At 42.6% G+C, this 115,343-nt stretch carries 107 protein-coding genes (2 of these 107 cut by a window edge); 56 read left to right on the top strand and 51 right to left on the bottom strand.

The window, feature by feature from the left end:
- A protein-coding gene (locus tag DFP79_RS04125) for a mechanosensitive ion channel family protein (RefSeq protein WP_133502659.1) crosses the window boundary here: on the top strand, positions 1 to 87 show its end. It extends 744 nt beyond the left edge of the window; only the last 87 of its 831 coding nucleotides appear in the window; its start codon lies beyond the left edge, outside the window; it ends in the stop codon at positions 85 to 87.
- A 59-nt stretch (positions 88 to 146) separates the two neighbouring features.
- Here the strand turns inward: DFP79_RS04125 and DFP79_RS04130 are convergent, their stop codons facing one another.
- The 6 genes from DFP79_RS04130 to DFP79_RS04155 form a co-directional block, all read right to left on the bottom strand.
- On the bottom strand, positions 147 to 1,289 hold the full coding sequence (locus tag DFP79_RS04130; RefSeq protein WP_133502660.1) for an ABC transporter ATP-binding protein: 1,143 nt from the start codon (positions 1,287 to 1,289) through the stop codon (positions 147 to 149).
- A gap of 48 nt (positions 1,290 to 1,337) precedes the next feature.
- The gene (locus tag DFP79_RS04135; protein WP_133502661.1) at positions 1,338 to 2,300 is read right to left on the bottom strand and encodes a carbohydrate ABC transporter permease; all 963 of its coding nucleotides are present in this window, start codon (positions 2,298 to 2,300) and stop codon (positions 1,338 to 1,340) included.
- Positions 2,301 to 2,304: 4 nt separating this feature from the next.
- Entirely contained in the window at positions 2,305 to 3,171 is an 867-nt protein-coding gene (locus tag DFP79_RS04140; protein WP_133502662.1) for a carbohydrate ABC transporter permease, read from the bottom strand.
- Between the two features lie 117 nt (positions 3,172 to 3,288).
- Positions 3,289 to 4,629: an ABC transporter substrate-binding protein gene (locus DFP79_RS04145; RefSeq protein WP_133502663.1), complete on the bottom strand. Its 1,341-nt coding sequence runs from the start codon at positions 4,627 to 4,629 to the stop codon at positions 3,289 to 3,291.
- Positions 4,630 to 4,700: 71 nt separating this feature from the next.
- On the bottom strand, positions 4,701 to 5,717 hold the full coding sequence (locus tag DFP79_RS04150; RefSeq protein WP_133502664.1) for a LacI family DNA-binding transcriptional regulator: 1,017 nt from the start codon (positions 5,715 to 5,717) through the stop codon (positions 4,701 to 4,703).
- 328 nt (positions 5,718 to 6,045) lie between these two features.
- Entirely contained in the window at positions 6,046 to 6,210 is a 165-nt protein-coding gene (locus DFP79_RS04155; RefSeq protein WP_133502665.1) for a DUF2986 domain-containing protein, read from the bottom strand.
- Between the two features lie 106 nt (positions 6,211 to 6,316).
- Between DFP79_RS04155 and DFP79_RS04160 the strand changes: the two genes are divergently transcribed.
- The gene (locus DFP79_RS04160) at positions 6,317 to 6,604 is read left to right on the top strand and encodes a cupin domain-containing protein (protein WP_133502666.1); all 288 of its coding nucleotides are present in this window, start codon (positions 6,317 to 6,319) and stop codon (positions 6,602 to 6,604) included.
- An 88-nt stretch (positions 6,605 to 6,692) separates the two neighbouring features.
- Here the strand turns inward: DFP79_RS04160 and DFP79_RS04165 are convergent, their stop codons facing one another.
- Positions 6,693 to 7,217: a peroxiredoxin gene (locus DFP79_RS04165; protein WP_133502667.1), complete on the bottom strand. Its 525-nt coding sequence runs from the start codon at positions 7,215 to 7,217 to the stop codon at positions 6,693 to 6,695.
- Positions 7,218 to 7,317: 100 nt separating this feature from the next.
- Entirely contained in the window at positions 7,318 to 7,947 is a 630-nt protein-coding gene (gene msrA / locus DFP79_RS04170) for a peptide-methionine (S)-S-oxide reductase MsrA (protein WP_133502668.1), read from the bottom strand.
- A 153-nt stretch (positions 7,948 to 8,100) separates the two neighbouring features.
- Between msrA and yghU the strand changes: the two genes are divergently transcribed.
- Both yghU and DFP79_RS04180 read left to right on the top strand, forming a co-directional pair.
- On the top strand, positions 8,101 to 8,985 hold the full coding sequence (yghU, locus tag DFP79_RS04175; protein ID WP_133502669.1) for a glutathione-dependent disulfide-bond oxidoreductase: 885 nt from the start codon (positions 8,101 to 8,103) through the stop codon (positions 8,983 to 8,985).
- A 167-nt stretch (positions 8,986 to 9,152) separates the two neighbouring features.
- On the top strand, positions 9,153 to 9,605 hold the full coding sequence (locus tag DFP79_RS04180; RefSeq protein ID WP_133502670.1) for a methyltransferase family protein: 453 nt from the start codon (positions 9,153 to 9,155) through the stop codon (positions 9,603 to 9,605).
- 41 nt (positions 9,606 to 9,646) lie between these two features.
- On the opposite strand, the gene DFP79_RS04185 is transcribed toward DFP79_RS04180, so the two are convergent.
- A complete protein-coding gene (locus tag DFP79_RS04185) occupies positions 9,647 to 10,633 on the bottom strand; it encodes an SDR family NAD(P)-dependent oxidoreductase (RefSeq protein WP_133502671.1) in 987 nt (328 codons plus the stop codon).
- A 183-nt stretch (positions 10,634 to 10,816) separates the two neighbouring features.
- On the opposite strand from DFP79_RS04185, the gene DFP79_RS04190 reads away from it, so the two are divergent.
- Positions 10,817 to 11,710 carry a LysR family transcriptional regulator gene (locus DFP79_RS04190; protein ID WP_133502672.1) on the top strand — a complete coding sequence of 298 codons (894 nt, stop codon included), beginning with the start codon at positions 10,817 to 10,819 and terminating at the stop codon, positions 11,708 to 11,710.
- Between the two features lie 39 nt (positions 11,711 to 11,749).
- Here DFP79_RS04190 and DFP79_RS04195 read toward each other — a convergent pair whose 3' ends face one another.
- From DFP79_RS04195 to DFP79_RS04205, 3 genes are read right to left on the bottom strand one after another with little or no spacing between them, the layout of a single operon-like run.
- Entirely contained in the window at positions 11,750 to 14,926 is a 3,177-nt protein-coding gene (locus DFP79_RS04195; RefSeq protein ID WP_133502673.1) for an efflux RND transporter permease subunit, read from the bottom strand.
- Positions 14,926 to 16,188, bottom strand: a complete 1,263-nt coding sequence (locus tag DFP79_RS04200; protein WP_133502674.1) for an efflux RND transporter periplasmic adaptor subunit — start codon at positions 16,186 to 16,188, stop codon at positions 14,926 to 14,928. The genes DFP79_RS04195 and DFP79_RS04200 overlap by 1 nt, the downstream gene beginning before the upstream one ends.
- Positions 16,188 to 17,564, bottom strand: coding sequence for a TolC family protein (locus DFP79_RS04205; RefSeq protein ID WP_133502675.1), 1,377 nt, complete (start codon positions 17,562 to 17,564; stop codon positions 16,188 to 16,190). The genes DFP79_RS04200 and DFP79_RS04205 overlap by 1 nt, the downstream gene beginning before the upstream one ends.
- A 395-nt stretch (positions 17,565 to 17,959) precedes the next feature.
- Between DFP79_RS04205 and DFP79_RS04210 the strand changes: the two genes are divergently transcribed.
- The 4 genes from DFP79_RS04210 (at position 17,960) to DFP79_RS04225 (ending at position 22,863) form a co-directional block, all read left to right on the top strand.
- Entirely contained in the window at positions 17,960 to 19,639 is a 1,680-nt protein-coding gene (locus tag DFP79_RS04210; protein ID WP_133502676.1) for a methyl-accepting chemotaxis protein, read from the top strand.
- Positions 19,640 to 19,982: 343 nt separating this feature from the next.
- Positions 19,983 to 20,453, top strand: a complete 471-nt coding sequence (locus DFP79_RS04215; RefSeq protein WP_133502677.1) for an Lrp/AsnC family transcriptional regulator — start codon at positions 19,983 to 19,985, stop codon at positions 20,451 to 20,453.
- Positions 20,454 to 20,462: 9 nt separating this feature from the next.
- Positions 20,463 to 22,091: an aminotransferase class V-fold PLP-dependent enzyme gene (locus DFP79_RS04220; RefSeq protein ID WP_133502678.1), complete on the top strand. Its 1,629-nt coding sequence runs from the start codon at positions 20,463 to 20,465 to the stop codon at positions 22,089 to 22,091.
- A 316-nt stretch (positions 22,092 to 22,407) separates the two neighbouring features.
- Positions 22,408 to 22,863, top strand: a complete 456-nt coding sequence (locus tag DFP79_RS04225; RefSeq protein WP_133502679.1) for a hypothetical protein — start codon at positions 22,408 to 22,410, stop codon at positions 22,861 to 22,863.
- A gap of 74 nt (positions 22,864 to 22,937) precedes the next feature.
- Here the strand turns inward: DFP79_RS04225 and DFP79_RS04230 are convergent, their stop codons facing one another.
- Positions 22,938 to 24,206: an aromatic ring-hydroxylating oxygenase subunit alpha gene (locus DFP79_RS04230; RefSeq protein WP_133502680.1), complete on the bottom strand. Its 1,269-nt coding sequence runs from the start codon at positions 24,204 to 24,206 to the stop codon at positions 22,938 to 22,940.
- The gene (locus DFP79_RS04235; RefSeq protein WP_133502681.1) at positions 24,203 to 24,487 is read right to left on the bottom strand and encodes a hypothetical protein; all 285 of its coding nucleotides are present in this window, start codon (positions 24,485 to 24,487) and stop codon (positions 24,203 to 24,205) included. Before DFP79_RS04235 ends, DFP79_RS04230 begins: the two co-directional genes overlap by 4 nt.
- On the opposite strand from DFP79_RS04235, the gene DFP79_RS04240 reads away from it, so the two are divergent.
- Positions 24,488 to 25,615 (top strand): FAD-binding oxidoreductase, encoded by a 1,128-nt coding sequence (locus tag DFP79_RS04240; protein WP_133502682.1) that lies wholly within the window; start codon positions 24,488 to 24,490, stop codon positions 25,613 to 25,615.
- A gap of 472 nt (positions 25,616 to 26,087) precedes the next feature.
- The gene (gbdR, locus tag DFP79_RS04245) at positions 26,088 to 27,206 is read left to right on the top strand and encodes a choline metabolism transcriptional regulator GbdR (protein ID WP_133502683.1); all 1,119 of its coding nucleotides are present in this window, start codon (positions 26,088 to 26,090) and stop codon (positions 27,204 to 27,206) included.
- Between the two features lie 100 nt (positions 27,207 to 27,306).
- Here gbdR and DFP79_RS04250 read toward each other — a convergent pair whose 3' ends face one another.
- The 8 genes from DFP79_RS04250 to DFP79_RS04285 all read right to left on the bottom strand — a co-directional run bounded on the left by DFP79_RS04250 (position 27,307) and on the right by DFP79_RS04285 (position 35,416).
- Positions 27,307 to 28,107, bottom strand: a complete 801-nt coding sequence (locus DFP79_RS04250; RefSeq protein ID WP_133502684.1) for a M48 family metallopeptidase — start codon at positions 28,105 to 28,107, stop codon at positions 27,307 to 27,309.
- Positions 28,108 to 28,272: 165 nt separating this feature from the next.
- Entirely contained in the window at positions 28,273 to 28,614 is a 342-nt protein-coding gene (locus tag DFP79_RS04255) for a DUF2750 domain-containing protein (RefSeq protein WP_243730189.1), read from the bottom strand.
- A gap of 43 nt (positions 28,615 to 28,657) precedes the next feature.
- Positions 28,658 to 29,680: an adenosine deaminase gene (locus DFP79_RS04260; protein WP_133502686.1), complete on the bottom strand. Its 1,023-nt coding sequence runs from the start codon at positions 29,678 to 29,680 to the stop codon at positions 28,658 to 28,660.
- Positions 29,680 to 30,537, bottom strand: coding sequence for a xanthine dehydrogenase accessory protein XdhC (gene xdhC, locus DFP79_RS04265; RefSeq protein WP_133502687.1), 858 nt, complete (start codon positions 30,535 to 30,537; stop codon positions 29,680 to 29,682). Before xdhC ends, DFP79_RS04260 begins: the two co-directional genes overlap by 1 nt.
- A gap of 185 nt (positions 30,538 to 30,722) precedes the next feature.
- The gene (locus tag DFP79_RS04270) at positions 30,723 to 31,790 is read right to left on the bottom strand and encodes a BMP family ABC transporter substrate-binding protein (RefSeq protein WP_133502688.1); all 1,068 of its coding nucleotides are present in this window, start codon (positions 31,788 to 31,790) and stop codon (positions 30,723 to 30,725) included.
- 67 nt (positions 31,791 to 31,857) lie between these two features.
- On the bottom strand, positions 31,858 to 32,790 hold the full coding sequence (locus DFP79_RS04275) for an ABC transporter permease (RefSeq protein ID WP_133502689.1): 933 nt from the start codon (positions 32,788 to 32,790) through the stop codon (positions 31,858 to 31,860).
- 8 nt (positions 32,791 to 32,798) lie between these two features.
- Positions 32,799 to 33,866 (bottom strand): ABC transporter permease, encoded by a 1,068-nt coding sequence (locus DFP79_RS04280; protein WP_133502690.1) that lies wholly within the window; start codon positions 33,864 to 33,866, stop codon positions 32,799 to 32,801.
- A complete protein-coding gene (locus tag DFP79_RS04285) occupies positions 33,863 to 35,416 on the bottom strand; it encodes an ABC transporter ATP-binding protein (RefSeq protein WP_133502691.1) in 1,554 nt (517 codons plus the stop codon). Before DFP79_RS04285 ends, DFP79_RS04280 begins: the two co-directional genes overlap by 4 nt.
- A gap of 530 nt (positions 35,417 to 35,946) precedes the next feature.
- On the opposite strand from DFP79_RS04285, the gene DFP79_RS04290 reads away from it, so the two are divergent.
- From DFP79_RS04290 to rlmM, 3 genes are read left to right on the top strand one after another with little or no spacing between them, the layout of a single operon-like run.
- Complete coding sequence (locus DFP79_RS04290; protein ID WP_133502692.1) at positions 35,947 to 37,050, top strand: GGDEF domain-containing protein; 1,104 nt, start codon at positions 35,947 to 35,949, stop codon at positions 37,048 to 37,050.
- A gap of 11 nt (positions 37,051 to 37,061) precedes the next feature.
- On the top strand, positions 37,062 to 37,724 hold the full coding sequence (locus DFP79_RS04295) for a pseudouridine synthase (protein WP_133502693.1): 663 nt from the start codon (positions 37,062 to 37,064) through the stop codon (positions 37,722 to 37,724).
- 49 nt (positions 37,725 to 37,773) lie between these two features.
- Positions 37,774 to 38,829, top strand: a complete 1,056-nt coding sequence (gene rlmM / locus DFP79_RS04300; RefSeq protein WP_133502694.1) for a 23S rRNA (cytidine(2498)-2'-O)-methyltransferase RlmM — start codon at positions 37,774 to 37,776, stop codon at positions 38,827 to 38,829.
- A gap of 99 nt (positions 38,830 to 38,928) precedes the next feature.
- Here the strand turns inward: rlmM and DFP79_RS04305 are convergent, their stop codons facing one another.
- Entirely contained in the window at positions 38,929 to 40,620 is a 1,692-nt protein-coding gene (locus DFP79_RS04305) for a L,D-transpeptidase family protein (RefSeq protein ID WP_133502695.1), read from the bottom strand.
- A 25-nt stretch (positions 40,621 to 40,645) separates the two neighbouring features.
- Positions 40,646 to 40,927 (bottom strand): YkgJ family cysteine cluster protein, encoded by a 282-nt coding sequence (locus DFP79_RS04310; RefSeq protein ID WP_133502696.1) that lies wholly within the window; start codon positions 40,925 to 40,927, stop codon positions 40,646 to 40,648.
- 160 nt (positions 40,928 to 41,087) lie between these two features.
- Here DFP79_RS04310 and DFP79_RS04315 point away from each other — a divergent pair, with 160 nt between their 5' ends.
- Positions 41,088 to 42,308, top strand: a complete 1,221-nt coding sequence (locus tag DFP79_RS04315) for a GGDEF domain-containing response regulator (RefSeq protein ID WP_133502697.1) — start codon at positions 41,088 to 41,090, stop codon at positions 42,306 to 42,308.
- 127 nt (positions 42,309 to 42,435) lie between these two features.
- On the opposite strand, the gene gatB is transcribed toward DFP79_RS04315, so the two are convergent.
- From gatB to gatC, 3 genes are read right to left on the bottom strand one after another with little or no spacing between them, the layout of a single operon-like run.
- Positions 42,436 to 43,881: an Asp-tRNA(Asn)/Glu-tRNA(Gln) amidotransferase subunit GatB gene (gatB, locus tag DFP79_RS04320; RefSeq protein ID WP_133502698.1), complete on the bottom strand. Its 1,446-nt coding sequence runs from the start codon at positions 43,879 to 43,881 to the stop codon at positions 42,436 to 42,438.
- A gap of 2 nt (positions 43,882 to 43,883) precedes the next feature.
- Complete coding sequence (gene gatA / locus DFP79_RS04325; RefSeq protein ID WP_133502699.1) at positions 43,884 to 45,344, bottom strand: Asp-tRNA(Asn)/Glu-tRNA(Gln) amidotransferase subunit GatA; 1,461 nt, start codon at positions 45,342 to 45,344, stop codon at positions 43,884 to 43,886.
- Positions 45,345 to 45,356: 12 nt separating this feature from the next.
- The gene (gatC, locus tag DFP79_RS04330) at positions 45,357 to 45,644 is read right to left on the bottom strand and encodes an Asp-tRNA(Asn)/Glu-tRNA(Gln) amidotransferase subunit GatC (RefSeq protein WP_133502700.1); all 288 of its coding nucleotides are present in this window, start codon (positions 45,642 to 45,644) and stop codon (positions 45,357 to 45,359) included.
- A gap of 239 nt (positions 45,645 to 45,883) precedes the next feature.
- Between gatC and DFP79_RS04335 the strand changes: the two genes are divergently transcribed.
- Genes DFP79_RS04335 through DFP79_RS04365 form a run of 7 tightly spaced genes read left to right on the top strand, consistent with a single transcriptional unit; the run spans position 45,884 to position 54,971 of the window.
- Positions 45,884 to 46,927: a rod shape-determining protein gene (locus tag DFP79_RS04335; RefSeq protein ID WP_133502701.1), complete on the top strand. Its 1,044-nt coding sequence runs from the start codon at positions 45,884 to 45,886 to the stop codon at positions 46,925 to 46,927.
- Positions 46,928 to 46,948: 21 nt separating this feature from the next.
- Positions 46,949 to 47,785, top strand: coding sequence for a rod shape-determining protein MreC (mreC, locus tag DFP79_RS04340; protein ID WP_279526494.1), 837 nt, complete (start codon positions 46,949 to 46,951; stop codon positions 47,783 to 47,785).
- A complete protein-coding gene (mreD, locus tag DFP79_RS04345; RefSeq protein ID WP_133502703.1) occupies positions 47,782 to 48,255 on the top strand; it encodes a rod shape-determining protein MreD in 474 nt (157 codons plus the stop codon). The genes mreC and mreD overlap by 4 nt, the downstream gene beginning before the upstream one ends.
- Before the next feature lie 8 nt (positions 48,256 to 48,263).
- Positions 48,264 to 48,860, top strand: coding sequence for a Maf family protein (locus DFP79_RS04350; RefSeq protein ID WP_133502704.1), 597 nt, complete (start codon positions 48,264 to 48,266; stop codon positions 48,858 to 48,860).
- A complete protein-coding gene (gene rng, locus DFP79_RS04355) occupies positions 48,853 to 50,307 on the top strand; it encodes a ribonuclease G (protein ID WP_133502705.1) in 1,455 nt (484 codons plus the stop codon). The genes DFP79_RS04350 and rng overlap by 8 nt, the downstream gene beginning before the upstream one ends.
- Positions 50,308 to 50,323: 16 nt before the next feature.
- Positions 50,324 to 54,133 (top strand): YhdP family protein, encoded by a 3,810-nt coding sequence (locus tag DFP79_RS04360; RefSeq protein WP_133502706.1) that lies wholly within the window; start codon positions 50,324 to 50,326, stop codon positions 54,131 to 54,133.
- 13 nt (positions 54,134 to 54,146) lie between these two features.
- Positions 54,147 to 54,971, top strand: coding sequence for a carbon-nitrogen hydrolase family protein (locus tag DFP79_RS04365; protein WP_133502707.1), 825 nt, complete (start codon positions 54,147 to 54,149; stop codon positions 54,969 to 54,971).
- 64 nt (positions 54,972 to 55,035) lie between these two features.
- Here DFP79_RS04365 and yjgA read toward each other — a convergent pair whose 3' ends face one another.
- From yjgA to DFP79_RS04410, 9 genes are all read right to left on the bottom strand, one after another.
- Positions 55,036 to 55,569, bottom strand: coding sequence for a ribosome biogenesis factor YjgA (gene yjgA / locus DFP79_RS04370; protein WP_133502708.1), 534 nt, complete (start codon positions 55,567 to 55,569; stop codon positions 55,036 to 55,038).
- A 5-nt stretch (positions 55,570 to 55,574) separates the two neighbouring features.
- On the bottom strand, positions 55,575 to 56,927 hold the full coding sequence (mgtE, locus tag DFP79_RS04375) for a magnesium transporter (protein ID WP_133502709.1): 1,353 nt from the start codon (positions 56,925 to 56,927) through the stop codon (positions 55,575 to 55,577).
- A gap of 10 nt (positions 56,928 to 56,937) precedes the next feature.
- On the bottom strand, positions 56,938 to 57,207 hold the full coding sequence (locus DFP79_RS04380; protein WP_133502710.1) for an HPr family phosphocarrier protein: 270 nt from the start codon (positions 57,205 to 57,207) through the stop codon (positions 56,938 to 56,940).
- A gap of 11 nt (positions 57,208 to 57,218) precedes the next feature.
- Complete coding sequence (locus DFP79_RS04385; protein ID WP_133502711.1) at positions 57,219 to 57,668, bottom strand: PTS sugar transporter subunit IIA; 450 nt, start codon at positions 57,666 to 57,668, stop codon at positions 57,219 to 57,221.
- Positions 57,669 to 57,685: 17 nt separating this feature from the next.
- A complete protein-coding gene (locus tag DFP79_RS04390) occupies positions 57,686 to 59,155 on the bottom strand; it encodes an RNA polymerase factor sigma-54 (RefSeq protein ID WP_133502712.1) in 1,470 nt (489 codons plus the stop codon).
- 66 nt (positions 59,156 to 59,221) lie between these two features.
- Positions 59,222 to 59,947 (bottom strand): LPS export ABC transporter ATP-binding protein, encoded by a 726-nt coding sequence (lptB, locus tag DFP79_RS04395; RefSeq protein WP_133502713.1) that lies wholly within the window; start codon positions 59,945 to 59,947, stop codon positions 59,222 to 59,224.
- Positions 59,947 to 60,468 carry a lipopolysaccharide transport periplasmic protein LptA gene (lptA, locus tag DFP79_RS04400; RefSeq protein ID WP_133502714.1) on the bottom strand — a complete coding sequence of 174 codons (522 nt, stop codon included), beginning with the start codon at positions 60,466 to 60,468 and terminating at the stop codon, positions 59,947 to 59,949. The genes lptB and lptA overlap by 1 nt, the downstream gene beginning before the upstream one ends.
- Positions 60,443 to 61,030, bottom strand: a complete 588-nt coding sequence (gene lptC, locus DFP79_RS04405; protein ID WP_133502715.1) for an LPS export ABC transporter periplasmic protein LptC — start codon at positions 61,028 to 61,030, stop codon at positions 60,443 to 60,445. The genes lptA and lptC overlap by 26 nt, the downstream gene beginning before the upstream one ends.
- A 6-nt stretch (positions 61,031 to 61,036) precedes the next feature.
- Positions 61,037 to 61,993, bottom strand: coding sequence for a calcium/sodium antiporter (locus DFP79_RS04410; protein WP_133502716.1), 957 nt, complete (start codon positions 61,991 to 61,993; stop codon positions 61,037 to 61,039).
- Positions 61,994 to 62,171: 178 nt separating this feature from the next.
- Here DFP79_RS04410 and DFP79_RS04415 point away from each other — a divergent pair, with 178 nt between their 5' ends.
- From DFP79_RS04415 to DFP79_RS17870, 10 genes are all read left to right on the top strand, one after another.
- Entirely contained in the window at positions 62,172 to 62,975 is an 804-nt protein-coding gene (locus tag DFP79_RS04415; RefSeq protein ID WP_208111388.1) for an ABC transporter ATP-binding protein, read from the top strand.
- The gene (mlaE, locus tag DFP79_RS04420; RefSeq protein WP_133502718.1) at positions 62,972 to 63,754 is read left to right on the top strand and encodes a lipid asymmetry maintenance ABC transporter permease subunit MlaE; all 783 of its coding nucleotides are present in this window, start codon (positions 62,972 to 62,974) and stop codon (positions 63,752 to 63,754) included. Before DFP79_RS04415 ends, mlaE begins: the two co-directional genes overlap by 4 nt.
- A 2-nt stretch (positions 63,755 to 63,756) precedes the next feature.
- Complete coding sequence (mlaD, locus tag DFP79_RS04425) at positions 63,757 to 64,218, top strand: outer membrane lipid asymmetry maintenance protein MlaD (RefSeq protein WP_133502719.1); 462 nt, start codon at positions 63,757 to 63,759, stop codon at positions 64,216 to 64,218.
- Positions 64,218 to 64,832: an MlaC/ttg2D family ABC transporter substrate-binding protein gene (locus DFP79_RS04430; protein ID WP_133502720.1), complete on the top strand. Its 615-nt coding sequence runs from the start codon at positions 64,218 to 64,220 to the stop codon at positions 64,830 to 64,832. The genes mlaD and DFP79_RS04430 overlap by 1 nt, the downstream gene beginning before the upstream one ends.
- A 13-nt stretch (positions 64,833 to 64,845) precedes the next feature.
- Entirely contained in the window at positions 64,846 to 65,118 is a 273-nt protein-coding gene (locus DFP79_RS04435) for a hypothetical protein (protein WP_133502721.1), read from the top strand.
- 99 nt (positions 65,119 to 65,217) lie between these two features.
- Positions 65,218 to 65,454: a BolA family protein gene (locus tag DFP79_RS04440; RefSeq protein WP_133502722.1), complete on the top strand. Its 237-nt coding sequence runs from the start codon at positions 65,218 to 65,220 to the stop codon at positions 65,452 to 65,454.
- Positions 65,455 to 65,474: 20 nt separating this feature from the next.
- A complete protein-coding gene (gene murA, locus DFP79_RS04445) occupies positions 65,475 to 66,737 on the top strand; it encodes a UDP-N-acetylglucosamine 1-carboxyvinyltransferase (RefSeq protein WP_133502723.1) in 1,263 nt (420 codons plus the stop codon).
- A gap of 2 nt (positions 66,738 to 66,739) precedes the next feature.
- Positions 66,740 to 67,381, top strand: a complete 642-nt coding sequence (gene hisG / locus DFP79_RS04450; protein ID WP_133502724.1) for an ATP phosphoribosyltransferase — start codon at positions 66,740 to 66,742, stop codon at positions 67,379 to 67,381.
- A 3-nt stretch (positions 67,382 to 67,384) separates the two neighbouring features.
- A complete protein-coding gene (gene hisD, locus DFP79_RS04455) occupies positions 67,385 to 68,695 on the top strand; it encodes a histidinol dehydrogenase (RefSeq protein WP_133502725.1) in 1,311 nt (436 codons plus the stop codon).
- A gap of 6 nt (positions 68,696 to 68,701) precedes the next feature.
- Positions 68,702 to 69,268, top strand: a complete 567-nt coding sequence (locus tag DFP79_RS17870; protein WP_166637634.1) for an SRPBCC family protein — start codon at positions 68,702 to 68,704, stop codon at positions 69,266 to 69,268.
- Between the two features lie 35 nt (positions 69,269 to 69,303).
- On the opposite strand, the gene DFP79_RS04465 is transcribed toward DFP79_RS17870, so the two are convergent.
- Entirely contained in the window at positions 69,304 to 70,350 is a 1,047-nt protein-coding gene (locus DFP79_RS04465; protein ID WP_133502727.1) for a S1C family serine protease, read from the bottom strand.
- A gap of 15 nt (positions 70,351 to 70,365) precedes the next feature.
- Between DFP79_RS04465 and DFP79_RS04470 the strand changes: the two genes are divergently transcribed.
- Positions 70,366 to 71,127: a Nif3-like dinuclear metal center hexameric protein gene (locus DFP79_RS04470; RefSeq protein WP_133502728.1), complete on the top strand. Its 762-nt coding sequence runs from the start codon at positions 70,366 to 70,368 to the stop codon at positions 71,125 to 71,127.
- 81 nt (positions 71,128 to 71,208) lie between these two features.
- Here the strand turns inward: DFP79_RS04470 and DFP79_RS04475 are convergent, their stop codons facing one another.
- Positions 71,209 to 71,655, bottom strand: coding sequence for a ZapG family protein (locus tag DFP79_RS04475; RefSeq protein ID WP_133502729.1), 447 nt, complete (start codon positions 71,653 to 71,655; stop codon positions 71,209 to 71,211).
- A 126-nt stretch (positions 71,656 to 71,781) separates the two neighbouring features.
- Between DFP79_RS04475 and zapE the strand changes: the two genes are divergently transcribed.
- From zapE to DFP79_RS04515, 8 genes are all read left to right on the top strand, one after another.
- Complete coding sequence (zapE, locus tag DFP79_RS04480; RefSeq protein ID WP_133502730.1) at positions 71,782 to 72,891, top strand: cell division protein ZapE; 1,110 nt, start codon at positions 71,782 to 71,784, stop codon at positions 72,889 to 72,891.
- 209 nt (positions 72,892 to 73,100) lie between these two features.
- The gene (rplM, locus tag DFP79_RS04485) at positions 73,101 to 73,529 is read left to right on the top strand and encodes a 50S ribosomal protein L13 (RefSeq protein ID WP_013660955.1); all 429 of its coding nucleotides are present in this window, start codon (positions 73,101 to 73,103) and stop codon (positions 73,527 to 73,529) included.
- 14 nt (positions 73,530 to 73,543) lie between these two features.
- The gene (rpsI, locus tag DFP79_RS04490; RefSeq protein ID WP_133502731.1) at positions 73,544 to 73,936 is read left to right on the top strand and encodes a 30S ribosomal protein S9; all 393 of its coding nucleotides are present in this window, start codon (positions 73,544 to 73,546) and stop codon (positions 73,934 to 73,936) included.
- A 211-nt stretch (positions 73,937 to 74,147) separates the two neighbouring features.
- Entirely contained in the window at positions 74,148 to 74,747 is a 600-nt protein-coding gene (petA, locus tag DFP79_RS04495) for a ubiquinol-cytochrome c reductase iron-sulfur subunit (protein WP_133502732.1), read from the top strand.
- Complete coding sequence (locus tag DFP79_RS04500) at positions 74,716 to 75,969, top strand: cytochrome b (protein WP_424960639.1); 1,254 nt, start codon at positions 74,716 to 74,718, stop codon at positions 75,967 to 75,969. The genes petA and DFP79_RS04500 overlap by 32 nt, the downstream gene beginning before the upstream one ends.
- Positions 75,970 to 75,973: 4 nt before the next feature.
- Positions 75,974 to 76,744, top strand: a complete 771-nt coding sequence (locus DFP79_RS04505; RefSeq protein WP_166637635.1) for a cytochrome c1 — start codon at positions 75,974 to 75,976, stop codon at positions 76,742 to 76,744.
- Between the two features lie 95 nt (positions 76,745 to 76,839).
- A complete protein-coding gene (locus tag DFP79_RS04510) occupies positions 76,840 to 77,472 on the top strand; it encodes a glutathione S-transferase N-terminal domain-containing protein (RefSeq protein ID WP_133502734.1) in 633 nt (210 codons plus the stop codon).
- A gap of 67 nt (positions 77,473 to 77,539) precedes the next feature.
- Positions 77,540 to 77,920 carry a ClpXP protease specificity-enhancing factor gene (locus tag DFP79_RS04515; RefSeq protein ID WP_133502735.1) on the top strand — a complete coding sequence of 127 codons (381 nt, stop codon included), beginning with the start codon at positions 77,540 to 77,542 and terminating at the stop codon, positions 77,918 to 77,920.
- A gap of 67 nt (positions 77,921 to 77,987) precedes the next feature.
- Here the strand turns inward: DFP79_RS04515 and cysK are convergent, their stop codons facing one another.
- Positions 77,988 to 78,953: a cysteine synthase A gene (cysK, locus tag DFP79_RS04520; protein WP_133502736.1), complete on the bottom strand. Its 966-nt coding sequence runs from the start codon at positions 78,951 to 78,953 to the stop codon at positions 77,988 to 77,990.
- 263 nt (positions 78,954 to 79,216) lie between these two features.
- Here cysK and hrpA point away from each other — a divergent pair, with 263 nt between their 5' ends.
- The 3 genes from hrpA (at position 79,217) to DFP79_RS04535 (ending at position 86,531) form a co-directional block, all read left to right on the top strand.
- Positions 79,217 to 83,107: an ATP-dependent RNA helicase HrpA gene (gene hrpA, locus DFP79_RS04525; RefSeq protein ID WP_133502737.1), complete on the top strand. Its 3,891-nt coding sequence runs from the start codon at positions 79,217 to 79,219 to the stop codon at positions 83,105 to 83,107.
- Positions 83,108 to 83,120: 13 nt separating this feature from the next.
- Positions 83,121 to 83,945: an MlaA family lipoprotein gene (locus DFP79_RS04530; RefSeq protein ID WP_133502738.1), complete on the top strand. Its 825-nt coding sequence runs from the start codon at positions 83,121 to 83,123 to the stop codon at positions 83,943 to 83,945.
- Between the two features lie 285 nt (positions 83,946 to 84,230).
- Positions 84,231 to 86,531: a putative bifunctional diguanylate cyclase/phosphodiesterase gene (locus DFP79_RS04535; protein ID WP_133502739.1), complete on the top strand. Its 2,301-nt coding sequence runs from the start codon at positions 84,231 to 84,233 to the stop codon at positions 86,529 to 86,531.
- 38 nt (positions 86,532 to 86,569) lie between these two features.
- Here the strand turns inward: DFP79_RS04535 and DFP79_RS04540 are convergent, their stop codons facing one another.
- The 3 genes from DFP79_RS04540 to dusA form a co-directional block, all read right to left on the bottom strand.
- Positions 86,570 to 87,772 (bottom strand): PQQ-dependent sugar dehydrogenase, encoded by a 1,203-nt coding sequence (locus DFP79_RS04540; protein ID WP_133502740.1) that lies wholly within the window; start codon positions 87,770 to 87,772, stop codon positions 86,570 to 86,572.
- Positions 87,773 to 87,968: 196 nt separating this feature from the next.
- The gene (tal, locus tag DFP79_RS04545; RefSeq protein ID WP_133502741.1) at positions 87,969 to 88,919 is read right to left on the bottom strand and encodes a transaldolase; all 951 of its coding nucleotides are present in this window, start codon (positions 88,917 to 88,919) and stop codon (positions 87,969 to 87,971) included.
- Positions 88,920 to 88,931: 12 nt separating this feature from the next.
- Positions 88,932 to 89,978, bottom strand: coding sequence for a tRNA dihydrouridine(20/20a) synthase DusA (gene dusA, locus DFP79_RS04550; protein ID WP_166637636.1), 1,047 nt, complete (start codon positions 89,976 to 89,978; stop codon positions 88,932 to 88,934).
- A gap of 571 nt (positions 89,979 to 90,549) precedes the next feature.
- Here dusA and DFP79_RS04555 point away from each other — a divergent pair.
- From DFP79_RS04555 to umuC, 6 genes are all read left to right on the top strand, one after another.
- Entirely contained in the window at positions 90,550 to 91,725 is a 1,176-nt protein-coding gene (locus tag DFP79_RS04555) for a dsDNA nuclease domain-containing protein (protein ID WP_166637637.1), read from the top strand.
- Complete coding sequence (locus DFP79_RS04560; RefSeq protein WP_133502743.1) at positions 91,722 to 92,204, top strand: hypothetical protein; 483 nt, start codon at positions 91,722 to 91,724, stop codon at positions 92,202 to 92,204. Before DFP79_RS04555 ends, DFP79_RS04560 begins: the two co-directional genes overlap by 4 nt.
- On the top strand, positions 92,201 to 93,958 hold the full coding sequence (locus tag DFP79_RS04565; protein ID WP_133502744.1) for a synaptonemal complex protein 1: 1,758 nt from the start codon (positions 92,201 to 92,203) through the stop codon (positions 93,956 to 93,958). Before DFP79_RS04560 ends, DFP79_RS04565 begins: the two co-directional genes overlap by 4 nt.
- Before the next feature lie 445 nt (positions 93,959 to 94,403).
- On the top strand, positions 94,404 to 94,799 hold the full coding sequence (locus DFP79_RS18040; protein ID WP_279526495.1) for a KilA-N domain-containing protein: 396 nt from the start codon (positions 94,404 to 94,406) through the stop codon (positions 94,797 to 94,799).
- A 71-nt stretch (positions 94,800 to 94,870) separates the two neighbouring features.
- Positions 94,871 to 95,314, top strand: coding sequence for a translesion error-prone DNA polymerase V autoproteolytic subunit (gene umuD, locus DFP79_RS04575; protein WP_041647849.1), 444 nt, complete (start codon positions 94,871 to 94,873; stop codon positions 95,312 to 95,314).
- The gene (gene umuC, locus DFP79_RS04580) at positions 95,311 to 96,582 is read left to right on the top strand and encodes a translesion error-prone DNA polymerase V subunit UmuC (protein WP_133502745.1); all 1,272 of its coding nucleotides are present in this window, start codon (positions 95,311 to 95,313) and stop codon (positions 96,580 to 96,582) included. Before umuD ends, umuC begins: the two co-directional genes overlap by 4 nt.
- Before the next feature lie 263 nt (positions 96,583 to 96,845).
- Here the strand turns inward: umuC and DFP79_RS04585 are convergent, their stop codons facing one another.
- Positions 96,846 to 97,175 carry a hypothetical protein gene (locus DFP79_RS04585; protein ID WP_133502746.1) on the bottom strand — a complete coding sequence of 110 codons (330 nt, stop codon included), beginning with the start codon at positions 97,173 to 97,175 and terminating at the stop codon, positions 96,846 to 96,848.
- 532 nt (positions 97,176 to 97,707) lie between these two features.
- Here DFP79_RS04585 and DFP79_RS04590 point away from each other — a divergent pair.
- Positions 97,708 to 100,248, top strand: a complete 2,541-nt coding sequence (locus DFP79_RS04590) for a bifunctional diguanylate cyclase/phosphodiesterase (RefSeq protein ID WP_133502747.1) — start codon at positions 97,708 to 97,710, stop codon at positions 100,246 to 100,248.
- 10 nt (positions 100,249 to 100,258) lie between these two features.
- Positions 100,259 to 101,548, top strand: a complete 1,290-nt coding sequence (locus DFP79_RS04595; RefSeq protein ID WP_243730192.1) for an extracellular solute-binding protein — start codon at positions 100,259 to 100,261, stop codon at positions 101,546 to 101,548.
- A gap of 118 nt (positions 101,549 to 101,666) precedes the next feature.
- On the opposite strand, the gene DFP79_RS04600 is transcribed toward DFP79_RS04595, so the two are convergent.
- A complete protein-coding gene (locus DFP79_RS04600) occupies positions 101,667 to 101,882 on the bottom strand; it encodes a hypothetical protein (RefSeq protein ID WP_133502748.1) in 216 nt (71 codons plus the stop codon).
- Between the two features lie 583 nt (positions 101,883 to 102,465).
- Here DFP79_RS04600 and DFP79_RS04605 point away from each other — a divergent pair.
- Together DFP79_RS04605 and DFP79_RS04610 are read left to right on the top strand one after the other, a co-directional pair.
- Positions 102,466 to 103,017, top strand: a complete 552-nt coding sequence (locus DFP79_RS04605; protein ID WP_133502749.1) for a YaeQ family protein — start codon at positions 102,466 to 102,468, stop codon at positions 103,015 to 103,017.
- Between the two features lie 20 nt (positions 103,018 to 103,037).
- On the top strand, positions 103,038 to 104,126 hold the full coding sequence (locus DFP79_RS04610) for a tRNA-queuosine alpha-mannosyltransferase domain-containing protein (protein WP_133502750.1): 1,089 nt from the start codon (positions 103,038 to 103,040) through the stop codon (positions 104,124 to 104,126).
- A gap of 100 nt (positions 104,127 to 104,226) precedes the next feature.
- Here the strand turns inward: DFP79_RS04610 and DFP79_RS04615 are convergent, their stop codons facing one another.
- Genes DFP79_RS04615 through DFP79_RS04625 form a run of 3 tightly spaced genes read right to left on the bottom strand, consistent with a single transcriptional unit; the run spans position 104,227 to position 107,787 of the window.
- Positions 104,227 to 104,850, bottom strand: coding sequence for an ATP-binding cassette domain-containing protein (locus DFP79_RS04615; protein WP_133502751.1), 624 nt, complete (start codon positions 104,848 to 104,850; stop codon positions 104,227 to 104,229).
- Positions 104,834 to 106,588, bottom strand: a complete 1,755-nt coding sequence (locus DFP79_RS04620; RefSeq protein ID WP_133502752.1) for an ABC transporter permease — start codon at positions 106,586 to 106,588, stop codon at positions 104,834 to 104,836. The genes DFP79_RS04615 and DFP79_RS04620 overlap by 17 nt, the downstream gene beginning before the upstream one ends.
- Positions 106,588 to 107,787, bottom strand: coding sequence for an ABC transporter substrate-binding protein (locus DFP79_RS04625; RefSeq protein ID WP_133502753.1), 1,200 nt, complete (start codon positions 107,785 to 107,787; stop codon positions 106,588 to 106,590). The genes DFP79_RS04620 and DFP79_RS04625 overlap by 1 nt, the downstream gene beginning before the upstream one ends.
- 430 nt (positions 107,788 to 108,217) lie before the next feature.
- Here DFP79_RS04625 and DFP79_RS04630 point away from each other — a divergent pair, with 430 nt between their 5' ends.
- Together DFP79_RS04630 and DFP79_RS04635 are read left to right on the top strand one after the other, a co-directional pair.
- Positions 108,218 to 110,548: an ATP-dependent helicase gene (locus DFP79_RS04630; protein ID WP_133502754.1), complete on the top strand. Its 2,331-nt coding sequence runs from the start codon at positions 108,218 to 108,220 to the stop codon at positions 110,546 to 110,548.
- A 9-nt stretch (positions 110,549 to 110,557) separates the two neighbouring features.
- Positions 110,558 to 111,508, top strand: coding sequence for an isopenicillin N synthase family dioxygenase (locus DFP79_RS04635; RefSeq protein WP_133502755.1), 951 nt, complete (start codon positions 110,558 to 110,560; stop codon positions 111,506 to 111,508).
- 117 nt (positions 111,509 to 111,625) lie between these two features.
- On the opposite strand, the gene DFP79_RS04640 is transcribed toward DFP79_RS04635, so the two are convergent.
- The 4 genes from DFP79_RS04640 to DFP79_RS04655 form a co-directional block, all read right to left on the bottom strand.
- The gene (locus DFP79_RS04640; protein ID WP_133502756.1) at positions 111,626 to 112,399 is read right to left on the bottom strand and encodes a class II glutamine amidotransferase; all 774 of its coding nucleotides are present in this window, start codon (positions 112,397 to 112,399) and stop codon (positions 111,626 to 111,628) included.
- Between the two features lie 77 nt (positions 112,400 to 112,476).
- Complete coding sequence (locus DFP79_RS04645; RefSeq protein WP_133502757.1) at positions 112,477 to 114,144, bottom strand: methyl-accepting chemotaxis protein; 1,668 nt, start codon at positions 114,142 to 114,144, stop codon at positions 112,477 to 112,479.
- A 412-nt stretch (positions 114,145 to 114,556) separates the two neighbouring features.
- Positions 114,557 to 114,961: a phosphoribosyl-AMP cyclohydrolase gene (hisI, locus tag DFP79_RS04650; protein WP_133502758.1), complete on the bottom strand. Its 405-nt coding sequence runs from the start codon at positions 114,959 to 114,961 to the stop codon at positions 114,557 to 114,559.
- 7 nt (positions 114,962 to 114,968) lie between these two features.
- Positions 114,969 to 115,343, bottom strand: partial view of a 6-carboxytetrahydropterin synthase gene (locus DFP79_RS04655; RefSeq protein WP_133502759.1) — the 3' portion only. 489 nt of this gene lie beyond the right edge of the window; only the last 375 of its 864 coding nucleotides appear in the window; its start codon lies beyond the right edge, outside the window; the stop codon is at positions 114,969 to 114,971.

A 115,343-nucleotide genomic window follows, 5' to 3' on the forward strand; every position in this document is an offset into this window, starting at 1 on the left:
GAGCAAATTAAAAAGGCGCTTGATGACAACAATATCGAAATTCCATTCCCGCATCGCAAAGTCATTGTAGTGAATGAAAATGCCTAAGTAATGCCTAATTACCTGACGGTTAGAACGTTAAAGTAGCAATGCTTGATCTTTACTTTCTAACCGTTAGGATCTGACAGGTCGGTTGGGTTTATTAACGCGCCCGGATTCAAAAGTACGCCCTCAGTACTGGTATCAAAGATCAATACTCTGTTGAGATCGACTGTCAGTGAAATATGCTCTTTTCGTTGTACGTGTGATCGCAAATCTAAGCGTGCTTTCGAATCTTCCCCGCCGAGTTTGAATAGAACTTCTTTATCAAAGCCAAGGTTTTCAACCAGATCAACTTGAATATCGTTAAACTCAAATACATTATCACTGGGCGAGTTCAGCGAACTGTCTTCAAAAAAGTCAGGCCGAATTCCAACGAGCACCGAGTGATGTTTATTGAGTTCCGTTAGGTCAACGTTTGCGATGTCTGCGGCTGGAATATGGTAGTCATCAATGACGAGAACGTTTTCGTTTACTGTTGCTTCTATGAGGTTCATAGCAGGAGATCCGATAAACGTCGCTACAAAGGTATTTGTAGGCTGTAGGTAAATTTCCATCGGTGAGCCAACTTGTTCAACGATTCCATCTCGCATCACCACAACGCGATCGCCGAGTGTCATGGCCTCGATTTGATCGTGTGTTACGTATATAGCGGTCATGTTGTATTGGTGTTGGATTCGGGCGATTTCGGTTCTCATATGATGTCTAAGCTTTGCATCAAGGTTGGACAGTGGCTCATCAAAGAGGTAAACATCGGCGTCTCTGGCAAGTGCCCGTCCCATCGCAACACGTTGCCGTTGACCACCGGACAAATCAGCAGGTTTTCGATCCAAATACGGTTCGAGTTTCAGCATTTCTGAGACATCGGCGAGTTTATTTTGAATTGTCTGCGCATCTGCTCCCGATTTTTTCAGCCCAAATACGATGTTTTCTTTCACCGACATGTGCGGGTATAAAGCGTAGTTTTGGAACACCATAGCGATATTTCGTTTGTGTGGAGGCAAGTCATTGACGGTACGTCCACCCACGTCAATGTCACCTTGAGTGATGTCTTCAAGCCCTGCGACCATTCTTAGAGTCGTGCTTTTGCCACAACCACTTGGGCCTACAAGAACAACGAATTCACCGTCCTGAACCTCTAGATTAAGGTTCTTCACAATAGGCAAGGTGCCGTAGGATTTATTTACGTTTCTTATAATGACGGAACTCATCGTGTTTCCCTTTTATTATTTAAAATCAGTTACGCGTTGTGAATCTCGTTAGCCTTTGACACCACCTTCGGTTAATCCACCTGACAAGTGCCGATTGGCAAGCATAAAGCAAATAATGACCGGTAATAGGGTTAACATCGAGGCGGCCATAATCCTGTCCCAGATTGCATTTTTTGAAGTAAACAGTGTCTGCAATGCGAGAGGAAGAGTGTGAAAATCCTGATATTGTTTTAAGAATACTGAGGCAAATAGATATTCGTTCCATGCGATCACAAAGCAGTAAATAAAGACGGTAAATAGCATAGGCTTTGACAGTGGCATTATGATTCGCCAAAAGGCTTCTACTCGTGAACAGCCATCCATCATTGCGGCTTCTTCTAACGAAAAAGGAATGGTTCGAAAGTAGTTTCCGAGCATGTACATTGCAACGGGCAGCGTTTGTATCAAATAGATAAGAAACAGGCTAAATAACGTTCCAGCGACGCTTGACGCTAGACCAACGCTCACACTCATTTGGTACAGCGGCACCATGAGCAATACACCACCTACCATATAGACGAACAGAACACCGTTCGCCATGACCGATTGTCCGGGAAACCTTAAACGTGCAATGGCATAAGCCGCGAGGGAAGCGAGAAAGGTTGCACATACTCCTGTTACAAGAGAAATAACAAAGGTATTGAGCATATAGCGACCAAATGAAAACACATCTCCACCGGAAGTAAATTTGGTAATAAGGGCTTGTTTTTTCGCTTCGGACAATGCCGGGTTATCGAGCAAACGTTGGATACTGGCAGGTATGTCCACGTCTTTTGGAGGCATAAGTCCAAGCAGTTCTTTGTAAGCATCGAGGTGCAGTATTTTTGGAATAAGCGACGGGTTTCCCCAATCGATAGGATGCTTTAACGACGTAGAAAGTATTTGTAGAAATGGAAAAATGCAAAAGACCACTAAGGCGATCACAAGGGCATAGAGCATAAAGGATTGCAGTTTCGTTCGTTTGTTCATCATAGCTTCACCACTTCAGTACTTTGCGAACGTACAGCCAAATAAGACCGACGAGCACCAGCAATTGAATAACGGATATCGCAGCGGCGATGCCTTGATCGACCAGTCCTGCGAACGCTTGGTAATAGGTAAAAATGGGAAGTGTTTCGACATTAGGAGCGAGTAAATACACATCTTCAAAACGATTTAAATTCCAGATGACTCTCAGCAAAACAACGGTTGCGATTACGAATCTCAACTCAGGAAGTGTAACGTGCCAGAAACGCCCCCACGCATTTTGGCCGTCTATTGCAGCCGCTTCGTAGAGATCTTTTGGAACGCTCTGTAGTTTTGCCAAAAACAAGAGATAGGCGATCGGGAAGTGTTTCCAGATATCAAAAACAATGACCACAAAGAGCGCCGAGTCAGGGTTCCCAATGAGGTTATCCCGAGTATCTGTTAGGCCAAGAACATCTACGACCATATGGTTGTATATTCCATTAACCGGATCAAAGATAAATTGCCATCCGAATACGACGCTAATAACAGGCGCGAAGTAGGGAAGTAGAATAAGCCCGCGAGCTAGATTTCGAAGGCGGAAATCTTGGTTCATTAATATGGCAGCGGCTAACCCCAGTATCGTTGTCCCAGCAACGGTCCCGATTAGGTAGACAACCGACACACCGACGGAGTGATAATATCTTGGGTTGCATAATAAATTCGAATAGTTTTCGAAGCCCACAAACGTTTTTTGGCCGTTTAATTGGACGTCAAAGAAGCTAAGGTAAACGTTGAATGCAATAGGATAAATGACCAAAAGAGCGATTATTCCTACGGCGGGTGCAACCAACTTTAGTCCGAGCTTCGCTTCGCTCTTTTTCAATAGTGATGACATATCCATTTCCTTGAGCAATACTTGGAGACAAAGTGACGACATTGGCGTGTTGTATTGATCGCCGTTGTCGTCACCTTACACACAGTAATGAATGCCTATGTGACGAAATAAAGTGAACTATTGCGCTACTATGGCCTTCATTTCTTGCTCTGCTGCATCGAGTGCTTTTTTAGGACTCTCGTCTTCAATGGTGACGCTGTACAGCATTCTAGGAATGACCGATTTGGCAAAAATTTCGCCGGATTCAGGGAAGGTCATACCCTCGACTACTGAAAAAGAACGAATATCATCAAACCCAGAAACGATCTGTTTCATCTTGTCTGCGCCGTACAGTTTAAACACTCCGTTCGGATCGTCTAGATAAGCTGGATCTTCCGCAATCCCTTTAAGCATAGGGTTCATTCCGCCCGGAGCCATATGTAAGAAGGTGATATAGCTGGCTGGATCGTACATGAATTCTATAAAATCTTTGGTTGCGTCGGATTGCGCCATGCTGGATGTTTTTAACGCGACCAGTCCTGATAATGTGCCATAGGATGCAGCGCTTTTATGGCTGATGATGGGCGCAAAGGCGGTGTTTTTCACGAGGTCTGGGTCAAACGTGCCACCACTGAGCTCTTTAAAGTTTTCAGAAGTCAGCGATCCTTTCGCAACTTCGGCGAGGGCAAGGTCATCCATAATGTAGGTCGAGTAGAAGAACATCCCCATTTTGCCTTGCAGGTAGTAATCTCTAGCTCGCCAATTTTGAGGACCAGGAGGGTTGTATTCTGATAGTTTTTTGTAGAATTCAATGGTTTCTAACGTAGCGGGACTGTTGAAGACAAGAGATCCTTTGCTGTCAAATTCTGCCGCATTGTTTGAAAGTGCCAATTGTGTAAAGACTTGTTCGGTGTAGCTGTCTTGTTTTGTTCCTATCAATATACCGTATTGATTATTGCTTTTATCCGTCAGCATTTTTGCCGCAGTTTCTATGTTTTCCCAACTGTTCGGCGCGGCCAGGCCTTTTTCATCAAACCAGTCTTTACGATACCAAATGCCTTGAATCCAGCCATGGTATGGAAGCCCGTAATACTGATCATCAGGGGAGGTTAGCGTGGTTAAAGCACCTTTGTGAAAGCGTTCTTTACCAATATCTGCTACGACGGAATCATGGACTTTAGTATTGACGATACCTTCTTCACCAAATGCCATGATTATTTCAGAGTTCACTTCTATTAATTGAGGAGTTGTGCCTGCTGCGACGGCCGCCGCCATTTGAGTGGCCATTTCGTTCTCATCAACGGGCACGACCTTTACGGTAACGCCATCATAGAGTGCTTCAAATGTGCTGGCGAGCAGTTCTATGGTTTGCATCCTGTCCGTTTGAGTTTGTGCTGTCCAAAACTCTACGGTCGTTGCGCCTGCAAGTTGACTGAACAACAAGCTACTCGACACGATAAGTGCTGTTTGGTTCTTCATTTCGTCTTCCCCGTACTTTTATTGTTTTTGAATGGGTTTCCATGACTTTAAAAAAGAGTGTTTGATGCACTCTAATACGACTTAAAAGGGCTAGAAAACCCTGAGGTCACAACACCAGGAGTAAGCAACTCCTGAAGTTCTTCTACTGGTACGCCTTTTATTCGAGCGATCATCATTTTCGCTAGCTTTTCTCCTAATTGAGCGGGCGGCGCTGGCTGAATACTTTTAATCCCCATACTGGAGGTCAATTCATCCATGGGCGTATCACATCCAATGATGTCGATCTTTCGCCCTTCAATTTTCAATCTCATCACCGCCAATGCAGCGGCTTTAGCGGCCGTACTGGTTAGGCAAATCAGAGCGGTAATTGTTGGCTGCTGTATTAACAGTTCAGCGCACGCTAAATAGTTTTCTTCTTCGTCGAAACTTACTTCTATCAGGTTTTGTTCCGTAAGGTTCAGACTGTGCTCTCTGGCAACGTCAAATATCCCTCGTCGTCTTTCTTTTGCAAAAAAGTATCGATCGCTCACGGAAACGATGCCGATACTGGCTCGTTGCGCATCACTCAACGTTTCGACACTCATTCTGCCTACGGCATAATTATCTAAATCTAACCAAGCATAGCGTTTTGTTGTTTCCATTCTTCCGTAACACACGAACGGAATGTTGAGCTTGAGTAATCGATGCACTTTCGCGTCATTCGCTTTCGTGCGAAGCATAATAAAACCGTCTTGATCGCCTGCTTTTATCAGTCGTTCAAACTCACTCAGTTCCAATCTACCGGTGTCAATGACAACGATTTTTAATATGTAATCGTGCTCTTCGAGTCGTTGTCTCGTTCCTGACAGCACTTTTGAAAGTGTTGCGTCGATATATTGTGCATCTTGACTGGGCAGCACAGCGGTGACAACACGCTTAGCCTGTACCCAATGACCGTTTTCATTCCCTTTTAGCTGATAGCCTTGTCGGGCAGCTTCTTTGAGTACCCGCTTTTTAGTTCGTGGACTGATGTCTGGGTAGTCATTCAGTGCACGCGATACCGTCGATACGGATAAATCCAGCTGAGTTGCAATTTCTTTAATAGACATCGTGTCGTGTTATTACACTCTTAACGTTATTATTTTTATTACTGTCTATCATTTAAGCGCATTTTAAAAGCTCGAACTGTGTATTTATTGATCGTCATCTAACGACACTAGAACCGAAAATGTTTCGATGCAACACCCAATTTTATGCGTCTTATTAGTGCGTTATTGAAGTATTTAAGATGAGAAGGAAGGATTTCGAATGGGTCGCGCCATCGTTAATGCATTCAGTAAACAAGGATATGCATACAAGGGCGCTTAGTCGTAGGGAGAGTGAACTTAAACATCATGAGATAAAACGCCCGACGTGAAGAGGTCTAGCGTCGATTTGTTATGAATCTTGTGGCGCTTCTGGTTGATTTTGCTCTTCGGCTTCTAGCGCCGCGCGCTCTGCTTTTGATATGTATTTTGGTTTTGCTTTTTTAGGATTTACCTTTAAATTAGCACGTTTGGCTTTTTTAGTGATGATGCTTTTGATTTTCTTGCGACGGTTCATAGATATCCAACTTTTAGTTTGAGCGGGCATTATATAACTGATTGAAGCAAGGTTGTAGCTTGGAAGCTATTAGTGTTTCCATAAATAGAACAAGAAGGGCAGAATTATGGCGAATCGATCTCATGCAATACCGACTGTACAAATAGATAACGATAAATTCATTGTGACGGAATGGCGTTTTCCACCCAGAGCTGAGACCGCTTTACATACTCATGAGTATGATTACATTGTTGTGCCTCAAACCACTGGGCGCTTAACAATCGAAACTCATGGGGGAGTCGTATATTCCGATCTTACAGTGGGGAAGTCCTATTCGCGTGAAGCGGGAGTATGTCACAACGTGATCAATGACAACGATTTTGAGTTTGTATTTGTTGAAATAGAAATTAAATGACGCAAAAGTGTGGCTGCAAACACTGGGTCGTGTTTGCAGCCTAGGGAAGATGAGAGCGAATACAGCTGATTCGAACCTTCCCTATTGTTTAACGTGCTTTCAAGTATTCCAGCATAGTATCAGCATCTGATACTTCAAATGGGTCTTCAGGAGCGTTGTCTTGGTATCCTGCTTCTGAGAACATTTTTTTGATCTCGCCGTTCTCAACGTGCATAGCGTAACGCCAGCTGCGCATACCGAAGCCCAAATTGTCTTTCTTAACCAACATTCCCATTTGGCGAGTGAAGTCTCCGTTACCATCTGGAAGTAGGAAAACATTCTTCGCATTTTGGCTTTTACCCCATTGGAACATTACAAATGCGTCGTTTACAGAGATACAAATGACCGCGTCGATGCCTTGCCCTTTAAATTCTTCGTACAACTCTTCATATCTTGGCAAGTGAGAAGTGGAGCATGTCGGAGTAAAGGCGCCGGGTAATGAGAAAACAACTACTTTTTTATCTTTGAATAGATCATCGCTTGTCACGTCTTTCCATTCAAATGGGTTTGGTCCGCCTAAAGCTTCGTTGCGAACACGGGTTTTAAACACGACATTTGGTACATTAGTAGTCATTGTATATCCTTTAAACATAGGTGAATCATTTTTCAAATGGGACTTGCTATCTCTAAATTGTCCCCGAAAAGACTAGCATAGCCGCGTGAAAATATTGTTACTATTTATGAAACATTTTGCTAGCGACTTCGCCCCACAGCGCTTCTATTTTACGGTCTCTTCCGCAACTTGTACGATAAAAACGGTAACGTAGTGGGTTCTTTGTGTAATAGTCCTGATGATACGCTTCTGCCAGATAGAATTCACTGGCGGGTAGTAATTGCGTGACGATATCCTCTGCAAATGGTTTTGTTTCTTTGACATGAATCAGAGAGGCTTCAAATACCTCTTTTTGAGCATCATTCTGGTAGAACATTGCAGTCTTGTATGGGCTGCCTTTGTCACAAAACTGTCCGTGAGGATCTGTCGGGTCTATTGTTCGCCAAAAATAATTTGAGAGTGTCTCTAACGATACAATTGAATCATCATAGGTGATTTTGACGGCTTCAAAATGCCCTGTTTTTTTGCCTGCTACTTGACGATAACTCGGATTTTCTTGATGGCCTCCGGTGTACCCAGATACCACATCTATCACGCCATCAACGTTTTCGAAATCTGATTCAACACACCAAAAACAGCCACCGGCTACTATTAAGCTTTGTGTTTCTGCGTTGGCTGTATTGGTGATTAGCGAAGCACTGGCTATGGTGAGCAGTGCAAGTGAGCCTTTTAGGTGATTTTTGAGTTTCATGTTGTTTTCCTAAATATGCAAAAAAGTCGAATCTGTAATCGATTTTCTAACTACGCTTGTTAAGTTTGATAATCGTCCCATATAACTACTTATATAAACTAAGACGTAACTTGGGTGTAAATTGTTACGGTTAACTAAACATTGAGGGTGCAAATGAGTACTGAATCAAATACAGACGTTAATAACGACGACTATGTACCACCAAAAGTATGGCAATGGGAATCTGAAAACGGTGGCAAATTCGCCAGCACAAACCGACCTATTGCGGGTGCGACGCATGAAAAAGTGCTTTCTGCTGGAACGCATCCATTGCAACTACATTCATTAGCGACGCCAAATGGACAAAAAGTAACGATAATGCTTGAAGAGTTACTTGCAGCGGGCATTACTGATGCGGAATACGATGCGTACTTGATCAACATTGGGGAAGGTGATCAGTTTTCTTCTGGTTTCGTTGAAATAAACCCGAACTCAAAGATCCCGGCAATGTTGGATACAACAACGACGCCACCTACACGCTTATTTGAATCGGCTTCTATTCTTCAGTATTTGTCAGATAAATTTGGCGTATTGGAGCCAAAAGATCACGCTGCTAAGGCCGAATGCCGTAATTGGTTGTTCTGGCAAATGGGATCGGCTCCGTATTTAGGTGGTGGATTTGGTCACTTCTATGCCTATGCGCCAACTAAGCAGCAATACCCGATTGATCGCTTTACTATGGAAACAAAGCGTCAGTTGGATGTTTTAGATAAGCACTTGGCCGAGAATAATTATATGGCTGGCGATGAGTATTCCATTGCTGATATTGCCATTTGGCCTTGGTACGGCAACCTTGTGTTGGGTAATCTATATGACGCAGCAGAGTTTCTAAATGTTGAAAGTTATACTCATCTTTTACGCTGGGCGAAGGAAATTGAACAACGCCCAGCAGTGCAAAGGGGGCGTATCGTCAATCGTCCGTTTGGTGAAGCGTGGGAGCAAGTGATTGAGCGTCATTCCGCTGAAGACATTGATAAAGTGATGGCTCTTAAGCCATAGATTGTTGTTAGCCAATGGCTTATTGAAAAAAATTATAGATAGCGCGCTGCGGAGCGCTCTTCAGTGCGCTACATAATTTTCTTATATCCATGCCCGGCAGTCTGTGAGGGTTTCATTAGGTCAGTAAAAAGGTATTGGATTAAGAGCTTTTCAAAAAGGGGAACGCGATGTTAAACCTAAAAATTCCACCTGTGGTTGTGTTGCTGTTTTTATTGAGTTTTGTGTATCTCGCCAATCAAAATTTTATTAATCAAGCAAATGATGTCACCCGTGGGGCTGGTGCGGTTATGCTTTTGCTGAGTGTTATAGTAGCTGCAAGTGCTGTAATGACATTTAGGCGTCATAAAACAACCGTTAATCCACATAAAATTGAAAATGCGAGCGCACTGGTTACTTCTGGTGTGTTTAAGTTTTCTCGTAATCCCATGTATCTGGCAATGGCGCTTGTTTTATTTGGCATCAGTGTGTGTTTTGGTGTGCTGGTGGTTGGTGTGGTGACGACCGCAGTATTTATTTTGTATATAACTCAATTTCAAATAAAACCAGAAGAACGAATGCTCCGGAGAAAGTTCGGAAGCGAGTATAAAGACTATTGCAATAAAGTAAGACGGTGGATCTAATTCCGTCTTACTTTATTGCAAGGCTGCCTTATAAGGCTATTTTAATCGTTTAGCGCTCCGAGACTTCTCAGGGTCTTTTCGACCGCAATTTCAATGGGAGTGTGAGGTTCTTCCCCTAATTTCTTTTTAAGTTTGTTATTTTCCATTTTGATTGGTTGCGTCCATAAGTATTTCATTTCCAAGAGTTCTTTTGCCGTGGTGTTAAAGAGAGCTGCTAACCAAACAAGCCACCATGGAAAAGGTGCAATTTTTGGTTTTTTTCCTGATTTTTCATGAATAATTTTTTGAATTGTATTAACCATAAGTGTGCCATCTGAATCCCAAATACCTTTCATGTGATAGACGGCATATGGCTCAAGTTCATGTCGCTTTATGATCATAGATATCATTGTCTGAGCGACATCTGGCAAGTAGGCCCATTGATGACCCACATTTTTTCTACTGGGATTGTAAATGGATTTAACGGCTTTATTGGGATTGATCAGTCCTTGTGAAAACCAGTTATTTTTGGCATAAGGGCCATAAAAATCGCCCGCTCGGATTAGAATGACGTTTCCGCCGTCATTTGCAAAGCGTTTTAATTCCTGTTCCATCTCTTCTCTAAGCGATCCTTTTTTTGTTCTCGGATGTTGAGGTGTTGATTCAGAAATATTGGGCAACACATCCGGACCGTAGTTGTATATTGAGCCAGGAAATACGACGGTGGCTCGCTGTTTTTTGGCCGCATTTATACTGTTTTTTAACATAGGAATGACGAATTTTTCCCACTTTTTATAACCCGGTGGATTGACTGCATGAACGATAACACAACACCCTTCTGCGGCTTTTAAAACATCTTCAGAATTCATTGCATCGCCTTTAATCCAGCTGATGTGTTTTGTTTTGAGATTTACTTCTTTAGAAACGAGTTCTGGTGAACGGTGTAGCGCGATTACGTTCCAGTTTTGCTCTAATAATTGCCGAGCGACTTCGCTTCCGATGCCGCCTGTTATACCTAGTATAAGTACTTGGTTTTTTATGTTGGTCATATTGCCTCCAGAAAATATGTGTTTGGGTCTGAAGGAATGTTAGAGACTAACGGCGTTGTTTTAAATTGTTTAATATGATGTCGCTACTATACATAAACGTATAGGTATATTCGCTTTAAGCCGATTAACAGGGTTGAAGTTTGTTAATTAAATGATCAACTGTATAAAACGGGACAGAAGTTAATGAAGAAACGAATCGGGTGGGAGTTGTATCGTTCATTTTTGGCTGTTTTGCAGGAGGGCTCGCTTTCTGCTGCGGCGCGTGCAACTGGATCAACCCAGCCTACTTTAGGGCGACATATTGATGAGCTAGAAAACCATGTGGGTTATTCGTTGTTTATACGTTCGCAAAGCGGGTTAATACCTACTGAGCGTGCTGTTTCTCTTGAAAAATTTGCTTTGGAGATGTCACACCTCGCACAGACCTTCGAGCGAATAGCGCTATCAAATGAAGACGGTATAAACGGTACGGTGAGGCTAACAACCTCCGATATTGTGGGCGTTGAAGTATTACCAGCTGCGTTAAGTGACCTTCAAAAAGATAACCCTAAAATAGAGATTGAACTCGTATTGTCTGATATGCCACAAGATTTATTGAATCGGGAAGCAGACATCGCGGTAAGGATGTTCAGACCAAAACAAAGCCAACTGATCGCACGTAGGGTTGGCACATGTAAGTTAAGTTTTTGTGCGAGTAAACAATATATAGAAACCCATGTGGCACCAACAACGGTTGAAGAGCTACGGCAGCATCCATTAATTGGTTATGACAAAGAAACAGACTTTATCCGACGCAATACACGTGACCTTGGTTTTGATTTTGACCGAAATCTATTCAATTATCGAGCTGACAGCAACATTGTTCAGCTTGCTCTTATAAGGGCTGGGCTTGGTATAGGGATTTGTCAGCTCGCTATAATTGAACGTGACAGTGATCTAATGCCTTTATTGGAAGATTCCATCAAATTAGAACTTGATGTCTGGGTAACCATGCATGAAGACTTGAGGAATAGTCCGGCGTACAAGGCTGTGTTTGATGCGTTGGTGCTTAATCTAGACAAGGTGTATCCAGATTAAGCACGGCCTTGGTGATGTTTGATGGAATTGATCTTGTGCTTAGCTGACTAAGTGGGTTGTCGCCTTGGTCGTTCGTTTAGTGATTTTTATCCAAATTGAATGAATATCCTCTTTTATTAAGAGTAAAACCGGTATGAGAATCAAAGTGATAAAAGTCGCGAACATGATGCCATAACCCAATGATACCGCTGCTGGAATAAGGGCTTGTGCTTGTCTCGATGTCTCCCAAAGAATAGGAATGAGACCCGCAAACGTTGTGAAAGAGGTCAGTAATACCGCTCGTAAACGTCCTTGGCAGGTCATTACGATGGCCTTTTTTACATGTATGGTTTCTTTTCTAAGATCATTAAATCGTGATACCAATAGTAAACTGTCGTTAACGACGACACCGCTTAATGCCAGAATCCCGTTTAAAGAAAAGATACTGATTGAAAGATCGTTCATCCAATGCCCTAGCAGTGCGCCTATGATCCCAAAAGGAATGGCCATCATAATGATAAGCGGTTGTGCATACGATTTCAGAGGAATGGCGAGAAGGGCGTAAATCACAAGGAGAGCCAATAGAAACATTTCTAACAAAGAGGATTCTGTTTCAGCTTGTTCTTCGGCTTCCCCACCAAAATCGAAAGTCACACTTGCAAACTGTTTTTCGATGTTTGGCATCACGCTTTGTTGCAGATAGTCGACCACTTCTGTTGAAGAGAGAATGTCTTTATCCACTTCTGCAGACAAATAATACGACCTCTTTCCATCAATTCGAAAAATCCGGGTTTGAACTTCGGTTTTGCTTAACGAAGCAACTGCATTGAGGGGAATCTGGGTGCCGCTGTCTAAGGTGATTTGGGTATCAATCACTTCAGAAGGCGATTTCTCCTGTGCATCAGAATATCCGAGCTTTACTTCAATTTCGTCATTATCTCGTTGGTATTTTTGGACCGTGTCGCCATCAAAATTTGATGTGATTTGGGACGCGAGATTCGACGTTGTTAATCCGAGTAATCTGCCTTGTTCGTTTAAATCAATGGCAATTCTTTCTTCAAGTGGAGCGTCGAATTTTTCGATCCCTGTGACCGCGGGGATCTTATTGAGTTCGCTTATAAGTGTTTCTAAAGCGCCATCAAGAGCAAAGGAATCGTGGCTTGTGACTTCAATATAAAGAGCGTCAACGGTTTCAGCAGCGCTGCGAATTCTAAGGCTTTTTACACCTTCTGGCGACCCAACAAGTTGTTGCCATTTTGCTGAAAATTGGCGAGGCGTATACGGTGCGTCGCTTTGTAGCTCTATGCGGAAATCACCTTCTTGGTCGCCTTTTGCACGCGTTTCTATGTTTTTGATACCAGACCAATTTTTGATATCAGACAGTTCTCCTTGAAGGTTGTTTGAGGAGGAAAGTAGGGCGTCAGTTTGGTAGGCTTTTTGCTCAATTTCAAGCAGGGCTTTTTGTGTTTGTCCATAGCTGACATCGCTGTGCATCGTCAGTGAAGCACGAACCGTATCGCCCGGAATTCTAGGAAAAAAGCTGGTTCTTATTTCTCCGGTAAATGGCATCGACATGACAAGTGCAAAGATGGATATAAAGCCGATTAATATGGCGTATCGGTGAGTAAGAGAAAAGTTAATCGTAGGACGGTATAAGTATTCGCTAAAGAGCATTAATCCAGAATTTGCGGCTTGTTGAATTCTGCTCCATACCTTTGTTACAACGTTCTTTGGTGTGTTCTTACGAGTGTTAATATGGGACAAATGGGCAGGTAAAATAATCTTTGATTCAATGACCGATAGTACTAGGCAAATCGCGACGACAATTGCAAACTGCGAGTAGATTTTCCCCAAACGTCCATCAATGTTTGATAAAGCCCAGAACGCAGCGACCGTAGTGAATACGCCAAACAGGGTTGGCACAGCAACATTCATCGTTCCTTTAATCGTGTTACCGAGTGTATCGCCTTCTTTTGAACGTACATCGTAGATGCTTTCTCCCACAACGACGGCATCATCAACGACAATACCCAGCGCTAGAATAAAGCCAAATGTGGTAATTAAATTGAGGCTGAGTCCCATGGTTTCAGTCCCCATAGCGAAAAGGGTGCCAAAGAATATAAATGGCAGCCCCATGGCAACCCAAAAAGCGACGGTAATGTTTAGGAAAACGGCGAGAAGAACAAAAACCAAAAATATCCCAGTAAGCGCGTTTTTAACCATTAACTCAAGTCGCTGATCTATAGATTCGCTTCGATCATTCCAACTTACGAGAGATACGGTGGAAGGTAAACGGTTGTTGTTTTTCCATTGGTCGATGATTTTGTACGTCGCCTCCACTGTGTTAATTATGTCATCTTGACCCACAGTGTTGATTCTCAGAGCGAGGCTGTTTTTTTGGTTAAAACGTGACAACACAAATTCGCTGTCGTCGAACGTGTCCTTTATCGTGGCAACATCACCTAGGAAAAGCTGGCCGCCGTCAGAAAACGATTTTATTGGAATGGCCGCAAATTGACTCTTGAAATAGTCTTGTTCAGAGGCGCTTATGGTGAGATAGATGTCTTTGTTGCTTAGAGTTGCAACGCTTGCAGACGATGATTCTGCGTTAATTGCCGTGCTTAAATCCTCTAATGCTAATCCGTAAGCGTCAAGTAGATTTCGATCGACGTCAATCTTCATAATCGGATCAAGAGCGCCGGATATCGACACGGAGTTTATCTCTTGGTCGGATAATAAATCGGTCTTTAAGTCGTTAGCGAGCATTTGCAATGTTCGTCTGTCTGTATCGCCAAACATTTGAACGATCATGGCGAGTTCTGAACGAGTGTCTTTTGTAACACTTGCAGGGTCCGCCTCGCTGGGGAATGACATTTCTCCGATGCTGTCTTTGATGTCAGTAAAAACGTCTTCCAATTCATAATCGTCTTTTACTTCGACGTTAACGCTCGCGCCGCTGGCGCTTGAAGAAGACATCATATTCTTAATGCCTTCGACGCTTTGCAGTTTTTGCTCGATTGGTATAGCGATGCTTTCTTCGTTCGCTTTGGCGGAGCCGCTGTCATAGCTTACAGATACATCTATGCCATTCGGCGGTAACGTCGGGAAGCTCTTTTTATTCAGCGAGCCAACGTTGATAATGCCCAAAGCAATAACTAAAAGCATCAATAAGTTTGCGGCGACGGGGTTGGCTGCAAACCACGGAATTATACCTCTATGTTGAGTATGAACAGACATCAGTTACTGTCCTCCGCAGGTGTTGCAAGTGTACCTTTAAGATAACTGCTGTAAGGCTTTACTAGCACACGGTATGTTTTGTCGCTAAAGCGCTCCGGTACTTGAATGTAGGTGTAATGAGAATCCGAAAACAACGGTGTTGTCTCAAAGGCATCAAGGCGACTTTCTTCGTCTAGATACCAAACTTCGCTCTGCTGGCTTAATGCGGTATTGGGCAATTTCCATAAACCATCAATCGTTTTTCCACTTAGAGATACAGAGACAAATGAACCGGGGAGAAGGGGCTGTTCTCTATCAAGAGGCGAATCAAGCCCAACGGTTAAACTTCGCATCCGCGTAGTCGTATCGATATGTTGATTTGCGGAAACGACTTTTCCTTGCCATGTTGTATTCGAATCAATACTGGAAATTTGAGCGGGCCACTGAGTGCTCATTAAGGTATTAAAATCGGGTAGTTTTTTCCAATCAGAGAGAGACAAGTTTAATGTTACGTCTGCACGATCAGTGCTGAAGAGCGTGGCAATCTCGTCGCTAGTGCCAATATTTGAACCGGGCGTCGCTTGTTGAGACACGATTAGAGCGTCAAATGGCGAAGTGATGTTTGTTTGCTTTAAGTTGTCTTTGGCTTCAGACAACGTTGCTTTAGCAGCTGCGACTGCGACTGCGGCGCTTGCGTTTGCAAGTTGGGGCTTTCTTAATACTAATTCTGAATCTGGCTCACCCTTAAACCCCGCTGCAATCCATTCAGCTTTTGCTTGTGCTCCTTGGCGCTCTTCTTCTTTTAACTCAAGTTCAGCACTGGCAAGATCCTTTTGTGCATTTGCAACTGCGGTATTGAGCTCTTTATTGATGAGTTGTATAAGCTTATCGCCTTTTTTAACCCGCAGGCCGGGTTCCAGATATTTAGATATTTGTGAGACTTCGCCGCTAACTTTACTTGTTAATGTTAGGCTGTATCTCGGAACAATAAGCCCTGTTGCTGTAATCGTAGGAGAATACGAAGAAGCCATAGCGTTGATTACGCTAAGAACGAGAGTGCTTTCTTTTCTTTCCTTAGTTGAAGGGTGTTGAGCTCCTTTTGCGCCGGGAGGCGCTTCGCCAGGTCTGCCCCCATTTCTGTGGCCTTTAGGTCCACCGCCAGGGCCTCTGTCCATTGCAATGCTTTGAGCTCCATCTTGTAGTGAGTTGGATATGTAGTAAAAACTCCCTGCCGCAGTCGATAGCGAGATGGCAAGTACAGTCCATTGAGTAAAACGTTTCATTATTTTTGCACTCCAAGCCCTAATGCCAGACCTAATGTAATTCTATTTTCCAGATGAGAGTAAATTAGCTCATCTAATTGAGCTTCAAGGTCAAATGTTGTTTTTTGCACGGTAATTAATTCATTCAAGTCTATTAGCCCGTTTCGATACTTTTTTTGGTATTGAGTTAGGTTATTTTGAGAGCTTTCCAGCGCCGCTGAGATATGGCGAACCTGTTGTTGCAGCACTACTTCTTGTCCCATCGCGTTTTCGACTTCATTAACCGCTGTGAGCAAGGTGTCTCTATATTCTTGGTATGCTTGCGCGGTTTTAAGTTTGGCGACTTCTTTGGCTGCTTTGAGTTGTCCTCCTTTATATAAAGGTTGCGAGAGTTGTGCAGCTAAGGACCATATAGGGGCAGTAAAAAAAGCAGCGCCCGGAGAATCTGCTGAGTCGCTTAACGCAGCACTTAGGCTAAAAGTGGGGAGCATATCTTTGTATGCGACTGAGAGGTTTAGATCTGCTGCCTCAATATTGAGATAAGCTGACTTCAAGTCCGGACGTCGTTGTAGGCGCTGCTGGTGCAAATTATCAAACGTAAAACTCACTTCCGGATAGTCGATGTTAATAGGGATGTTTATTGTTTGTGAGGTGCCAATTAATCGTTCTAATTCGCGTTTCTTTATAGCGAAGTTTTCTTGGTATTCAAGTAAGTTTGCTCGTGATTGAGAGGTGGACGTTCTCGCCTCATCAAGCGCTTCCAAATTGTCTAAGCCGTTCTTGAATCGTTTTACGATCAAGTCTTCGTTTGATTCCAGTAACGCTAACCGTTTTTGCTCGATTTCAACTGCGTGTTGTTTGGCGGTTAACGCTAGCCAAGTTTTCATAACGCTGGCGACAAGTGAGTCTTGACTGGCTTGGTACAACGCTTTATCACTTTCTAGCGTTTTAGCCGAGGATTTTTCTGAGTCCGCGAGTTTTTGCCATAAATCCAGCTCCCAACTTATCGATAAGCCTGCTGAGTAATTCGTATCGTTGTTTTTAGTTCTATCTGTTCCAATATTCGCGACCACTGAGGGGAGTTGCTCACCGTGTACACTTTTTAGTTGCCACAAGCTGGCTTTAAGCGTTAATGCTGTTTTCTGCAAACTCGGATTTTCATTTAAAGCGAGATCTATGAGTGCGTCCAGTTCACGGTCTTGGATCAAATCCGTCAGGTAATTGGTGGAGCCAATATCATCAAGTTGGCGCCAATCTAGAGATTTTCGTTCGGCGATGATGTTGAGATCATGTTGCGCCATTTTTGTGAAGTCGGTTCGATTATCCATATTGCTACAAGCCAGCAGTGTAATGCTGGTGCACAGTAGGCTTGCCTTTTGTAAGGCTTTCTTTTTCATTTAATCATCCTAATACGACCGATAGAGCCTTTTTCATGAAGGAAACGGTTTTGAGTCGTCGCAATTTACATGTCACAAAGTGAGCTGCCAGTGCCGCCAAATCACTTAAAAAGGCGTATCAACAACTGGCTTGAAGTCATACAAATCACATTGCTCTGCCAATAGCGGTTTTTAGCAGGTTTATTTTGCCATAGCGTTAAATATTAGAACGAAAATTTTCATTAATTTACATAAAACACTACGAAAAATGAATGTGAAAAAACGTTGAATAATGTAACTAAACGGTTAATATGTAAGCCTATTTCACAAATGCAATGATATAAATCAAATAAATATGTAATAAATTGTTCAATTAATGTGCATTGACGGGTTGGTACTCGTTAGGAGTTGTCAATATGAAGTTTATTAAAGATCGTCCCATCGGCCAAAAGATCGGCATGATAATAGGTGTGTTGGTTGTTTTGTTGGTTATTACGTCGTTGTTTGCGATTAATCGCGTGAAATCAATTGGTTATGAGATGAACACGGTATACAAGGAAGATATTCCACTCACGGCACTTGTATCGGACATCACGGCTAAGCAACTAGAGAAATCTCTATTGCTTGAACGTGCATTGCGTATTGCGGGCGTTAGTGCGGCTCACGAAACAATTGGTGAACTGTCTTATTCCATTCGCGCCTTAACAAATGACATTGATTCAGAAATTAAAGAAGGTGAAGCCATTCTTCGCGCGGCAAAAGGCCATGCTTTGTCCAGTGTATTGGAAATTGAATTGGCTCGTTTAGAGGGTGTTCTTTTTTCAATAGAAAACGAACACGTAGAGTTAGACGCAAAAGCTGAACAGATTTTATCAAAACTGGAGTCAGGTGAACCTGTAAAAGACGATGAAACGCTGGCTCTTCAGGAAGTTGAGCATCAAATTAATAAGCATTTGGAAGACTTTCTTGCTGATGTTGGACGGATGACATCTAACTCCATGGAAACAGCGTTGCATCATGAAGAATCTGCATTAGTAGAGTTGGTTGTGCTGTGTTTGATTTCGTCAATGGTGGGAATCGTGCTAGGTGCTGTAATGACGCGGTTGATTACTAAACCAATCAAAAAGGCTGCGGAAATAGCGTACCAATTATCTCAAGGTGATTTGACTGTTAAAGTTGACACTTATTCTAATGATGAGGCGGGACAACTGCTAAATGCAATGAAGGTTATGTCTGAGCGTCTGCATAATATGATTAATGAGATCGCATCAGCGTCAGAACAATTGAAAGGTGCAACGTCAGAAGTTACGACAGTTACAACACAATCGGCACTGAATTTAAATACTCAGGCAGATAACTTAAATGAAGTCGTTACCGCTATGAATGAGATGACCGTATCTATTCAGGATGTTGCGAGCAATGCGTATAAAACGGTGGAAATCACAACGGATGCGGAAAAGCATGTGCGTCAAGGGACTGACGCCGTTCTGGTTGTGGATGGCTCAATTAATGATCTTGCCGAAGAGTTTCAATTGACTCAAAAAACTGTTTCTAAATTGGATGTTGAAACGGAAAGTGTCAGCGCCATTTTGGATGTGATTACTAATATTGCAGAGCAAACTAACCTGCTGGCTCTCAATGCAGCGATAGAAGCCGCGAGAGCTGGCGAGCAAGGAAGAGGTTTCGCGGTTGTTGCAGATGAGGTTCGAACGCTTGCAAGTCGTACTCAAGAATCAATTGATGAAATACATAAAATGACGGTGCGACTGAAAACTGAAGCAAGTTCGTCTGTTAAGGCGATGGAGCAAGGCCACACTAAGACTCAAGAGACGGTTGAGGTTTCTGGGCGCGCGCAAAGTGCATTAATGGGTCTTTCTAAAGCGGTTTCAGACGTTAACAATATGAATTTGCAAATTGCCAGTGCTGCTGAGGAGCAAAGCACGGTTTCAGAGCAGGTTAACGTATCAATTAATAGGGTTAGTGAGACGGCTAGAGAAAACTCTGATGGTGCTAAACTGGTTGCTCAGGCTGCGGAGGAAATTTCAGTGCTCTCTGAAAACCTGAAAGAAATGATAGGTCAATTTAAGATCGCTTAACTAGAATTTACGTCATATTTTTTCAAGCGGGTTGTTCGTGATATGCATTTATCTCGAAAAAGAAGTTTTATATCTTGTGCCTAGCTAGTCGCAAAGATGCGTCTTAGGGTGGTTTGCCTTGCTTTGAAAGTTTTTTATACAGGCGTGTTGTTTTAAAAGGGTCATTTTCATTTTGAAAATGACCCTTTTTTTGTATTTGACAAAAAAAAATTATTTTTTAATGGAAAAAGAGAAAAACAATATTCGCCTACTTTTCGATTTTAGAAAAGTTATTGCATTTAAAGATTAGATGTAAGATTCTATTGAAATATTATTCCTTTAATTGGTGTTTTGGTAGCACAATATGGACTTAGATGAGATTGATTTGCAAATACTTGCTCTTTTGCAGTGTGATGCTAGTATTTCCACAGAACTTGTTTCTCAGCATGTAGGTGTTTCAAAAACGCCTTGTTGGCGGCGAATGCAGCGTTTAGAGAAGCTGGGGTATGTAAAGAAAAAAGTCGCGTTGCTAGATGCAGATAAGTTAGACCTAGGGGTCTCGGTGTTTGTTCAAATTAAGACGAACAGACACGATGCGAGCTGGGCTGAAGAGCTGACTGATGTAATAAATGATTTTCCAGAAGTCGTCGAATTTTATCGCATGGCAGGAGAGTACGATTATTTGCTTCGTGTACTGGTGAAAGATATCTCGGCCTACGATGAGTTTTATAAAAAACTCATTCGCTCGACATCCCTAACGGATGTGACGTCAAACTTTGCAATGGAACAAATTAAATATACGACGGAGGTGCCCTTGGCTGCTCCGAAAATTTAGGAGTGTAAAATGTTAGAACAAGCGTCACTTATTCGTAAAATTCAAAGGTCTGTGAGTGATTCCTCTCCCATCATTAGCGGGCCGTTTGGTTTGAGAAAGCTGGTGTATGCTGATTATACAGCTTCTGGCAGAGCGTTAGATTTTATTGAAGATGCGATTCAAGATCACGTGCTGCCTTTTTATGCCAACACTCACACAGAGGCAAATGAAAGTGGTAGTCAAACAACTGCTTTTAGAGAAGAAGCCCGTGACGCTATTAGGACGTTAACTAACGCAAGCTCTGAAGATTTGGTTATTTTCTGTGGGAGTGGTGCTACTGCTGCCGTTAATGTTTTGATTTCGCAGTTGAATCTGAAAGGGCTAGATCAAGCTGGCAAAGACAATACCGTTATCATCCTCGGTCCCTACGAGCATCACTCGAATGAATTGCCTTGGCGTTCACTAGGGATCCAAATTTTACAAGTCCCGGTTAATGAAAGTGGCACTCCTTGTATGAACTCTCTTGAGGTTTTTTTAAAAGAGAATCAGGGGAAACGAATAGTGGCCAGCTTTAGTGCGGCTTCAAATGTGTCAGGCATTAGAACGAACGATGTTGAAGTTGGCTCGTTGTTAAACCGATACGGCGCCCTTTCTATTTGGGATTATGCCGCAGCGGCTCCCTACGTCAATATGGATATGAACCCGTCAGATGAGACGGCTCATACTCAAGCTGCCAAAAGTGCAATGTTTTTTTCAATGCATAAGTTTGTTGGTGGTCCGGGCACGCCTGGCGTTCTTGTGGTTAAAAAATCCATAATTGCTAATCACGAACCCAGTGTCATCGGGGGAGGTACGGTGTCATTTGTTACGCCTCAGGATCATACTTTTTTACCGATAGGTGAAAGAAGAGAAGAAGGTGGAACGCCGGATATTGTTGGCAGTATTAGGGCTGGGTTGGTTGCTAAACTAAAGCTTGCAGTAGGTGATGAATGGATTGAGTCCCGAGAAAAGGAATTAAGCGGACTTATTTTAGATCGGATAGGAGATCATCCAAATATTGAGATACTCGGTGAAAATCAGTCAAATAAGTTGACCATCACTTCTTACAGAGTAAAAGCCAATAATGGGCAGTATATGCATCATGGCCTTATTGTAGCTCTTCTGAATGATTTATTTGGAATTCAGGTGAGAGGAGGGTGTTCTTGTGCTGGCCCATACGGACACTATTTGCTCGGATTGGATGCGAGTACGTCCGATGAAATTCGAAAAGAACTTGAATGCGGAAATAAGTTTATTAAGCCTGGTTGGATTCGTTTTAATTTAAACTACTTTCTACCGGATGCAGAAGCGGACTATATATTGTCTGCCATTATATACACCGCAACGCATGCAGAAAAATTAGCATCTTATTATCGATATGATGCCTCTCAAGACCGCTGGTGTCACATTCACCATGAGCGTAACGTCTCAAGTTTGGATCAAGTGTTTACGGATGCGGTTATAAAGCGACCAGCTGATGCTTGCAAAGATGAGGCGCTAAGTGAAGCAGATCAACATGCGTTTGATTACTACTTTAACGAAGCGAACAAGTTGATTGATAAGTTGATTGGAGAAAATGAAGCGGTTGCTTGCATACCTAAGCGGTTTGTTACGCAATAGTATTTGTTCAAAATACTCTCAGTAGTGCTTAGCTATTGAAGGTATGAATATATTGGTCAATCAATTCTATATATTAAGTAAATATTAAGTGAAATTAATCTCATTTGCATTTTCATGAATCCGTTTCTAAAATATTAGTGAGATTTAAAGTGTACTTGGCTTCCAGGGAAGGTGCGTTATTTTGGAAGTTCTACGTTATTCTTAAGACTGTCTGAAGGAATCAGTGGCCAGATTTGGCTCAAAAGGTATGTAGCCAAAGTTATTGGTTCATACCTCTTTGATTATGTTGTTGGTTACGATTTACGAAGACGATTCGATGTATCAGTCACAAATTATTTTGCTACTTGAAAGCTATGAAGACATTACGCAAAAAGCCAAACATGCGTATATGGAAGGTTTGATTGAAGAAGCGAGCAGCTACTATAAAGAAGCGTGTGATATTAGTACGCGTTTGCTTTCGTTCCCGACGATATCTCATGACACGTTAAAACGTTGTGTGGATGCTTGTTCGAATTACTTCGATTTTTGCAATAATCCAAGTGATGATGATCAGAATGACTATTTGCATAGTGTATCGTCGATGCTGATGGGGATTGTCGCAAGCAATCAAGAGAGTGATATGCGAATGGCTGCATTGGAAGCCTATGCCGATATTGCGAGATTGTCGTATTTGGTTGCTAAGTGTTGTCGATCTGAAAAAGCGCAGTCGGTGATATCCGACTTCTATCAGTGTTGGACTAAATATTCGCCATCTCTTGTTTGTTTTCACTAACCGCTTTATATGAATGAAAAAACCCCAATAAGCTTTCTACTTATTGGGGTTTTTATTTTTCGCTTCTTAATGGCTTAGGCTAAGTTGCTTTTGATCGTTTCGCTGTACCATTCTAGGAAGTTAATAACACCAAATTCGTATGTTTCTGAATACGGTCCAGGTTGATACCCAACCGAATTAATGCCGAGTTGGTTTTGCTCGCCAAGAACACGATCTTGTTCGTTTGTTGCGTCCCAGACTTTTCTTAGACGTTCTGGGTCATAATCAACACCTTCAACTGCGTCTTTGTGTACAAACCACTTAGTTGTGACCATGGTTTCTTGAGCGGATATAGGCAATACACGGAACACAATAAAATGGTCTGATTGCATGTGGTTCCATGAATTAGGAAGGTGCAAAATACGCATGGAGCCTAATTGAGGGTTTTTAACTCGGCCAAGCATTTTTTTACAGCCCGCTTCGCCATCCATCGTCATTACTTTTACGCCTTTTTTCAAAGGCATGCGCACGATGCGATTTCGTAAACCCGGTCCATAGCTTTTGTGCTCGTGAGGAATGCCTTCTTCGTCCCATTTTTCAGCTTGATCCTTGTAGAGGTCTAGGAAATCCTGAGACGCTCGTGGATCGTTGATATCATCCCACTCAAGAAGCGTATTTAGAAGTTCTGGATGGCTGCCTGAGCAATGGTAGCACTCACGGTTGTTTTCTAAGACAAGCTTCCAGTTTGCCTTTTCATACATGTGTGACTCTACCGCTAACTTTGTATTCTCTACGTCGTAAGGTTCCATGTATTCTTCTAATGTTTGAAGAAACTCATCAAAGTCACCGGTAGGCTCTTCCTTGCCAATAGAAACAAATATGAAACCGCCAGCTGTTTTGCAGAAGGCTTTTTTAAGACCGTGTTGTTTGAGGTCAAATTCACCGCCCATTTCAGTGCCAGCGAACAGAAGGTTACCTTTTAAGTCGTACGTCCATTGGTGGTATGGACAAACTAAATTTGCGACTTTACCTCTGTGCTCCGTACATATGCGAGAGCCACGGTGACGGCACGTGTTATGAAAAGCGTTAACCGAGCCATCTGCATCGCGAAGAATCAAAACTGGGTTTTGACCTATTTCTACCGTGAAGTAATCGCCACGTTTTGGTATTTCGCTCGTCATCCCGACAAAAAGCCATTCTTTTTGAAAGACTTCTTCCATATCAACGCGGAACATGTGTGGGTCATTATAAAGCGCGGCGTCTAATGAATAATTAGGTTGACGCGTTTCCAGTAGCGTTTTCATTTCTGCTTTTGCTTCCTGGAGAGTGGCATGACGTATATTTAGTAAATCATTCTGATTCATCGCAGTATTCCCAAATGACGTAAAAATAGAAGGTTTTTCTCTCGACGAGCGTGATATTTATACTTCTTAGATTTCGCTATGCTCTCCCAATGTGGCGTTGTCAGAATGACTGTTTGCGACATGAGTAAGCATTTAATTCGACCTATAGCTTCGGCTCTGCTCTTGTAGTTAGTGGGATTGACTGCTTCGAGCAATAAAATGTCGCCCATGGTTAAATTGAGATGCGCCGCTGCGAACAAAATGGGCTGAAATAAACGTTTTAAAGAAAAGGTGAGGGTCATATGACACAACTTGAAAACGAAGTGACAGGATCGGATTATTTAGCCCCTATTAATACTCAGACTTGGGTAAATGGTCGCCACAATGTTCGTTGTGTGAATGTGGTTCAAGAATCTTGGGATGTACGAACTTTTAGTTTTATGGCTGAGCAACCAGTCATGTTCTTTTTTAAGCCGGGACAATTTGTCACGTTAGAGCTTGAAATTAATGGTGAGCAGGTAATGCGTTCGTACACTATTTCAAGTGCGCCCTCAGTACCATACAGCTTTTCTATTACAGTAAAGCGGGTTCCAAGTGGCTTAGTGTCAAATTGGATTCACGACAATATGGTTGTTGGGTCCGAATTGGCGGTGCACGGCCCGGTTGGATTGTTTAACTGTATCGACTTTCCGGCAGAAAAAGTTCTGCTTTTAAGTGGTGGCGTTGGGATAACCCCGGTTATGTCAATGGCGCGTTGGTGGTTTGATACCAATGCGAGTGTTGATACGATTTTTATTCACAGCGCTAGAACGCCACGTGACCTTATTTACCCTCGTGAACTAGACCATATGGCGTCTCGTGTTGAGCAGTTCAAACTCAACATAATCGTAGAAAAAATGGAAAACGGATTGCCTTGGAATGGCTATCGTGGCTACCTCGACATGGCCAAGCTGGAAATGATGGCACCAGATTTTATGGAAAGAGAGGTGTTTTGTTGTGGGCCTGGGCCTTATATGGCCGCTGTTAAGAAAATGCTGAAACAATGCGGATTCGACATGGCACGCTATCATGAAGAGTCCTTTGGTGCGACGCCAGAGTCTGTTGTCGAAGATGCGATTGAAAATGCAGAGGCTGCTGTCATTGAGGCAGATGCCATTGAGCGAGAGGACTTACTTCGAATTGATTTTGAAAGTCAGGGTAAGAGTATTCAGCTTGCTCCAACAGAAACACTGCATACAGCTGCGGCGAAATTGGATCTTCATATTCCTAAAGCATGTGGTATGGGAATCTGCGGCACATGTAAGGTGAAAGTGCTACAAGGCGAAACCCATATGGAGCATAACGGTGGCATTACAGATGAAGACGTTGATGATGGATACGTTCTATCGTGCTGTACCACACCTAAAACCGATGTCGTTATAGATTTTTAAGTGAAATAAAGACTGTCGAATTTGTTCTCAGAGACATTAAGGTTAAGCAAATGAATCTAGTCTACACTTAATATTAATGACTCAAATGGTGTGTTCTTTCGCGGAGGGAATTCACTAGAAATAGTTTTCTTTATCGAAATCATGAAAGCTGATCACTAAGATTCATAAGTGATCAGCTTTTTTTTCTTGTAAAAAAGGGCATATTGGTTTTTTATTAAATGAGTGTTCAATAAAAGTGCGTTATAGGATTCTGTTTGATCTTCTAAGGTGCTTTTAAGTGTGAATCGAACGCTTTGCTATTCTTGTGTTAGTGAAGCTGAAGATTTTTCTGACGAACAATTTTTTCGTAAAATAATAATAAGTAAGTATTTTTTCTGATTTTAGAGTTTTTTAGCGATATTTTAGCAGCATACATGTTAATTGGTTCGTTTTTTGCTACATCGGAATTAATACCTATAAGAGGGCATGAGCAATGGTCGCAGCAAATGATTCAGTTTCGTTCCTAGGAGTAAAGCAACCTACTACGCGTGTTGGTTTCTTGCTATTAGATCAATTCACCATGATCGCGTTAGCGTCGTCAATTGGTCCATTGAGAATGGCTAACCAGTTGTCGGGTGAAGAGCTATATACATGGGATGTGATATCCGAGACAGGGGAGGCGGTAGAAGCGAGTGACGGACTCAGCTTGAGTGCGGACTATAGCTTTGAAAACTGCCCTGAATTCGACATGATTATCGTTGCTGGAGGGCTAAATATCACGCGCTCTTTTACTACCGCGCAGGTGCGTTGGGTGCAGAGAAATGCCAAAAAAGGCATTGTTGTCGGTAGTATTTGCACAGGGGCGTATATGTTGGCCCACGCCGGATTGCTTGATGGAAACAGCTGTAGCGTTCATTGGGAATGTATGACTGTCCTTCAAGAAAAATTCCCTAAAGTAAATTGCAATAATCGGTTGTTTACGATCGACAGAAAAAGGGTCTCTTCTTCTGGTGGCAATGCCCCACTCGATATGTTTTTGAATTTGATTGCTAGGGCGCATGGAGCTAAGTTGTCCAGTGCCGTGTCAGATATGCTTATTTGCGATCGTATACGGTCTGATCAGGAGCAGCAAAGAGTTCCGCTGCGTCAGTACGGGAATGGCGGTAACTTCAAGCCTAAGCTGGTCGATGTTATCGAATTAATGGAAAATAATTTAGAGGAACCCATCGAGCTTGATGAGCTTGCCAGTTTTGTCAGTGTGTCTCGCCGTCAACTGGAAAGGATGTTTCATAAGTATTTAGATTGCTCGCCTTCTAAGTATTATCTAAAACTGCGTTTAAATCGTGCTCGCCAATTGCTTAAACAGTCTAATATGTCGATCGTCGAAATTTCAGCGGCATGTGGCTTTATATCGACACCACATTTTAGTCGCTGTTATAGAAAGCATTTAGGAAGCTCCCCAAGAGACGAGAGAAAAATGGCTTGGAGTATCGGGGCGGCAAGTACGGTCAGTATTGCAGGCTCTGAATCTGCGGTTGTTTACGCTGCGCATGCAACGTCTGCATTATGTAATGCTCAAGCAGAACCAAGTTATGGTTCCGTTTCAATATAACCGTGGTCTAGAGTTAGATAAGTCCACTAAATATAGAACTTAGCTGCTGCCGGTTGTTTTCAACCGAGCAGCGGCGAATATAGTGAATTAGTAAGACACTCTAGTAGCAATGAGCGTTTTTACCGAGGTTTTTTAAGTTGTTATAGATTGCTAATGGACTGCTCATAGCAGCATTCAAATCTTGAATACGCGTACTATTTGATGGGTGAGTCGAAAGTAATTCCGGTGTTTTGCTAGAACCTGCTTTACTCATGTTTTCCCAAAGCGATACGCTTTCACGGGGATCAAATCCAGCCTTTGCCATTAGCTCTAGACCAATAAAATCTGCTTCCGATTCGTGGACCCTACTAAACGGAAGAATGATCCCTACTTGAGCTCCAATCCCGAGACCTTGAAAGATGGCTTTCTTCTCTGGCGTTTCTTCGCCGCTTATTTGATAGCCTATTGCAAGAGCTTGGCTCGTTGCTAATTGTGTAGAGACCCGTTCGTTGCCATGCCTTGCAAGGACATGACCTACTTCGTGCCCCATCACAGCAGCAAGTTGAGATTGATTTTGAGCGACGTTTAATAACCCTGTATATACCCCGATTTTATTGCCGGGAAGTGCAAAGGCATTTACCTGTTCGCTGTCGAAGACACGAACTTCCCATTCTTGAGAGCGGTATTTTTCAGGTAAGACGGCAATAATTCTATCAGCAATACATTGGACGTTTTTTGATGTTTGGGTGTTGTTCGTCTCTGGAATCTCTTCTTTCATCTGATTAAAAGAGGCAACGCCCATTTCGTTTAACTTTGAGTCCGGAAGCAATACGAATTGAGTTCTTCCTGTGGGAGATGAGCTGCATGCAGTAACTAATGTCGCAATAGCAAGTGTGTAAGTAAACGGTGTAATGGCTTTCATTGGGGTTCCCGTTCTTATCGATGGATGTATATTTTTGGATTGAATATAGGAATTTTAATATTTACTTTTTTAACAGCATAAAATAGAGAAGAGATGGAAAAAGTCGGTGAGGTATAATCTATTATACGTACCGACTTCTGAGGTCGTAAATGCTATTTTACAGGGCTAAGAAAGTTCGCCTGATAATTCAGCGGCACTAACGGTAATGCACTCACCTGCTAAATTCGGGCATACACCGACCTTGTATTGATCGTTAGCCATTCCAGGTAGCCATTTTGAAATCCACGCATCTGATGTGATCTCAAGCGCTTCGAACCCTTCATACTCTTCGTTTAACCAGTGTTCAGCTTGTTCTTTAGTCAACCAAATTGGAAGAATGTTTTCACCCGAGATTGGGATGATCAAGCATCCTTCCGCGTCAGCTAAAGCGTAAATACTCTGATTTTGTTTAACAGCACTAATGGCTTGTTCGTAACGTGTTTGGCTTGGCAGTCCAAAAAAATTCATTATTTCGTCGTTTGGCATTGTTTAACTGCTTTGTAATTTGTGATTAAGCACTTTCAAACAAATTTTTAATTGTCATCAAGTGTTTTGATTTTTGCTCGCTGTTTAGCCAGCTACCGTTAAAAGAGTTGCAAGCAAGAGTATACAGCTCAATTTTTGATATACCACTGCCTTGAATTAATGCCGTGTAATTGTCATTCATGTATCCACCAAAGTAAGCTGGATCATCTGAATTTACAGTGGCGTTTAATCCGAATTTTAACATGGTTCTAATCGGGTGATTTTTCATGTCGGAAACGACGCAAAGCTTAAGGTTGGACAGCGGGCAAACTGTGAGCGTCAGTCCGCGACTTTTTATTGCTGCGATTAAATCTGCTTCTTCAAGCGCACGGTTTCCGTGATCAATTCGATCAACCTTGATCGTGTCAATGGCCTGCCAAACGTATTCTGGTGGCCCTTCTTCTCCTGCATGTGCGGTGACTGCTAACCCTAATTTTTTGCATTCTTCAAATACATTCTTAAAGTTAAGAGGAGGGTTTCCAACTTCTGAACTGTCTAGACCCACTCCATCAATCCAGTCCAAATAGGGCTTCGCTTGTTCAAGTGTTTTGAATGCGTCTTCCTCTGAAAGATGGCGTAAAAAGGACATGATGAGCTTGAACGTCATACCGAATTTCGATTCGCCGTCCTTTAAAGCTCGATAGATGCCGTTAATCTGAGTTTCAAAGCTAACGTTTCGAGAGGTGTGGCCTTGTGGGTCAAAAAATATTTCGACATGAACCACATTGTCTCGATGTACTCGTTCCAGATAGGCCATTGTCAGATCGTAAAAATCCTGCTCTTTCAAAAGAACCGACATTCCTTGGTAATACAGATCAAGAAAGTCTTGAAGGTTTTCAAACTGGTATGCAGACTTTAGTTCTTCAACCGTTTGGTACTTGAGGGGGACACTGTTTCGCTTAGCGATAGAGAACATCAGCTCTGGCTCAAATGTTCCTTCTATATGAAGATGAAGCTCTGTTTTTGGCATCTCATGTGCCAGTGCAAGAAGGGAATGGGTGGTCGTCATTATTTGGCCTCCATTTGAGAGTGTAATTTGTGTTCGCTTTCTATGGGTTCTGACTGATTGGACACTGACAGATTCGATACTGAAGAGTTTTTAGGGGATGTTGCTTTTAGAATATTAGCGATGATGGAGATCGCTATTTCTCCAGGCTGCTTAGAGATAATGTCAGGTTCTCCTACAGGGCATTGCATCTGATTAATTTGTTGATTGGAGAACCCTTTTGCTTTTAAACGGTGCTTAAAGCGAGCACTTTTGGTTTTCGATCCAATGACACCTAAAAATGCAACGTCATTTCTTTTGAGGATATTTTCAACAAGTTCTAAATCAAGTTGGTGATTATGGGTTAAGACTAAATAGTAAGTCTCGGGTGGCATATCTGGAATGGCGTCAACGGGGAATTCGTAAGGTTTCTTGACTGTGTTTTTTGGGATATATTCTGGGAATTCATCTGTTCGGCTGTCTACCCAGCTTATGCTTGCAGGGATGTTTTCTAAACAATGAACGACTGCCTTTCCAACATGGCCTGCTCCAAAAATCGCGATATGGCGCATATTTTGTAACACGCTTTCATAAAGCACAGTAACAAAGCCTCCACAGCATTGCCCTAGTGTCGCGCCTAACGGAAAGTCTTCCGTAGAGGTTCCATCGACATTATCTGCCAGCTTTGCTCGCGCATGTGCAATGGCTTTGTATTCCAAGTGTCCGCCGCCGATGGTGCCGAACAAGCCCTGTTGGCTCACAAGCATCCGAGCGCCTTTTTCTCGAGGAGTCGACCCTTTAATATCAAGCACAGATACCATAATGAAACTGATACCCGATGCTTCAAGTCTTGCGGCTTCTTGAATCCAATCTGTATTCATGAACTCTCTCTATGTTTGGCTAGAGCTACTTTATAAAAAGCACTTGGCGGGGCGATATGGCGGGAGCTAAATGCAAATTTATAAAAGAGTCTAGTATGAGCTTTGATGATAGTAAAAAGTAGCAACAGCATAAGGTGCTGTTGCTACTTTACTTATTACTAATAATAAGCCATCAACCGTTCGAACTAGCGAGGTACTTCGTCAGTGATGCCTTCAACATACCAGTTGACCTGTGCTAGCTCTGCATCTGTCAAAGTGTGGCCTGCAGGAACAACTAGGTTGCCTTTGTTGTCCGTAATTGGACCAGTAAAGGGGTGGAACTCACCAGAGTTGATCTTTTCGTAAGTTGCGTCGATTTTTGCACGAATGTCTTTTGGAAGGTTGTCGTTAATAGACGCCAAAGAAAGCATGTCGTCTTGGAAACCACCCCAAAAATCAGTAGGTTTGTAGGTTCCATCCATCACCGCTTTTGCGGTCTTGATGTAGTATGGAGCCCAATCGTCGCGTACAGAGAATACATGTGCTTCTGGTGCAAATTTACTTTGGTCAGATGCTTGACCAATTGCGCGAATGCCGCGTTTTTCTGCTGCGATTAATGGAGCTGGGCTGTCTGTATGCTGAAGCATTACATCTACGCCCTGATCCATAAGCGCATTCGCTGCGTCAGTTTCTTTACCTGGATCATACCAAGAGTTAACCCAAACAATTTTAATTTTCACATCTGGGTTTACGCTCTTAGCAGCCATGTAAGTCGCATCGATATCACGAATTACTTCTGGAATAGGGAAAGAGCCGATGTAACCAATAGTGTTGGTTTTCGTTAATAAGCCTGCAGCTATACCAGATACATAACGACCTTCATAAGTACGAAGAACGTATGTTCCCATATTCTTAGAGCGTTTGTACCCAGTAGCGTGTTCAAACGTTGTCTTAGGGAAGCGCTTAGCTACTTTTAAAGTTGGGTTCATGTAGCCAAATGACGTCGTAAAGATTAGGTCATTACCAGATTTAGCTAATTGAGTGATGACACGTTCAGCATCGGCACCTTCAGGAACGCTTTCAACGTAGGTTGTTTCTACTTTTCCATCGAAATATTTTTCCATTTCTTGGCGGCCACGATCGTGCTCGTAACTCCAACCCAAATCACCTACAGGGCCGACGTATACAAATCCAACTTTAAACGGATCTTCTGCATGCGCGGTGCCTAGCCCCGCGAGCAACCCTACACCCACAAGTAAACTTTTCAGTTTCATTTCGTACTCCTCTTGTGCCTATTGGCTTTTACTTTAAAACTATAAATGTAATTGAAATGTGTCGTTATTATGCCATCTGTCTTGGGTCAAACGGCTTGCCCAGTGAACGTGGGGCTAATAACTTTTCTTTAAATTGATCTGCACTGATAATCACCATTACAACGACGGTCGCAACGTACGGCAACATCGCGAGCAGGTTCGGTGAAATAGACCATCCCATCCCTTGTAGAACAAGGTGCATAATGCTTGCCAAACCAAATAGGTACGCACCTAACATAATATTACCTATTCTCCAGGAAGCGAATACAACTAATGCAAGTGCAATCCAGCCTCTGCCAGAAGTCATGTTTTCGACCCACATAGGCGTATAAGACAAAGACATATACGCGCCAGCTAACCCCGCCATAGCACCTCCAAACATAATGGCGAAATAGCGTATGCTCAATACTTTAATGCCAATTGCATTGGCGGCATGTGGGTTTTCTCCGACAGCTCGAAGGGTCAAGCCAAGTCGTGTTTTATTTGCAATGAAGGCTAACGCTGCGGCAACCACAAACGAAATGTAGACAAGCAAATCGTGTGTAAACAAAATTTTGCCAATCACAGGGATATCAGATAACACTGGAATGATAATAGGTTGGAAGCCTTGAAGAGTCTCGCCGATTACGCCAGAGCCGATAAATGCGCTTAAACCTGTACCAAATATGGTTAAGGCTAACCCCGTAGCAACTTGGTTGGCGCCTAAATGTAACACCAAGAAGCCAAATATCAAGCTCATCAGTGCGCCCATCGCCATTGCTGCGAAAACGGCCAGCCCTAAGTTACCGGTTGCAAACGCGCTCATGAATCCCACTACGGCACCCATTAGCATCATGCCTTCTTGTCCGAGGTTTAATACACCGGATTTTTCGCAGATAACTTCACCAAGTGCGATTAACAGAAGAGGTGTCCCGGTTTTTATCGTTGCAAATAATATTTGTGTAATTAAATCGATGTCCATCTGGTTACCTATACGTTTGCGTCTTTATTTAGAATGATGCGATAGCGAATAAAGAAGTCACACGCTAGCAGGAAAAATAGCAAAATACCTTGGAACATGCCTACAACCGCGGTTGGTATGGACATTTCTATTTGCGCAAGGTCGCCACCCATATACAGCACAGCAAGAAAAATAGAGGCAGCAATAGCACCAATCGGGTGCAAGCGCCCAAGGTAAGCGACGATGATTGCAGCATAGCCATATCCAGGAGAAACAACTGGAACGAGCTGACCAATCGGGCCGATTACTTCAGCGACACCTGCTAAACCTGCTAATGCTCCTGCAAAAAGCATCACGAACCAGGTTATTTTATTTGCCGAAAAGCCTGCGTATTTGGCAGCTGGGGCATCTGATCCGAAGACACGTATTTGAAAGCCTAGGTGCGTTTTCGAAAGAATAACCCATGCGGCGATACCGGCCAAAATTGCAATGACTACGCCCCAATGTGCTCGACCGCTTTCAATTAACGTGGGTAAAAGCGTCGCGTCGGAAAACATGGCAGATTCGGGAAATCCGAAACCATCAGGGTCTCTTAGTGGGCCATGTACGGCCCAAACTAATAAATACAAAGCAATGTAGTTAAACATGATTGTTGTAAGTATTAAGTTAGAGTTAAATTTAATTTTAAGGAATGTTGGCAAAGCCGCCCAGAACATGCCTGATACAATGCCTGCTAAGAGTGTTATAGGGAGAGCTAGTGAAGAATCAGAATCAACAAATAGGAGGCCAACAGCACTTCCGCCTAGAGCGCCAGCAAGAAGTTGACCTTCAGCGCCGATATTCCAAAGATTTGCTCGATAACAAAGTGACAAACCTACAGCGCAAAGCAGTAATGGGCCCATCTTCACAAGCATTTCGCCTACATTGTATGCGTCGCTAAGAGGCATAATGAGCAATACGTGGAGTGCTTGGATTGGGTCTTTATCCAGAATGATAAACAGGATAGAGCCAAATATAAGGGTTAAAGCGATAGCGATAATAGGTGACGCAAACTGCATTAGTGTGCTGCTGTCTGTTCTAGCTTGAACTTGAATCACGCGGCAGTCTCCTGATTGGTGTCATGCGTGTTTGTGTTAATGAATGTACCAGCCATCCATTCTCCTATCTGATCAATAGAAGTCTTCTCGGTATGAACCGTTGGAGATAAGTGTCCATCACAGATGGCAGCCATGCGGTCTGCTAAAAGGAATAGCTCATCAATGTCTTCTGAAATAAGCAAGATAGCCGCACCTTGATCACGTAATGCCAAAAGCGCTTGATGTATTGCTAAGGCAGCACCCACATCGACACCCCAAGTTGGATGAGCGCATATAAGTACTTTAGGGTTTTGGCCAATTTCACGGCCCATGATGAACTTTTGTAAGTTGCCGCCACTTAGGCTCTTCGCGTGTGAAAATTCGCCATGACATTTTACTTTGAACTGATCGATAATGGATTTGGCGTATTGCTTTACCGCTTTCCATTCGACCCAGCCATTTTTTACAAACCCTACTTTATGGGTGAGAAGGGTGTTTTCCGCTAGGCTCATGTCTGGAACGGCACCGCGCCCTAGACGCTCTTCTGGAACATAAGCCATGCCTAGGCTACGTCTTGTTCCGGCTCCAAGCGAACTGATGTCTTTTCCATCAAGCCACATGACATTTTTAAGTTTTCGACCATCTTCGCCGCTTATTGCTGCCATTAATTCGTCTTGGCCGTTACCAGCGACGCCTGCAACACCCAAAATTTCTCCTTTTTTAAGTTCGAAGGAAATGTGTTTTAGGCTCGTACCGAAGGGCTGTTTGCTGTCTAGAGTTAGATCTTCTGCTTTAAAAAGCGTTTCTGTTCCTATTTTCTTTGAATAGCCTGCATCTTGTTCAGCAAGGTCGCCTACCATCATTTTTGCAATTGATGCAGGTGTTTCGATTCTTGGGTCGCACGTATCAATGGCTTTACCGCCACGTAAAATGGTAGCGCTATGGCAAATTTCAGTGACTTCATGAAGCTTGTGACTGATAAACATTATGCTACAGCCTTCGGATGAAAGCCTTCTAAGTACGTCAAACAGTCCTGCTACTTCTTGCGGTGTTAGAACGGAGGTCGGTTCGTCTAGGATAAGCAGTTTTACATCTTGCACTAAGCAACGCATAATTTCGACGCGTTGGCGTTCGCCAATAGACAAAGTGTGCACCAATCGATCTGGGTCTACATTTAAACCGTACGCTTTGGAGAGTGTGCTGATTTTACTTCCCAAGTGGCCTATTGTTTCTAATTGCGCTTTACTTAAACACAATTCTATATTTTGACTTACGGTAAGTGTTTCAAACAAAGAAAAATGCTGAAAAACCATCCCGATGCCTAATTCACGCGCAATAGCGGGAGATTTTATCTCTACTTCTTTGCCGTCCCACATAAACTGGCCTGAGTTTGGCGCAACCACTCCATAGATGCTTTTTACTAAGGTGCTCTTTCCTGCACCGTTTTCTCCCAACAATGCGTGTATCTCACCTGGAGACAGTTGCATTGATATGCGGTCGTTTGCTAGACAGCCCGGATATTGTTTGGTGATGTTTAGCAATTCTAAACGGGGCGTTGAGGTTGTATTCAATTCAAATCACCGTGAGACTCAATTTATTTCGCCGTAATCATTGTTTAATTACGAATGTTTAGTTAAACCGAATTAATGTGCTTTATTCTGAGTCAGAGTGGTAAGTAGGCTGATTCAAAACAGTGCAAGGTCTGCGTTATTTTTTTGACCGATCGGTTCATTATGCCGCTTATTAGCCTATGTCGCTTAGCGAGTATCAAATAACGTGCCAAGCGATCTAGAGCGTTCGCCGCAAGGATACGTAATTTTTATTGATTTGTCTTCTCGGTCAGCTTTAGATTGATACATTTTCTTGATCTAAACTTAAAGAAAATTGATGGTGAGGGTTTTCGAGTGAAAGTTAGGCTGCTAACTCGTAACAACGGCTCAGTGGCGTTAAGTTGGTAAAAAAGAGCGTGTGCTGCTGAGTTGTTGTAACTGTCTATGGGAAATGTCGCGTAAATTAGTTAAAATACGCGCATCAAAATTTCTTAAATACCCATCGCCAGTTGTAAAACTGCCAACAAAAGTCCGAGACGGAATAAACATAAGTGCTAACAAGAATTTCAGCGTTTTATGAACAGTTGCTAAGTATTGGAAGCGAGCATGAAACTGGTATTGAGCTAAGCCAACGTCAAGTTGTTATTTTGTCATGTGTGTTGTCGGGTTTAGTTTGTTTGGGGTTATTCGCGGTATTTGCTGTGTTAGAGCAGTTTACAATGTCGGCGTTTAATTTGGGGGGCGCTTTATTCGCTGTAATTGGACTTACATTAGTGGCGAAAGGCTACTTGTATCTCTTTCACTGGATGCTGCCCTTTATCGCCATGTTTTTTATCGTCCTATCCAGTTTGGTTTTTTATGGAGTCGATAGTCACTTTCATTGGATGTTGGCAACGGTTGTGGCGTATGCATTCACAGCGTTTCGAGATACGCAAAGGGGGGTGCAGCTGGCGATTTTTTCTTTGACCGTTTTTTTGTTTTTTTTATGTGAAACGATTGGGCGCGAATTTGGGTCCTATTTGAATAGCGAGGAACAGTCTGCCTTTTCAATTTTCTCATTTGCCGTAGCGATCACAGATGTTGGTATTGTGACTAATCACGTGGTGGGAAGGCTTCGAGCTTTGAACCGCTCTCTTCAAGAACTCGCTGAAAAAGATGAGTTAACAGGTTTGTCTAATCGAAGAAAAGTACTCGCTGATGCGGTCAATGTGTTTGCTGATTCAATTATCAATTACGAGTCATGCGCAATCGCAATAGCAGACCTTGATCATTTTAAGCGAATAAATGATACGTACGGCCATGATGCTGGCGATATAGTACTAAAAGCTGTCTCCAATGAAATGACACGTCAGTTATCTGGGAAAATGAAAGTTGGGCGTTATGGAGGTGAGGAGTTTATCTTTGTGATGCCTTCAACCAACCTTAGGGATGCAACGCATGAAATGGAGAGGCTGCGAGAGGTTATAGAATCATTAGAGATTTCGACCTCGCTAGGTGTTGTTATTCCTGTGACGATCAGTATTGGTGTCGCGACTCTTGATTCTGATACATCAAGATACGAAGAAATTATAACTCAAGCCGACAAAGCGTTGTATCAGGCAAAAGACAGTGGTCGAAATCGTGTGGTTGGACCTTCCGCTTACTTTCATATCTAAAAAGACTTTCTATGATTTCTGTTTTATATCAAGCTGCCGATTTTTGGGTAGTTGTGAAGCCTGCTGGGGAAAGTTTTCACAGTGAGGCTGGTATCGGCTTTTTTCAGCGCTTATGTGAAGCCTTTCCAGGTGTGTCGTTTTACCCAGTACATCGACTGGATAAAATGACCTCAGGGTTGTTATTGGTAGCGTGTAATAAAGATGTTGCACGAGAGCTTATGAATGCGTTCTCAGAAAAAATTATTGAAAAAAGATACCTTGCTATATCTAGTAAAAAACCGAAAAAGAAACAAGGTACGATAAAGGGGAATATGGCGCCTGGTCGCAATGGCCAATGGAAGCTTTCTAGTGAAGGGAAAATGGCTGTTACTCAATTTCATTCATGCTTTGTTGACGGTCGGCGTGCTTTCTATATTCGTCCACGCACAGGAAGAACTCATCAAATCAGAGTGGCTTTAAAAAGTGTTGGCGCTCCAATATTAGGAGATTCTCGCTATGGCGGTGAAGCATCTGATCGTGGCTATTTACACGCCTATAAATTGAGTTTCAAATTGGGTGATCTAGCATATGATTTCTCTATATTGCCTTCTGAGGGTGCGCACTTTAGTAGTAATGTGTTGAGTGTAATTGAAGAAGTGTTTTGTGAGCGAAAGCTAATATGGCCACGTACGTAAATATATTCTAGTAAAGAATTTTTGACTAAAAACTAAGAAGACTACATTAATGAAAAATATACTCGCCTATTGTCGAATAGGGTTTGAGAAAGATTGTGCAGCAGAGTTGCAGGAAATAGCTGCAAGCTACGGCATATATGGATATTGCCTTGCTCGTGAAAGCGACGGGTATGTGGTTTTCAATGGCGTAAACGAAGGTGATGCTGAGAAAATCATTAAATCGCTTACATTTAACGAAGTTGTATTTGCTCGTCAGCTCATTGCAATTACTGACCTTATTGAGTTCGCATCTGGTTCTCGGGTTGAGGCGTTTTTGGAGGCGGCAAAGTCTTTGCCGTTAGCAGAAGAGTTGTGGCTAGAAGTTGCTGATACAAATGATGGAAAAGCGCTTTCTGCATTAACGAAAAAGATTGATAAGCCCCTAAGGCAGGCTTGGAAAAAAGCCGGTATTTTAAGGAAGAAGGCTATTGGCATTAGGCATCATGCTTTCTTTATGGAGGGTGATAAAGCCTATTTAGGTGTGTCATTTTCAGAATGCCGTTCTGAGTTTCCTATGGGGATTCGCCGACTTCGTTTTCCATCAGCAGGGCCAAGTCGTTCGACGCTGAAGCTTGAAGAGGCAATGCTTCAGTTTGTGCCTGAAAAAACACTAGATAGAGATTTAAATGAAGGTATGGTCGCTGTCGATTTGGGTGCTGCGCCTGGTGGTTGGAGTTATCAGTTTGTTAAACGTGGAATTTTTACCATCTCAGTTGATAATGGGCCGATGCAAAAAGAATTGATGGCGACGGGGTTGGTTGATCATCAAAAAGTGGATGGTTTTAAGTTTCAGCCAGACAATCCTGTTGATTGGATGGTGTGTGACATGGTTGAAAGGCCGATTATGGTTGCGAAGCTCATGGCGAAGTGGTTGGTTGAAGGATGGACCAAACGTGCAATTTTCAATTTGAAGCTGCCAATGAAAAAGAGACATCAAGAGGTGTCACTTTGCCTCGAAGAAATCGCTAATACGCTCGATAGTGCTGGTATGAAATTTGAGATGCAAGCAAAGCATCTTTATCACGACCGTGAAGAGATAACGGTTTGTGTGATGGTGCGAAAATAGCATCAAATGAAGCAATCAATAATGCAGCGCTTTTGTATTTAATCAATAAGCGCTGCATTAATCGCTGAAGTCAATCTACTTTACTCTATAGATCTTTGATCAAATAGACTCTGATGGGCTGAACGGAGCATACCCCATTGCTTCTTCCATTAACTTGTCTCGCTTGTAAATATCACTCCGAAACTCGGGCATACCATTGTCGTTAGGCACTACGGTAAAATACACCAGATAAACGGGTAAATACTTTGGTAGCGTAATGACTTTAGTTTCTCCGTTTGTTATTGCTTCATTAAGTTTTTCGCTGCTTTCAGACCCTTCAAGTAGCATCTGAGCAAACTCATCTGGGTGTTCTAGTCTTACACAGCCAGAGCTGTATGCTCGGTCAACTTCTTTGAAAAGATGTTTTGCGGGAGTGTCATGTAAATAAATGTCGTTTTTATTGGGGAACATAAATTTATATAACCCCAGAGCATTACCGTCGTCTGCATTTTGTTCGAATCGATACGTAAGTTTAGATTGATGGATCGACGCCCAATTGATGCTCGTTGGGTCAAGTTCTTTTGCGCTTGAGCTCCAGTTAGCGAAAACCTTATAGCCGTGAGTTTTTAGGTAGTCGGGGTTTTCTTTTATTTTAGGGAGTAAGTTCTCTCTGGCAATTCTGTGAGGGACTCGCCAAGTGGGATTTGTGACCATGTAGGTCATTTTGCCATAAAATACAGGTGTTTTACGTGCAGGCTTACCGATGACAACACGCATCGATTTAGTTTCTCCTGCAAGATGGGTGTGTACTTGATAGTCTGTTAGATCAACCCAAATACGGTCTGCTTCTAAACGGCTGGGTAGCCAGCGCCATCGCTCCAAATTGTAGTTAATTTGTTTTACTCGCTCTTTGAGAGGGATGTTGAGTGTTTGGATTGTTTTTGAGCCTGCCGCGCCGTCAGCGGTTAAATTGTGGCGACGCTGGAAATTAATAAGGGCTTCTTTGAGGCGCTCGTCAAATTGATCTTCGTTTACTTTGCGTGTAGAAAATCTTATATCGCCAAGTTGTATGAGCCTTGCTCTAAGTTGAGCGATACGGGGGCCTTCGTCTCCTAAGGTGAGCGGGACGCCGACGTCAACGTGTATATCGGGTTCTTTGTCTGAAAGCTCTTGATAGTAAACAAGCCATTTTTGCAAAATTTGGTAATGTGGGTGTCGTGGAGCAAGGAGAGGCAGTGAGTTTACCATATCCGATGCGGAGTTTAGCCAAAGTAAATCCTTCCAATCTTCATTGGGTGCATCAAGCTGCCAGTTTGGGTCTATAAGCAGTGGCTCGTAACGCCCGTTCGACAGGTCGTGCGCATAGCTCGATAGCGCAATCGTGGCAATTACGTCGATTTCAGCGAGTTCTTGTTGTGAAGGATTGCTGATGTTTAAGTATTCTTTAAGTGTTTCTGCGTGGTAATGAATTGGGTTTAAACCATGTGTATTTGCCTTTTCTAATATGTCGATAAGCTTATAGATCGACATATTTAGTTGGCTGTTCTCAATCCAAATGGGGTTAAATTCTCTGTCTTTGTAGGCTTCAAATACCGTATTGTTCGGAAGAGCTTGACCTGCAATAGGGGTAAAAGCTTCTAGCATTATTGCTAGCTGGTCTTTTACGCTTGCTTCTATCTGCTCTTCAGTAGGGGGAACGACGATAAAGTTTTTGCTGGTGGCTTTAGTTTTTTGTTGTGGCGAGGATGAGCAGGCACTTAATAGGGCGCTGGTGAGTACTATTACTGCAAGTTGCTGTGCTCTGGGTGACATTTTTCGCTCCTTTGAATCGTTCGTGTTATTTGATTCTAGACTGAGTTCGATTATTTGGGTTGGTTTCGCTTTCCATTAATGCCAAGATGTTCATGGCTTCTTCTGTAGACTCACCACAAAAATCGTGAGTTGCTGCAAAGTCGCTGCATACTTTTGGCCGAGTGGGTTCGTTGAAAATTGCACAGCGTCGATCTTCCATTAGATGTAGACAAGGAACCCCCGCTGGTTTGCCATTTGGCATGCCCGGAATAGGGCTCGTAATAGACGGAGCAGTGCAGCAAGCTCCGCAGGAAGGTCTGCAGTTCATCTGATTTCTTACTTATGCCATAAATGGGGCGAATTAAAATAGATCTATATGTTATGTTACCTCATGATAACGTGCTACCATTTTATTCATTCGAAGGACTGAATGCCGTTCCAGACATTCGACAAATTGATGCTAGTCCATTTTGAGAGCTAATTTATACATGCAATATCGTATACTTGTTGTTGAGGATAGTCCTGTAGTACTGAAAGTGCTAAAACATTTGGTAGGCCAATCTCAGGAGTTTTTACCGGTTTTATGCTCCTGCTATAAAGAAGCCGAAGAAAAGCTGGCAGAAGATGATGATTTTTTTGCCTCGATAGTCGACCTTAATCTTCCTGATGCTGAGAATGGGGAAGTTGTCGATTTGATATTGGGGCGAAAAATTCCCTGTATCGTTCTGACTGGTAACTTTGATGATAATTTGCGTATCAGCCTTTTGAATAAAGGTGTTCTGGACTACGTAACGAAAGAATCACGCTACTCGTTTAACCATGTGATGAAAGTGGTTAACCGCCTCAAAAAAAATCAAAACATTAAGGTTCTTGTTGCAGAGGACTCATCGACAAGCCGCCTTTTTATTAAAATTCTCTTAGAGCAATATCGCTTTAATGTTATTGAAGCTAGTGACGGTCAAGAGGCCTTAGCGAAGCTTGAAGCTGACAGTGAAATAAAAATGCTGATTACCGATCACAATATGCCGTTGGTCAATGGGTATGATTTGGTTCGAATGCTTCGTCGCAATGTAAGATTTCAGGATCTGGTTATTATTGGTCTCTCTGCCGAAGGTGACACCTCACTCTCTGCTAAGTTTATAAAATCTGGTGCAAATGACTTCCTGAAAAAACCGTTTTATCACGAAGAATTCCATTGTCGAGTCATTAGTAACTTGGAATCTCAGGAAATGTTAGCAACCATTCGTGATCTGGCGAACCTTGACCCCTTAACTAAACTTTATAATCGGCGCTATCTTTTTGAAGAGGGTGAGGCTTTGTATCAAAAAGGCGGCGTTGCCGCGATTTTGGATCTGGATTTCTTTAAAAAAGTGAATGACACATATGGTCACTTTGTAGGGGATGAGTTGTTAAAGGAATTCTCAGAGCTATTGAAGGCGTCATTTCAAGGAGGTTTGATTGCCCGATTTGGTGGAGAAGAATTTTGCCTCATTACTGAGTTATCTGGCGACGCTCTCAAAGAGAAGTTGTATCAGTTTATGGACGATGTTCGCTCTCGCTCTTTTACCCAAGCGGAAGTGCCTGTGACCTGTAGTGTTGGAGTTTGTTCTGAATCGCAGTCTACGTTAGGTGAAGCTGTGAATCTTGCTGATAAATATCTTTATGATGCAAAAAATGCGGGCAGAGATACCATTGTTTTTGGGGCGTGATCAAGGGCGGGTATAGCCGTCGAGATACGTTCTGAGTATTTCAGAGTGACGCAGGGTAAATAAAAAAGGGCATCAATTAAAAATTGCTGCCCTTTTTTTGTCTTAGTGTGAGCTATTAAAAGTTCGCTTAGCCGTTAAGTAGCTTGTTCAAAATAGGTGTAACTAATCCAGGATTGGCTTTCCCTTGTGAGGCTTTCATTACTTGTCCCATGAAGAAGCCAATCATTTTTTTCCGTTTATCGGGTTCTGATGCTCTGAATTGCTCAACCTGTGCGGGGTTGGCGTCAATAACACCTTGGATCATGGCTTCAATCGCACCCGTGTCAGTAACCTGTTTTAGGCCTTTTTTGTCGATGATTTCATCGGCGCTGCCTTCGCCCAACCACATGCATTGGAAAACATCTTTTGCGGTTTTTCCATTAATTGTGTTGTCTTCGATTCGGCTTAGCAATAACCCAAGTGCGTCTGCTGATACAGGGCTTTGGTTGATTTCTATGTTTTCTTGGTTGAGGAATTTGCTTACCTCGCCCATGACCCAGTTGGCTGCAAGTTTTGTATTTTTAGAGACTTTCGCTGCGATTTCAAAATAGTCAGCCATTGCTCGAGAAGACGAAAGGACGCCTGAGTCGTATTCGCTCAGCGAATATTCTTCTTCAAAGCGTTTTGCTTTTTGCGTGGGAAGTTCTGGCAAGCTTGCTTTGATGTCATCTACGTAGCTTTGTTCCAGTATAATCGGCAGAAGGTCTGGGCACGGGAAGTAACGGTAGTCGTTTGCGTCTTCCTTGCTTCGCATACTGCGAGTTTCGTCTTTATCTGGATCATATAGGCGAGTTTCTTGAACGATTTTTCCGCCGTCTTCAAGAATGTCCATTTGGCGTTCGATTTCGCTGTAGATGGCTTTTTCAATAAATCGGAACGAGTTTACGTTTTTGATTTCTGTGCGGGTTCCGTATTCTTGTTGGCCTTTAGGGCGAAGGGATAGGTTGACATCGCAACGCATTGATCCTTCAGCCATGTTTCCATCACAAATGCCAAGGTACGTTACGATAGAGTGGATCATCTTTACGTATGCAACCGCTTCTTTTGCCGATCGAATGTCTGGCTCAGAAACGATTTCCAGTAACGGGGTGCTAGATCGGTTTAAGTCGATGCCAGTCATGCCTTGGAAGTCTTCATGCAAAGATTTGCCTGCATCTTCTTCAAGGTGGGCGCGAGTTATACCAACGCGTGTTACTGTGCCGTCTTCTAGTGCAACATCTAGGTGTCCAGAGCCCACAATGGGGTGATCCATTTGGCTGGTTTGATACCCTTTTGGTAAGTCGGGGTAGAAGTAGTTCTTACGTGCGAAAACAGATGTCATTCCGATTTCGGCGTTTACCGCATGTCCAAACATAACTGCCATGCGTAATGCTTCTTTATTGAATACAGGTAGGGCGCCTGGCATTCCCAAATCGACTAGCGTAGTGTTAGTGTTAGGCTCGGCACCAAAGCTGGTTGCTGCGCCCGAAAAGAGTTTTGACTTTGTCGCCAATTGAGCATGAATCTCTAGGCCGATTACGACTTCCCAGTTCATGATTAGGCTCCTTTTACTAGGCTAGGGGTTTGCGTATGCCAATCTGTTGCTTGCTGATATTTATGTGCCACGTTGAGAAGCTTAGCTTCATCAAAATAGTTGCCCATAATTTGTAAGCCAACCGGCATGCCATTGCTGAAACCAGCGGGTACGGACATGGCAGGAATGCCTGCAAGATTAACTGATAATGTGTAGATGTCTTCTAGGTACATGGCCACTGGATCAGAAGTTTTTTCACCAAGTCCAAAGGCTGTAGTCGGAGCAACAGGTCCCATAATGACATCAACGTCTTGATATGCGCGAACAAAATCTTCTTTGATTAGGCGGCGAATGCGTTGGGCTTTAACGTAGTAGGCATCATAGTAGCCTTCAGATAGGGCGTACGTTCCAACCATGATTCGTTTTTGTACTTCTTTGCCAAAGCCTTCCGCGCGGGTTCTCATGTACATGTCAAGAAGGTCTTGCGGGTCGCTACAGCGATGCCCGTATCGAACGCCGTCAAATCGGGATAGGTTTGAAGAGGCTTCAGACGGTGCAATAACATAATAAGATGGAATGCTAAGGTTTAGGTTTGGTAAAGAAATTTCTTTAACCGTCGCGCCTAGCTTCTCGAATTCTTTTATTGCGTTCATTACGATCTGAGCAACATTGGAATCCAGACCTTCCCCAAAGTATTCTTTGGGTAAGCCGATGCGCAAACCTGTTAATGGTGCTTCAATGCTTTCAAGATAGTCTTGGGTTGATGTTTCGGCACTGGTGGAGTCGCTACTGTCAAATCCTGCAAATGATTGAAGTAGGTAAGCACAGTCTTCTGCGCTTCGGGCCATTGGTCCAGCTTGGTCTAGGCTGGACGCGTAGGCAATCATGCCAAAACGAGAAACACGTCCGTACGTAGGTTTTAATCCTGTGATACCGCAAAATGATGCAGGCTGACGAATTGAACCGCCTGTATCTGTGCCTGTCGCAGCAACACAAAGGCCGGCAGCAATGGCTGCGGCAGAACCACCTGACGACCCACCTGGAACAGTGTCTAGGTTCCATGGGTTTTTTACGGCACCGAAGTGACTGTTTTCGTTGGATGAACCCATTGCAAACTCATCCATATTAGTTTTGCCAAGGGTTACAGCGCCTGCCATTTTAACTCGGCCTGTGACGGTCGACTCATATGGAGGAATGAAGTTATGTAGCATTTTTGATGCACACGTTGTCAGAACGCCTTCAGTACAGAAAAGATCTTTGTGCGCGACTGGGATACCAGTTAAAGGCGATGTGTTGCCGCCAGCAATGGCTTCATCGGCTGCGTGCGCTTGCTTCAATGCCAGTTCGTCTGTCACCGTGATAAAGCTGTTTAGTGTTGGGTCTATACTGCTAATTCTATTTAAGTATTCTTGCGTTAATTCAACGCTTGAAAATTCTTTCTGGCGCAGTTTTTGCGCAAGTGATCGGATGCTTTGATCAAACATTATGTGCACTCTTTAATCTATAACTTTCGGCACTAAGAATAAGCCGGATTCGGTTAATGGGGCGTTGGATAGAAAAGCTTCTCGACGGTCTTGTTCTGTCACGACATCTTCGCGAAGTCTTTGAGTTGCTTCTAATGGATTTGAAAGGGGTTCAACACCTTCTGTATCAACTGACTGCATCTGTTCTACTAAATCAAGCACACTGGATAATGAGTGTTTGTACTCTTCTGCATCTTGGTCGCTAAGGGATAAACGAGCAAGATGTGCAATTTTTTGCACGTCTTGTTTTTCTAGGGACATGATCCACCTAATTTATTTTGCGTTTGAAAATGCTTTTATTGTATCTGTATCTGCGTATACGAGAAAGGTGTAGGAATGAAAAACTGGTTATTAACAGCAAGAATCAAAAAAAATCGAATAAACAAAGAAATAGAACAGAATTATTACTGATTCATTGAGGATTCAACTTGCTCAAATGACTGGTGATTGGTACATTTTGTCGCTGTTCATATCGTTTTTTGTTCAGGGTGTAGGAATTCATGTTTAAAAAAATCAGGGGAATGTTCTCAAGCGATTTATCGATTGACCTCGGAACGGCAAATACCCTTATCTATGTACGTGATCGCGGTATTGTGCTTGACGAACCCTCGGTGGTTGCGATTCGTCACAGTGGCAATCAGAAAACGGTAGCCTCAGTCGGTGTAGATGCAAAGCGGATGCTGGGTCGTACACCAGGTAACATAACGGCTATTCGTCCAATGAAGGATGGAGTGATTGCTGATTTTCATGTTACCGAAAAAATGCTTCAGTATTTTATTTCAAAAGTTCACGAAAACAGTTTGTTGAAACCAAGTCCTCGAGTTTTGGTATGTGTACCTTGTAAATCGACGCAAGTTGAGCGCAGGGCCATTAAAGAATCGGCTTTGGGTGCAGGTGCTCGGGAAGTGTATATCATTGAAGAACCTATGGCGGCAGCAATCGGAGCAGGTTTGCCTGTTGCAGAAGCGTCTGGATCTATGGTGATTGACATTGGTGGTGGTACGACCGAGATTGCCATCATATCTCTAAACGGCATCGTTACTCGTGAGTCGATTCGTGTAGGCGGAGATCGCTTTGATGAAGCCATTACAACGTATGTGCGTCGTCAATATGGCAGCTTAATCGGTGATGCTACGGCCGAGCGTATAAAAACTGAGATAGGTATGGCATACCATACCGGCGAAGAATTACAAATTGACGTACGTGGCCGAAATTTGGCAGAAGGTATTCCTCGTTCTTTCACTTTGAGAAGTACGGAAATATTGGATGCTCTTCAAGAACCATTGGCGCAAATCGTACAAGCAGTAAAAGGTGTGCTTGAGCAATCTCCGCCAGAATTGGCTGCCGATATCGGCGAAACGGGTTTGGTGCTTACTGGCGGTGGTGCTTTACTGAGAGAGATTGATCGTCTAATTAGCGAAGAAACAGGCCTGCCTGTGATCGTTGCTGATGACCCATTGACCTGTGTTGCTAGAGGCGGTGGTTTAGCGATCGAAATGATGGATAAACATGCATCAGAGTTGTTTACAGCGGACAATGAATAATCGGTAGATTAGGGGTCCGCTATTAATAACTCATTTTTTTTTACAGGTAAGGTTTCTGGCGTAAGGTTTTTTATGCTGGCAACTTTATCTGTTGTCATGATAGTTACGGATGCGCACTATCGCGGGTTTGCGACGGTACGACCGTATTTAACATGGCTTGTTACACCTATCCAATTGGTGGTTAACGCACCTAAGCAAATGCTTAGTTGGGCTGGCGATCATCTTGAAAGTCGTGAAGATTTGGTTCTGGAAAATCATGGTTTAAACGAAGAGCTATTGATACTGCGCAGTAAGTTGCAAAAACTTAATGCGCTTCGGGCCGAAAATGTACGTTTACGAGAACTGTTGGATGCGTCGCAACGAGTTGATGAAAAAGTGGTCATGGCCGAGGTGATTGGTTTTGATCAAAATGCCTACAGTCATAAAGTGTTAATAGACAAAGGTTTTTCTTCTGGAGCCTACGTCGGGCAGCCCGTTTTGGATGCAACTGGTGTTTTAGGTCAGGTAGTTGAAACAGCTGCCTATACCAGTCGAGTCTTACTTATTGCTGATGCGAGTCATTTTGTACCTGTGGAAATTGCTAGGACGGGGTTTAGAAGTGTCCTGCGCGGGACCGGAGATCTCAAAAAGATGGAGTTGATGAGTGTGCCCCACACTGCAGATATTAAAAAAGGGGACATCTTGACAACTTCTGGGCTGGATAAGCGCTTTCCAATAGGCTATCCGGTCGGTGTGGTTCGCTCTGTTAAGCATGTCGCAGGGAATTCGTATTCAGAAGTGGATGTTGTTCCATTGGCGCAGTTAGGCCGCAGTCGTCATGTTATGCTTATCGATCGCCCGGAATTGGAGCGACAATGAAATCTAGTTTTATATTCTTTTTGACCTTCATTGTTGCTTTGATGCTGGAGGCGCTTCCTTTTCCAGATGATCTTGTATGGTTTCGTCCCGAATGGGCTCTTCTTGTCGTGTTATACTGGGTAATAGCGCTGCCTTACAAAGTCGGGGTAGGTGTCGCTTGGATCTTAGGTGTAATGGTTGATTTGTTGCAAGGTGGGATCATAGGGCAGCACTCGTTAACTTACGTCATCATTGCGTACGCTTGTGCATTGTTTTATCAAAGGCTTCGTATGTATATGAGGTGGCAGCAAGGCGTGTTTATCTTTTTGCTGGTGAGTATTAATCAGTTGGTAAACTTCTGGCTTGACCACTATGTAGGTAATGCAGAGCCAACCTTAATGATATTTATGCCTGCAATTATTACTGGCTTTCTTTGGCCTTGGTCTTTCATTGTACTAAGAAGTATTCGTCGTCTTTATTCTATTAGTTAGGAATTATAATGATAATCCTTGCATCCGCTTCTCCTAGGCGAAAAGAGCTATTAGGTACCTTTATTAGTTCATTCGAAATCATGCCTGCGGATATTGATGAAACGCCATTCGAATTTGAGGCGCCTCAGGAATATGTTGTTAGGGTCGCCAAGGATAAAGCCTTTTCTATTGCAAATATAACAAACAATCAGACCGGAAACTTGATCATTTCTTCAGATACGAGCGTTGTAGTTGATGGTCAAATATTAGGTAAGCCTGTCGACGAGGCCGATTCTAAAAGAATGTTGCGCTTGCTATCGAATCGTTCTCACGAAGTGATTACATCATTGTGTGTGTGTGATTCTCAACTTAGAAGAGTTACTACTGACATAGTGGTTACTCAAGTGGAATTTCGATCTATTTCCGATGTTGAAATTGCCTTGTATTGGAAAAGTGGTGAGCCGAAGGATAAAGCAGGGTCTTACGCTATTCAGGGGATCGGTGCTTCATTTGTGAAGTCAATGGCTGGCTCCTATTCGGCTGTTGTCGGGCTGCCTCTATTCGAAACAGCGAACCGATTGGCTGAGTTTGGTGTTCAAATTTTTCAGGAGATTAGCGATGAGTGAAGATGTTCTCATTAATGTGACACCAATGGAAATACGGGTAGCATTAGTCGAAAATGGCGTGCTACAAGAAGTTTATATCGAGCGTTCGAGTCGCAAAGGAATTGTAGGCAATATTTATCAAGGAAAAGTTGTCAGGGTGTTGCCCGGTATGCAAGCGGCTTTCGTCGATATTGGTTTAGAACGTGCTGCATTTATACATGTTTCTGAAGTTGCAGACCGTGATGCGGTAAATGCCAGTGACCAAATTGGCGATTATTTGCGGGAAGGGCAGTCTCTCGTTGTGCAGGTGACGAAAGACCCTATTAGTACCAAGGGCGCTCGTCTGACCACTCATTTGTCTATTCCTTCGAGGTACTTGGTCTACATGCCAGATCAGGCGCATGTTGGTGTTAGTCAACGTATTGAGGATGAAGATGAAAGGGAGCGCTTAAAGTCTTTGGTGTCTCAGGCGCTGACAGATGCAGATGAGACCAGCGGATATATTCTTAGAACGGCAGCCGAAAAAGCAGGTGAAGAAGAGATTCTGTCTGATATTAAATTTTTGACTCGTTTGTGGCAATCCGTCAAGAAGCGAATGAAAAGCGCAAAAGCACCTTCAGTAATTTATGAAGATTTGCCTCTTCATTTGAGAACAATGCGTGATCTCGTCAGTTTGACAACTGAAAAGATTAAGATTGATTCAAAAGAAAATTTTGCCAAACTCCGTTCGTTCGCAGATGACTTTATTCCTGAGCTTTCTAATCACATAGAGTACTATCCTGGGGAACGCCCAATATTTGATCTTTACAGTGTTGAGGACGAAATTCAAAGAGCTTTGGATAGAAAAGTAGCATTAAAGTCTGGCGGCTACTTATTGGTTGAGCAAACGGAGTCGATGACCACCATAGATGTAAATACGGGTGCGTATGTCGGAACACGAAATTTAGAAGAAACGATATATAAAACAAACTTAGAAGCTGCGACCGCAATAGGTCGACAGCTTAGGTTGAGAAATCTCGGTGGCATAATCATCATCGATTTTATCGACATGGAAGATGAAGAGCATAAGCGTCAAGTGCTTCGGATGTTGGAAAAGGTTCTTGAGATCGATCATGCAAAGACAAAAATAACAGGTGTATCAGAGCTTGGTTTGGTTGAAATGACACGCAAGCGAACGCGCGAGAGTTTGGGGCAGATATTATGTGAACCTTGCCGTTCTTGCCGCGGAAGTGGTCTAGTAAAAACACCTGAAACAGTCTGTTACGAAGTGTTTCGAGAAATATTACGTGCAGATAGGGCGTATAATTCCCAAACTTATACTGTATTGGCATCCAGTTCTGTCGTTGAGCGCTTTTTGGATGAAGAGAGTGTGGCTGTAGCGGAGTTAGAGGCGTTTATCGGGAAAACGATTCGTTTTCAAGTAGACCCTGTATATACGCAAGATCAATACGATGTCGTGTTGAGGTGATTTAGGGGATAGATAGGTGAAAAATATCTCTCGATGGATTGTGAATCTGATATGGTGGTTTGCCGTCACCTTTGTTGTTGTGCTTGCAGCTATCGTTGTAAGTGTGAAGCAGCTTTTGCCTCTAGCCGATCATTATCGTCCTCAAATTGAAAGTAATATCAGTCAAATTATAGGGCTTCCAGTCAAAATAGAATCTTTTGGAGGGGGCCTAAATGGCATTGATGTTTCTATTAATGTGTCGCACTTAAACATTACCTCTAATGATGGAGATGATGTCATTTCTGTCGGTAATATTGCCGTTTCCCTTGATACTGTTAAATCCCTCCTGACTTTTTCTCCTCAGTTTAGAAGTGTCCACGTTGATGGCCTTTCCGTTTTTCTTGAAGAAAGTAAAAATGGGATAGGGTTGGTAGGGCTGCACTCCCAAGGGGGCGCGGATCCAAGCGTGGTCGCAGAGCGGGTTATTGACTATCTTTCTACGCAAAAACAGTGGGTAATATCTGAATCGAAAATTACGCTTAAAGGTGCTCGATTCGATGATCAAATGATAAAAATTCCTTCGCTAATCATTCGAGATTATTCTGATCAAACGATGGGTGAGGCAGAAGTTTATGTTAATGGTCAAATAACGCCCATAAAGCTAAAAGCGCGAATAAAAAAAACCTATGCCGGGTTTGGTTCTGGTCACGTTGATGTTTACGCGAAAGTTCCTGATCAAGTTGCCTCCTTAGAATGGTTGCAGAGTGCCAGGTTGGCATTTCTTGAGGGAATAAAAGTCGGGGGCGAAGTTTGGCTCTCTTATATCCCCGAAGAATCTTGGTCGTTTAGATTATTGCCGAATAACTTAGTTCTTACCGAAACGGAAGGGGCGAAGTTGGAGCTTCAGGGGGATATTTACGGTCAATATCGTTATGCATCGGATAATTTTCATTTAAATGCTTCCACACTAACGCCGCACTTTTCTGGCTTTTCTTCGCTTCCCACGACAAACCTAACGTTTGATTATGATTTACAAGCTCAGCGAGCGTTACTATTGTTTGATGAGATTGATGCTAAATTTGCAAGTGAAATAGGATTAAAGTTTCTTCCTGAACAATGGGTCGCATCAAAACTAATAAAGGGGTTGAGTGGTCAAGGGCAACTAAAAAATGCGTCACTAAGGGTGTGGGGTGATAGGCATCAACACTTTCAGTATGTAAGTAATTTAGAAAACATATCTGTAGAAGGTTTTCGGGGAATCCCGAAAGTGGATAAATTGGATGCAATCTTTAGTATCGGCGAGGCTGGAGGATATATTCAATATCAGGGGTTGCATTCCGACCTTCAGTTTAATGAAGTATATGACAATAGCTGGAAGACCGAGTCGCTAGATGGTCTTGTTGAATGGCGTACTAATGGTAAGCAAACGACCGTGGTTGGCACGGATTTAAGTGTTAATAGAAATGGTGCCCGTATTGGCGGAGAGTTTCGTTTAGAGGTGCGGCCGGATGCTGAGGACTGGTTGGTATTAAACATATCAGCCCAAGATATTGAGACGGCGGATCGGCTTGATTATATTCCACCGAGAGTGTTAAGTAACGAGTTAAAAGGCTGGATAAAAAATGCGTTGAGTAACGGAAAGATCGCCGATCTAGGTGTCATCGTTCAAACGAGCTTGCAAAATGCAGATCCACAAATACGAATAGCTCTTCAGACTGAAGATGTGGACGTAAAATTTTCTGAAGAGTGGCCAGTGGCCCACAACACAAATGCTTCATTAGTCGTTCAAAATGACGCGGTTAATGTAAGCGTAGAATCAACTAAATTTGCTGATTTGGATGTCTCAAATTTAACGGTATCTGTACCAATTTCATCTGGTAAGGCTCGCTGGATTAATGTTGAAGGGAGTCTCAAAGATGATGCAGATAAGGTGCTTACCTCACTGCGTGTGACCCCTTTAAATGACAGCGTACTCAGAGCGTTTAATGACTGGAAGTTGCGTGGCCAGATAGAAGGAGAGTTTTCTGTCTCGGTTCCATTAGCTTTGGGCTCTGAACCCGTTGTTGATGTGGATCTCTCGTTCTCTGATAACCCGATATATGTGGGTGAAGCACACTTAGAAGGGGAGATAGTAGACGGGCAACTCTCATTTTCTACAAAAGAGGGTCTTCACGATACTCGTTTTGTAGTGCGCGCGCTGGGTGGTGAAAGTAAAGTATCTCTTAAATCTGAATATGTGCGTAATGGTGAGCTGGCGGTTATCGGTGAGTTAGAGGGTCACTACAATGCAAAGGACCTCGCTACATGGAGAGCGTTGCCAGAAAGTGTGATTGGCAAAATTCAGGGTGATGGTCGCTATCTTGGTTCTTTAACCATCAATAAAACCCAGCGAGAGCAAATTGAGCTGGATATCCGCTCTTCGATAGACGATGTTGGTCTATCGTTACCGTATCCAATGTTTAAGCGTTTAGGTGATGCTTCAGAAGCGCGGGTGGGGCTCAAGTTTCATCGAGATGATGTTGTCATTGATGTAAATTACGACGATTTTTTAGCGGCTAAGATTGCATTGTCTGAAAATGAGTTGGTCGGTGGTTATCTGGAAGTGGGGCGGCAATCTGAACAGATCGAGTTGAAGAAAGGTGTTTATGTTCGCGGAAACCTCTCAAAAATAAATATTCCGGATTGGAATGCGCTAATCTCTGATATTGAAGCTGATGTTAGTTCAGATTCGACTAATGAAGTTGCTATTCGCCTCATGCCGCCTAAATGGCTAAAAGGTATGGACGTTGTTGTTGATGAGGTAATTGTAAATGACCTCAATTCTCTAAATAACGTTAAAGTAGAATATGGCGTCTCTTCTTCCGATGGAGCGGTGTATGTTAATTCGGATGAACTTGAATTGAAGTTATTTGCCAATGAGCATGGGCCTGTTGTGCATTTTGGTTTTCTCAGTTGGAATACTTCGAAAGATTCTCCCGATGAAGTAGCGGAAGAGCATAAAGGCTCTTTTCTTACTGCCAATCAAGTGCCCAATATGACGTTGATGCTTGACGAACTTTATCTAAATGACCGGCCGCTAGGAGACTGGAATTTAAAGATAAATAGATTGGGGAAGGGAAGGGTTAAGATAAGCCCTATATTGACTCAACTAGAGCATGGGAATATCCAAGGGAGTTTATATTGGCAGGAAATTGGAGAAGACAGTAGTGTCGAGCTTGCGTTAAAACTCGATGGTAAGAAAGCTGAGGAAATTACTCGAAAATTTTCGGATGTGCCGTTTATAAAGTCTGATGAGTATCAGTTTGATGTTGTTCTTGCTTGGCAGGGAACGCCATTTGAGTTTGATAGGGAGTCATTATCCGGCCGAATAAAATTTGAAATCGAAGACGGTAACTTTAATCAAGTGGATCAACTGCCGCCGTTTCTAAAAGTATTGGGTATTTTTAATATCGACACACTGGCTAGGCGTTTAACTTTTGATTTTTCCGACCTATATGCGCCGGGTTTGCCATTCGATACTTTCAAGGGGCTTTTGACTATCAATAACGGTCAATTGGAGACGACTGAGCCAATTGTCGTAAGCGCGCCTACTGCGGAAATAGAATTAAAAGGTACTGCTAACTTAATAGAAGAGTTGTTAGATGAGCGCTTAACAATAACGGTGCCTATATCGAGCACATTGCCGATAGCGGGTTTTTTGTTAGCAACCCCTCAAATTGCAGGCTTATTGTTTATTACTGATAAGTTGATTGGAAAACAGATATCCAAAGTTACAAGTGTTCAATACAGTATTGTAGGGCCGTTTTCAGACCCAAACGTCGAACCTGTTAAGTTTAAACCAAATTAATTGGAGTTTAGTGATGCGTATTGCAGGGGTCCAAATGACCAGCACGCCGGATATGATGTCGAACTTGAACTATGTGGAAAATGCAGTTCAAAGGGTTGCTTTACAAGGAGCGGACTTGGTTGTTTTGCCTGAAAACGTATTGTTATTTTCAGGTCGGCAGCTTAAAGCAGTTGCTGATGATGAAAACAAGCTAGCGTTGCTTGATCGCATTTCAGAGTTGGCGCAACAATATGAGTTACCGATTCTTGTTGGTTCGCATCCAAAGTCTTATCGATATGATAAAACTTTGGTTTCCAATAATAGGGTTCGACAATCTAGTCTGTTATTCAGTGCCGATGGAAGTGAGGTTGCAAGATACGACAAAATTCATTTATTTGACGCTGCAGTATCGGATAAGGCTGGTGAATACAAAGAATCTGATTACATTGAGCCTGGAGATTTGCGCACAACAGTAATTGATGTGAAGGATGTAAAAGTTGGATTGTCTATTTGTTATGATATTCGTTTTCCGGAACTGTTTCGACAATTAAGCTCAAAAGGAGCGGACATTATTATTGTGCCTGCGGCGTTTACTTATCAAACGGGTAAGGCGCATTGGCATGCTTTGTTGCGAGCAAGAGCTATTGAAAATCAGTGTTATGTATTAGGTGTTAATCAGTGTGGCTGGCACACCGATTCAAGACAAACTTATGGTCATACTCAATTGATTGACCCGTGGGGAGAGGTGTTGGCGGAGCTTGGCGAGTCGCCGGGAGAAATTGTAGAAGCGTTGGACTTGAGCGTGTTGCGGACGGTAAGAGAAAAAATGCCATGTCTGTCTCATCGGCGGTTTGACTAAGCTGTTTTTCACACAATAAAAAAGGCGCTATTAGCGCCTTTTTTATTGTGTGAAAAACAGAGAATTATAACTTTAGTTTGGCTTCTTGTTGTTCTCTTAGTAACTTAAAAAGCTTCTTTTTGCTTGTGGTTTTATTACCTTGTTCAGCTTCTTTTTGAGACTGACGAATTAGTTGTCGAAGTGTTTGAATATCAACTTCAGGGTAATCTTCTAGATACTTTTTAAATGCTTCTTGACTCGTAGTTGGGTTTATTAGATGGTCACGAGTGATCTCTAATTGTTGAAATAGTTTATTGTGCAGAGCAGATGTCGTGTCGAAAAGGTCAACACGGTGTTGAATTTCTTCGTGGTCTTCGCTGCGCATCACTTTACCAATGTACTGAAGGTGTCTGCGTTGCGCTTCGCGTTGTTTTATTCTATCTGCTTCATCTAGCGCGTCTCGAAGAGTCTCTGTCATAGGGACTTTGATTCGCTGAGATTTGCTAAGCGCCACAAGTTTTTTGCCAAGCTCTTGTAGAGCTTCCATTTCGCGTTTTACTTGTGTTTTGCTTTTGTAGTTTTCGTCGTCAAACTCGTCGTACTGTTCAAATTCTGTCATTGTATTTACACTAAAAATAAAGTTGCTAGGCCCAAAAATGATAAGAAACCAACGACGTCCGTGACCGTTGTAAGAATCACGCTACCAGCAAGAGCTGGGTCAACACCGAGTTTCTTTAGAATAACGGGGAGCATTGTCCCTGTAATGGCTGCAAAAAGAAGGTTGATAATAATCGCTGCGGCAATGATATAGGCAATCTTAATATTGTCAAACCAAAGCGCTGTCATTGCAGCAATAACTGTCGCCCATAACACGCCATTTAGGGCGCCCACCACAATTTCTCGATTGAGTAGCCAACCTGTATTTGTTGATCCAATCTGGTTTAGGGCGATGCCTCGTATCACCAACGTTAACACCTGAGAGCCAGCGATGCCACCCATGCTGGCGACGATTGGCATCAAAATAGCGAGTGCAACAATTTGATCAAGCGTTGCTTGAAATAGACCAATGACATAGGACGCTATAAAGGCCGTGATTAAATTGATGCCTAACCAAACTGCCCTGCGACGGGTTGTTTTTAAAATGGGGGCGAATGTGTCTTCGTCGTCATCCAATCCGGCCATCGAGAGCATAGAGTGCTCGGCTTCATCTCGAATCACGTCAACTACGTCATCGATTGTGATTCGTCCTAGTAGCTTTTTTGTCTCAGGGTCAATAACAGGGGCTGAAACCAAGTCTAGCTTCTCGAACGTTTGTGCAACTTCGCTTGCAGAAGTATCTGCCGTGATGGTCGTTGTGTCGGTTTCCATTATCTCGCGAACGGTCGAGGAGGTATCTGCAACGAGCAATTTTGTCAGTGGTAAGGTGCCTAGAAATTTGTCTGATCGACTGACGATGAGTAGGCTGTCAGTCATATCTGGTAGTTCTTGGTGACGTCGTAAGAACCGGAAAACAATGTCTACGGTGATGTTGGGCCGAATGGTAATGGTGTCCGTGTTCATTAGGCCGCCAGCAGAGTCTTCAGAATAGCTCAGCAGAGTTTCGACGCGAGCCCGATTCTGAGCGGTCATAGAAGCAAGAACTTCTTTGGCAAGCGTTTCAGGTAAATGTTGAAGGATGTTGGTTAAATCATCGTGTTCAAACTGTTCTGAAACCGCAACCAGTCGCTCGGTGTCCATGCTTTTCATGAACTCGGCACTGATGTCTTCACTTAGATACTGTAGAACGTCACCTTCGTTCTTATCATCAATTAGATCCCAAAGTAACTTACGTTCTTTAGGGGGAGAGGATTCAAGAAGCCTTGCTACATCCTGAGCAGGAAGTGCACCATTGAGCAAATAGCGAATTTGCATCGTTGTACCAGACTCAAGTGATTCATTGACCGTCTGAAGGTGCTCTTGAGTTGTTTGCTCAGTCATATTGCAGCTCTTATTCTGCTTCGCCAAATCGATCGCTAATGACGTCTACAATGGCAGTCATTGCTTCTGCTTCATCTTCGCCGTTGGATTTTATCTTGAGTGAAGTGCCTTTACTGGCTGCAAGCATCATCATGGCCATGATGCTTTTGCCATCCACATTTCGCCCGTCTTTTTCGATTGTAATGTCGCAAGAAAAACGAGTGGTTGTTTCAACTAGCTTACTTGCTGCGCGAGCATGCAGGCCTAGTTTATTTACAATAGTGACGGTCTGTTCCAGCATTGCAGTCGTCCTTATACTTGTTGTAAAAACGTTGTTATGAGTTGTTCGTTCGTTGTTGCGTTACGTAATGCGTCGAGTTTCTCAGGAGACTGAGCCATTTCTGCAATTTGAGACAGTGTCTTTAAGTGGCCTTCGCACTCGTTTGGTGGTGCGATCAGGGCAAATATTAAGTCAACCGGTTTTCTGTCAATTGAGTCGTAATCGATCGGTTGTTCGAGAGACATCAATACGATTGCAGCATGATTTGCTTGATCAAATCGGCAATGTGGAATGGCGATACCTGAACCAATACCTGTGCTTCCAAGTTTTTCTCTGGCTAATAGGGCATCGTAAACGGCTTCTGATTCACAGTGAAGTCTTGCTCCGATTGCTTCAGCTAAAAACTCAAGTACTCTTTTTTTGCTAGCAATTGGCTGGTTTGCAAAAACCAGCTCGTTATTGACTAAATTATCTAAGGGCATCGTTGTTACTACCTGTTTCAAATAAGGCGTTTTCGTTCATTAGAAGGAGGGATATTCATCGCCTCGCGATATTTTGCAACCGTTCTTCTGGCGACTTGAATTCCTTGTTCTGCAAGTATAGTCGCTAACTTGTTATCACTGAGTGGTTTTTTGGCTGGCTCTTCGGAAACCAGCTTCTTGATCATAGCTCGAATTGCTGTTGATGAGCACTCTCCACCGGAGCTCGTATTAACATGACTTGAGAAAAAGTATTTGAGTTCGAAAATACCTTTTGGGGTGTGCATGTACTTTTGTGTAGTAACACGAGATATCGTTGACTCGTGCATGCCCACTTCTTCAGCAACATTATGGAGTACCATGGGTTTCATGGCTTCTTCGCCATATTCGAAAAAGTCGATTTGGCGATTGACGATGCAGCTTGCTACTTTTAGCAAAGTTTCATTTCTACTTTGAAGGCTTTTAATAAACCATTTAGCTTCTTGTAATGAGCTTTTTATATAGTTTACGTCTTCAGAGGACGCGGATTTGTTCGCCATTGCTGAATAGGTTTCATTTATTTTAACAGGCGGTAGGGCGTCGTTATTAAGTTCGACTTGCCAAACGCCATTTTTCTTTTTGACTGATACATCAGGCACGACGTAATCGGTATCGGATGTATCGATCGTTGCGCCTGGTTTTGGGTTTAATTGTTGTATTAACGTAATTACACCTTTTAGTGCTTCTTCTTTTAGACGCGTCTTTCTGCAGAGTTGGGCAAAATCTCGGTTTCCAAGAAGAGGGAGGTAATTGTCAATTACATTTAAAGCCGGTTTGTAAAGTTCATGCTGTCTATAGGCTTCTAGTTGAACGAGTAGGCATTCTCTAAGGTCTTGTGATGCAACGCCGATAGGATCAAATCTCTGTACTCTATGTTGTACCGCGATGACTTCATCGAGCTCTAAGTCTTCAAGTTCAGATTGAAGTGATTCAAATGCTTCTTCAATGCTTATTGAAAGGTATCCATCTGGCCGAACGCATTCAATGAGGGCATACGCTATTTCAATATCGCGGTCTGAAATATGAGTAAGGTTGAGTTGCCAAATTAAGTGATCTTGGATGCTTTCTGATTCTGAGTTTCGGCTATCGAGGTCAAACTCACCGTCAAAGACAGGCGCATCGGATGCTGCAGCGGTGTTTTGATAAGTGTCATCCCAGCTGCTGTCAATTGATAGCTCCTCAGGGATGCTTTCAGTCCATTCAGACTCTAAACGAGCTTCTTCCGAGCCAGTGTCACTTTCGGCTTTTTTTTCTGATTCATTATTGGATTCAGAAGGTGTGGAAGGTGTATTTTCATCTTCGTCTAACTCTAGAAGCGGATTCGATTCCAGAAAATCGTGTATTTCCTGTTGCAGGTCAATAGTAGAAAGTTGTAGCAAACGTATTGCTTGCTGCAACTGAGGGGTCATGGTTAACTGCTGACCTATTTTAAGCTGTAATGACTGCTTCATGAAACAACTCTTTTTTTGTGGAACGCATTGTGCATAGTACTCTCTTTTTATTTGAAAAATAAGAGCTTAAAGTTTGAAGTTATCGCCGAGATAGACTTTTTTCACTTGTTCGTTGTTAATAACATCGTCCGCATTGCCTGACGCAATTATGTGGCCATTGCCTACAATATAAGCCTTGTCACATATGTCTAATGTTTCTCTAACGTTGTGGTCAGTGATTAACACCCCAATACCACTGTCAGTTAAGTGTTTTATTATCTGTTTGATGTCTCCAACTGAAATGGGATCGACGCCTGCAAATGGTTCATCAAGTAATATAAATTTAGGGTTCATGGCCAGTGCGCGAGCAATTTCAACTCTTCGACGTTCTCCACCAGATAGCGCCATCCCTAGGTTTTTGCGTATGTGGGTTACATGGAACTCTTCGAGTAACTTTTCTAGCAGTTCTGACCTTTCTTGTTTCTTTAGTTCTTTTCTAGTTTCTATTATGGCTGCAATATTGTCTTCTACAGACATTTTTCTAAAAATGGATGCTTCTTGAGGAAGGTAGCCTATGCCTTTTTGGGCGCGAGCATGCATCGCATCTTTTGTTACATCATTTCCATCTATAAATATGCCGCCAGCATCATTTGCCACCATACCAACGATCATATAGAAGCAGGTTGTTTTGCCCGCGCCATTAGGCCCTAAAAGACCTACTGCTTGCCCCGACTCTACTGATAAAGATACATCAATGACGACTTTTCGCTTTTTATAGGCTTTTGCAAGGTGCTTGGCTTCCAATATTGCCATTACTGTTCACTCGGCTCTTGAGAGGGTTGTAGTGTCATTTTAACGCGACCGTTGCCGCGATTTTCTGCTGAGAATGTTTCGTCTTTCATCATGTAAAGGATGAAGTCGGCATCTATCTCATCCTGCTCGCGTTTTAAATAGCCTTTTCCATTAATTTCCAGGCGGCCTTCTGTGACGTAGTCGATCTGGTCTCCACGACTTGTCACCATGTTGCCTTGCTCGTCGAGCTGTTGTGAAAACTTAGCAGGTGTCCCTGTCGCTTTTAACGAACTGAATGTGTTAGTTGCTGGGTCGGTGAAAACTTGTAAGTAGTCCGCTTTGATTTCAATCGTGCCTTGCTTTATTAAAACGTCGCCTTGATACGTTGCCTTACCAGCTTTTTGGTCGAAAAAAGCTTCATCCGCCTGTATTTCGAGAGGTTGGCTCGTATCGCTTTCAAGGGCATAGCTTGAGGGGATTCCCAAACAAGCGCTTGCGGTTAGTATGAGGGCTGCTTTATTTATTTTGGGTAGCTTGTTCATAATGTCCAGATACGTTTCCTTTAAGTTGAGCTGTTTCAAGGTTGATGTATGAGCGAATGGTATCGGCTAGTGTAATGCCTTGTGGAGTGGTTAGTTTCGCATTCCCCTCACTAATAAGCGATTTGTCTATACCATTGTAATGAATAACATCTGCGTTTAGTTTGTTTGAGTTAATGTTGTTGTCTTTTCTAACGACTGAGGCGTTAGATGTTAGCAATACGTCTTTATTGGTGTCATTGAGCTGTCCAAAATCTGCTTCCGCATGCCAAACAATTCCGTCGGTTGTTGTTTCTATTTTTGGAGCAACAGCAGTTGTTTGTTTATTGATATTGTAATGGCTGAGTTTAGAGGTTCTGATGATTTGCTCTAGTTGGCCATCGGCCGTAAATTCTTTAGATGTCACATTCTCCAAAAAATAATCGGGAGTGTTTGATAGTTCATCTTTTGAAACAAGTGTGGTCGTTGGCGAGGCTCCGTACCAAAAAAATGCAATAACGCATGCGGCGATCGTAAAAACGATGCCTGTTTTTTGAAGCCATTCTTTCGGTATCAGTATTTTCACAGTTTTTTAACTAACGGCTATTAGTGTGTATAGGTAAATTGCATAGCTGCCCAATAATGGGAAGCCAATCCAACGTGGAACTTCTTTGATTCTGTTGCGTGAGTATACAAGGATCAGAAGTGTAAGTGTAAGAGTGAGTGCTAAAACCCACCAATAGTCGCGATTTAGTACTTCTATATTGAGTACGCCCGGCGCTAATATGGCAGGCATAGGTAATACCGTTGCTAGGTTAAATAGGTTTGAGCCGAGTACATTGCCTATTGCGATGTCATGATGACCTTTTTTTACGCTGGTTATCGAGGCTGCAAGTTCTGGTAGGCTTGTGCCTATCGCAACGATAGTCAGGCCGATGACAAGCTCACTAATTCCTAAACTTGTAGCAATTCCAACTGCACCCCAAACAAGCACTTTTGAAGATAGAACGAGAACAATTAGTCCTAAAATCGCGATGGTCAGTGAATAGAATACGCTTTTTCCATCATCTTCTGGTAGGTCATCTAAGAGCTCCTCTTTACTTTCTTTGCCACCTTTGAGTAGAAGTACAAGGGCAATGATGAATGAAATAATCAGAATGATGCCGTCGAAGCTGGAAAGGTGTCCGTCAAGAAATAATGCGCCAGTAAGTAGCGTGATGCCAACAACAAGAGGGATTTCTTTTTTTATTAATGTGCCCGAAATTGGGATAGAGGAAAATAGAAGAGTGGCTCCAAAGACTAAAGCAATATTGGCAATATTTGACCCCAAAACATTTCCTATGGCAATTTCTGGAGCATTGTCCAAAGAAGCAATAGCAGAAACGACCATTTCTGGGGCTGAAGTTCCAAGAGCAACAAGTGTTACTCCTATTATTATTGGGCTCACATTTAGTTTTTCGGCCACGAGCGCAGCGTGTTCAATAAATTTATCAGAGCTTAAAACCAGCAAAATTAACCCTGCCAAAAGCGCAACAGCAAACAAAAACATATATCTTTTAATCCGTGGGAAACAAAGTTGCTCCATTTAATGTGGTTTGTCATAGAAATTCAAGACTTGACGTGCGCTATCCTTTATAAAACAAGCAACATAAGTGTTATGTGCTTTTAATTTGAGAAGTCAGGATGCTACTATTTAAGTAATAGGTTTAAATGGAAGTGCTAAAATAGTGAAAAACGCCTACGTTGAAATAAATAATCTGTCTTTCGCTCGGAAAGAGAGGGCCATCTATGAAAATGTGTCTCTCAAAATTCCGAGAGGAAAAATTACGGCCGTTATGGGGCCAAGTGGTACAGGGAAGACCACGCTTTTACGTCTGATAGCCGCTCAACTCCATCCTGATAAGGGGTCGGTGTTAGTCGATGGTGTGGACATACATAAAGCAAATCGGTCTGCGCTGTACGAGACGCGTAAGAAAATTGGCATGCTTTTTCAAAGTGGCGCATTGTTCAGTGATATGTCCGTATATGAAAATGTTGCTTTTCCGCTGGAGGAACATACCGATTTATCTGAAGATATCATTAAAGACATTGTTTTAATGAAATTGCAAAGTGTCGGCCTTAGAGGGGCGATTGGGTTGATGCCGTCTGAACTTTCTGGCGGGATGGCGCGTCGTGTTGCTCTGGCCCGTGCTATTGCGCTTGATCCAGAGCTTGTATTATACGACGAACCGTTTGCTGGGCAGGATCCGATATCGAAAGGTGTGCTTGTAGAGCTAATTCAAAAGCTCAATAAAGCCGTAGGTATTACATCTGTTCTTGTGTCTCATGATGTTGAAGAGTCTCTTTCAATCTCTGATCATGTGTGTATTTTGTCTGGGGGAAGTGTTGTCGCTCAGGGCTCTCCTGAGGAAATTAAGGCCTCTAACGATGAGCGAGTTGTTCAATTTTTAAATGGTCAAGCCGATGGACCTGTTCCTTTTCATTTTCCTTCTGGCAGTTTTCAAAGCGACTTGATGGGGGATTCAAATTGAGAAAAGTTCGCAACATTGGACAAACTTTGTTTGATCAATTGGAATCGATAGGTCGAGCCGGGATATTTCTATTTCAGACGCTTGTTAGAAAGCCTGTTAGATGGGATGAAGGTTGCCGACTTCTTGTTAACCAGGTCTACTCGGTTGGCGTATTGTCTTTGGTAATTATCGTTGTTTCTGGTTGCTTTATAGGGATGGTTCTATCGCTTCAAGGTTATACGATATTGGCGAAATTTGGATCAGAGCAGGCGGTTGGGCAGTTATTGGCGCTTAGCCTGCTGAGAGAGTTAGGACCCGTTGTTACGGCTTTGTTGTTCGCAGGGCGAGCAGGTTCAGCATTAACGGCTGAAATAGGCTTGATGAAAGCAACAGAGCAATTATCAAGTTACGAAATGATGGGGGTTGATCCGCTTCGTCGTGTGATTGCTCCGAGGTTCCTTGCTGGCATGATTTGTATGCCATTGCTTTGTTTGATTTTTTCCGCGACAGGTATTCTGGGAGGAATGCTTGTATCTGTACATTGGCTAGGTGTCTATGACGGCTCATTTTGGTCTTTGATGCAGCAATCGGTCTATTTTGATGTCGATGTCTTCAATGGGATTATTAAATCGATATTCTTTGCATGGGCAATTACTTGGGTTGCTGTATATCAGGGCTTTGAGTGTGAACCCACTTCTGAGGGTATTGGTAAGGCGACAACGCGTACAGTAGTGTTAGGATCTTTAGCTGTCCTATTTCTTGATTTTATTCTAACAGCGGCAATGTTTGGGGACTTTTAGACATGCGAAATAAACATACGGAATTATTGGTTGGTATTTTTATAGTATTGGGTATCGCAGCGTTTGGCTATTTAGCCATTCAGGTGAGTGGCCTCGCCTTTTCCGATAAAAAAGATACTTATACTGTTGTTGCCCGCTTTGATGATATCGGCGGACTTACTGAGCGCGCTAAAGTGACTATTGCTGGGGTGACGGTAGGAGAGGTCGAAAGCATTACTTTTGACAAAGAGTACTTTATGGGGCTCGTCAGTATGTCCATTCACAGTGATATTGACAATATCTCGACAGACAGCTCTATTGCGATTTTAACCAGTGGTTTGCTGGGTGAAAAATATTTGGGTATTACCATAGGCGCTGAAGACGATGTGCTTAAAAATGGGGATGAAATTTTTGACACCCAATCAGCACTTGTTCTTGAGAATCTAATTGGTCAGTTCTTGTTTAAATCTGATGAGGAAGAATAATGAACTATGTAGTTAGGCTCGTTGCGCTTTTATGTGCGCTATCTGTTCAAGGAGTGAGCGCTGCCGCTCACGAAGGGGCTAGGGAGGCTGTGTTAGCGGTTGTTGATCAGTTTAAAGTGGAAATTGTAGATAAGAAAGAGGTTTTGGCGAATGACCCGGGAGCTCTTTATTCTACCGTTTCTAATGTGTTGGAGCCCGTTATAGATTTCAATGATTTCGCTAAAAAGGTAATGGGCAAATACTACAGACGCACATCTAAAGAGCAGAGAGTACGATTTTCTAGTGTCACTAAAGATACTTTGATTAATACGTACGGTTCTACTTTACTTGATTTTGACCCAAGTGCAATTAATGTTAAACCGCTTTCAGCGAATCAGCGCGGCAAAGAAACAAAGGTAGATGTGAGTTTTAAAACCGACGACGGCACGGCAATAGATATTGCATTTTACATGGCGAAAAACAAAGTTGGGAATTGGCAGCTAAGCAATGTCATTATTAATGGTATAAACTTTGGTCTGACTTTTAGAAAGCAGTTTGGCGTCATGATGCAAAAGAATAAAAACAATTTGGATGCAGCAATTTCTGCTTGGGAAGATTCTTTAGCGTCTAAGTAACAGGGTTATTAGTATGAAAATGACTGTTGAATCGGACAAAATTGTCTTCTCAGGTGTTTATTCACTTGAGTCGATAAAAGAATACTCAGAACAGATTAATAGTGGAAATCACGCGCCAAGCACCATTGATGTATCGGCGCTTATAGGTGCTGGAGCGCCTTTGTTTGCCTTGTTTTTGCAGGTGGTAAAAAAGAGTCGAGTGCTTTCTGTTGTAGGTGCTAGTGTAGAGCTGATTGATATGGCAAAACTGTATGGCGTGGATCAAGTTCTTACATTTGAGGCCTAGAATAGGTATTTCTGTGTCCCATCTACAAAAAGTTGGTTAATCAACGATTGTTTATCGTGTAGAATCAACAAAAATCAAAAATACTATTTTGGAGTGAAAGTGAACGCAGGCGAAGTGAAAGCGTTGCTAGAAAGCAAAATTGAAGGCTGTCAGGTATATGCTGATGGTGAAGGTTGTAATTTTCAATTGGTCGTCGTTAGCGATCATTTTGAGGGGTTGAATACTGTTAAGCGTCAACAACTCGTATATTCTCATCTGCAAGATGCCATTTCCTCAGGCGCAATTCATGCTGTTACCATGAAAACATATACATTGGCTCAGCATAGTCAGCTATAACCTTTTTCACGAGAAGTTCAATGGATAAATTACAAATAACCGGCGGCAAAGTGCTGCGCGGTACGGTGCGCGCTTCTGGTGCTAAGAATGCGGCACTTCCTATTCTGGCGGCAACATTGCTGACCAAAGATGAAATAACGATCCGAAATCTGCCTCATCTCCATGATATTACAACCATGCTCGAATTGTTGGGTTCAATGGGGTGTGGTGTCGTTGTTGATGAGCGCATGAATGTTCAGTTAGATGTATCCACTCTTAATAATTGCGAAGCGCCTTACGAGCTTGTCAAAACGATGAGAGCGTCTATTTTGGTGCTAGGGCCATTATTAAGTCATTTCGGTAAGGCAATCGTGTCTCTTCCTGGTGGTTGTGCTATCGGCAGTCGACCTGTTGATTTGCATTTGCGTGGCCTTGAAGCGATGGGTGCAACAATTGTTGTTAAGAACGGTAATATCGTGGCGACTGTCGAAGACAGATTGAAAGGCGCTCGAATTTTCTTTGATAAAGTGACAGTAACTGGAACAGAGAATTTGTTGATGGCCGCAGCGTTGGCAGATGGCCAAACTGTACTTGAAAACTCAGCAAAAGAGCCTGAAGTGGTTGATTTGGCGGAATGCTTAATCAAAATGGGGGCGAAAATCACGGGGCACGGTACAGATACTATCGTGATCGATGGTGTTGAGAGACTTCATGGCACTAATTATTCAGTAATGCCTGACCGGATTGAAACCGGTACTTTCTTAGTTGCTGGTGCAATTACAGCAGGTAAAGTCAAAGTCACTGAAACCGACGTTAAATCGCTTGAAGCGGTAATTGCCAAGCTGGAAGAGGCGGGTGCAAGCATCGAGACAGGGGATGATTGGATTGAGTTAGATATGCAAGGCAAGCGTCCTCAAGCAGTCAATATTAGCACGGCACCGTACCCAGCATTTCCCACCGATATGCAAGCGCAATTTGTTGCACTTAATGCTGTAGCAACGGGTGTTGGTCGTGTAATCGAAAATATATTTGAAAACCGCTTTATGCACGTTAATGAAATGGTGCGTATGGGAGCGGATATTGAAGTTAATGGTAATACGGCGATCGTCAAAGGTACAGAAGGTTTAAAAGGGGCGCCTGTTATGGCGACTGACTTGAGAGCATCTGCGAGTCTTGTTTTGTCTGCACTTGTCGCTGAGGGAGACACTAAAATCGATCGTATTTATCATATTGATCGTGGGTATGAGTGTATTGAAGAGAAACTCGGGGCGCTGGGTGCACGCATTTCAAGGGTTGTGAACTAATTATGAAAGAAACTTTGACGATCGCTCTTTCAAAAGGGCGGATATTAGATGAAACGCTTCCTTTCTTTGAGAAGGCGAATATTCTTCCTTTAGAGGATATGAAAAAAAGTCGAAAGCTAATTTTTGACACAAACCATCCTCGTATCAAATTAGTTCTTTTGCGCGCAACCGATGTTCCAACCTATGTCGAGCACGGTGTTGCTGATTTCGGTGTTACCGGAAAGGACGTATTGATGGAGGCGGGCGCTAAGAATCTTTATGAGCTTTTGGATCTGAATATTTCTAAGTGTCGTCTGATGACAGCAGGTGTCGTAGGTGAAGAACTCCCAAATCGCCGACTAAAAGTTGCGTCAAAGTTTTCTAAAACAGCAAAATCTTATTTTGCTGAACAAGGTATTCAGGCAGACGTTATCAAGCTTTACGGTGCGATGGAGTTAGCTCCTATTATGGGATTGGCAGATCTAATTGTTGATATTGTCGATACAGGAAATACACTAAAAGCCAATGGTTTGGAAGCGCGTGATTTGATTGCAAATATAAGTACCCGTTTGGTGGTTAATAAAGCCGCTTACAAAACAAAGTACGAGCAAATTCAACCCATTATTGAAATGTTACGAACAGCGGTTCAGGTAGAGGGGGAGTAGGGAATGAAGTTGAATATTAGATCATTTTCTGCGGCTCAAAGTGGATTTAGAGCGGAATTAGATGCATTGCTGGCTTGGGATTCTGTGTCCGATGCTGGTGTGCAAAAAAGCGTTGAAAATATAGTCTCTACTGTACGGGCTAATGGTGATAAAGCACTCATTGAATTCACAAATCAGTTTGATCGACGCACTGTTCAGCATTCTTCAGAGCTTGAGTTAAGTCGAGCGGATTTAGAGGCCGCTGCTAAGAGAATTGATCCTAGTGTTTTGGAAGCAATTCAAAAAGCGGCTGAGCGAGTTCGATTGTATCATGAAAGGCAAATGGATGGTCAGCGTTCATGGAGCTACACTGAAAGCGATGGAACGGTTCTAGGCCAGCAAGTGGTTCCTTTGGATCGCGTTGGTGTGTATGTGCCTGGCGGTAAAGCGGCATACCCTTCCTCTGTACTTATGAATGTTATTCCTGCTCATGTTTCAGGAGTATCGGAAATTATCATGGTGGTTCCGACACCAGATGGCGATGTGAATGATATCGTCATGGCGGCTGCCTTTGTGGCTGGTGTGACGCGCGTGTTCACTGTCGGTGGTGCTCAAGCTGTAGCAGCTTTGGCTTATGGAACGGAAACTATTCCTAAAGTTGACAAAATTGTTGGTCCTGGAAATATATACGTAGCGACTGCAAAGCGGATGGTTTTTGGTGCTGTTGGTATAGATATGATAGCGGGTCCATCTGAAATTTTGGTCGTTTGCGATGGAAAAACGGATCCAAACTGGATTGCAATGGATTTGTTTTCTCAAGCAGAGCATGACGAAGATGCACAATCCATCTTGATTTCTCCTGATGCGGGCTTTATTGAAAAAGTGAAATCCGCGATGGAAACGCTAATTGAAGATATGAGTCGCAAAGATATCATTAAAGCGTCATTAGAGGGGAGAGGAGCTTTCATCCATGTCTCTGATATGGAAGAAGCCGTTGAAATAGCTAATATCGTTGCAGCGGAGCATTTGGAATTATCAATAGAGTCTCCAGAAGACTGGCTACCAAAAATTAGGCATGCAGGTGCGATATTTATGGGGCGTCATACACCGGAAGCTTTGGGTGATTATTGTGCTGGTCCTAACCATGTTTTGCCGACATCTGGTACGGCTCGCTTTTCATCTCCTTTGGGTGTATATGACTTTCAAAAACGCAGTTCTTTGATTAATTGCTCTCCTGAAGGGGCAAGTGAGCTTGCTAAAATTGCCTCACCCTTGGCTAGAGGGGAATCTTTGGAAGCACATGCTGTATCCGCAGAATATCGTATCAAGGATTGATTATTGATGCTTGAAGTGCGACCGGGTAGCTTTTATTACCAACTGAGAATGGTTATGCGCTATTTAGCCATAGCCATTTTAGTTGCATTCTTAATTGGTTTGTTTTTGCCTGCAACCTATACGATTAATCGTTCTATTGTGATTGACGCGTCTCGCAGCGATGTCATGGCTGCGCTGAAATCGGTAGAATCAATTCGTGATTGGATGTATGTGAAAAATGGCCGGATTGCCCCTAAGGGTGATATGCCCTTGTCTGGAGGTGAGCTTTCACCCAATCAGGTACTAGATATTTCATATGATGCTGAAGACAGGGCGGGACAACTCACAATGGTTTCAGTTTCTAATTCTGGCATCCAGTTTGACGTTATTCCTCGTAAAGAAGCGTCGGTTGTAAGTAATGCTATCCAAATATCGAAAACGGATAGCGGTATACTTGTTACATGGACGGTAAATGGTGAGTTAAATGCAGGCCTGTTTAGCTCATATATCGCTATGTTTGCAAATAACATAGCAGGGCAAAATTTTGAAATCAGTCTTAAAAATCTTAAAAGCCTTGTAGAGCAACGTTCTTAGCCTGCATTTTTTTGTTTTTCATTGTAGAGCTTAGGTTATGTGCCGATAGTCGGTTGCTCTTCTAGTTTTATTTTCGTTTGATAAGATTGGGTGCCCCGAATGCCAATGACGGTGATCACATCGCTTGGTTTCAGTGAACCGACATAAGACTGGGTTGTTTTGGCTTCTAGCGTGTCGTTTCCATTGATGTTTATAATGACATCCCCTACCTCTAGTCCTGCTTTTTGAGCAGGGCTAAGTGGTACTACGTTCGTCACCAATAAGCCTTTTTTAGTTGCTAGACGAAAGGTTGTAGCGAGAGCAGAATTTATTTGTTCGACTTCAATACCTAGATAACCACGAGAGACTTTTCCTGATGTTATTATTTCATTCATGATTTTTATAGCATCATTGATTGGAGTTGCAAATCCAATCCCTTGAGATCCACCAGAGCTGGAATAGATTGCTGAGCTAATTCCGATTAGTTGGCCTTTCATGTTAATGAGGGCGCCGCCTGAGTTGCCCGGGTTAATTGCTGCATCTGTTTGCAAAAAATTTTCATAGGTATTTAGGCCGACAGTATTGCGCCCTTTAGCGCTTATGATTCCAGCAGTGACTGTTTGTCCGATGCCAAATGGATTTCCAATTGCTAATATTTTATCGCCTATTCGCAATTCATCACTGTTACCCAATGGTAAGGTGGGAAGGTTTGAATCGTCGATGCGAATAACGGCGAGATCTGTCGCAGGGTCGCTTCCGACTAGCGTTCCTAATAGCTGCCTTTTGCTAGGTAGCGCAACAATAATGTCGGTCGCGCCTTGGACAACATGGTGGTTTGTTAGAATATAGCCTTTTGGGCTAATAATTACCCCAGATCCTAAGCTCGATATCACTTTTCTTTGTGGTTGATCGGAAAGAGGGTTGGATGGTGTGCGGCTGCGGCTAGTATAGATATTGACAACGGCGGGGCTGGCTTGGGCAGCTGCATCTGCGTAGCTATCTACCTGTGTCGTATGTTTTAATTGCCATAAAAGTGTTGCCAAACCACAGCAAATGCCGACTAGAATATAAATAATCCAATATGAATAATGCTGACGTTTCATTTATAAGGAGTTACCTTGCAGCGAGTTGAATTTGAAAAACGGTTAAAGATGTTGTTAAACCCGCAACTGTTTCGTGATTATGCACCGAACGGGTTGCAAGTCGAGGGTAAGGATACCATATCAAAAGTCGTTACAGGAGTAACAGCGTCGCAAGCGCTTATAGATAAAGCGGTTGAAATGAAAGCGGATGCATTGGTTGTTCATCACGGTTACTTCTGGAAAGGAGAGGCGCCAGAGATTACCGGAATGAAATATCGTCGTATCAGTGCGTTGATAAAAAATGATATTAATTTATTTGGTTATCACTTGCCGATGGATGCTCACCCCATCTATGGGAATAATGCGGGTCTTGCGGCCTCATTAGGTTTGAACGAACTTGAGTCTCTGGAGCAAGGTAAGCCGTTGGCTGAGTCTATTGGTTTAGTGGGAAAGTTGCCCGACTCAGAGTGTTGCGCTGTATTTAAAGAACGTATCGAAAAAGCGGTTGGACGCGATGTTCTTTTTGAGAAAACGAGTGATGCTTTGGTCCAGCGTGTGGCATTGTGTACAGGTGGAGCTCAAGGATATATAACAAAGGCAGTGGAGTTAGGCGCGGATGTATTTATCACGGGTGAGGTGTCTGAAAAAACGATCCACGAAGCACGTGAGTTAGGGATACATTTTGTTGCGGCAGGTCATCACGCGACAGAGCGCTTTGGTCCAATTGGAATGGCAAAGTTTATTTCTGAAGAGCTCGGCATAAACGCAGAGTTTGTAGACATTGATAACCCAGCTTAGTGGTTATGGGGATTTAACGGTCAAAAAAAGAGGCATTCGCCTCTTTTTTTATTTGTCTCTTTCTATTTGTACATGTTCGCGCTAAACGCTTCTTGTTGGTTCTAGTTCAGAAGACTTAGTTTTTAATCCGTAGCCCTCTGTTAACATTCCTTCAGAGCGTTCCTCTTTAGAGGCGTAATCTTTTGGTGGTTGCGCGACAACAGGAATCTCTTCGTCAGGCTCAGAGGATTTAGGTTGAGCTGAAATCGTAGTGGCGCTTAAGTGCTCAGCTCCAGTGGTTATACTCTTGCGAAGCTCTGATACGCGCTTTTCTAGCATGATCAGTTGTTCATTGGTTGCTGTGAAATAGTCATCTACCATGACTTGCTTGCGATCGAGTTCTTGCTGTATCGAATTAACAGTAAGTCCTTGCGACGTTGCGCGATTTTGTGCGCCTTTTTGTGAAATGTTTTTTGCAATTATTGCAACGATAAAGCCTAAAGCGGCCCCAGTTAAAAATACGATGATATCGAAAACTTCTAAGTTCATGACTTACTCCCAAAAATCATTAAGTAGATTATAGCCGAATTGGAGTCCGGGTAGTACAGATAAAGCTTTAGTTTACGTATGATTTTGTTAGAATTTATACCTTCATCAAATCAATGATATAGAATAATGACTCCTTTATCTCGCTACAAAGAAGACCTTACCCGTCCGGATTTTAATTATGATCCAGCTCAAGAAGAAGCTGTTGAAGCATTGCAAGAGCTGTTTGACAGACTTGTAAACAAACCAAAAGTAAAGCGTGACAAAGGAGCAGGCCTATTTGGACTGTTTAAGAAAAAGCAGCCTGAAATAAAGGTGGAGACAGGTCTCTATTTTTGGGGCGGTGTGGGTCGAGGAAAGACCTATTTAATGGATTCCTTCTTTGAGTGTTTACCTACAGAGCGCAAACTTAGACTCCACTTTCACCGTTTTATGCAAATGGTTCATCAAGAACTTCGTAAGCTAGAGGATACAAAAAATCCTCTAGAGGTCGTTGGGAAGCAGATATCAGAGAAAGCGGAAGTGCTTTGTTTCGACGAGTTTTTCGTTACTGATATTACCGATGCGATGATTCTAGCGGGCTTGCTCGAGCAGCTCTTCCTAAACGGAACTGTTTTGGTCGCGACGTCTAATATAGAGCCGGATGGGCTATATATAAATGGCCTTCAGCGCGCTCGGTTCCTACCCGCAATTGATTTAGTTAATAAGCATACTCGCGTATTAAATGTTGATGGCGGTGTGGATTATCGCTTGCGAACTTTGAAGCAGGCGAAGTTGTATCACTTCCCATTAGGGGAGTCAGCGACCTCATCGCTAGAAGAGCGCTTTAAAAGTTTGGCGCCGAATAGTGGCAGTACAGAAGAAGGTGGGGCCATTGAAATTGAGGGGAGAGACATACCTCTGATCAAGAGTTGTGAAGATGTTGCTTGGTTTGACATCAAAGCTTTGTGTGATGGGCCTCGTAGCCAAGTGGATTACATCGAAATTGCGAAGCTATATTCGACCATCATTATTTCTGATTTGCCTCAGTTTGACGTTGCGCGTGAAGATATGGCTCGTCGCTTTATCAATCTAGTTGATGAGTTCTATGACCGTCACGTAAAAGTTATTTTCTCCGCCGAGGTCGCGATACCAGACATTTATCAGGGAACTCGTTTGTCATTTGAATATGATAGGACGGTTTCTAGATTGTTAGAGATGCAATCTGAAGAATATTTGTCGTTAGAACATAGGCCGTAACGGTCTTGTGTTAACGGCTTGCTTTAATATAAGTGGAAATAAACGGGATATGGGGCTTTTTCTTAAAAGGGCTTTCTAATGCTGCGTATTTTGAGTATAATTCGCACCGCTTATTTTTGAGCACGGTAAGTTAGTGAAACATTCAATTCACTAACCAATAATAATAGGTATTGACATGCTACAAGCATGTATATAACAGGGTTTTTTTAATGAAAACTTTTACAGCTAAACCTGCTGAAGTTCGCCGCGACTGGTTCGTGGTTGATGCTGATGGCAAAACTCTAGGTCGCTTGGCTACCGAAATCGCTCGCCGTCTACGCGGTAAGCATAAAGCTGAATACACTCCGCACGTTGACACTGGTGATTACATCGTTGTTATCAATGCAGAGAAAGTACGCGTTACTGGTAACAAAGCAGCTGCGAAACAATACTACCGTCACACTGGTTACCCAGGTGGCTTGCGTTCAATGAATTTCGAGAAGTTGATTGATCACGCTCCTGAGCGTGTTCTTGAACTTGCCGTTAAAGGTATGTTGCCAAAAGGCCCTCTAGGCCGTGCAATGCACAAGAAAATGAAAGTGTATGCTGGTACTGAGCACCCACACACTGCTCAACAGCCTCAAGAACTTAACATTTAATACGGAAGGTCAATATGTCTGCTACTCAATACTACGGTACAGGTCGTCGCAAAACGTCTACCGCTCGTGTGTTCCTTAAAGCCGGTTCTGGTAACCTAGTTATCAACAACCGTTCTATTGATCAGTACTTCGGTCGTGAAACTGCTCGCATGGTTGTTCGTCAGCCACTTGAGCTTGTTGAAGCAACTGAAAAGTTTGACGTTTTCATCACTGTTAAAGGTGGTGGTATTTCTGGTCAAGCTGGTGCGATCCGTCACGGTATCACTCGTGCGCTAATGCAATATGACGAAACTCTACGTCGCACTCTACGTTCTGCAGGTTACGTTACTCGTGACTCTCGTGCAGTTGAGCGTAAGAAAGTTGGTCTACGTAAAGCTCGTCGTCGTCCTCAGTTCTCTAAGCGTTAATATTTTCGCTTTCGAATTTCGAACAAACGCCTGCAATTGCAGGCGTTTTTTTTTGCTCTTTTTTTAGTGAATGATGATTTTTGAATCATGAGTTGTATCATTCTTAGTGGTAGGAAGTGAGTGTTGGGCAAATTGAGGCGTTTGAGTACAGTAGTATCCAGTATATAATTCAGACGGAATATTTTTTCATGGAGAATGGAGTTGATTAGTCGTGTCTCGACATTTAAAACAATCTTCGCGTAGGCGTTTTTTAGTTGGGGCTACGGGTGTCATGGGGGCTGCGGGTGTCGTAGGGGTCGCCACTCCTTTTGTTTGTTCATTAGCTCCGAATGAAAAAGCAAAACAAGTTCGGGCGCCAATAAAAGTCGACGTTTCCAAAATCGAGGTCGGCGCAATGGTTACGGTTGCTTGGAACGGTTTACCTATATGGATTCTAAAGCGAGATAAGCAAAGTCTATTGTCGCTTAAAAAACATGAGGCATTGCTTGCCGACCCCGACTCAATCGATTCGATTCAGCCCAAAAATACAAAAAACACTTTTCGATCTGTTCGCTCTGATATCGCTGTTTATATCGGTCTATGTACTCATTTGGGGTGTACGCCTAAGTATCGTCCTGAATTGTCGCCAATTGATCTAGGCGAAAATTGGCATGGAGGTTTTTTTTGCCCGTGTCATGGATCTAAGTTTGATCTCGCAGGTAGGGTGTACAAAAATGTGCCCGCACCAACTAACTTAGAAATACCGCCTTACCGCTTTATTGATAACGATCTTCTTGAAATTGGGTATCGTGAGGAGAGTGAAGGTGTTTAATGCTTTAATGAATTGGTTTGATCAGCGCCTTCCTATATTGTCTTTTTTGCGTAAGCATCTTTCCTGTTATTTTGTGCCGAAGAATCTCAATTTCTTATACGTGTTTGGAATATTTGCATTGGTTATGTGTTTTAGCCAGCTGATAACGGGAATATGGCTGGCGATGAGTTATACGCCGACGACGAGCGAGGCATTTGAGTCAATCCAATATATTATGCGGGATGTGAATTTTGGATGGCTTATTCGGCATATGCATACAACGGGGGCTTCATTTTTATTTGCGATTTTATACGTTCATATTTTCAAAGCCATGTTATATGGCTCCTATCAAAAACCGCGTGAATTAGTTTGGTTATTCGGTTGGCTGTTATTTGCTTTGTTTTCAGCTGAGGCATTTACTGGCTATTTGCTTCCATGGGGGCAAATGTCTTACTGGGGAGCACAGGTAATAACCTCCTTGTTCGAAGTGATTCCATTTGTAGGAGACAGCATTGCTCAGTGGGTGAGAGGTGACTATACGGTTTCAGAAATAACCTTGAAGCGGTTCTTTGCATTGCATGTTATTGGCTTTCCAGTGTTGATAGGGTTGTTGTTATTTCTTCATATCAGCTCATTGCATCATGTGGGGTCAAATAACCCTAAAGGTGTTGATATAGCGTTAAAGTTGGATGGTAAGGGGAAGCCTTTAGATGCTATTCCATTTCACCCTTATTATACGGTAAAGGATTTATTTTATGTTTTGTTAATGCTTGGGTTGTTTGCTGCTGTCGTATTGTATGTGCCCGATTTTTGGGGGTATTTTATCGAATCAGATAACGCGCTTCCCGCTAATATTTTAAGCACGCCTGATCACATTGCACCGTTGTGGTATTTTGCGCCATTTTATTCTATTTTGCGGGCAGTGACTTACCCTCTTTTTGGTATAGAAGCTCGGTTCTGGGGGGCTATGCTGATGTACCTTTCGATCTTCTTGCTTGCATTGTTGCCGTGGCTTGATCGAAGTCCCGTCAAGTCTTTGCGTTATAAGGGTAAGGTAAGTAAGTTTATGTTTGGATTATTCGTTATAAGCTTCGTCTCGTTAGGTGTCTGTGGTGTTATGGCGATGAATGCTACAGCGTTATTCATTGCTCAAGTATCCTCACTGATCTACTTTTCGTATTTTTTATTGATGCCTTGGTTTACGAAATTTGAACAGTGCCAAAATGTGCCGGACAGGGTTTAGTTGCGTGAAGGTATTAGACGATAGTGCAGTACGTTTTGTTGGTAACATATTTCTGCTTATGGGGTTGATGCTTTTTTCGTCTGTTGGTTTGGCGAGTCAAGCTAAGCCTTATTATATTGGTGAATATGAAAAAAACACCGATCGAGATTCGATAGAACGCGGTTTTGTAACTTATATGCAATTCTGTGCGAGCTGTCATAAATCAGAGTATGTCAGGCATCGACGAATTTCTGCTGATTTGGAGATTCCTTGGGAAGAGTATAAAGAAAAGTGGCTAGGTGGTGCGGGTAATTTACCAGTATTTCTTTCTAATTCTTGGACGTCAGACACTGCAAAAGAAGTTTTTGGTGTTGTCCCCCCTGATTTGAGCCTCATAGCGGCTCAAAAAAGTCCTGATTGGTTGTATCGCTATCTTCATTCGTTTTATGCCGACAGCAGTCAGCCTCTAGGGAGTAATAACCTATTGGCTCCTAATGTAAAGATGCCGAATGTTTTAGCCTTCATGCAAGGTGTAATTGAGAAGCAGAGTTGTGTGAATGGTGATCAGAAAGGAGCTGATCAATGTATTACTTTGGTTAAAACAGAGCAAGGGGTCATGGAAGATCACGAGTTTAGTGCAGCTATTCAGGATTTGACCAACTTTTTTGTCTACTTAAGTGAACCTAGTCGATTAGAAGCTGAATTGCTGGCGCCAAAAGTGTTACTATTCATATTAGTTTTTTGTTTGATCGCTTATCTGCTCAAGCGCGAGTTTTGGAAGGATATTCCTAAGTAAAAACTTTGTATGCGCTTTTTGTGTGGGAAGGCTTGAATAAATTGTTTTGTGTCCCAATTAAAGGGATTCCATTGGTTTTTATATAGGGGTTTTACATGGGTGTGATAGCCAAACGCTCTTCCATGACATTTTTCTCTGACGGAGAAGATCATTATAGCCATCGTGTGCGCATTGTTTTAGCTGAAAAAGCGGTAACAGTGGAAATTATTGACGTTGACCCTTTCAACAAACCTGATGAGCTTGTGGAAGTTACACCTTACAACGAACTTCCAGCATTGGTTGATCGTGATTTGTCTCTATATGAGCCAAATGTAATGATGGAATACTTAGATGAGCGCTTTCCTCATCCGCCACTTCTGCCAGTATACCCAGTTGCACGAGGTGAAAGCCGTCTTTACATGTATCGCATCCAACGTGATTGGGCGGTTCTTGTTGATCTAATTTTGACAAGTAAGAGTAAAGAGGCGGTAGAAAAAGCTCAAAAGGAGCTTCGTGAAAGCCTAATTAATGTTTCTCCTATTTTTGAAGAGAAGCCTTACTTTATGAGTGATGAGTTCACAATGGTTGATTGCTGCCTTGCTCCAATCTTGTGGCGCTTGCCTGTACTAGGTGTTGATATTCCTCAAGAGCAAGCGAAAGGTTTATACAAATATATGGACCTTGTGTTTTCTCGAGAGTCTTTCAAAGAAAGCTTGTCTGAAGCTGAACAAGAAATGCGTCTAGACTAGTCGTTTTCAAATTCTTTATATTTGTAAAAGGGGCTTATGGCCCCTTTTTTGTTACAGAGGTTAAAGTATGATTCCAAAGCGCTCGTATTTATTGAATGCAACATATGAGTGGATAGCTGACAACAACATGACGCCTTTTTTGTTGGTGGATGCTGAGCATGAAAAAGCGGTTGTTCCACAAGAGTTTGTTCAGGATGGCCAGATAGTGCTGAATATTAGCATGTCTGCTGTACGAAACTTGCTTATGGATAAGGCTGGAGTTAGCTTTGAGGCACGATTTGGCGGCAAGCCAATGCAAGTGTATGTTCCTATTGAGGCATCGTTAGCGCTCTATGCGAAAGAGAGTGGTGACGGGCTTGTGTTCCCAGAAGAAGTGTTTGTTACGGAAGAGCCTGAACCTGAACCACCTAAACCTGAGAAGGGTTTTCAGCTTAAAGTTGTGAAGTAATAAAGCCAACAATAAAAAAGCTCAGCAATGCTGAGCTTTTTTATGTCGCCAGTTTTTGGTTAACCGACTATTGTACCAATTCGTTGTCGGAAAATTCGCCTTCAAACAGGGCAGTTGAAAGGTAGCGTTCACCCGAATCTGGCAAGATAACAACTATTTTTTTGTCAGAGAACTCCTCTGACTTAGCTAGCTTTTCCGCTGCTGCAACGGCTGCGCCACATGAAATACCACAAAGGATGCCTTCTTCTTTCATTAGACGTTTTGCCATTTCAATTGCATCTTCGTTTGAGACTTGCTCAACGCGATCGACCATTGATAAATCCAGATTCTTTGGAATGAAGCCTGCACCAATACCTTGAATCTTATGCGGCGCAGGAGTCGGATCTTCACCGTTAAGCGTTTGTGTGATGATAGGTGATGCAGTTGGCTCAACAGCAACGCTGGTAATGGCTTTTCCTTGGGTGTTTTTAATGTATCGGCTTATTCCTGTAATCGTTCCGCCTGTACCAACGCCAGAAACAAGTACATCAATTTCTCCATCTGTATCTTTCCAGATTTCGGGCCCTGTCGTTTTTTCATGGATTTCTGGGTTGGCAGGGTTATCGAATTGCTGTAACAACACAAAATTCGGGTCTTCCGCTATTTCTTTTGCTTTTTCTATCGCGCCTTTCATACCTTTAGCGGGTTCTGTGAGCACTATGTTTGCGCCTAACGCTTTCATCACCTGACGACGCTCAAGGCTCATACTAGACGGCATGGTAATCGTAATGGGGTAGCCGCGAGCTGCTGCGACGAAACATAGCGCGATACCCGTATTACCACTGGAAGGTTCAACGAGAGATTTTCCTTCTGTTAAGACGCCTCTTTTTTCAGCATCCCAAACCATGTTTGCACCGATTCGACACTTTACAGAGAAGGCTGGGTTTCTCGATTCGAGTTTGGCCCAAATGTTTCCATTTCCGATACGGTTCAATTTTACAAGCGGTGTGTCGCCAATGGTTAGCGAGTTGTCATTAAAAACTTTTTCAGACATGGCCTTTTTCCTCTGTATGTTTGTTCTCATTATGATGGGGTAGGTCGGAGTATTTTCAATCCAACGTAATGATAAAAATAAGCAAATAGTCAAAAATTACACTTGTGTAAATGACCTTAGAACGGCTTTTTGTTTAAGAGCTGCGCATAACCGACGTTCCGCTATCCCGTCTGCTCGCTAAATCAGGTAGAATATTGGTTAATTACAGTTACTTATAAAGGGCGCATTAAACGTGCGTACTTTTATGATATTAGGGTCTAGCATTGCATACAGATATACAAGAAAAGTTGATGGCAAAAGACCGTTATGCCATTCAACGAAAAATCGAAACGCTGTCTAAACGAGTTTCCGAAAATCTCCCTGTTGATAAAGCTCAAAGCGAGCTTAACAACATGATAGAACGCTCTCGCTTAGCTTACGAAGCACGTGAATCCTCAATCCCCGATATTAAATACGATGAGTCATTGCCAGTTGCAGCCAAAGCAGCAGACATCGTTAAAGCGATTCAAGAAAACCAAGTTGTTATTATTGCCGGCGAAACGGGATCGGGAAAGACGACTCAGCTGCCAAAAATGTGTTTGCAAGCGGGTCGAGGAATAGCAGGCCAAATAGGCCATACTCAACCTCGGCGAATTGCTGCTCGTAGTGTGGCAGAACGTATTTCCGAAGAGCTCAATGTCGAGCTTGGAACTGCCGTCGGCTATCAGGTTCGATTTACTGATGAGAGCCAAGAGACAACATTAGTTAAACTGATGACAGACGGGATTCTGTTAGCAGAGATTCAGCAAGATAAATTTCTTCAAAAATACGACACTATAATTATTGATGAGGCGCACGAGCGCAGTTTAAACATCGATTTTTTATTAGGGTATTTGAAGCGAGTGCTTAAAGCACGTCCTGATCTCAAAATCATAGTAACGTCTGCAACCATCGACGTAGAGCGGTTTTCTAAGCATTTTAACGATGCGCCGGTTTTCGAAGTGTCGGGCAGAACTTTTCCAGTTGAAATTCGTTACCAGCCTCTGTTGAGTAAATCCGATAATCAAGAATTGGATGAAGATCAAAGCATGGAGCAGGGAATATGTGATGCTGTGTCTATGCTTATTGAAGAAGAAAGGCAATCGGGATACCGAGGCGCGGGGGACATCCTCGTCTTCCTTCCGGGCGAACGAGAAATACGTGAGACAGCAGAACAGTTAAGGCGCGCGGAGTTTAGAAATACAGAAGTTCTACCGCTGTACGCGCGCTTATCGAGCTCAGAGCAACAGCGTGTTTTTAAAACCCATGGTGGACGCCGTATTGTATTATCAACAAACGTTGCAGAAACCTCTTTGACCGTCCCAGGAATTCGCTATGTGATTGACCCAGGGCTTGCACGGATAAGTCGTTACAGTGTTCGCTCGAAAGTACAACAACTGCCGATTGAAAAAATCAGTCAAGCAAGTGCAAACCAACGTGCAGGTCGTTGTGGCCGAGTTGCGGAAGGTATTTGTATTCGATTGTACGAAGAAGCAGACTTTCAAAATCGTAGCGAATTCACAGACCCCGAAATTTTCCGCACAAACCTTGCATCCGTAATATTGCAGATGGCAAATCTGCGCCTTGGTGCTGTTGAAAAGTTCCCATTTGTTGAAATGCCAGACAGACGGCTTATCAATGATGGCTACCAAGCGCTGAAAGAATTGGGAGCGATCAAGAATGAACGCCTCACTCAAACAGGTAAGCAGCTTGCGAAGTTGCCGATCGACCCTAAGTTAGGCCGCATGCTAATTACGGCTAATGAGCTTGGTGTGTTAAAGGAACTCTCCGTTATTGTCAGTGCGTTGTCTATACAAGATCCTCGCGAACGCCCACAGGAGAAGAAAACACAGTCAGATCAAGCGCATGCCGTTGATAAAGACCAAGATTCTGATTTTATTGTACTGCTTAACCTTTGGGAAAGGTTTGAAACGCAAAGACAGGCGTTGTCACAGAATCAATTAAGACAATTTTGCCGTAAACAGTTTTTGAACTTCTTAAGAATGCGAGAGTGGCGAGACATCCACCGACAAATATTGATTGCATGTAAACAGCTCGGCTTTAAGGAAGTGGTAAGAGAGGAGCGGGATTACGAATCCATTCATAAGTCACTGCTTGCAGGGTTGTTCACGCAGGTCGCGAACAAAATGGAAGACAGCAAAGAGCTATTGGGTTGCCGCTCGCGTAAATTGTCTGTTTTTCCGGGGTCTGTGTTGTTTAAGAAGCCACCTCAATGGATTATGGCAGCAGAGTTAGTTGAAACGACTAAGCTGTACGCCCGAATGGTTGCGAAGATTGACCCCAAATGGATCGAAGAATTTTCAGCACCTTTCGTTAAAAAACAGTATTTCGACCCTCGCTTTGAGCGCAATCAAGGGCGCGTCATGGCGAGCGAACAAGTTGCGTTATACGGATTGGTGATAGTGCCAAAACGTCGTATAGATTATGGGCAGGTGAATCCTGAAGATGCTCGTGACGTATTCATTCGCCAAGGCTTAGTTGAACGAGAGTTACGTTCAAAATCAGCATTTTATCGTCACAATAATAAGCTGATGGACGAGATTGAAAGTCAGGAGGCGAAACTCAGGAAACGGGATATTCTGGTCGACGACGAAGTCGTTTATCAGTTTTACAATGAGAACATTCCTGAAAACGTTCGTAACCAAAAAGGCATAGAGTTTTTCGCTAAAGAGACTCCTAACGCCTTAATGATGAGTAAAGAATATCTGGTTAACCAAAATGTCACGGTCGATGAGTATGCTTTTCCTGATAACTACCTATTAAATGGCGTCCCTTTACCTATTGATTATCAGTTTGACCCGGGTAAAACAAAAGATGGAGCGACGCTTAAGGTGCCAGTGGGGCTGTTGCGTCAACTTAGTTTAGACGACCTAGGTTGGGCTGTTCCGGGCTATATTAAAGAGCGTTGTGAGGCACTCATTCGTGCGTTACCCAAAGCGTTGCGTCGACGATTTGTCCCCATCCCTCAGTTTGTGGATCGAATATACCCAAACCTCTCAAAAGAGAAAGGCGCATTGTTAGAGCAACTGAGTCTGCAAATTAAGCGTGAAACGTTAATTGATATTCCGTTGAATGAATGGATAGAAGAAAAACTTGATGCTCATTTGACGCTTAATTTAGAAGTCGTTGATGAGCGTGGGAAGGTTCTTGGATCGGGTAAGCATTTAGCAGAGCTTCAGGACCGGTTTTCAGAGCTGGTGGATCAAAGCTTTGCAAAGTTTGGAACGGAAAAACACGAGCAGGTAGGATTGACGCATTGGCCCGATCAAAACGTACCAGTGCGCAAAGAAATTAAACAAGCAGGCATTGCTGTGACAGCGTTTCCTGCGCTGACAAGTTCAACGAGTGGAGACGCTGTATCGCTGAAAATGTTCGACGATGAGCAGACGGCGCTAGAAGAACACAGAAAAGGTGTGATTGCTCTGCTAAGATTGACACTAAGTAAAGATGTAAAATATTTACAGAAGAATTTGCCTCATATTAGAGAGTCAATGCTGATTTTCTCTCCGATTGGAAAGAAAGAATTATTATTAGACGACCTAATTAATGCCATACTGAATAAAGTGTTTCTTGACGGACGCAGCCTGCCAAGAACGAAAAGCGAATTTGAAACCGTTGTTACCGGCAATAAGGGGTCGCTAATCCTTACAGCCAACGAGATGGCTGAGCAGCTGTATAAAGTGCTGAATTCTTATCAAAAAGTCGCCAAAAAGATGAAGGGCAGTATTCCTTTGCCTTGGACTAGAGTGTATGGGGATATTAGTCATCAGCTAAAAAGCTTGATTTACCCTGGGTTTATCGGGGATACGCCTTTGTTTTGGATGTCTCAGCTCCCTCGATATTTTAAAGGGATTGAAACGAGACTGGAGCGTTTCCAAAATCATTTGAATAAAGAAAATGCGTTAGTGGGTCAATTAGAGGGATTTTGGGCTCAGTATGAACAGCAAAAACAGGCTCATGAGAAAAAAGGGATTTATGATCCTGAGCTGACGAAATATCGTTGGACGCTCGAAGAATATAGGATTTCATTGTTTGCTCAAACGGTAGGCACTCTTGAACCGATATCGGACAAACGATTAAATAAACAATGGCAGCTAGTAAAAAAACTTGTATAGGACTGTTGCGCCAATGAAAACACGGTTTGCATTTTTACGAGAACTTAAAAAGGTATTGTGGATTGTCGGATTTGCCATAGGGGCAGGTTCCTCCTACGCAGAAACGACACCAGAGGATCCTTGGGAAGGCTACAATCGAACAATGTCGAGCTTTAACGATACGCTTGATAAATATGCTTTGAAACCACTTGCAGAGGGCTATGATTATGTCACCCCTAGCCCCGTTCAGCGTGGCGTTAGCAACTTTTTCAATAACCTTGGTGAGGTAGGGAATATAGCCAATAACCTATTTCAAGCCAAATGGGATGCAACGGCAGCATCAACATTCCGATTCTTAATTAACAGCACGGCGGGTTTTTTGGGTATCTTTGATGTGGCCAGTGAAATGGGTCTTGAGCGCCAACCTGAAGATTTTGGTCAAACACTTGGATACTGGGGTGTGGGGTCTGGCCCATATTTAGTGCTGCCGCTACTTGGGCCTTCAACTGTTAGGGATGCCACTGGCACCGCAGTGGATTATTTTAACTATGATCCTATAGAGCTATTAGACCCAACGACAGACGAATATTGGTCAATAAAAGCCTTAGGTATCGTCCAGATTCGAGCAAAATTATTATCTTCTGAGCGTTTAATATTTGGTGATCGGTATACTTTTATTCGTGATGTTTATCTCCAAACTCGACAGGCAGCAGTGTTGGACGGCCAAGTCGAAAGACCGACTACCGAAGAAGCTAATGAAGAAGATGGCAGTTGGGGTGACGAAGCTGATGACAGCTGGGGCGATGAAGACAGTTGGGGTGGAGAAGACAGCTGGGGTGATGAAGGTGAAACCTATTAAGCTTTGATGCTCTCGTTTACTGTTTTTTTTAAGGCTAAGAAACAAATTACAACAAACTATTACTTTCGAAATTATTCATGGCTTGTAATATAACTGAAGTATATAACGCATACAGCAATGTAATAGTTTGTTATTTAGATCATTGACTTAGATAACTACGTCCAATTATGAAGGATCATTAATTACTTGCTATTTTTGCTTAAAAGTTAAATTGATTATTTTAAGACGCGCTTAGTGCAAAAGAGATATAATCAATACAAATGAAACATATTCAATCGGGAAATTATGACCCTTACTAAACGCCTAATCATGCTTGTACTGCCTGTTCTTATCATAGGATTTGGTAGTGCAACTTGGGGTGTGTTTTCTGCTCAAAAAAGTTCGTTAATTGAACTTGAAATGTCGAAGTTGAACTTCAACTTGCTGAACCTTCGTTATTCCATGGAAGAAGATATTTATTTTGCCACTGGAATTATGTCCATGCTGACCGAAAAGCATGAAATTCTAAATAGTAATACACTAAAGAAAAACTCACTTACAGAGCTTGTTGAACGCTACACGAGTGACGTTGCGTATCGGCTGACTGGTGAGATAGCACTTTACATCCTAAATCAAGACGGGGCCCCCTTATACTCCTATAGAAGAACGCGTCAGGGTGATAGCCAAGTAGATTGGGTTGTCGAGAAGCTACGACAAGATGCCAATGCGATTGGTGATTTAGATAACTTTGAAGTATTTACTGGGCCAAAAGGGCAACATGTTATTCTTCATTCTCATTCTCTTGATGCTTCATCACCGCATTCAGGTTTAACGGCTCTTTTCGAGCACGCGCGATATGTCTTTGTCACCATAAGTATACCTGAATTTGACAGTGCCCTAGAAAATCTCAATAGCAAATATGGGGTAGAAGCGTATGTTACAAAATCAAGTTCATCTGCTCCATTAACGGTTTCTATGCCCATGCTTGCGGGTGGGTATGTCAATATTGAGTTGACTAAGAGTTACATAGATAAGCAGCTTACGACCTTCTTTTATTGGTATCTAGGCGCTGGAACGATAGTGGGACTATTAACCTTCTGCGTTCTGCTGTTCTTAATAAAGCGCTACATTATTCAGCCCATTGGGACGCTAGATCGCCAACTTTCTCTTGTAATGTCAAACAGGCAAGAAAATATTATTCAGCCAACTGGGCAAGATGAAGTCAGCCGAGTCGGTATCAAGTTTTTCCAGCTTTACGAGCAACTTAATCAGAATCTTCAGGCATCTCGTGATATGGCCGTTACGGATGCATTGACTATGTTGCCAAACCGAGTTCGTTTCCATGAGTTTGCTAAAAAAGCGCTAACAAGAAGTAGGTCTAAAGGTGCGTTTTTATCGCTCATCTATATTGATTTGGATAACTTCAAGTTTGTAAACGATCGCTTTGGGCATGAGGCGGGGGATGAATTGTTAGTCGAAACGTCAGTTTCATTCTTTGAGTTGATTAAAAAGAACGGTACGCGACGATATGGCTCTATGGTGTCTCGTTTATCAGGGGATGAATTTGCCATAGTGCTTTCTCATACTGAGCTTGAGGAGCGTGAAGAACTTGCTAAGCGTATAGTCGATCTATTCGAAGGGGGCTTTCAGACAAACCGTTACCGTATGCCTGTATCGGCAAGTGTTGGAATTGCGACCTTTCCACAAGATGGTGAAGAATTACGCGGTTTGATCGCGAATGCAGATATGGCGATGTACCACGCAAAGCGTTCTGGTAAAAATCGATTCGACGTTTATTCAGAGAACATCGCGCAAGAAGCACGCAGAACCAAGGCAATTGAAGATGCTTTAAAATTCGTAGACTGCGATAAAGAGTTTTCATTAGTGTATATGCCGTATACCGATCGAGACGGAAAAGTCGTTGGTGTTGAGGTGTTAATTCGATGGTTCTCTCCATCGCTTGGCGTAATACAGCCAGATGAATTTGTACCGATAGCTGAACAAACTGGAAGTTTTGCCAAAATTGATGGTTGGGTATTTGAGAAAGCTTTTGAGCAAGTCGCATCGATTAGAGCACTATTGAACGACGATATTGTAGTGTCGGTGAATGTTTCCGCAGCGGAACTTGGAAGACCGTCTTTAGTGAGCCGTTTGGTTGAACTTCAAAAACAATTCAATTTGCCAGCAGGTGTGATCGAGCTTGAAATCACCGAGACATTTGGTTACTTCGAAGTGAAACAAGTATTGGAAGTGCTGGAAGATCTAAGATCAGCCGGATTTGGTATTACCATTGATGATTTCGGTATAGGGTATACTCCGCTCTTGCAAATGATTGACTATCCAGTAGACAAAGTAAAACTCGACAAAGCCTTAGTTGAGCGTATTACTCACGCTGATTATAAAATGCTATTAGAACCAACGATTCAACTTTGTCATTTGCAGAATATTACTGTCACGGCGGAAGGTGTAGAAAACGACGTTCAGCATCAATACCTGCATCGATTTGGTTGTGATTATTTCCAAGGATACTGGCTTGCTGCCCCAATGTCGTTGAGCGATTTAGGGCAGTGGTACCGAAATTATAGTGGTGACACGCGCTTAGGTTAGTGTGATTGGCTAATTTAAGAGTTGATTTGTCAAAGTGTTTACCGGGTTAACCTTAAGAGTTTTCCTGAATCAGTTGTTACAATCAAAGACGAATCGGGTGCCTGAATAATACTTCTAAATCGTTCATTTAGATCGCGTAAATAGCGTTTTTCCTCAGCGACGTTATCCTGACTATCAAATTTCAGTCTGTTTATGTGACGCAGAGCAAGAGCGGTTGATATAACATCACCGTTCCATTCAGAAAACATCTCGCCTCGGTAAACAATGAGATCGCTTGGCGCTATAGATGGCGTAAATTCTTTTTTTGCGTCAAGCACTCCTTCCTTCCATGTTCCTTCTCCGACACTTTTTAACGACCAATACTCTTTACCGTAAGAGACCGTTGGCCACCCATAGTTTCCGCCTTTTTTGATTACGTTGATTTCATCTCCGCCCCGTGGTCCGTGTTCATTCGACCAAAGTCGTTGAGTGGTGCGGTCATAAAATAATCCTTGAGGGTTTCGGTGACCATAGCTCCATATTTCAGCTTTTGCGTTTTCTGAGTGATAAAAAGGGTTATCCTTTGGAACGCTTCCATCGAGTTTCAATCGAATAGTGCTCCCCGCATGGCTCGACAAGTTTTGAGCGTTATTTCTAATGCCTCTGTCTCCTACTGAAATATAAACATGTCCATCGTTATCAAAGGCGATGCGTGAGCCAAAATGTACGGTTGAGTCAGATCCTGTATCTGCAACGAACAAAGTTTCCCAATTTACCAGTTGGTCTTTGTTTAGTTTCGCACGCCCTAGTGCCGTGGTGAGGCTCTTAGGAGTTGTGGTTGAGTATGTTAAATAAACCCAAGGCGATGTTGCCTCCGTCAAGGCGTTTTCTTCTTTGTAGACTGCAACGTCTAGTAATCCGCCTTGGCCGATATTGATGATACTCGGCAATCCTTCTATAAACTGCGCTTTGCGAGATTTTAAATCGACCTTTGCCAACTTCCCGCGTTTGAGGGAAACGAGAAGGGTGTTTTTGTCTAAAAAAGCCGTACCCCAGGGTATGTCATTAAATCGAATAAGCTCTTCAACCAAGGGTAAATTGGCGGGTGCCTGCTCGTTTGAACTAGGCGAACTGAAAGCGCTGGCAGGCGTTAAAACAAGCGGTGCTATTAGGAAAGTACAAAGTAATGTCCTAATGCTTCTTTTGTACGAGCAGTCGAGCTGTACAGTGTGAAGTTTAACGTTGAAATCGCAAGTAAGCATGGTATCTGCCTCGATGGACTTTGTGAATGAGTATAGTTGAGATCCATTCTAATCGTCGCGATTTATCGCATTCCCCCAATCTTACCTTAAGCTAGGAGAACAATTTTTTGTGCATGTCGGGAATGAGCCTAAAAAAAGAGCGGTTCCTCTCAAGAAGAATCGCTCTTTTTTGTGAAGTACGGCGGTGCGTTATAGCTTATAGCTTAGCAGACAGTACTTCTTCAAGTTTACGCTGGTCAACAGCAAAGTTTCGAATGCCCTCTGCCAGTTTTTCAGTGGCCATGGCGTCTTCGTTCATTGCCCAACGGAACGCTGATTCAGTAATCGCAGCAGGTGCAGCCTTCACATCATTGGTTGGAACCAATTTACGCGCTAATGCGCCTTCGTCTTTCTTCAGTTCTTCTAGCAAAGCAGGGCTAATGGTCAAACGATCACAACCAGCCAATTGCTCGATTTCACCGATGTTACGGAAGCTTGCGCCCATCACAACAGTCTTGTATCCGTGTTGCTTGTAGTAGTTGTAGATTTCCGTAACAGACACAACACCTGGATCGGTTTCCGCAGTGTAGTCTTGACCAGTGGATTTTTTGTACCAATCTAAGATACGACCCACGAAAGGAGAAATCAGGTAAACGCCTGCTTCAGCACATGCTTGTGCTTGAGCAAAAGAGAACAACAGTGTTAGGTTACAGTTGATCCCTTCTTTTTCTAACTCTTCTGCGGCTTTAATGCCTTCCCAAGTCGATGCAGCTTTGATCAGAATGCGATCGCGGCTAATGCCAGCGTCTTCATACAAGCTAACGAGACGACGAGCTTTTTCGATTGTTGCGTCTTTATCGTAAGATAGGCGAGCATCTACTTCAGTCGATACACGGCCAGGAACGTACTTTAAAATCTCGCAACCGATAATTACCGCCAACTTGTCGCCGGCATCGATAAGCTGTTGTGCCTTATCGTCGCTTTGTTCTTTCGCCCAGCTAACAGCCTGATCGATAAAAGGAGCGTATTCAGGGATTTGAGATGCTTTAAGCATTAAAGAAGGGTTTGTAGTCGCATCTTCAGGCAAAAACGCTTTAATCGCAGTAATGTCACCCGTGTCTGCAACAATGGTCGTGAATTCTTTCAGTTGGGATAGCTTATTACTCATTGCTTTATCCTTTTATGTGCATGTGTGTTTTGTAGTTTGTTTGCGAACAAGCTCTATTGCTTCTAATAATATATCGATCTTAGCGTCGGTTTTGTGACCGTTCTCAGAAAGGTAGCGTCTAAATTGCTTCCCTCCAGGTAATCCGTGGAAAATACCCAGAATATGGCGAGTCAAATGCATAAGTCGCTCACCCTTTGCGAGCTGATCTTCTACATAAGGAACAAACCTTTCCAACGCCTCAAATCGATCATTAACACAGGGCTCAGAGTGATAAATCTTTGAATCAACCTCGCTGAGGATCCATGGATTGTTATACGCCTCTCGTCCCATCATAACACCGTCTACATGAGCTAAGTGGGAAACGCTCTCATCAATTGTCTTAATGCCACCATTAATTATGATTTCAAGGCTTGGGAAATCTTTCTTTAATTGATAGACATAATCGTACTTTAGAGGTGGAATTTCACGGTTTTCTTTAGGACTTAACCCCTGCAAAATAGCATTTCTGGCGTGTACGATAAATGTACTGATGCCTGTTTCTGCAACGGTTCCCACGAAATCTCTTAAAATACTGTATTCTTGCTGATCGTCTAGCCCAATACGATGTTTAATCGTAACAGGGATGGAGGTTGCGTCTTGCATTGCTTTTAATATATCGACTACTTTATCAGGGTAGGCCATTAAGCATGCCCCGATTAGACTGTTCTGAACGCGGTCGCTAGGGCAGCCTACGTTGAGGTTTACCTCATCATAGTTAAACGTTTCCGCTATCTTAGCGCACTTCGCCAAAGCAACCGCATCCGAGCCTCCGAGCTGCAACGCGATAGGGTGTTCGCATTCATCGTACCTTAAAAAGCGCTCAGGATTATCGCCTTGCAAGATCGCCCCAGTCGTTACCATCTCGGTATAAAGTAACGTATTTTGGGTAAGCGTACGCGCAAAGACCCTGTAATCGCGAGTTGTCCAATCCAGCATGGGCGCAACGGAGAATCGTCTGTCTATTGAACCTTTTGATTTTAAAGGCTCTGAGCAGTTTTTAGTGTCGGTATCTAATAGCATTAATAAGGTCAAATTGGGTGGTATATGGGTAACTTCAGGCGTAAGTCGCTAACGGAGTGCTAAAAGTAGATCTTAAGCACCGTTTTGTGTCTTGAGAGCGCCTTCAAATATATTGCTTTATTATGTCATAAAATTACAGGACGAAGCGACGCTTTTCCTATTTGTATTTGAGTAGGTTCTGAAACCGGCTCCCGATCACCCAACACGCTTACGACCTCCTACACACATTGCCAAAGCGCGGCGACTATATCTTCAAACCCTATGTCATACACACATTAGAGCGCTGGCATCAAATTCATCAGCCACGACATACGCAAACTCGCCCGAGACTGCTGGCAAGACATGGGCATCGACTGGGTCATAGGGGAAATGCTACTCAACCACGAACGGGATGGGTTGGATAAAAGGTACATGCACGCCCATTCCAGAGAACAGATGAAAAGGGCGTTGGGGGAGTGGGGGGGTTGGTGTTTTCACAGTGAAATGGTTATATTTGAGTCAATATTATGAAAATTTTAAAGTATACTGTACATATATACAGCTTTATTTTATTCTGAAAAAGGAGGTTCAGTTGGTATTAGGTTCAGTAAAGCCAAGAGAGCAAGCGGGTAGAAATACATACGATCGTTTCAGAGCTCAGACTCGTTCCGCAGCTATTGCAGCTCTTGCTATATTAGAAGGTGATGTAGATAGAGTTTACTGTGACTTGCATGATGATTTTGTTGTCCGGTATAAACTAAGTAACGGGTATAAATATTGTTTTTTTCAAGTTAAGACTAAGGAAAAATCTAATTATAATTGGACGATCAATGATCTTTTTGGTATTTCAACGAAAAAAACGAAAAAAACAAAAGACCCTATTTCTGTTATAAAGAGTATAAAAGATAGCTATGCTGGGAAAATGTTTTTGCATACTGTAAATTTTCCTAATAGCTGTTCTGAAATAGTATTTCAAACAAATATCACTGTTGATGAAAAAAGTGAAGAGTTTATAAATAATATAATTTCTGGAAATTTTTCAGAAAAAAATGAAAATACTTTGCTTGATAGTTTCAATGAAGTTGTTGGAAGTGCTTATGACGATTTATCACCTAAAGATATAAAAAAATGCCTATCTAAATTAAAAATCCAACAAGATGTTCAATATATTAAAAGTAAAGATCATAGGTTTTCTTCATATGCAATTGAACATATATATAAATATAGTGAAATAGATCTTTCCAGAGCAGAGCGAGAAATAATCGTTTTGAAATTATTGGATTTAGTTTCCAAAAAATCTTCGGGTGTGATTTCTAATTATAATGAAAGTACAATAGAAACTGAATCTGCAATATCTATAAATGATTTATTAAATGTTTTAAGTATTTCGAAAGCAGCATATGAGCTTTTGAAAGTTAATGGCGATGAAGCAGCTATAAAAAGTGTATCGATAATTCAACGAGCGCTTAATAGTACAAATGCAGATTCTGATCAAATTATGTTTTGTGCAAAATGCAAAGTTTCATGGGATGCTTGGTGGCTTCGAAACAGAAATAACTTACCAGAATATAAATTGATGTCTATTAGAGATAAAGTCAATAAAACATTGAAAAGTGTTGTTAGCTTTAATGAAGTTGATTTTGATGAAATGATAAAAAATCTTGAAAGTCTTAAAGACGAACTTGAATCTAATGTATTATTATTTGATTTAAGCATGGAAGAACTTATCGGAGCTTTTTTTTCAGAGCTAAGTAAGGTGATTAAATGAATTATGATGTTTTTAAAGACAGTTTGAAGAAAAATCCAATTACCTTAGAAGTCGGTGATTTTTCTGAAGATAAAAAAAACACTTTAGATAATGAAGCACTTTTTCAGCTTCCTTTTATTGCTATGACTATTTTGATGATATCAAAGGGAATGTCGAAGCCTTTAGTCTCTGAACTAGGTAGACTTGTAGGTGAATGTCTTGAACAATCAATGCCAGCTTTTAAAAAATCTAATCAACACATTGCTTGGTCTGCAAATCTTAGAGTTAGAACAGTTAAAGCTATGAGCTTTTTAGAAATGGCTGATCTAATAGAGATTGAAAATATAAATGGTAAGGTTAGAATCACTGATTTAGGGAAAAAGGTTATTTCTAGGGCACTTGAAGATGAATATTCTTACCTCTATTGTACTTTAAATAATATAGCAAGGAACTACAGGAATATTAATAAAGCTAGTAAATTAGAGCTGAGGTTAAATTGAAATTTTTAAAATTAAAAATAGATTCAAAAGGACGTGAAGGTCTAGAGACTGAAGATCTAATCTTTGGCGATCATTTTACTCAGCTACACGGTCCAACTGGGACAGGTAAGACTCCATTAGTAAGATCTATTGCTTATTGTTTAGGGTGTTCTGTTAAATTTAGGCAAGAAGTTTATGATAGATGTAATTCTGCTAATCTTACCTTCAGTGTTTTAGGTGAAATCTATAAAGTAAAACGTTTTTATATAAAAGGTAAGAAGTTTGAATTGGAATTGACCGATCCTTCTGGAAAAATAATACCATTTTACGAAGAGAAAACTTATTCAGATTTTTTATTTGATTTGTTAGGGATAAAAAATCGGGATCTCATTTCAAATTCAGGTGAGAAAGTAGTTGGTTATATTTCAACAGTGTTGCCTCTTTTTTATGTGAATCAAGATGAGGGTTATTCATCAGTTTATAAGAGTGAATCTTCTTTTATAAGAGACCAATTTTCAGAGATGATCAGGTTGTCTTTTTCTCTTCCTGAAAAAAACTCCTTCAATATTAAGAAAAATAAAATTCAAGCAAATAAAAAGTTAGAAGCTTTGGATTTGCTTGTTTCAGAAAAAAAGAATAGGTTAGATATTCTAATTGAAACTGTTGGAATAACTAGAGAGTCATCATCCTTAGAAAATGAGATAGAAAAGTTAGAAGTTGAACTTGAGCGAGTCAGCAATGTTAATTCAAGTAGTGAAGATACACTTACTGCGATTGATCAAATGTTACATGCTAAAAAGACTAGGGCTAGAGAAGTTCTTAATCAGCTTAATTCAGTTAAAAATAGAAGATATGGCTTTCAACAGATTGTTGAAGATATAAATACTGAAATTGAAACACTAAGCCTTAATGAGGAAGCTCGTAGAGTATTTATGTCATTTGGAGATGTATGCTCTAGTGCTGGTTGTCAGCTTTTTTCTAAAAGCTCTGATTCATACGCTAAAAATCTCTTGTATTTAAAGGACCAAATTAAAGATTTAAAAAATAATGATATACATGATGATAGTCTTGAAAAATCCTTATCTACAGAGCTGAAAATTATAGAAAAGGATGTGGTTGAATTAGAAAATGAAAAAACTAAACAAATTGAAGGTTCAAAGGATAAGATTGATTTCAAAATAATTTCAGATTTAAAGTTAGAACTTTTTAAGTTACATTCTGAGTTGTTTGATTCCAATAAAGTTAAAGGTTCTGAAAATCAATATATTGAAGTGTTAAATAGAAGGGATGAAGCATTAAATGCATTAGAAGCTTTTAAAACAGATGGAAAAGTTGACCTTCGTTTAGCTGAACTAAAGAAAAATTTAAGATTGCTTTTTATAGATTGGTTAGGCCAGCTCGAAACATCTAACATTAGTCATGATGTTACGTTTAAAAATGATTTTGAACCAGTACTGGGGGAAGAATCAGTAAGCCAACTTTCTGGGAGTACTGGATCTAGAACTGTTTTAGCATTTCATGCCGCATTGCTAGAAATGGCAGCGACTAGATCACCTTTTAATTTTCTTATATTGGACGCTCCGAAACAACATGAAACCGAAAATGTTGATTTAGATCGATATATGTTAAGACTTAAAGAAATTTGTAAGGAATATAATTTGCAGGTGATATTTTCTGCAACCGAATATGAGTATAAAGGCGACAGTCAAGATGTAGAGTGGAAGCCAAAATATCTTGTAGGTAAAAAAGAAATGTTTATGAGGAAACCGATTTAATTTTTCTTATACATTTACTTTCTTATCTATTCAGTTGACCTCTCTCCCTTCCTGATCTACTATTTCCCGACACTGGCAAAATCCAGTGTCGGGATTGAGACCCCGTTTTACAACAGCGGCCTAGAACACGCTCCGCGTGTTTTTTTGTGGCCGAAATCCGCCTGTTATGGTGGGTCTATTTTGGGCTAGCTTTGGCTAGGCCGTTCCGACGGGCGGTTGTACTAACCTGATTTAAGTCCACCACCTTAATTGAGATTAGTACCTCTCTAGGGTGGTCAAACTTCGACCGTAGGTGGCCAATGATGGCAATCACTTAATGATTGCTTCAAAAGACATCCGCACACTCGACGGATTGTATTCCATTAATGATCTTCATAAAGCGGCTGGCTCAGAATCGCGCCATTTACCCGCTCAGTTCCTAAGAAACCAATAAACAAAAGAATTAATAGCTGAAATTGATATCTATGCTAACTCGCATAGTTTAGCGCTAAATAAAAATCTGGGTAGAAGTGGCGGCACTTGGGTGTGCAAAGAGTTGGTTTACGTTTACGCCATGTGGATCAGTCCTAAGTTCAACCTAGAAGTGATTCGCGCCTTCGACCAAGCTCAAACAGAACAACCGCCAGAACCCACCCAGCAAAGTTTACCCGCACCGATCCAAGACGACGAAAAACTCAAACTCATTAACGACGTTGCCAAATCTTTAGGCATTACCGAAAGCATCGCTGTCGTCTCCGCTACCGACATCATGGCCATGATCCAAACCAACCCCGCATGGGTCGACCAAACCATTGAACGCGTGAAAACCGCAACGGGTCGGGGTTTTGGTGATGGGATATAACAAAACTTTTTCTTGAGCGAATGTGATAGTTATCGTTATGCTGTATGGATATACAGTATTTGGTGTTTGCTATGCGTGTTACTTACCTTGGGTCGGCGGAATCGTCGGCTTTTTTGTCTTCGAACAAAATGCAGATTCCGCTTTATGTCGAGTCTGTGTCTGCCGGGTTTCCGTCTCCAGCACAGGATTTTGTTGAGCGTACGCTTGATTTAAACGAGTTGTGCATTCAACACCCCAGTGCAACGTTTTTTGTACGTGCTCAGGGGGATTCGATGATAGAAGCGGGGATTCATTGCGGGGATGTTCTGGTGGTCGATCGCTCGCTAACGTCTAAACATGGCGACATCGTTATTGCGTGTGTGCATGGGGAAATGACTGTTAAGGTATTGGAGTTAATGCCTGCTGTCGCGCTGCGACCACGTAATAAAGCGTACCCTGTTATCCCTATCTCGGAAGAAAGCGGTTTAGAGGTGTTTGGTGTTGTCACTGGAGTCGTGCGTAAGATAGAACGATGAGCACGGTCTTTGCGTTGGTTGATTGTAATAACTTCTATGCAAGCTGCGAGAAGTTGTTCCGCCCAGATCTAAAATACAAACCCGTTGCGGTGCTGTCGAATAATGACGGTTGCATTGTCGCGCGCTCAAAAGAGGTAAAAGCGCTCGGTATTAAAATGGGCGTGCCCGTCTTTAAGATTCGAGACGAGATCGAAAAGTACGGTATTGTCTGTTTCTCGTCGAATTATGCGCTGTATGCGGATCTATCAAATAGGGTAATGACGCTATTAGAAGAGGAGGCGCCGCGTGTTGAGGTGTATTCGATTGATGAGGCGTTTATGGATTTATCAGGCATTGAAACCGCGATAGATTACGAAGCCTTTGCTCGTCGCGTAAAACATAAGATTGATACATGGACAGGCATTGCGGTTGGTATCGGCATTGCGCCCACTAAAACACTTGCCAAGCTTGCTAACTATGCCGCCAAAAAGTACACCGCAACGGGTGGTGTGGTGGATTTAATGGAGGCAGAGCGACAAAGAAAACTCATGGCATTGGTTGAGGTCGGAGACGTGTGGGGTGTCGGTCGTCGAATCTCTGAGAAGTTGAGAGCGCTAGGCATTCACACTGCGTTGGATCTCGCAGACAGCGACCCGAAATCACTTCGGAGTGAGTTCTCTGTTGTGTTGGAGCGCACGATCCGTGAATTGAATGGCGTGTCGTGTCTTGAGCTTGAAAGCGTTGCCCCCACTAAAAAGCAGATTGTATGCAGTCGCTCGTTTGGGAACCGAATAACGGATAAAGCCGAGCTACGAGAAGCTATTGCCAAATACACGACCCGCGCGGCGGAAAAGCTAAGAGGAGAGAAGCGGCTTGCAAGAGTGGTGCAGGTGTTTATTCGGACTGGTGTGTTTAACCCGAATGATCCAAGGTATTCCAATTCGTTAAGCGTTGAACTCCCAAACCCGACGGACGATACGAGAGACCTGCTAGAAGCCACCGATGTTCTCTTTCGGCGAATTTTCAAAGCGGGGTTTCGTTACGCAAAAGCAGGCGTAATGCTTAGTGACTTTTACGAACACGGCACCTTTCAGGCTGATTTATTTCGTTCTAACGCGCAACGCGACAATGCAAAACATCTAATGGAAGTGGTTGACCGCATCAACCACAGCGGCCTTGGTAACGTCTTCTTCGCCGCCCAAGGCACGACACCACAATGGTCAATGAAACGCGACCATCTATCACCGGCTTATACGACTAGGTGGGAGGACTTGCCTAGGGTGAGGTGAGGGGGAGAAACATTTTCTAAATGTCGCTGCTAATCGTTTTTATTGTAGTCGTTGTATTTATTAGTGCTTTAACTAATTCAGGGTCAGCGAAATCTAACAGTCCCCATTAATAAATTCTGGCGGCACTCAAAAAAGCAGGTTGCGTGTGTGAATTGTGGTGCTACTGGGAAGGTTTGGAAAACATATATAGAGCCTGAAAAATATCCCAGCCAGTCCGTTTGTGCTTAGACCTTGTACCTCTAGTCCCTTCCGTTATCTAGTCACTAAATTTTGCTCGATCTATGAACATAGTAGGTCCAATCTTGCGCGCCTATCGTGTTTAGAGCGTCGATGAACTTTTGTTCTTTCATGTGTTCGGAAAGACGATTTTTTGCCATAAGTTTACCCATTAAACGGTGCTGGTGAGCATTCGCGATGTGAAAGCTCTGTGCGGGCGAGCCCAAATTCTGGCTGGTTTGAGGTGTGATTATCACCTCTTTGTGAAAAGCTTTGTTCGACGGGACGGCAGTATCTGCATAACTGTACGATACAGTTGAGAAAAGTATGATGGTGATCAATCTGCGAGTTGTAACTAGATTAAGTCCGTTTTTCATAATGTCACTTTGTGTCTGCTGCCGCTTTAATTTTGTGGTGATCTTTGATTATTAGTGCTTAAACGGTAAAGAATTAGATCTCGTTTGTCGATTACACGGCATTACACATAGCATTAGGAGGGTGTGTCATATTTATTTAATAATGTTGTGGTAGCTTGGAAAGATGGCCGTTCTCTTTGTTCCGTCGGCCAGTATTAGATGTGTACAATACTTCTGTTCGGCCAGTTACTTAAATAAGTGGTTTTTGATTGTTGAAATCGTGATCAAGACGATGCGCTGATTGAGAATTGGTTGCTATAAAGAAATTGCAAATACGAAGCGAATAGCGTTCTCGAAATTGTTAGTGTAAGACGTTACGCAATCTAAATTTTGATCTTTACATCAATGAGTTAAAAAAAGTTGCTGGTTTTTTGCGCTAGGGCAAGTTTTGTCTGCTTTTTGCATATTGTTTTCTTATATTTAACTTAAAGATAATACATGTGTTTAAGTGGTATGAGCTATACTTTGGAAAAACGTTTCGAGACAAGTTGTAATGTCCTCACTCGACAATAAAAAGCTAATCAGATTAATCCGTTATGCCCCCGTCGCGGTGGTGTGCCTGTTCTCTATTGCCGTTATCGCAATTGCAATTCAGGATAATCGTGAAAAGGCTCTGCACAGTTCGAATAGTCTAAGAGAAGAGTTGCTAAACCAGCGACGAGAAGTTGTGCGCTCGCAAGTTCACCAAGTCTATAAACAACTCATTGTTGAAAAGTCTCAGATACGCTCACAGTTGGAAGCCTACTCCAAACAGCGGACTTATGAGGCATACGGTATTGCCCATCATATTTACGCCAATAATTACAACAGACCTCAAGAAGAAGTATTAACCCTTATTGCTGAAGCGCTTCGGCCTATCCGTTTTTCCAACGGCAGGGGCTATTATTTTATGCTGGATAAAAACGCTAATATTAATTTGCACAGTGCTCAGCCGGAGTTAGAAGGACAGAATCTGTGGAATTCGGTAGACAGTAATGGGGAGTTCTATGCCAGAAAGCTTGTTGAAGTTGCCCAAACACGGGGCGAAGGTTTTTTACAGTGGCGCTTCCCTAAACCCGGAGCTTCTCTAGAACAAGACTGGAGAAAAGTAGGCTTTGTTAAAGATTTCGAACCGTACCATTGGACAATAGGGACAGGCGAATATCTTTCTGACGGTGTCAATGATGTGAAAAATCGTTTGATAGAGTGGTTTTCGGATTATGAATACGGTGAAGGTGGTTATTTCTTTGTAATTAACAAAACGACTGGCGCTATCTTGTCGTTGCATCACAATGATTTCATGGGCTTGGATTTTCAGGTAGGGAAACACATTGACGATGAGCTTCATTCGAAGATATTAGAGCAGCTCACTCACGGCGGTGGTTTCATTACTTTCCAAAAACCTTTAACACTCAGTGGTGACGTACAATTAGAGCAGGTTAGCTATGTCAGAGAAATAAAAGGGTGGGATTGGGTTATTGGTACAGGGTTCAGTACGGGGAGCTTTGAAAAGTACTTAAGATTAAAAGAAGAGCAGCTGGACGAGTTTAATAATAAGAGTCTTTCTAAGCTCATCGTCCTCACACTTATTTCGACATTGTTCCTTACGATTGTCTCTTTGTATGTTAGCAACTTGATCGCTAGACGATTTGAGATGTTTCAATCTCGCATCACCAAGGATTTTAATGAATTAAATAAAACGAAAAACAGAATGGAGTACATGGCGCTCCATGATGAGCTGACAGGGTTGCCGAACCGTGTTTCATTGATTAAGGAAATTAACAAGGGCGTCAGTTATGCGCGTGATATGAAGTGTCGTCTTGCTGTGATGTTTGTCGATTTAGACAACTTTAAAAATGTAAACGATTTATACGGTCATGGTGTCGGCGATCAGTTGTTAGAGGTTGTCAGTCGTAAGTTTGAATCGTTGATTGGAAACCGTGATTTGGTTTCCCGTTTTGGAGGGGATGAATTTATTTTTTGCTTTCCAAGATTAAAGGATGCAGAAGAGGCGCGGCAAATCGCAACAAATATTCACGCGATATTGGCGGAAGCAATCATCATCGATGGGCGAGTGTTAACGACAAGCTGTAGTATCGGTGTTTCCATGTTTCCAGAAGACAGTAACGATGCTGAAACCCTGATCTCAAAAGCCGATACCGTATTGTATCGCGCTAAAGCGACCAACAGAGGCAGTACTTTATTCTATGATGATAGTGTAAGAGAGCAGATCAAATATAGAATGACCATTGAAGACGAATTGGTGCGCGTGATTGGTCGTGGGGAAATGTACATATGTTACCAACCCCAAATTGATGTGAATGAAAATAAAGTATATGCGGTTGAAGCGTTAGCTCGCTGGAAAAACGAAAAGCTGGGTTTCGTTCCCCCTGATAGCTTTATATCGGTTGCGGAAGAAACGGGTTTTATTCATACACTTGGTCTTTATCTGTTTAAAAAGGCTTGTAAGGGGTTAGTTGACGAGTTTCCAAATGGAATGAATGCTCCTATGTTGTCATTTAATGTCTCGCCGCTACAAATATTTGATCCATCTTTTTGCGATAACACCGTTCGAATATGCCGCGAGATCGGTATTAGCCCTAAAAGAATCACACTTGAGATTACTGAAAATATTCCGATTAATGATTTGAAGAACGTGCTGCCGTTTTTGGAAGAACTGAGAGGCGCGGGTTTTGGGCTGTCTTTAGATGATTTTGGTACTGGCTATTCGTCGTTGAGTTACATCAATACACTTCCTCTTACTGAAATTAAGATTGATCGTTCGTTTATTAATCAGTTTTTACGGAATGATCAAACGCAGATGCTTGTTAAAATGATTTTAGGGATCGGTCAGTCCTGTGGAACACGCGTCGTGAGCGAGGGAGTAGAGACTGCCGAGGAGCTTGAAAAGTTGAAAGAACTGGGCTGTGACCTAGTTCAAGGGTATTACTTTGATGCACCGATAACCATCGAAGAATTGGCTAAAAAGTGCACTGAAAATTTGGGGTACGGTTTACCTTGTGATGATGACTGCTACAGTATAAAAGACAACTAGGCAGGCAAATATGAGTTTAATCGAATTTACAAAAAACCAATTTGTAGCGTTGATGTGTTTAATGTGCAGTGCGTGTTTTTCATCCTATCTGAGCGCTGCTCCAACACAGGTTTCTCTTTGGCGTCATGTTGCTGGCGACGCTGAAATGAACGCCTCACTTTCTGTTATTGAGCGTTTTAATGAGAGTCAGGATCGCTGGGAAGTGGTACCTGATTTTATTCCCGAACGGGCTTATACACAGTCAATAAACGCCGCGGCAGGTGCAGACTTGTTGCCGTGTATCATAGAGATTGATCAACCACTTGTGCCGTATTTCGCTTGGAAAGGCGCTTTGCATCCACTTGAAACGCTGATTGATCGTAATTTACTGGATTCGATCAATGAATCGGGTAAAGGGCTTTACCGTTCTAATGTATATTCCGTCGGGCAATTTGATGTCTCATTGGTAATCTTTACTCGGAAATCTTTGTTAAAGCGCCTTTCGTTAAGAACGCCAACGGTCGATCACCCTTGGGATCGACAAGAGTTTGAAAAAGCGTTATATGCAATTAAGAATACCGGAGAGTTCGAATATTCGGTCGATTTGCGTGCAGATGAAAGAACGGAGTGGGTATCGTACGCATGGGCTCCATTGATGTTTTCTTGGGGTGCGGATCTAATCAATCGTGACAATTATCTGGATGCAGAAGGCGTATTAAATTCTCAGGAAGCCGTTGGTTTTGGGAGCTGGCTACAGTCGCTTCAGCAGCAGGGTTTTGTGCCTGAATCTCTCGATGACGGTGCATTTATCGAAGGTACGGTTGGAATGCTTTATTCCGGATCTTGGATGCTCCAAGAATATGAAAAAACCTTTGGAGATGACTTAGCGGTATTACCCGTTCCGGACTTAGGAAATGGTGTTACGATTGGGGGAGGGTCATGGCATTGGGCGATTACAAATACATGCCAACATCCTGAAGGAGCAAAAGAGTTTTTGTCTTTTTTGCTTGCGCCTGAAGAGCTTGCGACGGTGTCAGGAACGGCGTCGTTGTTTCCCACTTCAGAGCGTGCCGCAGAATTAACAACAGACTATTCAGCCCAAGGTAAGTGGCGAGAAGTGTTTGAGATGTCTGCTATGTATTCGAAGCTTCGTCCGGCGACGCCTGCCTATTCTGCGATTTCATCCAATTATCGAAAAGCCATGACTAGTATTATTAAGGGGATGGATCCAAAGACTGCGTTAGATTTGGCGGTTGAAAATATTGAAGCGGCCATGGCGCGAAATAGAAATTATGGGTTTAGCGTAAGCACTCCACAATAAATGACGAGACGTTATTTTTAAACTAGGGTATGCGAATAGTGTTTTATTGACATACCCTGCATGACCTTCCTGGCCTAAAGTTCGCGCAATACCTAATCCCTTTGGTATTGCGCTTTATTTAACCATCCAAAGGCAACCGGCTTGGCGGTGCTTTTACAGTCTCCGCGTTGTTTTCTTTGTCAGCAGAGTTGCCAGATAATGGTCTGATGCGTCCTTCTTCGCGATAGAAGCCGATATCTTTTAAACTGTGGTTATCAAGCTGTTTAAAAGAGGCTTCGTATTGACGACGAATAAAGTATTCTTTAGCTGCGTTAATAAGTGCAATAAGGCTCATAAGTTTCTCCCAAAAAATGGTTTATAAACGGAACTTACGAGGTTTCTTTCAAAGATAGGATGACCGCGTAAATTCCGCGATCAATGGTGTAATAATTACACAGACATTAAGCGCGAGGGGTAAGAACAGCGATTGCTTCGAATATTCTTAATATGCATAGAGAGGCCCCAAATAATGGAAAAAGTTATTTTCATCATTGTATGCCTCCTATTCTCTTGCGTTAATTCTGCGTCACTCTGAGTTGTTTCTCAGTGTGTGCTTCCGTGTAATTTGCTCGTTTGAGCACATATATTGAGCAATATTTATTGCTTTATGTCAACGCATTATATGCAAATAACTAAAATTAATTTCCTGACGGATTTTGCTTAGTAAGCATTTTGAAGACGTTAACATTTTGGCTCCGATTGGCGTTCGATTTAAGGAAAAAAGACCATTTGAGGGATTATCAGTGTTGCATTTAGAAACAATGACTTACAATGCAACCCATACAGTCAAAATTATTTTCTAGTAAATGATAAACACAGTGTTTAAGGCGCAGCGGTCTACTTCGCTCTCTCCAATACTGTGCTGAATAAAGGTTCCTATGGCGATTAATTCCACAGTTTATAAAGCATCGATTCAAGTTTCTGATATGGATCGAAATCACTATCAATCGTACGATCTAACGCTTGCATTGCACCCTTCAGAAACGATTGAGAGGATGATGGTTCGTTTGTTCGCATTTTCAATGCTTGCCGACGAAAAAGAGGGGGTTGAACAGCTTTCATTTTCCAAAGGTCTGAGTACCGATGATGAGCCGGATTTATGGCAAAAGAACTTTTCTGATGACATTTTGTTATGGGTTGAGCTTGGTCAGCCAGATGAGAAGAGAATGCGTAAAGCGTGTGGCCGTTCTCAGTCTGTCGTAGTGGTTAATTACCATGAAAAGTCGGAAATTTGGTGGAAGGAGATGAAAAGTAAATTGTCTCGCTTTTCAAACTTGCGCACGCTTTCACTAAAAGAAGAGGAAGTTGGCGCGTTGCAGGCGTTGTGTGAAAGAACCATGCACCTTAGCGTAACGGTGCAAGACGGTGAGTTTTGGATTGCTTCTGATGCTGGCAGTTGTACGATCAAACCTGAATGGCGTAGCTATTAAAACGTGCGTTAAATAACATCGTGAAGATCCTCCTTATTAGCGCGTACCATGCTCAAAGCCATAAAGCGTGGGCAGATTCTATAAAAGAAATGCTAAATCATGTTGAGTGGGCAGAGGCGATTTTGCCTGCTCACTATTTCTCGTGGCGTATTAGAGGCAATGCATTAGGGTTTGCATACGCTTCGGAGTTTCGAGAGATATTCTCTCAGAAGTACGATCTAGTAATAGCAACGTCCATGACGGATGTGGCTGGCTTAAAAGCATTTCTTCCAGCGTTGGCGACGGTTCCTTGGTTGTTGTATTTTCACGAAAATCAGTTTGATTACCCATCAAGCCGCTTTCAGAAAGGCATTGTTGAGATGCAAATGGTAACGCTGTACTCCGCGTTGGCTGCTGATGTGTGTGTTTTTAACAGCGCATACAATCGAGACAGCTTTTTGTCGGGCGTGTCTCAGTTACTCAAAAAATTACCGGACTATACCGGAGAAAATTGTCCTGCGGTTTTGCGTGAAAAATCTAAGGTCATATCTGTTCCGATCGCTCAAGACGTTGTTGATTTTGCGCAGTACAGCCCAAAGCAGAAACGTGTTCCGCATATAATTTGGGCTGCGCGATGGGAGTACGATAAAGGGCCAGATCGATTGTTGGCTGTGCTAAGGCAGCTAAAACACGATGGGTTTGAATTCAAATTATCGGTTCTTGGGCAAGGATTTCGTAATCAACCTGATGAGTTTTCTATTATAGCGGAAGAGTTCAAAGACCATATTTTGAACTTTGGCTTTTTATCAAGTCGGGAGGACTATTTAGCGACCTTAGCGCAGGGTGATATTTTTCTCTCTACAGCCTTACATGAATTTCAAGGGTTGAGTGTTATCGAAGCCGTTTCACAAGGCTGTAGGCCTGTATTGCCAAGACGTCAGGTTTATCCTGAGTTATTTGGAGATGATTTTACCTACCCCGAAAGTAAGGATATAAAAGCGGAGGCTGCATCAGCAGTGGCGCTTATTAAATCGATTGAACCTGTTTGTTTACCTGAGACCCTTCGTTTCACACAAGAGGTTCTAAAACCCCAATACGAGTCTCTTATCCACTCATTGGTGTTTCGTTGAGCGCTGACGGTCACTGCTTTATAGCTCACTAATGGGCAGTTTATATCTAATCTGTTAATAGCTATTCTGTTTATAGGCGAGCTTTTTATAGATGAACTCTCTATAGATGAACAATGCTCCCCCCCATTGCGCTTGCGTCGTCAGGATCGTGTGTAACAACGATGGTTGGAATGTTTGCCTGTTTAATCTTCTCTTTGACAAATTCCCGCGTCGTTGTACGCAACGTAGCGTCCAGTTTACTAAAAGGCTCGTCGATCAATAAGCATTTTGGCTCTGCTAAAAGCGTTCTTAATAGTGCGACTCGAGCTTGTTGTCCACCGGATAGAGTATCGGGTAGCTTGTTCTCTTGTCCTTGAAGCTCAAGGTCACGAATTGCATTGATTACCTTTTGGTGACGCGTTTTATTTTCATAAAGATTTGGCACTGCAAACAGCAAATTTTCAGCAATCGTCATATGCGGAAATAGCAATGGAGTCTGCTGCATTAGGCCAATTCCACGGCGATGCGGGACAACGGATGTTAACGTTGTATCATTGAGAAGTATGTCGCCAACTGCGCTTAGATCCGATGCAATTGTGCCGCTAATGTAAGCCAGCAAGCTGGATTTTCCAATTCCAGAGGGACCCATAATAGTGAGTATTTCGCCTTTATCTACCTCGAATGAAAGAGAATCGATTAGGCATTTTGACTGAGAGTGAAGCGAAAAATTACGTACGATTAGCAAATTGACCTCGTAAAATGCTTTTAAGTTTTAAGCGCCAAGACGTCCAGTGAATTGGAATTGTATGAGCCGCGAAAAAAACGAGTATAGGAAAGATAATCTGAACCAGTGCAAATACACCGACTTTTTTCCGGTCTCCGCTTGTTGCTAGGGTAACGGCTTCTGTTGTCAAGGTTGTAATGCGTCCTTCTCCTGCGATCAAAGTGGGTAGGTATTGCGCCATACTGACAGAAAAACCGATAGCAAAGGCAGTGCAGAGAGAAGCTTTTAGCATAGCAAGTTTAATTGTTATGAAGTTTATCGCAGGCTTATGATTGAGGCGATTGGCTTCCAGCAAATAGGCTTGATTGTAGCTTTGGTAGGGAGCGGACAGCGTTAAGTACACATAAGGCAATACGTACAATAAATGCATAGCAATGACGGACGAATATCGACCATTTGCATCGAACGAAATAAGCAGTACTTGAATACCAAACAGAAAACCGATTTGAGGGAGTAAAATAGGCAAATACATGAGAAATAAGAGCGGCTTTTGGCTGTAAAAATTTCCAAAAAACCTTTTATTCGCTGCGAATGTTTTGGCATTACTTCGAAGAAGTTCAAGAATAAAGATGGATACGACTAATGCAATAAGTGTTGATGTGATGGCGATAATCAGTGTTTGAATCGTCGTGGAGGATAATACTGGCCATGCTTGTGCAATATTGGAAAAACTGACTTGGCTTGGAAGGGCATCTGGAAAGCGCCAACGTTTGGCAATGGCCCAAATAGGCAGAATCACCAAGGATAAAAATGAAATTACGAACGAGGCAGCTCCGCCCAAAGCGCCAATTAAAAGAAGTAAATCTCCTATTCCTGATCGTTTTCCGTTTATGCGTTCCCGCCTTGCCATTTTTTGGAGCAAGAAACGTGTCAGCTCCCAAACAAAAATGATGCCGGCGATGAGCAAGACAAGCATGATGGCGCCTGCGCTGGCGACATAACGATATGAAAGATCTGAATCGTTAAACCAGCTCAATAGCAAAACGGCGAATGTAGTGGGTGTGTTGGGGCCGATGATCAGTGCCATATCAACCACAGTAAGACTAAAAGAAAGGACGATTAAAATAGGGAGTCGTATAAGTGGGTAAAGTTGAGGTAAAAGTATTTTTCGCCATGTCGTCAGTCTCGAATATCCTAAACTTTGACAGGTTTCTAGCGTTTGAGACGGTTTTAGTTGATAGATTGCCGCTGCCACGACGAACAGTAGATAAGGTGTTTCTTTTATGATTAAGGCGAGCGTTAAGGTAAGACCAAATGGGTCTTGAACGGTAATCCAATTCGGAGGCCGAAGAAACCCCGTTAGTTCCGGACTGATGATCCTCAGTAACCAACCAGACGGGCTGAGTAAAAATAGAAGGCCAATCGCAATCGAAGCATGCGGAACGGAAAGTATCGGAGAAAGAAGGCTTTGAAGGCGTTTATACCATTGAGTCTGATAAGTGATGGCGACCAGTGAAATGGATAGCCATACAGACATTATGGTGACCATTACGCCCGTAAATACGCTCAAAAGTACACTGCTTAACAACCCGGGTGCGCTGAAAAGTTGCTGCCAGTAGTGCAGCGTCCAATTCTGAGCGCCTAGTGCAGGGAAGTATCCAAACGCTGGAAATAATATGCCAAACAAACCGATGATAATAGGCGCTCCTAAGAGGCCTATTATCATGATGTAAGCTGGCGAGAGTAGCGTTTTAGTCATTAATTAGCGTAGCGTTTCTGCCACTCTTTTTCTAATGCGCCCATCCAACTGCTGTGCGGTTCAGGTAGGGTTTTTCCTAATTCTGAAATCGACAATGTTGCAATGCCTTTCGGTAGGTCATCGAAGCGTTGTTTATCTTCGTTGTTCAGTTTGTCATAAGCCAATACGCTTAAATCGCCCCAAACGGTAGGGTGTTGCTTGTGTGCCTGTGCTTCAGGAGACAATAGGAAATTAGCGACGACCTGAGCGCCAGCCGAAGATTGGCTATTATAAGGAATGGCTAAAAAGTGTGTGTTGCCAATAGTACCGTTTGTAAAAACGTAAGATCGGGTTGATTCAGGTAGGTTGCCTTTGTTGATTTGGACTGATGCCGCAGAGATATCGAAACTGAGCGCAACATCTATTTCTTGATCGTCTAATAATCGAATCATTTCCTCTGAGTTTTTAGGGAATGAGCGGCCATTTCGCCAAGCGACAGGGTGCAGTTGATCTAGATAGTGCCATAAAGGTGCTGTCACCTTATCAAAATCAATGGTCGATACGGGTTGGGATAATGCTTTTCTGTACGGCGTTAGCTCGTATAGAGCCTGTTTTAAAAAAGTCGACCCTAAGAACTGTGGTGGTCTAGGGTAGGTGATGCGGCCGTTGTGCTTCTTGGCATACGTTAGTAGTTCCTGAGTGCTTTTTGGAGGTGTTTCAAGTGTTGCAGTGTCGTACATAAAGATAACTTGAGCCATGCCCCATGGCGCTTCCATTCCGTCAACGGGTGTCCCAAAATCCAGTGTAAGGCTTTGTCGAGCGTTAGGGTCTACATAAGCTTTGTAGTTAGGTAGCGAATCCGAAAAAGGACCGTATAGCAAACCTTTGTCTTTCATGGAGCGGAAGTTCTCGCCGTTTATCCACATAAGATCGATTGAACCGAGGGTGTTTTTGTTGGCGGCTTTTTCTGCAATGACGCGGTTAACTGCATTGGCAGTATCCGTTAATTTAACGTGCTTAACTTCGACATCATATTTTGCTTCAATTTTATCCGCAGCCCATTGAATATAGGCATTGATATTATCAGAGCCACCCCATGCATTAAAATAAACGGTTTCTCCTTTGGCATCTGCGACAGTGTCTTGCCAATCTGCGTGTGCAAGATTTCCAAAAAGTGAAAGGGCGCCACTTAAAGTGAGCGCTGCGATGGGTTTTAGCATTTTTATCTCCTGAAAGAATACGAATTCATAACTTATGACGTATTGATTACTTAAGTTATTACAATGTGTTAGTTATTTTTCAATAAAAATCTAAGTGCTCATGAAGTTCGTTCGATTTTAGAGTAAAATTCCGCGATATACAGTCATTTTTGTGAAATGTGTATACAGTTTTCCTTTTGTGACCTCTACCGCGATGTGAAGGTAAAGTCTCAGCGTTTTTGGGGCTTATTCGATAGATTCTCATCTTGTATCCAAAGTGATGAGCGGTAAAACTGCTGCTGCTAAACTAATTCATAGACTGCTTTATTTTTTGAATTTTGCAGTGTTGCCTATTTCTCTGTGGTGTACGTATCGTAAACGTTGCGCGCAGAGAATATCTAGCCTATCGAAAGATAGGCCACTTATTTGAAGATAAGTAGTTTATAAATACATGAATGATCACCAGACCAATACTCAAAACACGTTTACCCGTGAGCAGCTTGCTGTTGTTCAGCATGATCTTAATTCCCACGCTAAGGTCGTTGCAGTTGCTGGGGCGGGCAAAACCTCAACCTTGATTGAACGTATTAAAGTTTTGCTGCAGGAGGGTGTGCTCGCGGAGCAAATTGGCGTTTTTATGTTTAATAAAAGTGCACAAGAAGAGTTCGCTTCTAGGTTAAACGTATCACTGTCAGGCAGCTCTGTTGATGCTCGCCGCCCCGATGTTATGACGTTTCACAGTTTTGGTATGCGTTTATGCAATCGCTTAGAACGTAAAGGTGTCATGCCTCAGGCAAAGTTGGTGACTGACGAATATTCGTTTGTGAAGCTGATAAGAGAAGCGCGAAACAATCTGATACGCCAAGGTGAAGAGATACAGATTCAAGATGAGCGTGATTGGTTGGAAGATGCGCTGTTGTATTTTGATTATGTGAAATCATCAACAGAAAACGCAGATATCGTTTTTGAAAACCTCAATTGGTCGAGTGATCGACGATTTTTTCCAAAACTGTTTCTTGAGGTAGAAAAGCTAAGAAAACGCTCAAACATTCGCTTTTTTAGTGACCTTTTAAAAGATCCGTACGAACAGGTTTCCACGTTAAATGCTGAGCAGTTCGCATTTGTACGACAGCTCGTTCCAGAATACCGTTATTTGTTGATTGATGAATTTCAGGACATTAACCCTTGTCAGTTTGAATTATTAAAACTGTTTTATAAAGAAACTGCGCAATGGATGATCGTGGGAGATGTTCAGCAGTGTATCTATGAGTGGCGTGGTGCTTGTCCTGATATCATGCAAACGCAGTTTAACGAAGAATTTCCGACTGTTACGACGTATCAATTGTCGCAGAGCTTTCGTTACGGACATGCGATCGGTTTAATGGCCAGTAGCATTATTTCTGAAAATGGCGACGATACGCTTGTTATTGGTAAAGGTGTAGGAACGGAAGTCGGGTTTGCTAAATCACCTTTAGTGGGGAAATCCACGTTAGCAGAATTGAAGGAGTGGTACGAAAAGGGCAATAAACTAGAAGAGTGTGCCATATTAGTGCGGCTGTACAGTGACATGGTACCGCTTCAGCTAGCACTCATGCATAAAAATATCCCATACCAGCTTCATGGAGATTCCCCGCTCTGGGAAAACCGTCAAATACGCATGTTAATGGCCTATTTAGCTGTCATGGCAGGTGGTTTTGAGGACACAGATCAATTTTTTTCATTGGATGATGTGGAATACTTATTAAGTGTGCCTGCGTTGCCCGGGGCGTTTCAATATAAAAAGGCGCTCATTGCTCAGGCAAAACAAGCCCCTTATTTGATCCCTCAGCTAGTAGAGCAACTTGCTTCTGAGCAAGAAGGGTGGCGAGCGAAAAAACTGCAAGAGCGAGCAGATTGGTTAAGAACGTTGCCTGCTTATTCGAAAACGCCAGCAGAAGGGCTTAGGTCAACGATTGATAAGTTAGGTGTTTATCGATACTTCGAAAGCACCAGCAGTAAAGACATTCAAGCGCAAGAAAAAGTAGAAACGTGCGAAGCATTTATTGCGTACGTAAAAGGTGTTGGTATGGATGCTGGTTCAATTCTTGCTGGTTTGACTGCACTTTGTAATGCCGGCAATGAAAAGCATCTATATAATACACAAACTGCTTCACAAAATGCTGGTGTGCACTTAATGACAATTCATAAATCTAAAGGGCTTGAATTTGATTTAGTGATGTTGCCAGGATTACGTGAAGGACGTTTTCCATATTACGAAGATGATGTAAGCGATATAGATCCGCAGGCGAGAAAAAATATGCAGGCTGAACGCAGGCTTTTTTATGTGGCCATAACCCGCGCTCGTCGTCGTTTGGTGATATTGGAAAGCCCTGATACCAAGGAAACTCGAACACTTACTCAAGGAGAAAGTCCTGCGAAATATTCGCAAAGATCTTTGTCCCGTTTCGTGTTTGAGTCTCGCCCCGGTACAGTAGGGAAATTGTGTCGTCATTGGGGGGAAGAGATTCGTGAGCCGATTCAAACGGACAAGTCGAGTATGTTTGAATCGTACTTGTCCCGAGCAGATGGCGCTCCTAGTGTTGCGTTTTTAGCGCCACACGCTCAGGAGTTAAACGCGCTTCAAGCTGGAGATAAGGTAAAGCATGATCAATACGGGCAAGGTATTGTTATCAGGCAAGAGCAGAGCGCTAAAAGAATGATATACGTAGATTTTGCGGAAGCAGGTCTTAAAAGATTTAACCCTAAGCATACTAAGCTCGTGAAAGTAGCACCTCGGGCTTAAGGAGAAAAAATGAGCATTCCATTAATCAATTTAACCAACCTTGTAAGTGAGAAGAGCGAAGTTCGCCAGAACGAAATGGCGTTGCTCGACAAGGCTTGTCGCGAAATCGGTTTTTTCTATCTTGTCGATACCGGAATTCCTCAAACGCTTATTAGTAAGATGATGTCTACGGCAAAGACCTACTTTGAAAAGCCATTAGAAGAAAAAATGGCGATCGATATTAAAAACAGCCCGAATCACAGAGGTTACGGTGGCATTGGTGAGGAGCAGCTAGACGAGGTCAATAAGGCGGATTGGAAAGAAACGTTTGATATGGCGTTGGACATTCCGGCTGATAACCCATTGGTTGCCAAATATCCGACAATGTACGGACCAAACCAAAACCCAAGTGACCCTGAAATTCTAGAAGCTCTGCAAGAGTACTATGTTTCAGCGTTTGAAGTATCGCAAAAGCTACTTGGTGCAATGGCCGAGACACTGAAGTTAGAAGACGACTTTTTCACGAAGTGCTTTAAAACGCATGTAACGGTTTTGCGAATGATACATTATCCACCGCGTCCAGAAGCATCTCACGACAATGGAGCAGGTGCCCATACGGATTACGGCTGCGTAACCTTGCTGCTTCAAGATCAAACAGGCGGTTTGCAAGTTAAGCATCGAAATGGCGAGTGGATTGATGCAGAGCCAATGGAAGGTGCGTTGGTTGTTAATATCGGTGATTTGATGCAGCGTTGGACAAACGACGAATACGTTTCAACTGCACACCGTGTAAAAGCGTCTAACCCGGGTGTACATCGCTATTCTATCCCGTTCTTTGTAGAGCCAGATTACGAGACAGACGTATCATGCGTACCAACTTGTGCGACAGAAGAGAGCCCTGCAAAATATGAAAGTGTGTTGGCGGGTGATTGGATTCAATCTCGTTTTGACGCAACATATGACTACCGCGAAGCGGAATAAGGTAAAAGGAATATAATAATTATCTTATTTTCTTAAACCTCGAAACTGAGTAAGGCAAATTCCATAAATGGACTGTCTTACTCAGCTATCAGCCTACTCACTATGTAAATGTAAACGTTATATTCCGACGTTAAGCTCTTTTCGTGTGTACTGAAGCTTGTCTATTTTTATTAGGCTAGAGGGTGGGATAAGTTCCCAGCCGTCGCCTGACAATTCTAAAGGTTCAGATCCAATCACAAGGTGATTTTCAAAGCTTTTAAAGTACAAAGAAGGCGCTTGTTCATCACTTGAGTATCGTACTGCCCACATGTCTTCGCCATTAGAAAATACGCTTGTGAATCGTAATGGCTCTTCGATATTCTTCTCAATCATCATATGCCGAATCTGAGTGAGCGTTTTTTCTACTGCTTGCTCTGGATCAGACTCAAGACCGTTGCTTAGCATCAGCAAAAATATGGCTTCTGAATCAGTAGCACCACGTCGATGTCCATATAGGTGCTCAGGGATTGCTCTGTCGATCATCCATCGTAATTGATCGTAATCTCCGATTTGCCCATTGTGCATAAAAAGCCATTCGTTATAAGCAAATGGGTGGCAGTTTGAACGGTTGGTAGAGGTGCCTGTCGAAGCGCGAACATGGGCGAAAAAGAGAGGGCTTTTGATGTGACGAGCAAGGCTCTTAAGGTTGCAATCGCTCCAAGCGGGCAGTATCTCGTGATACAGGCCAGGTTCTTCGCGTTCATCATACCAGCCAAGGCCAAAGCCATCGGCGTTTACTGTAACTTCTGATTTTCTAGCACTTAAACTTTGGTGGACAAGTGAGTGATCGGGTTCGAATAACAGGTTTTCTAAAAAGACGGATTGTCCCTTATAGGCCATCCAGCGACACATAGAGCTTCCTTTGAGAGGGGTAAAATAGAATAAGGATATATCAAAATATGATATATCCTTAGTGTGCCCGAATTTACTTAAACTTTAAAGTAGCTTATGCGTTGGTTCAATTGCTGAGCCAGACGAGCAAGTTGTTCTGAGCTGTTACTAACAGAGTGCATTGAGTCGGTCGTTTGATTCGCAATGTCTGTTATGTTCTCTACATTTCGGCGAACTTCCGCTGTGACGGTTGCTTGCTCTTCAGCTGTGGCAGAGATACGGTCGTTCATGTCTCGAATGCGTGCAACAGACGAATTGATGTTCGTGAGAGAGCCTTCTTCGTGCTTCACTTGTTCTACCGCGGTAACTGAGCGGTCGTAACTGTTTCGCATGGCGTTCACTGCTGAGTTTGTTCCGCTTTGAAGTTGGCTGATCATTTGCTCAATTTGTTGCGTGGCATTCTGCGTGTTTTGAGCTAACTGACGAACTTCGTCTGCCACCACGGCAAATCCGCGACCTTGTTCTCCAGCGCGTGCGGCTTCAATGGCTGCATTTAATGCCAGTAAGTTCGTTTGTTCTGCAATGCCAAGAATGACGTTAAGAATGTTGCTGATCTCGCTGGTATTTTCCTGCAAGGTGTTAATGGTTTGCGTTGAGTTAGAAAGCTCTTCTGCAAGGGCTTCAATCGTCAAAATGGTTTCGTTAACGATGCGAACGCCTTCGCTGGTTGCGGATTCAGCAATGTGTGCTGCGTCACTGGCTTCAGATGTTGATTCAGAAACATGGACGGCTGTGGATTGAATTTCATGCACTGCATTTGAAATCAAATTCGTTTCACCTTGCTGGCGTTCTACCATTTTAGTTGAACTGTCGGTAATGTCGTTCAGCTCTTCCGCAGCTTGTGTGAGTAGCTGGCTAGAATCCGATACTTCGTGAAGGATTTCTCGTAACTGTGTAACCAGTTTGTCCATTGCGACTTCAAGTGTACCGATTTCATCTTTGCGTTTGGTTGTCGATGTGACTAGGTTTAGCTCTCCTGAAGCGATTTCTTCTGCACGTCGAACGGCAAGTGCAAGAGGGCGAGATACTCCATTTGCAATGAAGATGCCGATAACAATACCAATGATGGTAATGATGCCTGCTATTGTTGCAGAGCCTATAGTGGCTTGGTCTAGGGCGTCATTTTCTTTTTGTGCGATCGCTCCATTGTAGCGATCAATTAGAACAATGATCGATTCCATTTGTGTATTTACGGCATCTAATGCTGCGTCTGCTTTGCGACGGGCTTTGTTAGCCTGAAGAGTCTTTAGTTTTACCCACCAGCTATAGGTATCCGTACTGGCGCTTAAGAATTCTGTTTGAAGGTTTTCAAGTACATTAATTTCATCAAATAATGCCGATGATTCGGGTGTGACGGGCATGTTGTCTAGGGTGGATTTTATCTCGTTTAGGCTGGTCACTAACTCGTCTGTGTAAGATTTGAAATTGCCTTCAGACTCTTTGATCAGTTCGGTGCCATAGCCACCCATGGATTTGGCGATGGATACCTGAAAAAAACCTCGCTCAAATTCCACCGATTGTTTTAACAGTAGCTGACGACTGTTTTCTAAGTGTTTAACCAGTACCAAGCTTTGATTGTTGAGTTCTTGTAGCTTGTTGGATACCTTTTTTCCAGACATTGCGTAGTTGGTGTTTAACCCTACGATGACAGCGGAAAATAGCGCAACCAACAGAAGAATTTTTTGTTTGACAGAAAAACTAAACATACGGCTTCCTATTCTTTTTTTGGTAACGTTATGTGATTATTGTGTACTTATTGTGTAATAAGTGACATTTATACTAAGTTAATTAGGAATTGAATGCGAACTAATATATCGAATTTACTTAAAAATAAAAGATAATATGCCTAAAAAAAATCAATGTTAGGATGTATTAACTAAATTTAAGAAAAAATTCAGTCAAAAGGCGTTGTAATTTAGAAATATAGAGTGATAAAACAGTCTAGCAGTAGGTGGATACAAAAGTTGACCGCCTGTTTACATTACATTAACGAAAAGTGGTCTATTTACGATGTGATGAGGATTCTTCTAGCAAACTCGGTATTCGCGAATCAAAAGTTACGAATACGAAGTTTGCTAGAAGAGAAGGGCAGGAAGGTCTAGAAGAGAGTGGTGTCGACTATAAAGGTGCGCTTTTAATAACAACCTTATTGCTATCTACTTCAAAGAAAAAGCAATCGCGGCGATTTGTATGACAAGCGGGACCTAATTGATCCACTTGCAGTAAAATTGCATCGCCGTCGCAATCAAAAGACATGCTAACGAGTTGTTGACGGTGCCCAGAACTTTCGCCTTTGCGCCAATAGGTTTGGCGTGAGCGAGACCAATAGCAAACTTGACCCGTTTCCAATGTTTCCAAAATAGATTTTTCGTTCATATATGCCAGCATTAACACTTCTTTGGTGTCATGTTGCTGAGCAATGGCAGCAATTAATCCATTGCCATCTGTTTTTAGATTTTTAAGGACGTCCTGTAGCGGTAAAGTACTGCCTTTTTCTAAATTTTCAAATTCTTTTAGGCTCATATACTTCTCACCGATTAATGCTTTTTACAGAAATCGCACCTTTGCCAATGCCTTCAAAAGCATGGACTTCGATTTGATCTCCTGGATTCTCATTCGCTAAAACGTCTGCAACATGCGCAGACAGAGATTCAACAGTGGTATCGCAATCCAACATATAAACTCGATCACTGCGTGTTTTTAGCTCGAATTTTCCTTGCTGGCTTACGTAGCTAAAATGATGATGACGCTTACCGTTAGAATCGATAATGCCAAGCAAGTCTTCATTCGTTCCCAAATAAATGTTTTCCCAGCGCGTTGCCCAATCTTGTTCTAATGCTGAGTCCCGTTCTCCATTGCGATATATTTCAATTGTCGAACGATGGCCATGAGCAATGCGTTGGCA

Source organism: Marinomonas balearica, assembly GCF_004362145.1.
GTDB classification, from domain to species: Bacteria; Pseudomonadota; Gammaproteobacteria; order Pseudomonadales; family Marinomonadaceae; genus Marinomonas; species Marinomonas balearica.

What these genes read in the sequence shown, in the direction of transcription:
- DFP79_RS04250 (WP_133502684.1), bottom strand. Translation starts at nt 28,107, where the DNA reads ATGAAAGCCATTACACCGTTTACTTACACACTTGCTATTGCGACATTA.
- DFP79_RS04205 (WP_133502675.1), bottom strand. Translation starts at nt 17,564, where the DNA reads ATGAAAAAGAAAGCCTTACAAAAGGCAAGCCTACTGTGCACCAGCATT.
- hisG (WP_133502724.1), top strand. Translation starts at nt 66,740, where the DNA reads ATGAAAGAAACTTTGACGATCGCTCTTTCAAAAGGGCGGATATTAGAT.
- DFP79_RS04150 (WP_133502664.1), bottom strand. Translation starts at nt 5,717, where the DNA reads ATGTCTATTAAAGAAATTGCAACTCAGCTGGATTTATCCGTATCGACG.
- DFP79_RS04135 (WP_133502661.1), bottom strand. Translation starts at nt 2,300, where the DNA reads ATGATGAACAAACGAACGAAACTGCAATCCTTTATGCTCTATGCCCTT.
- DFP79_RS04630 (WP_133502754.1), top strand. Translation starts at nt 108,218, where the DNA reads ATGAATGATCACCAGACCAATACTCAAAACACGTTTACCCGTGAGCAG.
- DFP79_RS04620 (WP_133502752.1), bottom strand. Translation starts at nt 106,588, where the DNA reads ATGACTAAAACGCTACTCTCGCCAGCTTACATCATGATAATAGGCCTC.
- DFP79_RS04210 (WP_133502676.1), top strand. Translation starts at nt 17,960, where the DNA reads ATGAAGTTTATTAAAGATCGTCCCATCGGCCAAAAGATCGGCATGATA.
- DFP79_RS04600 (WP_133502748.1), bottom strand. Translation starts at nt 101,882, where the DNA reads ATGAGCCTTATTGCACTTATTAACGCAGCTAAAGAATACTTTATTCGT.
- hisI (WP_133502758.1), bottom strand. Translation starts at nt 114,961, where the DNA reads ATGAGCCTAAAAGAATTTGAAAATTTAGAAAAAGGCAGTACTTTACCG.
- mreD (WP_133502703.1), top strand. Translation starts at nt 47,782, where the DNA reads ATGAAATCTAGTTTTATATTCTTTTTGACCTTCATTGTTGCTTTGATG.
- hisD (WP_133502725.1), top strand. Translation starts at nt 67,385, where the DNA reads ATGAAGTTGAATATTAGATCATTTTCTGCGGCTCAAAGTGGATTTAGA.
- DFP79_RS04200 (WP_133502674.1), bottom strand. Translation starts at nt 16,188, where the DNA reads ATGAAACGTTTTACTCAATGGACTGTACTTGCCATCTCGCTATCGACT.
- umuD (WP_041647849.1), top strand. Translation starts at nt 94,871, where the DNA reads ATGCGTGTTACTTACCTTGGGTCGGCGGAATCGTCGGCTTTTTTGTCT.
- DFP79_RS04190 (WP_133502672.1), top strand. Translation starts at nt 10,817, where the DNA reads ATGAAGAAACGAATCGGGTGGGAGTTGTATCGTTCATTTTTGGCTGTT.
- msrA (WP_133502668.1), bottom strand. Translation starts at nt 7,947, where the DNA reads ATGAAACTCAAAAATCACCTAAAAGGCTCACTTGCACTGCTCACCATA.
- DFP79_RS17870 (WP_166637634.1), top strand. Translation starts at nt 68,702, where the DNA reads ATGCTTGAAGTGCGACCGGGTAGCTTTTATTACCAACTGAGAATGGTT.
- tal (WP_133502741.1), bottom strand. Translation starts at nt 88,919, where the DNA reads ATGAGTAATAAGCTATCCCAACTGAAAGAATTCACGACCATTGTTGCA.
- gbdR (WP_133502683.1), top strand. Translation starts at nt 26,088, where the DNA reads ATGGTCGCAGCAAATGATTCAGTTTCGTTCCTAGGAGTAAAGCAACCT.
- yghU (WP_133502669.1), top strand. Translation starts at nt 8,101, where the DNA reads ATGAGTACTGAATCAAATACAGACGTTAATAACGACGACTATGTACCA.
- DFP79_RS04515 (WP_133502735.1), top strand. Translation starts at nt 77,540, where the DNA reads ATGATTCCAAAGCGCTCGTATTTATTGAATGCAACATATGAGTGGATA.
- gatA (WP_133502699.1), bottom strand. Translation starts at nt 45,344, where the DNA reads ATGTTTGATCAAAGCATCCGATCACTTGCGCAAAAACTGCGCCAGAAA.
- lptA (WP_133502714.1), bottom strand. Translation starts at nt 60,468, where the DNA reads ATGAACAAGCTACCCAAAATAAATAAAGCAGCCCTCATACTAACCGCA.
- DFP79_RS04585 (WP_133502746.1), bottom strand. Translation starts at nt 97,175, where the DNA reads ATGAAAAACGGACTTAATCTAGTTACAACTCGCAGATTGATCACCATC.
- DFP79_RS04510 (WP_133502734.1), top strand. Translation starts at nt 76,840, where the DNA reads ATGGGTGTGATAGCCAAACGCTCTTCCATGACATTTTTCTCTGACGGA.
- mlaD (WP_133502719.1), top strand. Translation starts at nt 63,757, where the DNA reads ATGCGAAATAAACATACGGAATTATTGGTTGGTATTTTTATAGTATTG.
- zapE (WP_133502730.1), top strand. Translation starts at nt 71,782, where the DNA reads ATGACTCCTTTATCTCGCTACAAAGAAGACCTTACCCGTCCGGATTTT.
- DFP79_RS04310 (WP_133502696.1), bottom strand. Translation starts at nt 40,927, where the DNA reads ATGAACTGCAGACCTTCCTGCGGAGCTTGCTGCACTGCTCCGTCTATT.
- DFP79_RS04380 (WP_133502710.1), bottom strand. Translation starts at nt 57,207, where the DNA reads ATGCTGGAACAGACCGTCACTATTGTAAATAAACTAGGCCTGCATGCT.
- mgtE (WP_133502709.1), bottom strand. Translation starts at nt 56,927, where the DNA reads ATGACTGAGCAAACAACTCAAGAGCACCTTCAGACGGTCAATGAATCA.
- DFP79_RS04230 (WP_133502680.1), bottom strand. Translation starts at nt 24,206, where the DNA reads ATGAATCAGAATGATTTACTAAATATACGTCATGCCACTCTCCAGGAA.
- rng (WP_133502705.1), top strand. Translation starts at nt 48,853, where the DNA reads ATGAGTGAAGATGTTCTCATTAATGTGACACCAATGGAAATACGGGTA.
- DFP79_RS04410 (WP_133502716.1), bottom strand. Translation starts at nt 61,993, where the DNA reads ATGTTTTTGTTTGCTGTTGCGCTTTTGGCAGGGTTAATTTTGCTGGTT.
- DFP79_RS04335 (WP_133502701.1), top strand. Translation starts at nt 45,884, where the DNA reads ATGTTTAAAAAAATCAGGGGAATGTTCTCAAGCGATTTATCGATTGAC.
- lptB (WP_133502713.1), bottom strand. Translation starts at nt 59,947, where the DNA reads ATGGCAATATTGGAAGCCAAGCACCTTGCAAAAGCCTATAAAAAGCGA.
- DFP79_RS04385 (WP_133502711.1), bottom strand. Translation starts at nt 57,668, where the DNA reads ATGCCCTTAGATAATTTAGTCAATAACGAGCTGGTTTTTGCAAACCAG.
- DFP79_RS04605 (WP_133502749.1), top strand. Translation starts at nt 102,466, where the DNA reads ATGGCGATTAATTCCACAGTTTATAAAGCATCGATTCAAGTTTCTGAT.
- DFP79_RS04305 (WP_133502695.1), bottom strand. Translation starts at nt 40,620, where the DNA reads ATGTCACCCAGAGCACAGCAACTTGCAGTAATAGTACTCACCAGCGCC.
- xdhC (WP_133502687.1), bottom strand. Translation starts at nt 30,537, where the DNA reads ATGAATACAGATTGGATTCAAGAAGCCGCAAGACTTGAAGCATCGGGT.
- gatB (WP_133502698.1), bottom strand. Translation starts at nt 43,881, where the DNA reads ATGAACTGGGAAGTCGTAATCGGCCTAGAGATTCATGCTCAATTGGCG.
- rlmM (WP_133502694.1), top strand. Translation starts at nt 37,774, where the DNA reads ATGAAAAATATACTCGCCTATTGTCGAATAGGGTTTGAGAAAGATTGT.
- DFP79_RS04390 (WP_133502712.1), bottom strand. Translation starts at nt 59,155, where the DNA reads ATGAAGCAGTCATTACAGCTTAAAATAGGTCAGCAGTTAACCATGACC.
- DFP79_RS04140 (WP_133502662.1), bottom strand. Translation starts at nt 3,171, where the DNA reads ATGTCATCACTATTGAAAAAGAGCGAAGCGAAGCTCGGACTAAAGTTG.
- gatC (WP_133502700.1), bottom strand. Translation starts at nt 45,644, where the DNA reads ATGTCCCTAGAAAAACAAGACGTGCAAAAAATTGCACATCTTGCTCGT.
- rplM (WP_013660955.1), top strand. Translation starts at nt 73,101, where the DNA reads ATGAAAACTTTTACAGCTAAACCTGCTGAAGTTCGCCGCGACTGGTTC.
- DFP79_RS04295 (WP_133502693.1), top strand. Translation starts at nt 37,062, where the DNA reads ATGATTTCTGTTTTATATCAAGCTGCCGATTTTTGGGTAGTTGTGAAG.
- murA (WP_133502723.1), top strand. Translation starts at nt 65,475, where the DNA reads ATGGATAAATTACAAATAACCGGCGGCAAAGTGCTGCGCGGTACGGTG.
- DFP79_RS04145 (WP_133502663.1), bottom strand. Translation starts at nt 4,629, where the DNA reads ATGAAGAACCAAACAGCACTTATCGTGTCGAGTAGCTTGTTGTTCAGT.
- DFP79_RS04255 (WP_243730189.1), bottom strand. Translation starts at nt 28,614, where the DNA reads ATGAATTTTTTTGGACTGCCAAGCCAAACACGTTACGAACAAGCCATT.
- DFP79_RS04475 (WP_133502729.1), bottom strand. Translation starts at nt 71,655, where the DNA reads ATGAACTTAGAAGTTTTCGATATCATCGTATTTTTAACTGGGGCCGCT.
- DFP79_RS04275 (WP_133502689.1), bottom strand. Translation starts at nt 32,790, where the DNA reads ATGGACATCGATTTAATTACACAAATATTATTTGCAACGATAAAAACC.
- DFP79_RS04130 (WP_133502660.1), bottom strand. Translation starts at nt 1,289, where the DNA reads ATGAGTTCCGTCATTATAAGAAACGTAAATAAATCCTACGGCACCTTG.
- DFP79_RS04240 (WP_133502682.1), top strand. Translation starts at nt 24,488, where the DNA reads ATGACACAACTTGAAAACGAAGTGACAGGATCGGATTATTTAGCCCCT.
- DFP79_RS04430 (WP_133502720.1), top strand. Translation starts at nt 64,218, where the DNA reads ATGAACTATGTAGTTAGGCTCGTTGCGCTTTTATGTGCGCTATCTGTT.
- DFP79_RS04590 (WP_133502747.1), top strand. Translation starts at nt 97,708, where the DNA reads ATGTCCTCACTCGACAATAAAAAGCTAATCAGATTAATCCGTTATGCC.
- DFP79_RS04365 (WP_133502707.1), top strand. Translation starts at nt 54,147, where the DNA reads ATGCGTATTGCAGGGGTCCAAATGACCAGCACGCCGGATATGATGTCG.
- DFP79_RS04540 (WP_133502740.1), bottom strand. Translation starts at nt 87,772, where the DNA reads ATGCTTACTTGCGATTTCAACGTTAAACTTCACACTGTACAGCTCGAC.
- DFP79_RS04260 (WP_133502686.1), bottom strand. Translation starts at nt 29,680, where the DNA reads ATGACGACCACCCATTCCCTTCTTGCACTGGCACATGAGATGCCAAAA.
- DFP79_RS04635 (WP_133502755.1), top strand. Translation starts at nt 110,558, where the DNA reads ATGAGCATTCCATTAATCAATTTAACCAACCTTGTAAGTGAGAAGAGC.
- yjgA (WP_133502708.1), bottom strand. Translation starts at nt 55,569, where the DNA reads ATGACAGAATTTGAACAGTACGACGAGTTTGACGACGAAAACTACAAA.
- cysK (WP_133502736.1), bottom strand. Translation starts at nt 78,953, where the DNA reads ATGTCTGAAAAAGTTTTTAATGACAACTCGCTAACCATTGGCGACACA.
- DFP79_RS04645 (WP_133502757.1), bottom strand. Translation starts at nt 114,144, where the DNA reads ATGTTTAGTTTTTCTGTCAAACAAAAAATTCTTCTGTTGGTTGCGCTA.
- DFP79_RS04640 (WP_133502756.1), bottom strand. Translation starts at nt 112,399, where the DNA reads ATGTGTCGCTGGATGGCCTATAAGGGACAATCCGTCTTTTTAGAAAAC.
- DFP79_RS04225 (WP_133502679.1), top strand. Translation starts at nt 22,408, where the DNA reads ATGTATCAGTCACAAATTATTTTGCTACTTGAAAGCTATGAAGACATT.
- DFP79_RS04185 (WP_133502671.1), bottom strand. Translation starts at nt 10,633, where the DNA reads ATGACCAACATAAAAAACCAAGTACTTATACTAGGTATAACAGGCGGC.
- DFP79_RS04220 (WP_133502678.1), top strand. Translation starts at nt 20,463, where the DNA reads ATGTTAGAACAAGCGTCACTTATTCGTAAAATTCAAAGGTCTGTGAGT.
- DFP79_RS04350 (WP_133502704.1), top strand. Translation starts at nt 48,264, where the DNA reads ATGATAATCCTTGCATCCGCTTCTCCTAGGCGAAAAGAGCTATTAGGT.
- DFP79_RS04435 (WP_133502721.1), top strand. Translation starts at nt 64,846, where the DNA reads ATGAAAATGACTGTTGAATCGGACAAAATTGTCTTCTCAGGTGTTTAT.
- DFP79_RS04315 (WP_133502697.1), top strand. Translation starts at nt 41,088, where the DNA reads ATGCAATATCGTATACTTGTTGTTGAGGATAGTCCTGTAGTACTGAAA.
- DFP79_RS04595 (WP_243730192.1), top strand. Translation starts at nt 100,259, where the DNA reads ATGAGTTTAATCGAATTTACAAAAAACCAATTTGTAGCGTTGATGTGT.
- DFP79_RS04165 (WP_133502667.1), bottom strand. Translation starts at nt 7,217, where the DNA reads ATGACTACTAATGTACCAAATGTCGTGTTTAAAACCCGTGTTCGCAAC.
- DFP79_RS04215 (WP_133502677.1), top strand. Translation starts at nt 19,983, where the DNA reads ATGGACTTAGATGAGATTGATTTGCAAATACTTGCTCTTTTGCAGTGT.
- DFP79_RS04160 (WP_133502666.1), top strand. Translation starts at nt 6,317, where the DNA reads ATGGCGAATCGATCTCATGCAATACCGACTGTACAAATAGATAACGAT.
- DFP79_RS04270 (WP_133502688.1), bottom strand. Translation starts at nt 31,790, where the DNA reads ATGAAACTGAAAAGTTTACTTGTGGGTGTAGGGTTGCTCGCGGGGCTA.
- DFP79_RS04195 (WP_133502673.1), bottom strand. Translation starts at nt 14,926, where the DNA reads ATGTCTGTTCATACTCAACATAGAGGTATAATTCCGTGGTTTGCAGCC.
- DFP79_RS04180 (WP_133502670.1), top strand. Translation starts at nt 9,153, where the DNA reads ATGTTAAACCTAAAAATTCCACCTGTGGTTGTGTTGCTGTTTTTATTG.
- DFP79_RS04155 (WP_133502665.1), bottom strand. Translation starts at nt 6,210, where the DNA reads ATGAACCGTCGCAAGAAAATCAAAAGCATCATCACTAAAAAAGCCAAA.
- DFP79_RS04235 (WP_133502681.1), bottom strand. Translation starts at nt 24,487, where the DNA reads ATGACCCTCACCTTTTCTTTAAAACGTTTATTTCAGCCCATTTTGTTC.
- dusA (WP_166637636.1), bottom strand. Translation starts at nt 89,978, where the DNA reads ATGCTATTAGATACCGACACTAAAAACTGCTCAGAGCCTTTAAAATCA.
- DFP79_RS04530 (WP_133502738.1), top strand. Translation starts at nt 83,121, where the DNA reads ATGAAAACACGGTTTGCATTTTTACGAGAACTTAAAAAGGTATTGTGG.
- DFP79_RS04625 (WP_133502753.1), bottom strand. Translation starts at nt 107,787, where the DNA reads ATGCTAAAACCCATCGCAGCGCTCACTTTAAGTGGCGCCCTTTCACTT.
- DFP79_RS04535 (WP_133502739.1), top strand. Translation starts at nt 84,231, where the DNA reads ATGACCCTTACTAAACGCCTAATCATGCTTGTACTGCCTGTTCTTATC.
- DFP79_RS04560 (WP_133502743.1), top strand. Translation starts at nt 91,722, where the DNA reads ATGAATTATGATGTTTTTAAAGACAGTTTGAAGAAAAATCCAATTACC.
- umuC (WP_133502745.1), top strand. Translation starts at nt 95,311, where the DNA reads ATGAGCACGGTCTTTGCGTTGGTTGATTGTAATAACTTCTATGCAAGC.
- DFP79_RS04465 (WP_133502727.1), bottom strand. Translation starts at nt 70,350, where the DNA reads ATGAAACGTCAGCATTATTCATATTGGATTATTTATATTCTAGTCGGC.
- rpsI (WP_133502731.1), top strand. Translation starts at nt 73,544, where the DNA reads ATGTCTGCTACTCAATACTACGGTACAGGTCGTCGCAAAACGTCTACC.